At 69.2% G+C, this 113,855-nt stretch carries 108 protein-coding genes, 1 pseudogene and 1 riboswitch (2 of these 110 only partly in view); of the genes and pseudogenes, 53 read left to right on the top strand and 56 right to left on the bottom strand.

Annotated elements, in window-relative coordinates; all coding sequences use genetic code 11:
* The 3 genes in view from ACLBW1_RS11330 to ACLBW1_RS11320 are tightly spaced (at most 5 nt apart) and all read right to left on the bottom strand, a layout consistent with a single transcriptional unit that may run on beyond the window.
* Positions 1-792: the 5' portion of a glycosyltransferase gene (locus tag ACLBW1_RS11330; RefSeq protein WP_447811918.1), read on the bottom strand. Its footprint begins 210 nt before the window's first position; only the first 792 of its 1,002 coding nucleotides appear in the window; its start codon is at positions 790-792; its stop codon lies off the left edge, out of view.
* A 5-nt stretch (positions 793-797) separates the two neighbouring features.
* On the bottom strand, positions 798-1,958 hold the full coding sequence (locus tag ACLBW1_RS11325) for a glycosyltransferase (protein ID WP_447811917.1): 1,161 nt from the start codon (positions 1,956-1,958) through the stop codon (positions 798-800).
* Positions 1,955-2,968: a glycosyltransferase gene (locus ACLBW1_RS11320; protein WP_447811916.1), complete on the bottom strand. Its 1,014-nt coding sequence runs from the start codon at positions 2,966-2,968 to the stop codon at positions 1,955-1,957. Before ACLBW1_RS11320 ends, ACLBW1_RS11325 begins: the two co-directional genes overlap by 4 nt.
* A gap of 232 nt (positions 2,969-3,200) precedes the next feature.
* Here ACLBW1_RS11320 and ACLBW1_RS11315 point away from each other — a divergent pair, with 232 nt between their 5' ends.
* Genes ACLBW1_RS11315 through ACLBW1_RS11305 form a run of 3 tightly spaced genes read left to right on the top strand, consistent with a single transcriptional unit; the run spans position 3,201 to position 6,480 of the window.
* A complete protein-coding gene (locus ACLBW1_RS11315; protein ID WP_447811915.1) occupies positions 3,201-4,118 on the top strand; it encodes a WcbI family polysaccharide biosynthesis putative acetyltransferase in 918 nt (305 codons plus the stop codon).
* The gene (locus ACLBW1_RS11310; protein WP_447811914.1) at positions 4,118-5,152 is read left to right on the top strand and encodes a hypothetical protein; all 1,035 of its coding nucleotides are present in this window, start codon (positions 4,118-4,120) and stop codon (positions 5,150-5,152) included. The genes ACLBW1_RS11315 and ACLBW1_RS11310 overlap by 1 nt, the downstream gene beginning before the upstream one ends.
* A complete protein-coding gene (locus tag ACLBW1_RS11305; RefSeq protein ID WP_447811913.1) occupies positions 5,149-6,480 on the top strand; it encodes a glycosyltransferase in 1,332 nt (443 codons plus the stop codon). Before ACLBW1_RS11310 ends, ACLBW1_RS11305 begins: the two co-directional genes overlap by 4 nt.
* Here ACLBW1_RS11305 and ACLBW1_RS11300 read toward each other — a convergent pair whose 3' ends face one another.
* From ACLBW1_RS11300 to ACLBW1_RS11290, 3 genes are read right to left on the bottom strand one after another with little or no spacing between them, the layout of a single operon-like run.
* The gene (locus tag ACLBW1_RS11300; protein WP_447811912.1) at positions 6,481-8,958 is read right to left on the bottom strand and encodes a tetratricopeptide repeat protein; all 2,478 of its coding nucleotides are present in this window, start codon (positions 8,956-8,958) and stop codon (positions 6,481-6,483) included. It lies immediately after the preceding gene.
* A gap of 39 nt (positions 8,959-8,997) precedes the next feature.
* A complete protein-coding gene (locus tag ACLBW1_RS11295; protein ID WP_447811911.1) occupies positions 8,998-9,993 on the bottom strand; it encodes a glutamate ABC transporter substrate-binding protein in 996 nt (331 codons plus the stop codon).
* Entirely contained in the window at positions 9,990-11,492 is a 1,503-nt protein-coding gene (locus ACLBW1_RS11290) for a hypothetical protein (RefSeq protein WP_447811910.1), read from the bottom strand. Before ACLBW1_RS11290 ends, ACLBW1_RS11295 begins: the two co-directional genes overlap by 4 nt.
* Before the next feature lie 162 nt (positions 11,493-11,654).
* On the opposite strand from ACLBW1_RS11290, the gene ACLBW1_RS11285 reads away from it, so the two are divergent.
* Entirely contained in the window at positions 11,655-12,140 is a 486-nt protein-coding gene (locus tag ACLBW1_RS11285) for an NUDIX hydrolase (RefSeq protein ID WP_447811909.1), read from the top strand.
* 14 nt (positions 12,141-12,154) lie between these two features.
* Here the strand turns inward: ACLBW1_RS11285 and ACLBW1_RS11280 are convergent, their stop codons facing one another.
* Both ACLBW1_RS11280 and thiE read right to left on the bottom strand, forming a co-directional pair.
* Positions 12,155-12,607: a hypothetical protein gene (locus ACLBW1_RS11280; protein ID WP_447811908.1), complete on the bottom strand. Its 453-nt coding sequence runs from the start codon at positions 12,605-12,607 to the stop codon at positions 12,155-12,157.
* A gap of 268 nt (positions 12,608-12,875) precedes the next feature.
* Positions 12,876-13,586, bottom strand: coding sequence for a thiamine phosphate synthase (gene thiE, locus ACLBW1_RS11275; RefSeq protein WP_447811907.1), 711 nt, complete (start codon positions 13,584-13,586; stop codon positions 12,876-12,878).
* A gap of 17 nt (positions 13,587-13,603) precedes the next feature.
* Positions 13,604-13,717, top strand: a riboswitch (TPP riboswitch).
* Between thiE and thiO the strand changes: the two genes are divergently transcribed.
* From thiO to thiG, 3 genes are all read left to right on the top strand, one after another.
* Positions 13,714-14,787, top strand: coding sequence for a glycine oxidase ThiO (thiO, locus tag ACLBW1_RS11270; protein ID WP_447811906.1), 1,074 nt, complete (start codon positions 13,714-13,716; stop codon positions 14,785-14,787). Its footprint overlaps the riboswitch before it by 4 nt.
* The gene (gene thiS / locus ACLBW1_RS11265; RefSeq protein ID WP_447811905.1) at positions 14,784-14,999 is read left to right on the top strand and encodes a sulfur carrier protein ThiS; all 216 of its coding nucleotides are present in this window, start codon (positions 14,784-14,786) and stop codon (positions 14,997-14,999) included. The genes thiO and thiS overlap by 4 nt, the downstream gene beginning before the upstream one ends.
* Positions 14,992-15,756: a thiazole synthase gene (gene thiG / locus ACLBW1_RS11260; protein ID WP_447811904.1), complete on the top strand. Its 765-nt coding sequence runs from the start codon at positions 14,992-14,994 to the stop codon at positions 15,754-15,756. Before thiS ends, thiG begins: the two co-directional genes overlap by 8 nt.
* Positions 15,757-15,761: 5 nt before the next feature.
* Here thiG and ACLBW1_RS11255 read toward each other — a convergent pair whose 3' ends face one another.
* Positions 15,762-17,468 carry a PAS domain S-box protein gene (locus ACLBW1_RS11255; protein ID WP_447811903.1) on the bottom strand — a complete coding sequence of 569 codons (1,707 nt, stop codon included), beginning with the start codon at positions 17,466-17,468 and terminating at the stop codon, positions 15,762-15,764.
* A 173-nt stretch (positions 17,469-17,641) separates the two neighbouring features.
* Between ACLBW1_RS11255 and ACLBW1_RS11250 the strand changes: the two genes are divergently transcribed.
* Both ACLBW1_RS11250 and ACLBW1_RS11245 read left to right on the top strand, forming a co-directional pair.
* The gene (locus tag ACLBW1_RS11250; protein ID WP_447811902.1) at positions 17,642-18,583 is read left to right on the top strand and encodes an ABC transporter ATP-binding protein; all 942 of its coding nucleotides are present in this window, start codon (positions 17,642-17,644) and stop codon (positions 18,581-18,583) included.
* A complete protein-coding gene (locus ACLBW1_RS11245; protein WP_447812167.1) occupies positions 18,583-19,350 on the top strand; it encodes an ABC transporter permease in 768 nt (255 codons plus the stop codon). The genes ACLBW1_RS11250 and ACLBW1_RS11245 overlap by 1 nt, the downstream gene beginning before the upstream one ends.
* A gap of 13 nt (positions 19,351-19,363) precedes the next feature.
* Here ACLBW1_RS11245 and thiD read toward each other — a convergent pair whose 3' ends face one another.
* Positions 19,364-20,209: a bifunctional hydroxymethylpyrimidine kinase/phosphomethylpyrimidine kinase gene (gene thiD / locus ACLBW1_RS11240; protein WP_447811901.1), complete on the bottom strand. Its 846-nt coding sequence runs from the start codon at positions 20,207-20,209 to the stop codon at positions 19,364-19,366.
* 7 nt (positions 20,210-20,216) lie between these two features.
* Complete coding sequence (thiC, locus tag ACLBW1_RS11235) at positions 20,217-21,875, bottom strand: phosphomethylpyrimidine synthase ThiC (RefSeq protein WP_447811900.1); 1,659 nt, start codon at positions 21,873-21,875, stop codon at positions 20,217-20,219.
* A 277-nt stretch (positions 21,876-22,152) separates the two neighbouring features.
* Between thiC and ACLBW1_RS11230 the strand changes: the two genes are divergently transcribed.
* Both ACLBW1_RS11230 and ACLBW1_RS11225 read left to right on the top strand, forming a co-directional pair.
* Complete coding sequence (locus ACLBW1_RS11230; protein ID WP_434216681.1) at positions 22,153-22,497, top strand: N-acetyltransferase; 345 nt, start codon at positions 22,153-22,155, stop codon at positions 22,495-22,497.
* Between the two features lie 68 nt (positions 22,498-22,565).
* The gene (locus ACLBW1_RS11225) at positions 22,566-23,324 is read left to right on the top strand and encodes a siderophore-interacting protein (RefSeq protein WP_447811899.1); all 759 of its coding nucleotides are present in this window, start codon (positions 22,566-22,568) and stop codon (positions 23,322-23,324) included.
* Here the strand turns inward: ACLBW1_RS11225 and ACLBW1_RS11220 are convergent.
* Positions 23,294-24,973, bottom strand: coding sequence for a (2,3-dihydroxybenzoyl)adenylate synthase (locus tag ACLBW1_RS11220; RefSeq protein WP_447811898.1), 1,680 nt, complete (start codon positions 24,971-24,973; stop codon positions 23,294-23,296). The two genes, ACLBW1_RS11225 and ACLBW1_RS11220, sit on opposite strands and share 31 nt — an antisense overlap.
* A 95-nt stretch (positions 24,974-25,068) precedes the next feature.
* On the opposite strand from ACLBW1_RS11220, the gene ACLBW1_RS11215 reads away from it, so the two are divergent.
* Genes ACLBW1_RS11215 through ACLBW1_RS11190 form a run of 6 tightly spaced genes read left to right on the top strand, consistent with a single transcriptional unit; the run spans position 25,069 to position 30,615 of the window.
* Complete coding sequence (locus ACLBW1_RS11215; RefSeq protein ID WP_447811897.1) at positions 25,069-26,403, top strand: salicylate synthase; 1,335 nt, start codon at positions 25,069-25,071, stop codon at positions 26,401-26,403.
* Positions 26,400-27,407, top strand: a complete 1,008-nt coding sequence (locus ACLBW1_RS11210) for an ATP-binding cassette domain-containing protein (RefSeq protein WP_447811896.1) — start codon at positions 26,400-26,402, stop codon at positions 27,405-27,407. The genes ACLBW1_RS11215 and ACLBW1_RS11210 overlap by 4 nt, the downstream gene beginning before the upstream one ends.
* Complete coding sequence (locus tag ACLBW1_RS11205; protein WP_447811895.1) at positions 27,404-28,183, top strand: ABC transporter permease; 780 nt, start codon at positions 27,404-27,406, stop codon at positions 28,181-28,183. Before ACLBW1_RS11210 ends, ACLBW1_RS11205 begins: the two co-directional genes overlap by 4 nt.
* Positions 28,180-28,995, top strand: coding sequence for an ABC transporter permease (locus ACLBW1_RS11200; RefSeq protein WP_447811894.1), 816 nt, complete (start codon positions 28,180-28,182; stop codon positions 28,993-28,995). Before ACLBW1_RS11205 ends, ACLBW1_RS11200 begins: the two co-directional genes overlap by 4 nt.
* A gap of 58 nt (positions 28,996-29,053) precedes the next feature.
* Positions 29,054-29,317, top strand: a complete 264-nt coding sequence (locus ACLBW1_RS11195) for an acyl carrier protein (protein WP_447811893.1) — start codon at positions 29,054-29,056, stop codon at positions 29,315-29,317.
* The gene (locus ACLBW1_RS11190) at positions 29,314-30,615 is read left to right on the top strand and encodes a wax ester/triacylglycerol synthase domain-containing protein (RefSeq protein WP_447811892.1); all 1,302 of its coding nucleotides are present in this window, start codon (positions 29,314-29,316) and stop codon (positions 30,613-30,615) included. The genes ACLBW1_RS11195 and ACLBW1_RS11190 overlap by 4 nt, the downstream gene beginning before the upstream one ends.
* A gap of 36 nt (positions 30,616-30,651) precedes the next feature.
* Here ACLBW1_RS11190 and ACLBW1_RS11185 read toward each other — a convergent pair whose 3' ends face one another.
* The 6 genes and pseudogenes from ACLBW1_RS11185 to ACLBW1_RS11160 all read right to left on the bottom strand — a co-directional run bounded on the left by ACLBW1_RS11185 (position 30,652) and on the right by ACLBW1_RS11160 (position 43,240).
* On the bottom strand, positions 30,652-31,992 hold the full coding sequence (locus tag ACLBW1_RS11185) for a lysine N(6)-hydroxylase/L-ornithine N(5)-oxygenase family protein (protein ID WP_447811891.1): 1,341 nt from the start codon (positions 31,990-31,992) through the stop codon (positions 30,652-30,654).
* Positions 31,982-33,544, bottom strand: a complete 1,563-nt coding sequence (locus ACLBW1_RS11180) for a pyridoxal phosphate-dependent decarboxylase family protein (RefSeq protein WP_447812166.1) — start codon at positions 33,542-33,544, stop codon at positions 31,982-31,984. The genes ACLBW1_RS11185 and ACLBW1_RS11180 overlap by 11 nt, the downstream gene beginning before the upstream one ends.
* Before the next feature lie 24 nt (positions 33,545-33,568).
* Positions 33,569-34,849: pseudogene (locus ACLBW1_RS11175) on the bottom strand (condensation domain-containing protein); the annotation flags it as partial.
* A gap of 149 nt (positions 34,850-34,998) precedes the next feature.
* Positions 34,999-37,326, bottom strand: a complete 2,328-nt coding sequence (locus ACLBW1_RS11170) for a penicillin acylase family protein (protein ID WP_447811890.1) — start codon at positions 37,324-37,326, stop codon at positions 34,999-35,001.
* Positions 37,323-39,134 carry an IucA/IucC family protein gene (locus tag ACLBW1_RS11165; RefSeq protein ID WP_447812165.1) on the bottom strand — a complete coding sequence of 604 codons (1,812 nt, stop codon included), beginning with the start codon at positions 39,132-39,134 and terminating at the stop codon, positions 37,323-37,325. Before ACLBW1_RS11165 ends, ACLBW1_RS11170 begins: the two co-directional genes overlap by 4 nt.
* 38 nt (positions 39,135-39,172) lie before the next feature.
* Positions 39,173-43,240, bottom strand: a complete 4,068-nt coding sequence (locus ACLBW1_RS11160; protein ID WP_447811889.1) for a non-ribosomal peptide synthetase — start codon at positions 43,238-43,240, stop codon at positions 39,173-39,175.
* Positions 43,241-43,357: 117 nt separating this feature from the next.
* On the opposite strand from ACLBW1_RS11160, the gene mbtM reads away from it, so the two are divergent.
* From mbtM to ACLBW1_RS11140, 4 genes are all read left to right on the top strand, one after another.
* Positions 43,358-45,004: a long-chain-fatty acid--ACP ligase MbtM gene (gene mbtM / locus ACLBW1_RS11155; protein WP_447811888.1), complete on the top strand. Its 1,647-nt coding sequence runs from the start codon at positions 43,358-43,360 to the stop codon at positions 45,002-45,004.
* Entirely contained in the window at positions 45,001-46,161 is a 1,161-nt protein-coding gene (locus ACLBW1_RS11150; RefSeq protein ID WP_447812164.1) for an acyl-CoA dehydrogenase family protein, read from the top strand. The genes mbtM and ACLBW1_RS11150 overlap by 4 nt, the downstream gene beginning before the upstream one ends.
* Before the next feature lie 92 nt (positions 46,162-46,253).
* Positions 46,254-47,120: a hypothetical protein gene (locus ACLBW1_RS11145; protein WP_447811887.1), complete on the top strand. Its 867-nt coding sequence runs from the start codon at positions 46,254-46,256 to the stop codon at positions 47,118-47,120.
* A 49-nt stretch (positions 47,121-47,169) separates the two neighbouring features.
* Positions 47,170-48,153 (top strand): ABC transporter substrate-binding protein, encoded by a 984-nt coding sequence (locus tag ACLBW1_RS11140; protein ID WP_447811886.1) that lies wholly within the window; start codon positions 47,170-47,172, stop codon positions 48,151-48,153.
* A 19-nt stretch (positions 48,154-48,172) separates the two neighbouring features.
* On the opposite strand, the gene ACLBW1_RS11135 is transcribed toward ACLBW1_RS11140, so the two are convergent.
* The 3 genes from ACLBW1_RS11135 to ACLBW1_RS11125 form a co-directional block, all read right to left on the bottom strand.
* A complete protein-coding gene (locus tag ACLBW1_RS11135; RefSeq protein WP_447811885.1) occupies positions 48,173-48,970 on the bottom strand; it encodes an exodeoxyribonuclease III in 798 nt (265 codons plus the stop codon).
* A gap of 55 nt (positions 48,971-49,025) precedes the next feature.
* A complete protein-coding gene (locus tag ACLBW1_RS11130; protein ID WP_447811884.1) occupies positions 49,026-49,526 on the bottom strand; it encodes a CHAP domain-containing protein in 501 nt (166 codons plus the stop codon).
* A 115-nt stretch (positions 49,527-49,641) separates the two neighbouring features.
* Positions 49,642-50,307 (bottom strand): hypothetical protein, encoded by a 666-nt coding sequence (locus ACLBW1_RS11125; RefSeq protein WP_447811883.1) that lies wholly within the window; start codon positions 50,305-50,307, stop codon positions 49,642-49,644.
* 122 nt (positions 50,308-50,429) lie between these two features.
* Between ACLBW1_RS11125 and ACLBW1_RS11120 the strand changes: the two genes are divergently transcribed.
* Together ACLBW1_RS11120 and fmdA are read left to right on the top strand one after the other, a co-directional pair.
* Positions 50,430-50,723 (top strand): FmdB family zinc ribbon protein, encoded by a 294-nt coding sequence (locus ACLBW1_RS11120; protein WP_447811882.1) that lies wholly within the window; start codon positions 50,430-50,432, stop codon positions 50,721-50,723.
* 34 nt (positions 50,724-50,757) lie between these two features.
* Positions 50,758-52,011 carry a formamidase gene (fmdA, locus tag ACLBW1_RS11115; RefSeq protein WP_447811881.1) on the top strand — a complete coding sequence of 418 codons (1,254 nt, stop codon included), beginning with the start codon at positions 50,758-50,760 and terminating at the stop codon, positions 52,009-52,011.
* Positions 52,012-52,020: 9 nt separating this feature from the next.
* On the opposite strand, the gene ACLBW1_RS11110 is transcribed toward fmdA, so the two are convergent.
* The gene (locus tag ACLBW1_RS11110) at positions 52,021-52,413 is read right to left on the bottom strand and encodes a hypothetical protein (RefSeq protein WP_447811880.1); all 393 of its coding nucleotides are present in this window, start codon (positions 52,411-52,413) and stop codon (positions 52,021-52,023) included.
* Between the two features lie 76 nt (positions 52,414-52,489).
* On the opposite strand from ACLBW1_RS11110, the gene ACLBW1_RS11105 reads away from it, so the two are divergent.
* Entirely contained in the window at positions 52,490-53,158 is a 669-nt protein-coding gene (locus ACLBW1_RS11105) for a LysE family translocator (protein WP_447811879.1), read from the top strand.
* Between the two features lie 70 nt (positions 53,159-53,228).
* Here ACLBW1_RS11105 and ACLBW1_RS11100 read toward each other — a convergent pair whose 3' ends face one another.
* The gene (locus tag ACLBW1_RS11100; protein ID WP_447811878.1) at positions 53,229-53,810 is read right to left on the bottom strand and encodes a DinB family protein; all 582 of its coding nucleotides are present in this window, start codon (positions 53,808-53,810) and stop codon (positions 53,229-53,231) included.
* 101 nt (positions 53,811-53,911) lie between these two features.
* Between ACLBW1_RS11100 and ACLBW1_RS11095 the strand changes: the two genes are divergently transcribed.
* The 5 genes from ACLBW1_RS11095 to ACLBW1_RS11075 all read left to right on the top strand — a co-directional run bounded on the left by ACLBW1_RS11095 (position 53,912) and on the right by ACLBW1_RS11075 (position 59,301).
* Positions 53,912-54,406, top strand: a complete 495-nt coding sequence (locus tag ACLBW1_RS11095) for a hypothetical protein (protein WP_447811877.1) — start codon at positions 53,912-53,914, stop codon at positions 54,404-54,406.
* A gap of 202 nt (positions 54,407-54,608) precedes the next feature.
* A complete protein-coding gene (eat, locus tag ACLBW1_RS11090; protein WP_447811876.1) occupies positions 54,609-56,045 on the top strand; it encodes an ethanolamine permease in 1,437 nt (478 codons plus the stop codon).
* Between the two features lie 3 nt (positions 56,046-56,048).
* A complete protein-coding gene (locus tag ACLBW1_RS11085; protein ID WP_447811875.1) occupies positions 56,049-57,473 on the top strand; it encodes an ethanolamine ammonia-lyase subunit EutB in 1,425 nt (474 codons plus the stop codon).
* Positions 57,474-57,487: 14 nt separating this feature from the next.
* Positions 57,488-58,195, top strand: a complete 708-nt coding sequence (gene eutC / locus ACLBW1_RS11080) for an ethanolamine ammonia-lyase subunit EutC (RefSeq protein ID WP_447812163.1) — start codon at positions 57,488-57,490, stop codon at positions 58,193-58,195.
* A 185-nt stretch (positions 58,196-58,380) separates the two neighbouring features.
* Positions 58,381-59,301, top strand: coding sequence for an FAD:protein FMN transferase (locus ACLBW1_RS11075; RefSeq protein WP_447811874.1), 921 nt, complete (start codon positions 58,381-58,383; stop codon positions 59,299-59,301).
* A 159-nt stretch (positions 59,302-59,460) separates the two neighbouring features.
* Here the strand turns inward: ACLBW1_RS11075 and ACLBW1_RS11070 are convergent, their stop codons facing one another.
* Positions 59,461-60,441: an N-acetylglutamate synthase, CG3035 family gene (locus ACLBW1_RS11070; protein ID WP_447811873.1), complete on the bottom strand. Its 981-nt coding sequence runs from the start codon at positions 60,439-60,441 to the stop codon at positions 59,461-59,463.
* Positions 60,442-60,451: 10 nt separating this feature from the next.
* Entirely contained in the window at positions 60,452-61,087 is a 636-nt protein-coding gene (locus tag ACLBW1_RS11065; protein ID WP_447811872.1) for a peptide deformylase, read from the bottom strand.
* 185 nt (positions 61,088-61,272) lie between these two features.
* On the opposite strand from ACLBW1_RS11065, the gene ACLBW1_RS11060 reads away from it, so the two are divergent.
* From ACLBW1_RS11060 to ACLBW1_RS11045, 4 genes are all read left to right on the top strand, one after another.
* A complete protein-coding gene (locus tag ACLBW1_RS11060; protein WP_447811871.1) occupies positions 61,273-61,641 on the top strand; it encodes a DUF3263 domain-containing protein in 369 nt (122 codons plus the stop codon).
* Between the two features lie 64 nt (positions 61,642-61,705).
* Positions 61,706-62,230 (top strand): LytR C-terminal domain-containing protein, encoded by a 525-nt coding sequence (locus ACLBW1_RS11055; protein ID WP_447811870.1) that lies wholly within the window; start codon positions 61,706-61,708, stop codon positions 62,228-62,230.
* A gap of 126 nt (positions 62,231-62,356) precedes the next feature.
* Complete coding sequence (sodC, locus tag ACLBW1_RS11050) at positions 62,357-63,073, top strand: superoxide dismutase[Cu-Zn] (protein WP_447812162.1); 717 nt, start codon at positions 62,357-62,359, stop codon at positions 63,071-63,073.
* Positions 63,073-64,200: a glutamate--cysteine ligase gene (locus ACLBW1_RS11045; protein WP_447812161.1), complete on the top strand. Its 1,128-nt coding sequence runs from the start codon at positions 63,073-63,075 to the stop codon at positions 64,198-64,200. The genes sodC and ACLBW1_RS11045 overlap by 1 nt, the downstream gene beginning before the upstream one ends.
* Positions 64,201-64,207: 7 nt before the next feature.
* Here ACLBW1_RS11045 and ACLBW1_RS11040 read toward each other — a convergent pair whose 3' ends face one another.
* The 7 genes from ACLBW1_RS11040 to ACLBW1_RS11010 form a co-directional block, all read right to left on the bottom strand.
* Complete coding sequence (locus tag ACLBW1_RS11040; RefSeq protein ID WP_447811869.1) at positions 64,208-65,488, bottom strand: PucR family transcriptional regulator; 1,281 nt, start codon at positions 65,486-65,488, stop codon at positions 64,208-64,210.
* A gap of 213 nt (positions 65,489-65,701) precedes the next feature.
* A complete protein-coding gene (gene mnhG, locus ACLBW1_RS11035; RefSeq protein ID WP_447811868.1) occupies positions 65,702-66,034 on the bottom strand; it encodes a monovalent cation/H(+) antiporter subunit G in 333 nt (110 codons plus the stop codon).
* Between the two features lie 22 nt (positions 66,035-66,056).
* Entirely contained in the window at positions 66,057-66,371 is a 315-nt protein-coding gene (locus tag ACLBW1_RS11030; protein ID WP_447811867.1) for a monovalent cation/H+ antiporter complex subunit F, read from the bottom strand.
* Positions 66,368-67,156 carry a Na+/H+ antiporter subunit E gene (locus ACLBW1_RS11025; protein WP_447811866.1) on the bottom strand — a complete coding sequence of 263 codons (789 nt, stop codon included), beginning with the start codon at positions 67,154-67,156 and terminating at the stop codon, positions 66,368-66,370. Before ACLBW1_RS11025 ends, ACLBW1_RS11030 begins: the two co-directional genes overlap by 4 nt.
* Entirely contained in the window at positions 67,153-68,760 is a 1,608-nt protein-coding gene (locus ACLBW1_RS11020; protein ID WP_447811865.1) for a Na+/H+ antiporter subunit D, read from the bottom strand. Before ACLBW1_RS11020 ends, ACLBW1_RS11025 begins: the two co-directional genes overlap by 4 nt.
* Entirely contained in the window at positions 68,757-69,461 is a 705-nt protein-coding gene (locus tag ACLBW1_RS11015) for a Na(+)/H(+) antiporter subunit C (protein WP_447811864.1), read from the bottom strand. The genes ACLBW1_RS11020 and ACLBW1_RS11015 overlap by 4 nt, the downstream gene beginning before the upstream one ends.
* A complete protein-coding gene (locus tag ACLBW1_RS11010) occupies positions 69,458-72,412 on the bottom strand; it encodes a Na+/H+ antiporter subunit A (protein WP_447811863.1) in 2,955 nt (984 codons plus the stop codon). Before ACLBW1_RS11010 ends, ACLBW1_RS11015 begins: the two co-directional genes overlap by 4 nt.
* A 259-nt stretch (positions 72,413-72,671) precedes the next feature.
* On the opposite strand from ACLBW1_RS11010, the gene ACLBW1_RS11005 reads away from it, so the two are divergent.
* Positions 72,672-73,076 carry a hypothetical protein gene (locus ACLBW1_RS11005; RefSeq protein WP_447811862.1) on the top strand — a complete coding sequence of 135 codons (405 nt, stop codon included), beginning with the start codon at positions 72,672-72,674 and terminating at the stop codon, positions 73,074-73,076.
* Positions 73,077-73,103: 27 nt separating this feature from the next.
* Here the strand turns inward: ACLBW1_RS11005 and ACLBW1_RS11000 are convergent, their stop codons facing one another.
* From ACLBW1_RS11000 to ACLBW1_RS10985, 4 genes are all read right to left on the bottom strand, one after another.
* Positions 73,104-74,093 carry a CDP-alcohol phosphatidyltransferase family protein gene (locus ACLBW1_RS11000; protein WP_447811861.1) on the bottom strand — a complete coding sequence of 330 codons (990 nt, stop codon included), beginning with the start codon at positions 74,091-74,093 and terminating at the stop codon, positions 73,104-73,106.
* Positions 74,090-74,782 (bottom strand): phosphatidylserine decarboxylase, encoded by a 693-nt coding sequence (locus ACLBW1_RS10995; protein WP_447812160.1) that lies wholly within the window; start codon positions 74,780-74,782, stop codon positions 74,090-74,092. The genes ACLBW1_RS11000 and ACLBW1_RS10995 overlap by 4 nt, the downstream gene beginning before the upstream one ends.
* 228 nt (positions 74,783-75,010) lie before the next feature.
* The gene (moeA, locus tag ACLBW1_RS10990; RefSeq protein ID WP_447812159.1) at positions 75,011-76,240 is read right to left on the bottom strand and encodes a molybdopterin molybdotransferase MoeA; all 1,230 of its coding nucleotides are present in this window, start codon (positions 76,238-76,240) and stop codon (positions 75,011-75,013) included.
* Positions 76,241-76,299: 59 nt separating this feature from the next.
* Positions 76,300-77,679, bottom strand: coding sequence for a M20/M25/M40 family metallo-hydrolase (locus ACLBW1_RS10985; protein WP_447811860.1), 1,380 nt, complete (start codon positions 77,677-77,679; stop codon positions 76,300-76,302).
* 62 nt (positions 77,680-77,741) lie between these two features.
* Between ACLBW1_RS10985 and ACLBW1_RS10980 the strand changes: the two genes are divergently transcribed.
* Both ACLBW1_RS10980 and ACLBW1_RS10975 read left to right on the top strand, forming a co-directional pair.
* Positions 77,742-78,542, top strand: coding sequence for an HAD-IIA family hydrolase (locus ACLBW1_RS10980; protein ID WP_447811859.1), 801 nt, complete (start codon positions 77,742-77,744; stop codon positions 78,540-78,542).
* A 135-nt stretch (positions 78,543-78,677) separates the two neighbouring features.
* Positions 78,678-78,884: a hypothetical protein gene (locus tag ACLBW1_RS10975; protein ID WP_447811858.1), complete on the top strand. Its 207-nt coding sequence runs from the start codon at positions 78,678-78,680 to the stop codon at positions 78,882-78,884.
* 42 nt (positions 78,885-78,926) lie between these two features.
* On the opposite strand, the gene ACLBW1_RS10970 is transcribed toward ACLBW1_RS10975, so the two are convergent.
* The 5 genes from ACLBW1_RS10970 to ACLBW1_RS10950 form a co-directional block, all read right to left on the bottom strand.
* The gene (locus ACLBW1_RS10970; protein ID WP_447811857.1) at positions 78,927-79,388 is read right to left on the bottom strand and encodes an SRPBCC family protein; all 462 of its coding nucleotides are present in this window, start codon (positions 79,386-79,388) and stop codon (positions 78,927-78,929) included.
* 60 nt (positions 79,389-79,448) lie between these two features.
* Positions 79,449-80,315, bottom strand: a complete 867-nt coding sequence (locus ACLBW1_RS10965) for an SDR family oxidoreductase (RefSeq protein WP_447811856.1) — start codon at positions 80,313-80,315, stop codon at positions 79,449-79,451.
* A 57-nt stretch (positions 80,316-80,372) separates the two neighbouring features.
* The gene (locus tag ACLBW1_RS10960) at positions 80,373-81,497 is read right to left on the bottom strand and encodes an acyl-CoA dehydrogenase family protein (protein WP_447811855.1); all 1,125 of its coding nucleotides are present in this window, start codon (positions 81,495-81,497) and stop codon (positions 80,373-80,375) included.
* A 63-nt stretch (positions 81,498-81,560) separates the two neighbouring features.
* Positions 81,561-82,733: an acyl-CoA dehydrogenase family protein gene (locus ACLBW1_RS10955; RefSeq protein WP_447811854.1), complete on the bottom strand. Its 1,173-nt coding sequence runs from the start codon at positions 82,731-82,733 to the stop codon at positions 81,561-81,563.
* Positions 82,734-83,009: 276 nt separating this feature from the next.
* On the bottom strand, positions 83,010-84,362 hold the full coding sequence (locus ACLBW1_RS10950; RefSeq protein ID WP_447811853.1) for an MFS transporter: 1,353 nt from the start codon (positions 84,360-84,362) through the stop codon (positions 83,010-83,012).
* A 94-nt stretch (positions 84,363-84,456) separates the two neighbouring features.
* Here ACLBW1_RS10950 and ACLBW1_RS10945 point away from each other — a divergent pair, with 94 nt between their 5' ends.
* On the top strand, positions 84,457-85,041 hold the full coding sequence (locus ACLBW1_RS10945) for a TetR/AcrR family transcriptional regulator (RefSeq protein WP_447811852.1): 585 nt from the start codon (positions 84,457-84,459) through the stop codon (positions 85,039-85,041).
* A gap of 25 nt (positions 85,042-85,066) precedes the next feature.
* On the opposite strand, the gene ACLBW1_RS10940 is transcribed toward ACLBW1_RS10945, so the two are convergent.
* Entirely contained in the window at positions 85,067-85,537 is a 471-nt protein-coding gene (locus tag ACLBW1_RS10940) for a MarR family winged helix-turn-helix transcriptional regulator (RefSeq protein WP_447811851.1), read from the bottom strand.
* A 150-nt stretch (positions 85,538-85,687) separates the two neighbouring features.
* On the opposite strand from ACLBW1_RS10940, the gene ACLBW1_RS10935 reads away from it, so the two are divergent.
* Entirely contained in the window at positions 85,688-86,914 is a 1,227-nt protein-coding gene (locus ACLBW1_RS10935; protein ID WP_447811850.1) for an FAD-dependent monooxygenase, read from the top strand.
* On the opposite strand, the gene ACLBW1_RS10930 is transcribed toward ACLBW1_RS10935, so the two are convergent.
* Positions 86,889-87,344 carry a carboxymuconolactone decarboxylase family protein gene (locus tag ACLBW1_RS10930; RefSeq protein WP_447811849.1) on the bottom strand — a complete coding sequence of 152 codons (456 nt, stop codon included), beginning with the start codon at positions 87,342-87,344 and terminating at the stop codon, positions 86,889-86,891. The two genes, ACLBW1_RS10935 and ACLBW1_RS10930, sit on opposite strands and share 26 nt — an antisense overlap.
* Positions 87,345-87,452: 108 nt before the next feature.
* Here ACLBW1_RS10930 and ACLBW1_RS10925 point away from each other — a divergent pair, with 108 nt between their 5' ends.
* Both ACLBW1_RS10925 and ACLBW1_RS10920 read left to right on the top strand, forming a co-directional pair.
* Entirely contained in the window at positions 87,453-88,472 is a 1,020-nt protein-coding gene (locus ACLBW1_RS10925; RefSeq protein WP_447811848.1) for a pirin family protein, read from the top strand.
* Positions 88,469-88,849 carry a GNAT family N-acetyltransferase gene (locus ACLBW1_RS10920; protein WP_447811847.1) on the top strand — a complete coding sequence of 127 codons (381 nt, stop codon included), beginning with the start codon at positions 88,469-88,471 and terminating at the stop codon, positions 88,847-88,849. The genes ACLBW1_RS10925 and ACLBW1_RS10920 overlap by 4 nt, the downstream gene beginning before the upstream one ends.
* Positions 88,850-88,856: 7 nt before the next feature.
* Here the strand turns inward: ACLBW1_RS10920 and ACLBW1_RS10915 are convergent, their stop codons facing one another.
* Entirely contained in the window at positions 88,857-90,215 is a 1,359-nt protein-coding gene (locus tag ACLBW1_RS10915) for an NtaA/DmoA family FMN-dependent monooxygenase (RefSeq protein ID WP_447811846.1), read from the bottom strand.
* Positions 90,212-91,411, bottom strand: coding sequence for an LLM class flavin-dependent oxidoreductase (locus ACLBW1_RS10910; RefSeq protein ID WP_447811845.1), 1,200 nt, complete (start codon positions 91,409-91,411; stop codon positions 90,212-90,214). Before ACLBW1_RS10910 ends, ACLBW1_RS10915 begins: the two co-directional genes overlap by 4 nt.
* A 135-nt stretch (positions 91,412-91,546) precedes the next feature.
* Between ACLBW1_RS10910 and ACLBW1_RS10905 the strand changes: the two genes are divergently transcribed.
* Positions 91,547-91,708, top strand: a complete 162-nt coding sequence (locus ACLBW1_RS10905) for a hypothetical protein (protein ID WP_447811844.1) — start codon at positions 91,547-91,549, stop codon at positions 91,706-91,708.
* Positions 91,705-92,829: an LLM class flavin-dependent oxidoreductase gene (locus tag ACLBW1_RS10900; RefSeq protein ID WP_447811843.1), complete on the top strand. Its 1,125-nt coding sequence runs from the start codon at positions 91,705-91,707 to the stop codon at positions 92,827-92,829. The genes ACLBW1_RS10905 and ACLBW1_RS10900 overlap by 4 nt, the downstream gene beginning before the upstream one ends.
* A 76-nt stretch (positions 92,830-92,905) precedes the next feature.
* Here ACLBW1_RS10900 and ACLBW1_RS10895 read toward each other — a convergent pair whose 3' ends face one another.
* Positions 92,906-93,730, bottom strand: coding sequence for a type IV toxin-antitoxin system AbiEi family antitoxin domain-containing protein (locus ACLBW1_RS10895; RefSeq protein WP_447811842.1), 825 nt, complete (start codon positions 93,728-93,730; stop codon positions 92,906-92,908).
* 168 nt (positions 93,731-93,898) lie between these two features.
* On the bottom strand, positions 93,899-94,783 hold the full coding sequence (locus tag ACLBW1_RS10890; protein ID WP_447811841.1) for a TIGR03621 family F420-dependent LLM class oxidoreductase: 885 nt from the start codon (positions 94,781-94,783) through the stop codon (positions 93,899-93,901).
* 240 nt (positions 94,784-95,023) lie between these two features.
* Here ACLBW1_RS10890 and groL point away from each other — a divergent pair, with 240 nt between their 5' ends.
* Entirely contained in the window at positions 95,024-96,649 is a 1,626-nt protein-coding gene (groL, locus tag ACLBW1_RS10885) for a chaperonin GroEL (RefSeq protein ID WP_447811840.1), read from the top strand.
* 125 nt (positions 96,650-96,774) lie between these two features.
* The gene (locus tag ACLBW1_RS10880) at positions 96,775-97,137 is read left to right on the top strand and encodes a VOC family protein (protein WP_447811839.1); all 363 of its coding nucleotides are present in this window, start codon (positions 96,775-96,777) and stop codon (positions 97,135-97,137) included.
* Between the two features lie 4 nt (positions 97,138-97,141).
* Here the strand turns inward: ACLBW1_RS10880 and ACLBW1_RS10875 are convergent, their stop codons facing one another.
* The 5 genes from ACLBW1_RS10875 to ACLBW1_RS10855 all read right to left on the bottom strand — a co-directional run bounded on the left by ACLBW1_RS10875 (position 97,142) and on the right by ACLBW1_RS10855 (position 101,471).
* Positions 97,142-97,576 (bottom strand): hypothetical protein, encoded by a 435-nt coding sequence (locus ACLBW1_RS10875; protein ID WP_447811838.1) that lies wholly within the window; start codon positions 97,574-97,576, stop codon positions 97,142-97,144.
* Between the two features lie 143 nt (positions 97,577-97,719).
* Entirely contained in the window at positions 97,720-98,835 is a 1,116-nt protein-coding gene (locus tag ACLBW1_RS10870; RefSeq protein ID WP_447811837.1) for an LLM class flavin-dependent oxidoreductase, read from the bottom strand.
* Positions 98,832-99,869 (bottom strand): ABC transporter substrate-binding protein, encoded by a 1,038-nt coding sequence (locus ACLBW1_RS10865; RefSeq protein ID WP_447811836.1) that lies wholly within the window; start codon positions 99,867-99,869, stop codon positions 98,832-98,834. Before ACLBW1_RS10865 ends, ACLBW1_RS10870 begins: the two co-directional genes overlap by 4 nt.
* Positions 99,870-99,897: 28 nt before the next feature.
* On the bottom strand, positions 99,898-100,647 hold the full coding sequence (locus ACLBW1_RS10860) for an ABC transporter ATP-binding protein (RefSeq protein WP_447812158.1): 750 nt from the start codon (positions 100,645-100,647) through the stop codon (positions 99,898-99,900).
* Positions 100,614-101,471 (bottom strand): ABC transporter permease, encoded by an 858-nt coding sequence (locus ACLBW1_RS10855; RefSeq protein WP_447811835.1) that lies wholly within the window; start codon positions 101,469-101,471, stop codon positions 100,614-100,616. The genes ACLBW1_RS10860 and ACLBW1_RS10855 overlap by 34 nt, the downstream gene beginning before the upstream one ends.
* Before the next feature lie 160 nt (positions 101,472-101,631).
* Between ACLBW1_RS10855 and ACLBW1_RS10850 the strand changes: the two genes are divergently transcribed.
* The 4 genes from ACLBW1_RS10850 to ACLBW1_RS10835 all read left to right on the top strand — a co-directional run bounded on the left by ACLBW1_RS10850 (position 101,632) and on the right by ACLBW1_RS10835 (position 106,513).
* Positions 101,632-103,206 (top strand): alpha/beta fold hydrolase, encoded by a 1,575-nt coding sequence (locus ACLBW1_RS10850; RefSeq protein WP_447811834.1) that lies wholly within the window; start codon positions 101,632-101,634, stop codon positions 103,204-103,206.
* A 42-nt stretch (positions 103,207-103,248) separates the two neighbouring features.
* Positions 103,249-103,917 carry a DsbA family oxidoreductase gene (locus ACLBW1_RS10845; RefSeq protein WP_447811833.1) on the top strand — a complete coding sequence of 223 codons (669 nt, stop codon included), beginning with the start codon at positions 103,249-103,251 and terminating at the stop codon, positions 103,915-103,917.
* A gap of 88 nt (positions 103,918-104,005) precedes the next feature.
* Positions 104,006-105,835: an endonuclease/exonuclease/phosphatase family protein gene (locus ACLBW1_RS10840; RefSeq protein WP_447811832.1), complete on the top strand. Its 1,830-nt coding sequence runs from the start codon at positions 104,006-104,008 to the stop codon at positions 105,833-105,835.
* Between the two features lie 111 nt (positions 105,836-105,946).
* Positions 105,947-106,513: an isochorismatase family protein gene (locus tag ACLBW1_RS10835; protein ID WP_447811831.1), complete on the top strand. Its 567-nt coding sequence runs from the start codon at positions 105,947-105,949 to the stop codon at positions 106,511-106,513.
* Here the strand turns inward: ACLBW1_RS10835 and ACLBW1_RS10830 are convergent.
* The 3 genes from ACLBW1_RS10830 to ACLBW1_RS10820 all read right to left on the bottom strand — a co-directional run bounded on the left by ACLBW1_RS10830 (position 106,506) and on the right by ACLBW1_RS10820 (position 108,908).
* A complete protein-coding gene (locus tag ACLBW1_RS10830) occupies positions 106,506-107,285 on the bottom strand; it encodes a trans-aconitate 2-methyltransferase (protein ID WP_447811830.1) in 780 nt (259 codons plus the stop codon). The genes ACLBW1_RS10835 and ACLBW1_RS10830 overlap by 8 nt on opposite strands.
* An 88-nt stretch (positions 107,286-107,373) precedes the next feature.
* Positions 107,374-108,120, bottom strand: coding sequence for an acyl-[acyl-carrier-protein] thioesterase (locus ACLBW1_RS10825; RefSeq protein ID WP_447811829.1), 747 nt, complete (start codon positions 108,118-108,120; stop codon positions 107,374-107,376).
* A gap of 20 nt (positions 108,121-108,140) precedes the next feature.
* Positions 108,141-108,908: an acyl-[acyl-carrier-protein] thioesterase gene (locus ACLBW1_RS10820; protein ID WP_447811828.1), complete on the bottom strand. Its 768-nt coding sequence runs from the start codon at positions 108,906-108,908 to the stop codon at positions 108,141-108,143.
* Between the two features lie 208 nt (positions 108,909-109,116).
* On the opposite strand from ACLBW1_RS10820, the gene ACLBW1_RS10815 reads away from it, so the two are divergent.
* The 5 genes from ACLBW1_RS10815 (at position 109,117) to ACLBW1_RS10795 (ending at position 112,875) form a co-directional block, all read left to right on the top strand.
* Entirely contained in the window at positions 109,117-109,791 is a 675-nt protein-coding gene (locus ACLBW1_RS10815) for a DUF4166 domain-containing protein (RefSeq protein WP_447811827.1), read from the top strand.
* Between the two features lie 64 nt (positions 109,792-109,855).
* Positions 109,856-110,293: an SRPBCC family protein gene (locus ACLBW1_RS10810; protein ID WP_045821824.1), complete on the top strand. Its 438-nt coding sequence runs from the start codon at positions 109,856-109,858 to the stop codon at positions 110,291-110,293.
* Between the two features lie 186 nt (positions 110,294-110,479).
* Positions 110,480-110,995, top strand: a complete 516-nt coding sequence (locus tag ACLBW1_RS10805) for a DUF6764 family protein (protein ID WP_447811826.1) — start codon at positions 110,480-110,482, stop codon at positions 110,993-110,995.
* Positions 110,996-111,083: 88 nt separating this feature from the next.
* Positions 111,084-112,007: a polyphosphate kinase 2 gene (gene ppk2, locus ACLBW1_RS10800; protein WP_447812157.1), complete on the top strand. Its 924-nt coding sequence runs from the start codon at positions 111,084-111,086 to the stop codon at positions 112,005-112,007.
* Positions 112,008-112,044: 37 nt separating this feature from the next.
* Positions 112,045-112,875 (top strand): hypothetical protein, encoded by an 831-nt coding sequence (locus ACLBW1_RS10795; RefSeq protein ID WP_447811825.1) that lies wholly within the window; start codon positions 112,045-112,047, stop codon positions 112,873-112,875.
* Between the two features lie 146 nt (positions 112,876-113,021).
* Here ACLBW1_RS10795 and ACLBW1_RS10790 read toward each other — a convergent pair whose 3' ends face one another.
* Positions 113,022-113,855: the 3' portion of a DUF222 domain-containing protein gene (locus tag ACLBW1_RS10790; protein ID WP_447811824.1), read on the bottom strand. It continues 630 nt past the right edge of the window; the window shows 834 of its 1,464 coding nt (coding positions 631-1,464); its start codon lies beyond the right edge, outside the window — the gene reads right to left on this strand; its stop codon occupies positions 113,022-113,024.

The raw sequence follows: 113,855 nt of genomic DNA, 5'->3' as shown, positions 1-113,855 counted from the left end.
GGGACGTTCGGAGGGGATGACGATCGCCGGTGTCCCGGCGCACGCGACGTCGGCGACGGCGTTCTGACCGGCGTGGGTGACCACGACCGAGGCGCCGGTGAGCAGCGGCCACACGTCGTCGACCCACGATCCCGGGCCGGCGAACCGCCACCGGTGGTCGGGACACGCCCGTGCCGCGGCGTCGACGGCGTGGGCGTCGACCGCCGAGCCGCCGGCGCCACCGAGGACGAGGACGGTCGGCTCAGCAGGGGGCCCGGCGGGGACGCGGATGCGGTCGGCGAAGCGACTGATCGACCCCACGTGGTGGGTCTTGTCGGTGAACGGATGGAGATGGGCGGGGTCGTAGACGTCCCGTGACCAGGGGGCGACGATCCGATCGGCCATCCGGTGGGCGAGATCGTGTGGGCCGTCGGTGCGGTCGCCGGGCATGGCCATCATCACCACCGGGATGCCCATCAGGCGCACGAACACCGCGATCTCGACCGACACGTCGACCACCACCGCCGACGGTCGCACCCGGTCGATCCAGGCCGCCACGGCCGCCATGCGGTCGGTGAGTCCCGCGACACCGGTCGGCGCCCAGTGCAGCGTGCCGCGCGCGGTCGGGTCCCCGACCTCGCCGAGTGGGTCCGCGGGGACGTCGAGGGGCAGGTCGAGCCAGTCGACGGCCGGGTGATCGGGCGGAGGGCGCCGCGACGACAGCACGGTGACCGGCTCGTCGAGAGCACCGGCGATCGACGCCGACCGGGTCATGTGCCCGACGCCGTGGTGGTGTGCGTAGTAGCCGATCACCTGGATCAGCCGACCGCGCGGGTCGTCGGCTCAGCATGGCGTCGTGTCAGCATTCGGTCGTAGATACGCAGGTACTCGTCGGTCATCCGTGTCTCCGAGCACACGTCCACCGCCCGCAGCCGCGCGTCGGCCCGCGACAACCCTGCGGCCTGGGTGAGGGCCGCCGCGAGGGACGCGACGTCGTCGGGGCGGGCGAGCCGTCCCGACGAGATGTCGACGATCTCGGGGATCCCACCCCGGTCGAACGCGGCGACCGGGGTGCCGCACGACAGCGCCTCGGCGACGACCAGGCCGTACGGTTCGTCCCACACCGGAGTCACCAGTGCGACGGCCGACCGGCCGACGAGATCGGCCAGGTCACGCCGGTGCAGGTGGCCGACGTACTCGACACCGGGGCCCAGGCGCGGGGTGATCTCCTGGGCGAAGTAGCGCTCATCCCACACGGGGCCGGCGATGCGGATGGGCATGCCCGCGGCCCGTGCGGCGTCGATCGCGAGGTGCGGTCCCTTCTCGGGAACCAGGCGTCCCGACCACACGGCGTGGTCACCGCCGGGTCCCACGGGCCACCGGTCGGTCGCGATGCCGTTGAACACGACATCGACCTCACCGGCCACGGGTTCCCACTGTCGTGCGGTGTACCGACTGACCGCCGCGAACGACGTGGTGATGCCGCGGGAGACGGCGATCGCTGACTCCAACCAGGCGAACGGCGGGGTGTGCAGCGTCGTCAGCATGGGGATGTCGAGCATCCGCGACATCGCGATGGGCAGGTAGTGCAGGCTGTGATTGTGCACGAGATCGTATGTCTCGCTGCCGGTCTCGGCGAGCTCGAGCATCAGTGACAGGTAGGCGTGGTGCTCGTTCACCATGCGCTCCGGCGTCGTCGGATCCGACTTCGAGATCTCGGAGAGATCCAGCGTGCGCACCCGCAGGACGCCGGAGGCGATGTCGGTGGCCGACCCGTCGGCGGCGAACAGGGTCACCTCGTGGCCGAGTGCGGTGAGCGCCGTGGCCCACTGGTGGATGTGGGCCTCGAGGCCGCCCGCGAAGGGCTCGCAGATCGGGTAGCTCGACGAACCGAGCAACGCGATCCGCAGCGGCCTGTCGGTGGGACGTCCGCCGGCCGGGAGATCCGATGAGCGCAGCGGGGTGAGGACACCGGTCATGACGCACGCGCCGTGACGTCGTGGCGGATCTGTTGCAGTGCTCGTCGGTAGACGGCGTCGTGCGCCGCGGCTATCGCGTCGCGTTCGGCCTCACGTCCCGAGCGGGTCGCCGTCGGCGGATGCTCGCGGAGCAGATATGTCGACCGCACAGCCCGTTCGAGGCCGTGGGCGTCGAAACGGTCGGTACCGAAGCCGAAGAGGGTCACCGGGCGTTGATCACCGTGGCGACCACAGTCGCCGATGATCACCGCGGTACCGACGTCGAAACACGCCTCAAGCCACCCCGAATGGGTGCCGAAGCGGTACGGGAGCACCGACACGTCGATCACCGAGAGGTAGTGCCACAAATCGTCGTCGCTGAAACGTGGATGGACGCGTAGATCGACACCGGGGCGATCGGCGACGGCGAGCAGTGCGTCGGCGCGGGGATGATCCCCAGCGTCGATGTCGATGCGCAGGGTGACATCGGCACCGTCGTCGTTCATGCTCGTCACCACACGCACGAGGGTGTCGACGACCGCGCCGGGATCGAGGTTGGCGCGAAAGCTCTTGGCGTGCAGCCCGATCACGAAGGTGTCATGGGGTTCGCGGTGTGCGCCGATGCGATCGAGCGGCACGACGTGCGGGTGCGGGATGACCGTCGGGCGTCGTCCCCAGCGCCGCTCGATCTCGGTGGCCGCACCGCGGGTGAGCGTGATGAGTTCGTCGACACCGGGGATCAGGACGTCGAGATTCGCGCGGTGCGCGGTGTCGTCGCGGAAGTGGGGATTGTGCAGGTCGTGCACCGTGAACACCACGGGTTTACCCGCCGCGTGCGCGGTGTCGAGGACCGCACGAAGGGATTCGGGCGTGGCCGTGTCGAAACCGAAGTGCAGGTGCAGCAGGTCGAACGAATCGACATGCTCGGCGAGCCATCGTGGTTCGAGGAGACGCGGCGGCCACCATCGCGTGTCACCGGGCCCAGCGTCGGCCGGGCGCGGGTCGGGGAGCCGGTGCACAGACGTGCCCACACCGGGGCCAGACGGTGAATTCAGATGTGCCACATAGGGATGCGCCGTGGGCACCGAGGCGACACGGATGGGGTCAGGTGGGGACGACGAGACCGACGGGAACAGGGTCACATTTTCTCCGAGCACGGAAGACGTTACAAAGGGGGGAGGGAAACACCCGGCCCGACTGCTCGAGAGGGAGAAGAATAGTGCTCTTCGACCATAGCCCCTCCCCCCGTCAGGCCCCACCCCGGTGACGACACAGCCCGATCCGCGCACGATCCACTACGGCGATTTCTACGGCCTGTCACAGCCCCTGGGGGTCGCGGACCCACGCCCCCTGTGGGTGGTGTGGGGCAACTGTCAGGCCGAGGCGCTGCGGGTTCTGCTCGACACGGTCGCTAATCGTGGGTACGTGACCTGCCGCGTCCCGCCTGTGCACGAACTCACGCGCGATGACATTCCTCACGTCCAGGCTCTGCTGGCGCGTACGCAGGTGGTGCTGTCCCAGCCGGTGCGCTCGGGGTACCGCGATCTGCCCATCGGTACCGACGACCTCACCCGCTGGTTGCCTGCGGATGCGGTCCGCCTCCGGTGGCCCGTGATCCGTTACGGCGGCCTGTACCCGTTCCAGGTGATCGTGCGTGATCCCGCGGCGCCGTCGTTGTCGCCGCCGGTCGTGCCGTACCACGATCTGCGCACGCTGTTCGGTCACGACGACGTCGCGCTCACCCCGGATCAGATTCGTGCCGCCGCGCGGTGGAGCATCGAGCAACTGGCCGCCCGTGAGCTGCGGGACTGCGATGTCGGCGTCTCCGACATGCTTCTATCGTCCGGGTCGGCGGCGGCACACACGATCAACCACCCCGGAAACCCCGTCCTCGAGACGATTGCCATCCGACTGCTGTCGGCGGCCGGCCACCCCGGCAACCCGGGTGATCCGGGCCGCACTCTCCTCGGCGGTATCCGCTCACCCCTCGAGCAACGGGTGATCGACGCGCTGGGCCTCGACGCAGCGCCGCGTGCGGAGTGGACGGTGGACGGACACGCCGTCGCACAGGAACTCGTGCGCACCGAACAGGCCGCCTTCTACGCCGACCACCCCGTCTATGCGCAGGCGGCGCGCGCTCGCTACGCGGAGCTGCTCGAGATCCTCGGGATGACCCCGTGATGACAGCGGGGGTGGTGCATCTGCTCATCGGCCCGCCCGAACACGGCGTGGTCCGCTACGGCGCGGCCGTACATGCCGCACTCGCCGCCACCGATCCGACCCGCAACACGCTGGTGACCGCGCCGCGAGCCGAATCGCAGACCGCGCAGAACGTCTGCGTCTCAGCGGATCCCGACGTCGTGCACCTGCAGTTCACCGACCGCCTGTTCGGCTCGACGGCGATCGCGGCCGCCGACGTCGCGACCGATCTGGTGGCCGCACTGCACGAGCGTGGCGCACGGGTGACCGGCACCCTGCACGATCTCCCGCAACCCTCGGACGGCACCGGGTTCGCACGACGCGTCGAGTGCTACCGGCGGGTGGCGGCCGTCCTCGACGCGATCGTGCTCTCCAGCCGACACGAGAGTGCGCTCTGTTCCGAGCATCTCGGGATCGCGACACCCACCGAGGTGATCCCCCTGATGGTCGAGGCGCTCGATGCCGAGCCGACCGGCACCACGCGACCGTCCGACACCGAATCGGTGGGTGTGCTCGGGTTCCTCTATCCCGGGAAGGGACACATCGAGACCCTGCGCGCCATGGACGATCTCGACCCGAGCGTCGCCTTCGTCGCGCTCGGCGCGCCGTCCCCCGGCCACGGCGATCTCGTCGACGAACTGCGGGCACACGCGAGGACGGTGGGCCGACCCCTGGAGGTGACGGGTTTCCTCGACGACGCCGAGTTGTACCGGCGCATGTCGACGGTCACCGTCCCGGTGGCGCATCATCGACACATGTCTGCGTCGGCGTCGGTGAACACGTGGCGGTCGCTGGGACGCGCGCCGCTGGTGCCGCGCACCCGCTACACCGAGGAGATCGCAACCCGTTCCCCGGGAACGCTGATCGTCTACGACGACGTCGATCTCTCGGCGACGATCGCTGCCGCGCTTGCCGATCCGGCCTCCACCCACATCTCCGCCGACACCCCGGTACACCCGACGCCGGCCGAGGTCGCCGCCGCCCACCGCGCCGTCTTCGAGCGGGTTCGCCGATGACGAAGCCGGTGTTCCGCTGTGCCGACGGAACCGTGGTCGTCGGCGACAACCGGTGGGATCTCGTCGCCGACGAGCCGGTGCCCGCCCGCTCCGTCAGCGTCGTCATCCCCTACTACGAACAACCCGACCAGCTGCACCGCGTGCTGGCCGCCCTCGATGTCCAGACCCTCGGCACCGACCGGATCGAGGTCATCGTCGCCGACGACGGGTCGAACCGGGCCCCCGACGTCGGCGGCCACAGCGTCGACGTGTCCGTGGTCCGTCAGTCCGACAACGGGTTCCGAGCCGCCGCCGCACGCAATCTCGGTGCGCACGCGTCGAGTGGTGAGGTGCTGTGCTTCCTCGACGCCGACACCGTGCCCGAACCCGACTACCTCGCCCACGCCGTTCGTCTGCCGTCGGTGACGCCCGACGCCCTCGTGGTCGGGCGACGCCGCCACGCCGACTTCTCCACCGACCCGCCGACCGAGCTCACCGAACCGCAGTGGCTCGTCGACGCCTACGGATGGACCGAGAACCTGCTGCGCCCCGGCTGGACCGGATACCGCTACGTGATCAGTGCCGTGATGACCTGCAGCCGAGCCCTGTTCGCCGAGGTCGGCGGATTCGACGAGTCGTTCACCCGCTACGGCGGCGAGGACTGGGAACTGGCCAACCGGATGATGATGGCCGGCGCCGTACTGGCCCACGAACCGCGGGCGGTGGCGTGGCACGACGGCCCCGACTGGGCCGACCGCGACACCGCGCGGCGTACCGACGCGAAGAACGGTGAGGCGCTGAGCCTGGCCCCCCTGATCACCGAGCCGGCCGCACGGACGGCCGGTCTGCGGTACGAGGTGCCCGACGTGGTGGTGCGGGTGTCGACGGCGGGTCACACCCCCGCGTCTCTGTATCGGACGGTCGCGTCGATCGTGCGCAGCGGCGATGTCGCGATGTGGTTCGTGGGCGACGACAGCGAGGACTTGCACAGCGTTCTCGCGCTGCAGGATTCGCGTGTACGCCGAGGCGAACCCGAGCGCTACGTCCTCGACCGGTGCCGATTCGTCGCCGACATCACCGGCCGTGTCGTGTTCGGCGACACCACCCTCGATGCGTTGACCGACCGACTCGGTCCCGGTGCGGCGGGCGTTGCCGATGTGGATTGCGGTGACCCGGCCGCGGGCATCCGGGTCGCCACGACGCGAGCCCTCCGTCGCGCGGAACGCCACCACGGACGACTGCGTATGTCGCCGGACGAGGCCGTGTCGGCGTTGTTCGGACGCGTCACCGTCGCCGCCGACGACGTGGGTGTCTCGGTCGTGCCCGAGGAGCCGTGGCTGAGCTGGTAGTCAGAACAGCGTGTGCGGGCGGATCAGGTTCGCGAGATCGACGAGGTTGAAACGCTGTTTGCGGTCGACGGTGGATCGGGCTAGGCGCCGCAGGGAGCGTTCGAGTCCGGCACGCAGGCCGTGCTCGGTGAACGGGAAACCCAGCAGCGAGATGTTCGGTGATGCCTTGTCGGGGTGGGCGTTCACCCAGCCCAGCGCGGTGCCCAACACCATGATCGACAGGCGTGGCTTGCGCGGCTCGGTGTCGGGCATCGCGGACAATCGCCGGGCGGCCTCCCGCAGTTGATCTCCGGTGACCTGCTCGGGGTCACGACCGTGGACCAGGGCCAGCACCGTGGTGCACGAGGCGGTGTTGAAGTGGCGGCTGGTGGCGGGAACGTCGTCGAGTGCCTTCACCGACTCTTCGATCTCCCCGGCGGTGAACAGCATCCGCGCCACGCCGAACGCCGCGGTGACGATGCCGCGGTCGGTCTGCCACAGCGTGGTGTACTCGCGCAACGCCACCTCGTCCCAGTGTTCGATCGCCGCAGCACGTTCGGGGTCGACGGCGGGCGTGCCGCCGCGTCGCGATCCGGAGTCCGACTCGCTGCGCAACCACCGGCCGATGAGTTCGGCCGTGGCGGCGACGGCCAGCTTCGGCGCGATCTCGCCGGGCATCGCGGCCAGGACGGTCGAGAACCGTTCGTGGGCGACCTCGGGTTCGCCGTTGATCAACGCGCACAACCCGAGATACCACTCGATGCGCCACGAGTGTTGGTGGTGTCGCGAGGTGATGTCGAGCAGACCCAACGCGGTGTCGACGTCGCCGAGTTCGATGTAGGCGCGCGCCTCGGCGAGATCGACCTCCAGGGACGGGTGGTCGTCGCCGGGATCGGTGCCGATGAGCGACGACAATCCGTCGGACTTGGCGCTGCGGATCGTGTCGAGGGTCTGATTGGGTTCCGACAGCGCCGCCGAGGTGAGAAGTCCTGCAGCGGGGTCGGTCTGGTCGACCAAGGGCACGGGAAGCGCCGCGGCGATGTCGTCGGGATCGAGGAAGGTCTCGGAGTTGATGGGATCGAAGAACCCGTCGACCGGGCCGAGCAGCAGATCGGTACCGAAGGTGGTGCGCTGCGGGGTGAACACCGTCGACAGCGCCGGTCGCGGCACACCGGTCGACCGCGCCACGATCTCGCGGAGCACCGACAGCATCTGCGTCGCCATCTCGTCGGTCGACGCGAAACGTTGTGCCGGATCGGGATCGGTGGACCGCTGCAGCAGACGGTGGAACGACTCGTTGTCGGCAAGGACCTGCGCGTCGTCCGGCGACGGCAGCCCGTCGACGTAGCGGCCGTTCTCCATCGGCATCGGCAGGGTGAGCACGGCGAGCGTACGACCGATGCTGTAGATGTCGGTGACGATCTGCGGGCCGGTCTTCACGATCTCCGGGGCCTGGAAGCCCGGTGTGCCGTAGAGGTGTCCGTACCCGTTGATCGGCGACACCGCCCCGAGGTCGATCATCTTGACCTCGTCGCCACCGATCATGATGTTCTCGGGTTTGACGTCGTTGAACACCAGGCCCATCGAGTGCAGATACCCCAACGCGCCCATCACCTCCAGCAGGTAGGCGATGGCGTGGGAGATGGGCAGGTGTTTGCGGTGCGAGGAGTCGCCGTCGACGGTGGTGAGGCTCTTGAGCGTCGCACCGCCGACGTACTCCATCACGATGTAGCCGAACGTGCGCCCCGAGGTGTCGAGGTGTTCGACGAAGTTGAAGATCTTGACGATGTTCGGGTGCGACACCGACGCCAGGAACTGTCGTTCGGCGAAGGCGACGGCCTGGGCCTCGGCGTCGTTGGAGTTCAACAGGCCCTTGAGAACGACCGCGCGGTCGGACACGTTGCGGTCGAACGCGAGATAGATCCACCCGAGGCCGCCGTGGGCGATGGCGCCGGTGATCTCGTACTGGTCGGCGACCATCGTGCCCGGCGCCAGTCCGGGGGTGAAGGAGTAGTGGGAGCCGCAGTGCGGGCAGTCACCGTTGAGTGGCCCGGCGCCCGGTCCCGACTCGCGCCCGAGCGGGCGGCCGCACTGCCAGCAGTCGCGTTTTCCCTCGGGGATCACCGGATCGGACATCACCGCGTCCTCGGGCGCGATGTCACGCACCCAGGTGACCTCGACGAGCCCGGCGCCGAGGCGGCGGCGTTTACGCGTGACCCGACTGGTCAGGGCCTGCAACGCCGGTGGGACGCGGGTACCGGCGTCGTCGGTGGTGGCGTCGGTGCCCGGGCCGCCCCACCCGCCGATGGCGTTCGGGGTGGCGGCCTGGGTGGCCTGGGTGCCGACCTCGGGAACCGCGGCCTGCGTCGCCTGCGTACCCACCTCGAGTTCCGCGGCCTGGGTGGCGACCTCTGGCTGAGCGGCCTGGGTGGCGACCTCGGTGTCGTCGGTGCCTGTGTCAGCGGTCGTGGCATCCTCGCGCGCGTCGGTGTCGGCCATCGTGGTTCACCTCCCTGAGGTCGTGGGCTCCGGTCGGCATCAGTCGCGGTAGAGCGGTTGAGGCGGGTAGTACAGCGGCCCGAGGATGGAGAGCCATCGAGTGTAGATCTCGTACCAGGTGCCGTCGGCGCGGATCTGGTCGAGCACGCCGTTGACGAACCGCACGAGATCGGGCTGGTCCTTGTTGATCCCGATCCCGTAGGGCTCCTCGCCGAGACTCGCCCCGACGACGTGGACGTAGGGATCCTGTGTGGCGAGGCCGGCCAGGATGGCGTCGTCGGTCGACACCGCGTCGACTCCGCCCTGTTGCAGCACCACGAGGCAGTCGGCCCACGTCGACACCGAGGCCACCCGCACGCTGGGCACCCGCTGCTGCAGTCGGGCGATGGAGGTGGTGCCGCGCGCGGCGCAGACCCGCTTGTTCGCGAGGTCGTCGATACCGTTGATCGGGGATCCGCGCAGCGCCAGGATGCGTTGCGACGCCTCGTAGTACACCGTCGAGAAGGCGATCTCCCGCAGTCGGTCGCAGGTGATGCTGAGGGTCTTCACCACGAGATCGACCTCGCGGTTCTGCAACGCCGAGATCCGGTCGTTCGACGAGAGGATCCGGTACTCGATGCGGTTGGGATCACCGAAGATCGCGGCCGCGATCTGTTTGGCGATGTCGACGTCGAAACCCTCGAGGTCACCGCTGATCGGGTCCCGGAAGCTGAAGAGGTTCGAGCCCGCGTCGAGACCGACGATGAGTCGGCCGCGCGCGAAGATGCCCTCCATCGCCGAACCGGTCGGCATCCGTCCGACCGGCGGCAGCGGTCCGGGGCGCAGACTGCCGGTCTCGCAGGAGGCCTGATCGGGTACCGCCTCGCGGGGCGCGTCGGTCGTCAGCCCCGGGGGTGTCGGGGTCGTCGCCGTCGCCGAGGGGGGAGGGTCGTCGGGGGCGGGCACTCGCAGACACGCCGATGCGGTGAGCGCGACGACGACGAGGACGAGCGCGGCGAGCAACCGCCGGCCGGCCGCCGCGGGACCGGCCGTCATCGGTACTCCCGGATGCGCGGGGTCATGCCGAGCGCCGAGGTCGCTGCGGCGAGCAGGCCGAGCACCAGGGCGCCGCTGCCCACGTAGCCGATGACGACGCGCGCGGTGTTGATGTCGTCGCGGAAGGCGGTGCGGGTACGCGTGATGCCGTCGATCAGTGCGCGGTCGAGGGTCAGGTAGGCCTGTGCGGCGCCGTTCGCGGTGTCGCCGACGGCCATCGCGGTGGCGCCGTCGAAATCGCCGGCGTTGGACCGTTCGATGGTCTCGGCGTGCGCGGTCTGCCATGTCGAGAGCGCGGCCAGCGCCCGCTGCACGGATTCGCGGGCGTCGGTGTCGTCATCGTCGTCGGTGTCGGCGAGATAGGAGTTGAGGGTGGCGCTGATGCGTCCGTTGGCGCTCACGAACTGGTTCTGCAACGTCGCCTCGTCGCCGCGACGCACCAACGACAGGGTCTCCGCGGAACGGGCCTGCTGGGTGAGGATCCGTGCGGTGGTGAGGTCGCGCAGTGGTTCCGCCCCTCGCGTCTCGGCGCTGTTGGTCGCCGACACCGACAGCAGGCTGCCGACGAGCACCCACAGCGCCGCGACGACGGTGAACCCGATCGCGAGCAGCAGCCCCAGGTTGAGGCGGCGTCGGGTGCGCCGCGCCAGGTACTGGTGGGCGGAGATCAGCGCGACGAGCAGCACCGCCAGCGCGGCATAGACCCCCCACGGCGGGTCGGTGAAACGGTTCTGCGGATCGCTGATCGACTTCGAGCGCGCGGTGTAGAGCCGCTGCGCCGCAGGCAGGATCGTGGTCTGCATGAGGTTCGAGGCCTCGCCGAGGTAGGCCGATCCCACCGGGTTCCCCAACCGGTTGTTGGTGCGTGCCGATTCGACGAGCCCGGTGTAGACGGGGAGTTGCTCGGCGAGGGAGTTGAGGTCGTCGCGGACGGAGGTGTTCTCCTCGGCCGTGCCGCTCGCGGCCTGGATCAGGGCCTGCGACGCCGTCGCGATCGCCGCCGAGTAGCGGCTGCGCAGCGCCGCCGGTTCGAGTCCGCCGGAGATGAAGGCAGCGTTGGCCGATGCGTCGGCGATGGAGAGGTCGCTGTAGAGCACCTGCGACGACTCGGCGATCGGCTCGGTGTCGGAGATGGTCTGCGCCAGCGCCGCGGTGCGGTTGTCGAGCGAGGTCGAGGCATACCAGCCGGTCGCGATCGCGCCGATCACCAGGACCACGGCGATGAGGAAGAGCTTTCCCGGGCTGGTGCCCAGGAGTTGTCGGATGGTGGCCAGCGGTGACCGGGCCTGGTCGCGGGCCAGGGCCATCAGTTCGCGTCGTTCGGCGCGCGCACCGCGGGAGGTCAGGGAACCGCGGCGTTCGGTGCGACGGCCTCGTCGGGGCCGGAGCAGTCTGCCGGGACGGGTCGTGCCGGGTCCCGAACCATCGGGGCGGGAGTCGACGGACTCCGACGGCCCACGGATCAGCCGGGAGCGCAGGGACGCCGCGTCGCCGGTCACTGGTGGGTCCCTTCCGTGCGGACGGTGCAGATGTACCTGCCCGACTCTAATCGCGCAGCGCCTGCCCATGTCCGCAACTCCGACGCCGTCACCTCATCTCGGTACGGTTGAGACATTCCGGCGACCTGCAGGTCGCCGCAGTCGAGAGAGACGGGGTTCGGCGTGCGAGGCGACGGTGACGGCTGGGTCTTCGAGTCCGACGGCGCCCGGCACTGGGGGCTGCACGGTGCGGCGGGTCTCCTGCTGCGGGCACCGCTCGACGACGGATCGGTCGGCATCCTCCTGCAGCACCGCGCGCTGTGGTCGCACCAGGGCGGCACCTGGGGACTGCCGGGCGGCGCCCGCGACTCGCACGAGTCGGCCCGCGACACCGCCGTGCGTGAGGCGGGCGAGGAGGCCGGCATCTCCCATGACGATCTGACCGTCCGCGACGAGGTCCTCACCCACGAGGCCGCCAGCGGCTGGACCTATCACACGGTGATCGCCGACGTCAGCGCTCCGCTGGAGACCGTCGCCAACGTCGAGTCGTCGGAACTGCGGTGGGTGGCCGAACACGTGGTCGACGAACTGCCACTGCATCCCTCGTTCGCCAAGGCCTGGCCCGCGCTGCGCACCCACATCACCACCGGCCTCCCCGGGCTGGGCTGACCGCCACCGGGCAGTCAGAGCAGGCGGTTGGCCGCGGCGATGAGGGCGGCGACCCTTGCGAGCGCGGGGTCGGGCGCGATGCCCATGCCCCAGGCGCGGCGGCCCTCGATGTCGCCTTCGACGAAGGTGACGGTGTCGCCGTCGACCGTCTGCTGACGCAGGCCGGTGATCTCGATCGCGATACCCAGCGAATGCACCATCGCGGTCGCCGCCCCGAGCGGTCCGACGGCGGTGGCGTCGATCGCGCAGATGCGGTCACCGACGGCCATCGTCGCGCGGAAGTCGATGAGGTCGTCGTGGGCGGCGACGGCCGACCACGTCCCGAGGCGAAGCGGGCCCGCGACGGCGTGAGCGGCACAGAAATCACGCCAGCCGAGAGTCTCGGCCGATGCGCGCAGGGCACGCGGCAGAAGGGTGGGTAACCGACTCGATGCCGGCTCGAAGGTGATGGATGTGGTTGCGAACATGACGGTGGTCTCTCGCGAGAAGGAGGACCGAGAAGATGCGCACACGCGCCGACCCGCAGCGGGGGGTCGGTCGGATCAGACCCCGCTGCGGCGAGCTACGAGAAGAGTGCGCGTCATGATGCGTAGACGGTAGATCAGTCGTCGCTGTCGAGGCAAGACAGATCTGCCGCGATCGATGCGTACGCAACCATCACCGATGAGGTAGACGGCGTGGATCATCCACGTGCTGAGCAGTATCGGTGCGAGCTGTGTACGAACGCGCCCGCGGTCAGCGGTCGCCGGTGACCAGCGACCGCAGACGCTGCGCGGCGGCGCGGGGGTCGGGGGCGGCGGTGATGGCTCGGACCACCACGATCCGACGGGCCCCGGCCGCGCGGACCTCGCCGACGCGCGTCTCGTCGATGCCGCCGATCGCGAACCACGGCAGCCGGTTCGCGCGCCCGGCGGTCGTCTCGACGAGTCCGAGGCCCGCGGCGGGTCGGCCCGGTTTGGTCGGGGTCGGCCAGCAGGGGCCGGTGCAGAAGTAGTCGATGTCGGGATCTGTGTCGGCGGCAGCGGCCTGCGCGGCGTCGTGGGTGGAGCGGCCGATGATCGTGTCCTGCCCGACGATGGCGCGCGCGGCGGCGGGCGACAGGTCGTCTTGGCCGAGGTGGAGCACGTCTGCCCGGGCGGTGGCGGCGATGTCGGCGCGGTCGTTGACCGCCAGCAGCGCGCCGTGCCGCTCGGTCACGGTCGCCAGTTCGCCGAGGAGGTCGATCTCCTGTGCCGCCTCGAGCGTCCCGAACTTTCTCTCCCCGGGTGAGCCCTTGTCGCGCAGCTGCACGATGTCGACACCGCCGGCGAGCGCGGCGTCGACGAAACCCACGAGGTCGCCACGTTCACGACGGGCATCGGTGCAGAGGTAGAGCCGGGCGTCGGCCAATCTGGCGCGGGTGTCCACCCGCCCGAGCCTAGAGGTCACCACCGAGTGGCCCGGCATCCGCAGCGTAGGGTCGAGGGCACACACACGGGGGCCCGAGGGATGAATCGGGCTGAGATCGCGGCTCACCGCCGCCGACCGTCGCACCTGATCCGGGTAATGCCGGCGAAGGAAGGGAGTGGATCACGTGAGCGCACGTCTGGCCGTCGTCGGCGGCGGTGTCATCGGCTCGATGATCGCCTGGCGCGCGGCCCGGAACGGTTGGCGGACAACGCTGCACGCCCCCGCCGCCGCAGGAGCAGGCACCTCGGTCGCGGGCGGGATGCTCGGCTGCGCCGGGGAGGGTCGGCCCGGCGAGGATGCGCTGCTCGAATTCGCCCTCGCCGCGCGCGATCGATGGCCGGCACTGCTGGCCGACCTCCACGCGTGCGGCGTCGACACGGCCGGGATCATGGTCGCCGCCGACACCCTGCTGGTCGCGGCCGACAGCTCCGACGCCGGCCACCTGCGTACCGTGGTCGATCACCTCGCCGCCTTCGACGTACACCCCGAGGCCGTCGATCGGGGTCGGATGCGTTCGGCCGCAGCGATGTTGGGTTCGAGCGTTCGGCGCGGGTACCTGGTGACCGGAGAGGGTGCCGTCGACAATCGTGCTCTCCTCACGGCGGTGCTCGGTGGTGCGCAGGCGGCAGGGGTGACCGTGACCGACGAGAAGGTCTGTCGCATCGACGATCTCGACGCCGACCAGGTGGTCGTGGCCACCGGATCGTGGGCACCCGACGTCATCGAGGACGCACCCGTCATTGCCGAGAAGGGCGAGATCCTGCGGTTGACGCGCCCGCCGACCGCGCCGCCACCGCCGGACGCCGTGGTGCGCGCCCGATGGCGTGGCCGGTCGGTCTATGTCGTCCCGCGTCGCGACGGCGTCGTGGTCGGGGCCACCCAATACGAGATCGGCGACCGCGACGACACCGCACCGCGGGTGGGTGGGGTGAGTGATCTGCTGATCGACGCCACCGAGCTCATGCCGGGCCTCGCCGAGTACCGCGTCGTCGAGATCGGCTCCGGGCTGCGCCCCACCACCCGGGATGGGTTGCCGATGGTGGGTCGGCACGACGACCGCACCGTGGTCGCGGTAGGGCACGGGCGCAACGGCATCCTCACCGCGCCGCTGACGGCCGAGATCGTGGTCGACCTGCTCGACGGCGCACCGCCGGCGTCATCGTGGACGGCGCGACTCGACCCCCGGAGGTTTGCATGACCGAGAACGAACGCGTGTCGATCCGGGTGAACGGCGCCGACCGCGACCTGCCCGCAGGCATCACCGCGACCGAACTCCTCGCCGCCCTCGGACTGCCCGACCGGGGGGTGGCCGTCGCGCTCGACGACACGGTGCATCCGCGCTCCGCATGGGACCGTCCGCTGCCCGACGGCGCCCGCGTCGAGATCCTCACGGCGGTGCAAGGTGGCTGACACGCTGCTCATCGGTGATCGCGAATACCGGTCGCGGCTCATCATGGGGACCGGCGGTGCCGCGAATCTCGATGTGCTGGAACGCTCCCTGGTCGCCTCGGGCACCGAGCTGACCACCGTGGCGATGCGTCGCGCCGACGCAGGCGGCGGCCCGGGCGTCATCGATCTGCTGCAGCGGCTCGGCATCGCGGTGCTGCCCAACACCGCTGGATGCCGCACCGCGGCCGAGGCGGTGCTCACCGCGCAACTCGCACGCGAGGCCCTCGAGACCGACCTGGTGAAGCTCGAGATCCACGGCGACGACCGCACGCTGCTGCCCGACCCCGTCGAGCTGCTCGATGCCGCCGAAACCCTCGTCGACGACGGGTTCACCGTCCTCGCCTACACCAATGACGACCCGATCGTCGCCGCCCGACTCCGCGACATCGGCGTCGCGGCGGTGATGCCGCTGGGGTCACCGATCGGCACGGGGCTGGGGATCGCCAACCCGCACAACATCGAGATGATCGTCGCGTCGGCCACAACACCGGTCATCCTCGACGCCGGGGTCGGCACGGCTAGCGACGCCGCGCTCGCCATGGAGCTCGGCTGCGACGGCGTGCTGTTGGCGTCGGCGGTCAACCGCGCCGACGACCCGCCGATGATGGCGCAGGCCATGGCCGCGGCGGTGCACGGCGGCTTCCTCGCCCGCCGTGCTGGACGCATCCCCCGTCGTTTCTGGGCGCAGGCCTCCTCGCCCCGTCGAGAGGGTCCCTGAGGCCCTCATCCGTCGCGGCGGGCCTGCTTGAACCGGTACATCGCGCGGTCGGCGTCGTGGAGGAGCTGCGCAGGAGCTGCGTCGCGGGAGGACGCCACCCCGACGCTGATCGACACCGGCGCCACCGAGCCGGTGTCCACCGCGCGAATCCGCTCGGCCATCCCGGTGACGTCCTCGCTGGAGGCGCGCGTGAGGATCGCGAACTCATCGCCGCCGTACCGGGCCACGATGTCGCCGGGCCCGGCGATGTCGCTCAGCGCCGCGCCGATCGCGCGGAGGAGCTGGTCACCGACGACGTGTCCGCGGGTGTCGTTGACCGCCTTGAACCGGTCGATGTCGCAGAACAGCACGGTCACCGCGAGACCGCCGTCGCGCGCGTCGATGAGCGCCTCGGCCAGCAGTTCGTCGAACCGTGCGCGGTTGAGCAGGTCGGTGAGTGCGTCCGAGCTGGCACGCCGGATCAGCTCGGCCTCGGCGGCCTTCCGCGCGGTCACGTCGTGCAACTGTTCGAGCACCGCCGCCGGGGTGCCGTCGTGGTTCCGCAGCACCACCGACCGCGAGTCGACCCACACCGTCGAGCCGTCGGCCCGGCGCAACCGTGCCTCGTAGGCGGTATCGCCATGGTCGTGCGTGCCGGACGCGATCGCCGATGCCACGTCATCGCGGTCGTCGACGTGGACGAGGTCGACAAGGGTGGTGCCGACCATGTCCGCATCGGTCACGCCGAGCATGTCCTGCAGTGCGGCGTTGGTCCGTCGCACGCGACCGTCGACCTCCCGCAGTGCCATCCCGATCGGTGACGACGCCATCACGGTGTGGAACACCTCGATCGCCGCGTCGCGGGCCCTCTCGGCGGCGTCGCGGGCCTGCTCGGCCTCGATGCGTGCGGTGACCTCGCGAAACGACGACTGCAGTTGGTGCGGTCGCCCGCGTCGGTCCCGGATCAGCTGTCCGATGACCTCGGTCCACAGGACCCGTCCGTCGGCCCGCAGCATCCTGAGGGTCACCGTCACGGGCGGGGAGCTCCCGAGCAGCGCCGCCAACGCCGTGTTGGCCGCCTCCAGATCGTCGGCGTGGATCAGGTCGAAGACGTTGCTGCCGAGCAGTTCTCGCGGTGCGCGCCCGAACACACGTCCGGCTGCGGGTGACGCCCACAGCCACGTGCCGTCGAGTCCGTGGATCCCGACGACCTCGTGGGACCTCTCGGTGATCATCCGGAAGGTGCGTTCGGACTGGGCCAGCCGCAGCTCGGCGGCTCGCGGACCGTCGACCATGCGAAAACACGACAGGACCGCTCCGGCCGGTCGCGGCTCGTCATGCGGGAGCAGATGGGTGTCGACGCGCAGCCAGGTGTGTTCCCCCGCCGCGTCGCTGCCGCGTTGCACGCCGAGGAGGACACCGATCTGTGGTCGCCCGGTGCGCAGGGTGGTGTTGGCGGGTAGTTCGTCACCGGCGACCGGGTCGCCGTCTGCGGTGATGGCCGACCAGCGCTGATCGACGACGGTCCGCCCCAACAACTGCTCGACCGTGAGTCCCAGGATCTCCGCCGCGATCGGGGTGCCGGCGACGAACGAGCCGTCGGTGCCGCTGATGACGACGCCGAACTCGGTCGCGGGGACGTATCCGATGAGGCGCACGGCCATCGACTCGAGTTCGGGGACGGTCCACGGCTCGGGGTCACGGATGACCTGTGGGGGAACCGCGGTTGACACCCTGTCGCCTCCACTTCCGACCACCTGAACGCACCGAACGCAAAAGCGACATTACGCGACCCGCGATGCCCTTCGGGCGGAGTGGATGTCCGACCTTCGGACACGGGGGCGCCGTCGTTTTGTCAATCCATCGACCGATCCGCCGCGGTCGTCCGACTGGCATAGTCCCCTGCGTGATCAACGTTCAAGGACTGACCAAGACCTACGGGGCCACCCGTGCGGTCGACGACCTCACGTTCGAGGTGAAACCCGGCATGGTCACCGGCTTCCTGGGCCCCAACGGCGCGGGCAAGTCGACCACCATGCGGATGATGCTCGGACTCGACAACCCGACCTCGGGTACCGCGACCATCAACGGCCGCCCGTACCGCGAGCTCACCGACCCGCTGCGTCAGGTCGGAGCATTGCTCGACGCGAAGTGGGTGCACCCCAACCGTTCGGCTCGGTCGCACCTGCGATGGATGGCCGCGGCCAGCGGCGTGCCGATCAGCCGGGTCGACCAGGTGCTGGAAGACGTCGGACTCACCGCTGTAGCGGGCAAGAAGGCCGGCGGCTTCTCCCTCGGCATGTCCCAGCGGCTCGGACTCGCCGGCGCACTGCTCGGCGATCCCGGCGTCCTGCTGTTCGACGAGCCGGTCAACGGCCTCGACCCCGAGGGCATCGTCTGGATCCGCAAGTTCATGCGCGCGCTGGCCCAGCAGGGTCGTACCGTGCTGGTCTCGAGCCACCTGTTGACCGAGATGTCCCTCACCGCAGATCATCTCGTGGTGATCGGCCAGGGACGACTGATGGCCGACTGCTCGGTGAAGGAGTTCACCAGTCAGGCCCAGCGCATCGTCACCGTCCGCAGCCCGCAGCTCCCGCAGCTGCATACCGCCCTCGTGGCCCAGGGACTCGCGCCCGCGCCGGCCGCCGACGGCTCGTCGGCGATGACCGTCCCCGACGTCACGACCGACCAGATCGGCGAGATCGCCGCGGCCAACTCCATCGTGCTGCACGAACTCTCGGGCAGCACCGCATCGCTCGAAGAGGTGTTCATGGCGTTGACGGCCAACTCCGTGCAGTACAGCGGTTCCACCAACCGCGGTCCGAACAAGCAGGGGGGACAGCAGTGATCACCAACGCCATCAACGCAGAGCGCATCAAGCTCCTGAGCACGAAGTCGCCGTACTGGTGTGTCGGGATCGTGGTGGTCCTCGGCATCCTCATCGCGGTCCTGGTCGGGTTCGCCGACTCGTCGCTCAGCGCATCCGAGCCGCTCCTCGGGGCCCCCGGCTATCTCATCGGCGTCACCCAGTTCGGTGTGCTGGTCCTCATGATCATGGCCGTTCTCGCGGTGACCAGCGAGTACCGTTTCGGCACCATCCGCACCACGTTCCAGGCCATCCCGGCGCGGTCGAGCGTCATGTACGCCAAGGCCGTGGTCTACGGCGGTGTGTCGTTCGTGGTGACCCTGGTCCTCGCGTTCGTCGCCGTCCCGCTGGGCAAGGCACTCGCAGGCGACCGGTCGAGTCAGGTCGACCTGCTGGGCAGCGACGCGGTACGCCAGTACTGGGGCGTGCCGGTCTACATGGTGCTGTGCGTGCTGATCGGACTCGGTGTCGGCGCGATCGTCCGGCAGAGTGCGGGCGCCATCGTCATCGTCCTCATCTGGCCGCTCGCACTGGAGTTGATCCTGTCGAGCATCCCGAAGGTGAAGGTCGTCGCCCCGTACCTCCCGTTCAACAACGCGAGCCGGTTCCTCGCCGGCGGGTCCGAGGTCAACGGTGGCGGCAGCATCGACTACCCGTGGAACGACTACGGCTCCCTGATCTACTTCGCGGTCTGGGCGATCGGACTGTTCGTCGTCGGCATCGTCCTGACGAATCGTCGCGACGCCTGAACCGCCCGCTCGACTACGGACCGGCGACCCGCCACAGCGGGTTGACCGGTCCGTGGCCGCTTCCGAGGGGATACGACCAGCGGATCGACTCGCTGACCCAGGCCTTGGCGAAGGTGGCGGCGTCGGGCACCGACATCCCGTGCGCGAGAGCCGAACACATCGCCGAGGCGAGGGTGTCGCCGGCGCCGTGATCGTGCGGGGTGTCGATGCGGACATGCTCGAACTCGAGGAACTCGTTGCCGTCGTAGAGCACATCGGCGCTCCGCGGGCTGCTGCGCAGGTGGCCGCCCTTCACCATCGCCCACTGCGCCCCCATCTCGTGCAGGACCACGGCCGCCTGTCGCTGGGTGTCGCCGTCGACCACGTCGATCCCGGTGATCAGTCGCACTTCGTCGAGGTTCGGGGTCACCACGGTCGCGATCGGGATGAGCCGCTCACGCAGGGTGTCCATCGCCTCGGGGGCGAGTAGTTGGTGACCGTGCATCGACGCGCACACCGGGTCGACGACCAGCGGGATGGCCCGACCACGACCCAGTCCCACCTCGGCGGCCACGTCGACGATCGCGTCGATGATGTCGCCGTTGGCGAGCATTCCGGTCTTCATCGCCTGTACCCCGATGTCGGTGACGACGGCACGGATCTGTCCGGCCACCACGTCGGCCGGGATGGTCTGCACCGCGCTCACGCCGAGCGAGTTCTGCACGGTGACCGCGGTGACCGCGACGCACCCGTGTACCCCGGCGAGGGCGAAGGTCCGCAGGTCGGCGGCCACCCCGGCGCCGCCACCGGAATCGGTGCCCGCGATCGTCATCGCGCGGACCGGTGTCGCGCCCAGTGGCGCCGACGGCAGAAGGTTCATCGATCCATCATCCCTGCGACGTGCTGGTGGCCGGGGAGATGTCGAGATAGACCTGCTTGCCCGCGGCGACGAACTCCCGTGACTTCTCCTCCATCTTCGCCGCGAGCATCGCGTCGATGTCGGCCTGGCTCTCCAGGTTGTTGTCGGCCGCGTACTGCCGGACGTCGGCCGAGATCCGCATCGAACAGAACTTCGGTCCGCACATGGAGCAGAAATGCGCCGTCTTGGCCGGCTCTGCGGGCAGCGTCTCGTCGTGGAAGGCGACGGCGGTGTCGGGGTCGAGGGACAGGTTGAACTGGTCGTTCCACCGGAACTCGAACCGCGCCGTCGACAGCGCGTCATCGCGCTCCTGTGCCCGCGGGTGCTCCTTGGCGAGATCGGCGGCGTGGGCGGCGATCTTGTAGGTGATGACGCCGGTCTTCACGTCGTCGCGATCGGGCAGCCCGAGATGTTCCTTCGGCGTGACGTAACAGAGCATCGCGGTGCCGGCCTGGGCGATCATCGCCGCGCCGATGGCCGAGGTGATGTGGTCGTACGCGGGCGCGATGTCGGTGGCCAGCGGGCCGAGTGTGTAGAAGGGCGCCTCGTCGCAGAGTTCCTCCTCCAGCCGCACGTTCTCGACGATCTTGTGCATCGGGACGTGGCCCGGGCCCTCGATCATCACCTGCACGCCATGGGATTTCGCGATGGCCGTGAGTTCACCGAGGGTGCGCAGTTCGGCGAACTGCGCCTCATCGTTGGCGTCGGCGATCGAACCCGGGCGGAGCCCGTCACCGAGGGAGAAGGTGATGTCGTAGCGCGCGAAGATCTCGCACAGCTCGGAGAAGTGCGTGTAGAGGAACGACTCGGTGTGGTGGGCGAGGCACCATGCGGCCATGATCGAGCCGCCGCGCGAGACGATGCCGGTGACGCGCTTGGCGGTGAGCGGCACATATCGCAGCAGTACGCCGGCGTGCACGGTCATGTAGTCGACGCCCTGCTCGGCCTGCTCGATCACCGTGTCGCGGTACATCTCCCACGTCAGCTTGGTCGCATCGCCCTTGCACTTCTCGAGTGCCTGATAGATCGGGACGGTGCCGACGGGGACCGGCGAATTGCGCATGATCCACTCGCGGGTGAGGTGGATGTCGTCGCCGGTGGACAGATCCATGATGGTGTCGGCACCCCAGCGGGTGGCCCACACCATCTTCTCGACCTCCTCAGCGACCGACGACGTGACCGCCGAGTTGCCGATGTTGGCGTTGACCTTCACCGCGAACGCCTTGCCGATGATCATGGGCTCGGACTCGGGATGCCGGTGGTTGGCGGGGATCACCGCCCGCCCCCGGGCGACCTCCGAACGCACCAGCTCGACGTCGACACCCTCGCGCGCGGCGATGAACCGCATCTCCGGTGTTACGAGACCGGCACGTGCCCAGGCCAATTGGGTGGCAGCGCCGTCGATCGGGTCGGGTCGATCCCAGTCGTCGCGGGTCTTCGGCAGTCCCCGGTCGAGGTCGATGGATGCGCCCGTGTCGGTATACGGACCCGACGTGTCGTAGAGGTCGAGGTGGTCGCCGGTGGACAGGTGCACCCGACGGAACGGCACGGCCATGCCGTCGACGTCGTGCAGGTGCTTGGAGCTACCCCGGATGGGACCGGTGGTGATGGCGGCAGAATCGTGCATCGAGTTCATCTCCCTACGCCGGCATTACCCGGACAGGTTCGGTCGGTCGGCGGCCGCCTGCCGCCATCTCAGCCCTCGGTTCGCGAGAGCCCCCGTGTGTTTTCGGTTGTGTGTTCGGTGTTCTGGCCCAACCGTACGCGATCGTTGCGGCGCTGTGATCGGCCCCAACGCCGCCGACTCGATGTGGTTACGAGTGCCGGAAACTTCGGAAAACTACGCCACCGTAGGTAGGCGCCCAGGTACTGTGATGGCTGTCACATTCGAGAGAAGGTCGCAGATGCAGGTCCGTCGTAAGAAGAAGCCGCCGCAGTCGGCGCAATCGATCCTGCACCAGATCTCCGAGGTCGTGCACAACGCCGACCGCGAGCGGTTCGAGCTGTACGTCGCGGGCGACCTCGTCGGCGTGCTCGGCTATCAGGTCGAGCAGGTCGACGGTCAGCGCGTGATGACGGTGTTGCACACCGTTCTCTACGACGAGTTCACCGGCCACGGCCTGGCGTCGCGACTCACCACCGGCGCGCTGCAGTATGTCGTCGACACGGGTGCGAAAGTGCGTCCCATCTGCACGTTCACCCGCCACTACCTCGCGACGCATCCCGGGGTCGCGCCCATCGCCGCCTGACCGGACGGTCCCTCCGACCGAAGTTAGGTTACCCTCGCCTCACTGACATCGAGGAAGAGGGAACAACCATGGGTGAGTCCACGACGGCGTCGCCGTCCAAGGGGTGGCAGGGCGCGGTCCTCAAGCTGTTCGGCGGCACCGACTTCACGATCACCGTGACCGGGTCGGAGACGGTCACCGACGAATACGTCCGGGTGTTCTTCACCGGTGGCGGACTGCTCGAGAAGACGCCCGTCCACCCCACCATGTGGGTTCGGCTGTGGTTCGAGGCCGACGGCAGCCTGCACCAACGCGGCTACACCCTCGTCGATCCCGACCCTGCGGCCGACACCTTCGCCATCGAGTTCGCCGTCCACGAGGGCACCGCCGCCCGGTGGGCTCAGCAGGCGTCGGCGGGCGAGACCATCAACGCGACCGTGATGGGCTCGAAGTTCACCTTCCCCGAGCCTGCGCCCGCCGGCTGGTTCATCGCCGGCGACGCCGCGTCGCTCGCCGCGATCAACTCCCTGCTCGACGCGATCTCCGCGTCGGCGGCGCCCGAGGTCCCGGTCACGCTCTGGTTCGAATACCAGCACCCGAGCGACCGTGACCTGCCGCTGCGCGCCCGCCCGCACGACACCGTGCACTGGATCGCACGCGGCGACGGCACGGCCGTGGTCGACGCCGTCCGTGAGTCCGCGACACCCTCGCCCGATCACCACGGGTGGGTGGCGCTCGAGGCCGCGGCCACCCGTGCGGTGACGTCGATCCTCAAGAAGGACTTCTCCCTCGGCCGCAGGTCGGTGACCTCGATGGCCTACTGGACCGAGGGCAAGTCCGCGGGCTGATCCCGGTCGGGGTGTGCGGTGTCGAGAATCGTGCGGCGCAGTGCGGCCTTGTCGATCTTGCCGACCGCGGTCACCGGCAGTGACGGTGTCCTGCGGACGGCATCGGGGAGTTTGAACGTCGCCAGGCCGCGCTCGGCGAGGAATCCGCGGACCTCGCCGAGTGCAGGGGCGGCCGATGGTGCGACAGCGGGCGAGATCACCAGCACCGCGCAGATGCTTTCCCCCAGAGCGTCATCGGGCAGTCCGACCACGGCCGCCTGGGCGACGGCGGGGTGGGCGAGGAGGTGCTCCTCGATGTCGTCGGCCGCCACGTTCTCTCCCGCGCGCACGATGGTGTCCTTGATGCGGCCGGTGACCGCGAGATGCCCGGTGGGCAACCGTCGCACGCGGTCCCCGGAGCGATAGAAGCCGTCTGCGGTGAACGACCGGGCGTTGTGGTCCTCCGCGCGGTAGTACCCGCGGATCGTGTACGGCCCGCGGGTGAGGAGTTCCCCCTCGCCGCCGTCGTCGACGTCGTTCCCCTCCGCGTCGACGATGCGTACCTCGTCGAGATCCGACATCGGCGCACCCTGCGACTCGTGCACCAGCGCACGAGGATCGGTGAGGCGGGTGTAGCAGATGAGGCCCTCGGCCATCCCGAACACCTGCTGCACCACGTCGCCGAGCGCAGCGTCGATCGCGACGGCGTCGGGGTGGGCGAGTTTGGCCCCGCCCACCTGCAGCAGACGGAGTGACGACAGGTCGGCGGGCTCCCACTCGGTGGCCGCGCACCACACCTGGGCGAGTGCGGGCACCAGCGCGGTGACGGTGACGCCGTGGCGTTCGATGATCTCGAAGGTGTTGTCGGGACTGGGGTTGTCGGTGAACACGGTGTGCGCGCCGACCAAGAGGGCGCCGAGCAGTCCCGGACAACACAGCGGGAAGTTGTGGGCCCCCGGCAGTGCCACGAGGTACACGTCGTCGGCGGTGAGCTCGGCGATCTCGGCCGACCGTCGGGCGTTGTATCGATAGTCCGCGTGGGTGCGTGCGATGAGTTTGGGCAGCCCGGTGGTCCCGCCCGACACCAGGAACAGCGCGGGAAGCTGTGCGTCCGTCGCCTCGGGGTCGATGTCCGTCGGCAGGATCGCGGGGTCGGCGTCGGGCGGGACGGGGTGATCGTTACCGCCCTCGACGAACACGGTCGTGACCGAGGGGACGCGACCGGTCAGAGCCGAGGCGACATCCGGTGCATCCCCGACATAGGCGATGGCACCGGCCGTCTCGGCGAGGTGTGCGAGTTCGGTGACGCGGTGGGCAGGAAGCGACATCACCGGGGCGACACCGGCGCGCAGCAGGCCCAGGAAGTTGACGGCGAAGGCGACGGAGTTGTTCTGGTGCAGGATGACTCGTGCTCCGGGCATCAACCCGGCGTCGCGGAATCCCGCCGCACGACGTCGCACCGCGTCGGTGAGTTCGGCGTAGGTGAGGCTGCGGTCGGTGTCACTGACGGCGGGGGCGTCGGGGTCGCGTCGGGCGGCGGTCTCCAGCAGGTCCCACAGCGGTGCGTCGTCGACGACACCGGCGGCCCGATACCGCGCCAACGCCTCCGACGTGTGTGGAACGAAGCCGGTCGCGAGATCGGTCGAGGAGGTGGGTGTGGGCTGGACCATGACGACATTCAATCACGGTTACGTTAGGGTAGCCTTTCCATACCCGGTGCGCTCGTGGACTTCGAGCTCACATGACTCTCCAGGGAAGCAGATTCATGTCGTTGACCTTCGACGCCGCACCGCTCGACACCCCCACCGTCGACACCGCCGGATCCGCAGAGGCCGCGCGGGTGGTCGCCGCGTGGGCCGCGGCAGGGGAGTTCGGCGATCATGTCGTCTACGAACGCGACCACCGGTGGACCTTCGCCGCCGGCGTTCGATCGCGGATAGTGCTCACCCGCAACGAGATCCGTGTGGACCACGACGGAGTGACCTTCGTCTCGTCGTGGACGGGCGAGCCCTCGGCCGCGCTGGCGTCGGCGGTGTCGTCGCTGGCACAGGGAGCAGACTGGCGTGTGTACGGGTGGATCGGGTTCGATTTTTGCGCCGCCCGCCACGACCTGCTCGACCGCGTTCACGCCGACGCCGTTCTCGCGCATCTGATCGTCCCGGAGTTCGAGGCGCATGTCGACGCCAACGGTGTCGACACCGGCACTGCCGGCTCCGCCCACGCAGCCCGGCTGCGCGACATCGCCTGCACCGCAACCGATCCCGCACCGAATCACGCGGTCGATGTCGACACCGACACCGACGACTACCGCGGCCGCGTGGCCACGGCGGTCGACGAGATCGCCGCCGGCCGCTACCACAAGGTCATCATGTCGCGGGAGGTGTCGATACCGTTCGCCGTCGACATCCCGGCCACCTACGCGCGGGGCCGCGCCGCCAACACCCCCGCACGGTCGTTCCTGCTCTCGCTCGGTGGACTGTCCGCGGCCGGGTTCAGCCCCGAACTCGTCGTCGCCGTCGACGCCGAGGGGGTGGTGGTCACCGAACCGCTCGCGGGGACCCGGGCGCTCGGGGAGTCGGCCGAGGCCGATCTGCGTGCGCGTGACGACCTTCTCTCGGACGGCAAGGAGATCGCCGAACACGCGATGTCAGTGCGCGCGTGCGTCGACGAGATCGCGTCGGTGTCGCGCTCCGGTTCGACCACTGTCGACGAGTTCATGGAGGTGCGTCGCCGCGGCAGCGTGCAGCATCTCGCGTCCACGGTGAGCGGCCGACTCGATGCCGGGGTCAGCGCATGGGACGCGCTCGCGGTGTTGTTCCCGTCGATCACCGCCTCCGGGATACCGAAAGCACCTGCTCTCGAGGCGATCTACCGACTCGAGCCGACAGCGCGCGGGCTGTACTCCGGCGCGGTCATGACCGCCTCGTCGACCGGTGAGCTCGAGGCCACGCTGGCCCTGCGGACCATCTTCGCCGACTCCGGACGCGCCTGGCTGCGGGCCGGGGCCGGTATCGTCGCCGCCTCCACGCCCGACCGGGAGTTCACCGAGACCTGCGAGAAGCTGCGCAGTGTGGCGCCGTATGTGGTGCCCGCCCGGTGACCGACAACGGATTCGACACCCCGGCATTCGACACCCCGGCGCTCGAGATCGTCGACCTCGCCAAGACCTACGGCGGCGTAGACGCGCTGAAGGGCGTCTCCTTCACCGTCGCGCGCGGTGAGGTGCTCGGGTTGCTGGGCCCGAACGGCAGCGGCAAGACGACGACGGTGTCGGTGTGCTCCACGTTGCAGCGGCCCACGAGCGGCAGCGCCCGGATCTGTGGCCACGACGTGGTCACCGACGCTACGCGAGTGCGCGAACTGATCTCGCTCACCGGTCAATACGCCGCAGTCGATCCGGGACTCACCGCCGCGGAGAACCTCGCGGTGTTCGGTCGACTCACCGGACTGCGCGGCCGTCGCCTCGCGAGCCGCATCGACGAGCTGGTCGAGCAGTTCGACCTGGGATCCGTCCGTGGTCGCCGGGTGGGGCAGCTCTCCGGTGGGATGCGCCGTCGCGTCGACATCGCCGGTGCCCTCGTGACGCGTCCGGAGGTCGTGTTCCTCGACGAACCGACGACGGGCCTCGACCCGCGGAGCCGTGCCGCGGTGTGGGACACCGTCGCAGGGTTGCGCGAGGCGGGTATCACCGTGCTGCTCACCACGCAGTACCTCGAGGAGGCCGACCGTCTCGCCGATCGCATCGTGCTGCTCGATCGCGGTGTCGTGGTGGCGACGGGCAGTCCCGGACAGCTCAAGTCTCGTGCCGGGGGAGCGGTCTGCGAGATCACCCTCGCCGATGAGCAGGACGCAGCTCGAGCGACCGCCCTGCTCGCGGGGTTCGATCTCATCGAGGCCGCCGCCGACCCGTCGGGTCCGTCTTCGGAACCGGGGCAGACACGGCTCGTCGTGCGCGCTCCCGACGGCGTGGGCACCGTCGGTGAGGTCATCGCACGGCTCGGCGGTGTCGGGGCCGACGGGCGCGGCGTCGAGGTGATCGACATAGGTCTGCGCCGCCCGTCGCTCGACGAGGTGTTCCTCCAACTCACCGACGCGCCGGCATGACCGCTGTCCTCGATCGGTCGTCGGTCGGTCTGGTGTCGGCGTCGACGACGCTGGCGGGCCGCAAGATCCGTGCAGCCGTGAGGTCCGGTGACGCGACGTTCGCGCTGCTGAGCCCGGCCGTGTTCTTCCTCTGCTTCCACACCCCGCTGCATCGCCGGTTCGAACTCGGCGGTGGCGACTACGCCCAGTTCCTCACCCCGCTGATCCTGGTGCAGGCCGGGCTCTTCGCCGCCATCGCCGCGACCGAGTCGGCGGGTGCCGACGCGCGGGCAGGCACACGGATGCGGATGATGTCGATGCCCATACCGCGGCTGGCGCCGGTCGTGGCGCGCATGACGTGGGTGTCGGTGCGCATGGTGATGTCGATCGCCGCCGGTGTCGTGATCGGCGCAGCTCTCGGGTTCCGATTCCGCGGATCCCCCGCCGACACCGCGTGGTTCGTGGTGCTGCTCGTCGTGTTCGCGGTGTCGATCAGCCTCATCACCGACGCGGTGGGAACGATTGTGACCGGCTCGGCCGCGGTCGCCGGCGTGCTGATGATCCCCCAGCTCGTCCTCGTGATGGCCTCGACCGGATTGGTTCCCGCCCAGGGCTTCCCGGGGTGGGCGCAACCGTTCGTCCGCAACCAGCCGGTGTCGGTGCTCACCGAGGCCCTGCGCGCGCTCGCCGCGGGCAGCGACGTCGACCTCGTCGCGACCACCGCGTGGTCGATCGGTCTGTTCGCCGCGGGAGCACTCGCTGCCACGCTCGCCGGTCGACGGCAGTTCACCCGATGACCGCCGCACACGTTGCGACGCCACGTGTACCGGTGCGCGCGTCGGTGGGTGTGGCGCGCCAGTCGGCGGTCCACGCGTCCGCCCTGCTCCGCACGTGGTCTCGCGACCCGGGCATCGTGGTGCAGGCGGTGGTGTTCCCGATCTTCCTGCTGCTGATGTTCCACCTGGTGTTGGGCAAGACCGTCACCGCGATGGGCAGTGGCGACAGCATCGTCGGCAACACCGGACTCGTGGCACTCGTCGGTGCGCTCTACGGGACCGTCGCCGCCGCGCTGACCGTCATCGCCGACCGCGACTCCGGTGTCCTCGCGCGGCTGTGGACCCTGCCGGTACGTCGGTCGGGATTCCTCATCGGCCGGCTTCTCGCCGAGGCAGTCCGCACCGCGATCGGCACGGTTGTGTTGTTCGCGGTGGCCATGACGATGGGATTCCGTTTCGATCAGGGGATCGCCGCAGCGCTCGGTGCTCTCGCCGTACCGGTCGTGTTCGGTGTGGGCGTGGCCATCCCGGTGATCGCGCTGGCGACCGTCGCCGCGGGACGCGAGGTGGTGCAACTCCTCGGCGGCGCGTTCCTGTTCCTGCTCTTCTTCACCACCGGTTTCGCGCCGCTCACCGAGTATCCCGGATGGATCCGGCCCGTCGTCGCCCACCAACCCATGAGCCCGGCGATCGATGCCATCGCCGGTCTCACCGACGGCGGCCCCGTCGCCACACCGCTGCTGATCACCCTGGCCTGGACGCTCGGATCCGCGATCGTGTTCGGGCCGTGGGCCATGCGCGGTTATCGACGTGCCGCGGCCGGACCCCGATGACACGTCCCGCCCACCCGGGCCCTGCCACCGCGCGACATCACACGAAGGAGAACCAGCCATGACCGACCCCGCCACCGACCGGGTGCACAGTGAACTCCGCGACATCCTCGCAAACGATCTCGACCTGTCCCCGGAGCACGTCACCGCCTCCGCGCGTCTCGTCGACGACCTCGGACTCGACTCGGTGGCCGTCGCGATCGGCGTCGTGGCCATCGAGGAACGACTCGGCGTCGCGCTCACCGAACGCGACATCTTCGAGGCCGCCTCGGTGGCCGATCTCGAACAGATCATCCGCGCGCGTCTGGTCGTGGCCGGCCGATGACCGACATCACCGACACGCCCGGGACCGCCGAGGCCGTCACCGACGCTGTCGCCGATCCCACCGAGTACGGCCCACCCGATTTCACCTACCTGCACATGGACACCCCGTCGCGGCCCATGCACTGGTCGATGGTCCTCGAGATCGACGGGGGCGATGCCCCGTTGGGCATCGACGAGCTCCGCGACCGTGTGCACTCACGCGTCGGGCGCTACGCCGTGTTCGGTGTGGGGGTCCGTGGCGGGCGATGGCGTCGCCCCGAGATCATCGTCACGCCTGCCGACGCGATCGACATCGACCGCCACGTCGTCGCCGCCGAGGTCACCGACGCCGCGGCCCGTGACCAGACGATCGCCTCGCTGTGCGCGACCCATCTGCGGCGCCCGGATCCGTTCTGGCACATCACGCTGGTGACCATCACCGAATCCGGTGAGCAGCTGCTGGTGCTGCGGGTGCACCACAGCCTCTCCGACGGCCTGGCCGGTGCGGCGTTCGCCGCGCTGCTCGCCGACGGGACGCCTGAGCAGCTCACCGAGTTCGACCGGTTCGCGACCAGCCCCCGATTCCGCGTCGGTGACGTCGATTCCGAGGTGCTCGCCGACGCCCGCGCCGCCCACGACGAACAGTGGAAGGCCGGGCGGTCCGGTCGTGGCTGGCCTGCGCTCACCAGGTCCGGTCGCCGCGAGATCGCCACGCTGTCGGTGTCGACCCGGGAACTGCGGCGTGCCGCGAAACGCCGAGAGGCGACGGTGCACGAGTTCGTACTCGGTGCGGTCGGCCGCACCCTCAGCGCGCACCCACCGGCCGCGAGCGGCCCCGAGACGATCCGGGTGACCCTGCCGGCCACCCTCGACCCCACCTTTCGTCACACCGGGAACGCGGTGTCGGTGACGCTGCTCAACCTCGCGGGCGATGACACCGACCTCGACCGTCAGATCGCCCGGAGCCGAGAGCAGTTGTTGCTCATCGAGTCCCGCCGCGCGGCACTCGCACTGGCCGCGACCGGACACCCGTCCCCGCCGTGGCCGGTGATGCGCGCGATCGTCGGGGCGTCGATGTCGCGGATGGCCCCCGACATCCACGTCGGGGTGAATCCCGGCTTCTCCCGGGTGCGTTCGGTGTTGGGGCGTCGAATCGTCGCACTGACGCCGCTGTCGCCGCTGGGCGGGTACTCGTTCTCGGTGACGTCGCTGGTCCTCGGCGACCGCACCACGTTCGGGATCGTGGCCGACCCGAAGGCGCTCCCCGGGTACGCGGCACGCTTCGCCGCCGCGTTCGACGAGGTCCTCACCGCCCCCTGACCCGCGGTCGTCACGTGCCCAACTGCGGGGTGGGGGTCAGGTGATCTCGTCGTCGTCGGGACCGAAGGTGGTGAACGCGGTGTGGCCGGGGAGGCGGTAGACCTCGCGGCCGGTGACCGCGTTGAGGATGCGCGCGTTGCGGACCGCACCGATGTCGAGGTTCGGCGACGAGACCCCGTGGCTGTGCTCCTCGGCGTTTGCCACGAACAGTCGACGGTCCAGTCCGTCGCGCATCGCGATGGAGTGATCGTTCGTGATCACCGGGCGTTCGAGCGCATCCCGGATGATCAGACCGTCGAGGGGATCGAGGAACGACGTGCTGCGCGGCCGGTACCCGGTGGCCGCGACGACGAGGTCGGCGGTGTGGGCGATGGTCGCACCGGTGTCGTCGTGGCGAGCGTGGATGCGCAGGCGTGCGTCGGGCTGCGGCTGCAGATCGGTGACCGACACCCCCACCCGCAGCTGCACCGGCGGCACCTTGCCCGCGAGCTGGCGACGGTAGAGCAGATCGTGGAGACGTTCGAGGGTGTCGGCCGAGATGCCCTTGTGGAACTGCCAGTGTCCGGCGCGAACGCTGTCGCGCGTCTGCTCGGGCAGCGAGTGGAAGTAGTCCATGTACGCCGGAGTCGTCATCTCCAGCGACAGCTTCGTGAAGTCGAGCGGCGCGAACCACCCGGTGCGGGTCCACCACCGTACGGCGGGACCGCCGGCGAGATTCGCCTCGAGCAGGTCGACCACGATCTCGGCGCCGGATTGACCCGATCCGACCACGGTCACCGCCTCGGCGGCGTGGGCCCGGGACCTGTGATCGAGGTACTCACTGCTGTGGATCAGTGCCTTCGATCCGGAACCGGTCGGCGACTCCGCGTGGGCCGTCAGAGACTCGGGCAGATGCGGTTCGGTGCCGACACCGCAGACCACATGGGCCGCATGGATGACCGACCGTTCGCCGCCGGAGGTGACGACCACGCGGAACGAGTCGGCGTCGGCGTCGAAATGCACCTCGGAGACCGAGGTGTCCCACCGCAGCGACCCCAGCCGCTCGACGACCCACAGCAGATACGCCTCGTATTCCACGCGGGTGGGGAAGAAGTTCTCGCGCACCAGGAACGGGTAGAGGCGGTCGACGTCGGCGAGGTAGGCGAGAAACGACATCGGGTGCGTCGGGTCGACGAGTGAGACGAGGTCGGAGAGAAAACTGACCTGCAGCGTCGCGTCGTCGAACATCAGGCCGGGATGCCAACGGAACTCCGGCCGTGCGTCGACGACCAGCAGATCGAGATCGTCGACGGTCGACGCCAACGCGGCGAGACCCAGGTTGAACGGGCCGCAGCCGATCGCGAGGACGTCGACGCGACGGGGGGATTCAGTGCTCATGGGATGTCTCCAGCGCGTCGGTGGTCGGCGTGTGTGTGGACAGTGCGCGTGCGTTCTCCGACTCGACCTCCAGCGCCACTCGGATGATGTCGTCGAACAGTGCGTCGATGTCGGACTCGTGGGCCTCGGGGTTGAGCAGCGTCAGCTTGAGGCAGACCTGCGGATGGTCGGCGTCGGCGGTCACCACGCGGGTGCGGCCGATGAGTGCCGCCCCGGTACGGATGAGCCTGCGCCGGAGCTCCGCGTTCACCGTGTCGAGATCGGCGCAGCGATAACGGAACACGACCGTCGTGAGGGTCACCGGGGCGATCAGCTCGAGGTGCGGCTCGGTCGCGATGCGCTGTTCGGCGTGTCGCGCGAGATCGTGGCATCGGTCGAGCATCGACCCGAGCCCGAGCCTGCCGTAGGCGAGGAACGTGGCGGCCACCTTGAGGACGTCGGGCCGGCGGGTGGTCTGCAGCGTCTGCCCCAGCAGACCGCCGTATCCCGCCTCGATGTCGTCGGTGGGGTTGAGATACGACACCGACCGGTCGACGGCGGCGAACCGCCCGGAATCGGCGAGCAGCAACACACTCGCCGCGGCGGGCTGCCACCCGATCTTGTGTAGATCCAACGTGATCGAGTCGGCGCGATCGATGCCGTCGATCAGACCGGCGAGTCGATCGGAGAACAACGCCCCGAAACCGTATGCGGCGTCGACGTGCATCCACACACCGTGGCAACGGGCGATGGCTGAGATCTCCCGCAGCGGATCGACGGTACCGAAATCGGTGGTACCCGCGGTGGCGACGATGGCCACGGGCGTCCGATCGCCGGCGGCGGCGAGTGCGGCCTCCAGGGCGGCGGGCACCATGCGGTGGTCGTCGTCGACGTCGATGCCGACCACCGCCGATTCCCCGAGCCCCAGGGCGGCGCACGCGCGGTGGAGGGAGAAATGCGCGATCCGCGAGCAGAACACGACCGGGCGGGGCAGTGCGCCGGTTCCGTCGGTGCGGGTGTCGAGTCCCAGCGCGGAGGCCGCGTGGTCGCGTGCGATCAACAGGGCCAACAGGTTCGAGTACGAGCCGCCCGGCCCGAACACGCCGCCCGCACCCGCGCCGAGGCCGGCGAGGTCGGCGAGCGCCGCGATCATCCACTGTTCGATGGCCAGCGTCGCGGGCCCCGAATCGTAGGTGTCGAGTGAGGCGTTCGTCGCCCCTGCGAGGGCGTCGGCGACGACCGCGACCGTCAGGGGTGGGGGCTGCAGGTGCGCGGCGGTACGTGTGTGGGTGAGATCGAGTCCGTGCCGCGCGACGAGGTCACCGAGACGGGCCAACGCCTGCGATTCTCCGATACCGGCCGACGGGATGACCCGAGGGCCGAGGGCGGAGTCGACCTCGCCGAGGACGGCGCCGGGAAGTCCGTGGGGTAGGGGCGCCCCGTGATGGGCACTGTCGGAGACCGATTCGGCCATCCGCATGAGATCGGCGCCTACCTGTGCCCAGCCGCGACCAGGGGAGGTGAACCGTGAGCGGCGCGCCGGGAGCTCGGGGAAGGCGCACGCCGCACGCACCGCGTCGACGAGATCGGCGAGTGTGGAGTCGAGGTTGTCGGCCAGCTCACCGACGAGCCCGATCGCAACGGCCGACGCGTGCTGCGTCACCTCGGCGTCGGGGATGTCGGTGCGGCGATCGATCTCGAGATGGATTCCTTCGTCGGCGATCTCGAAGGCATAGCTCAGCGGGTAGCCGCCGATCCCGGTCGACACCGACCGGTAGGCGACACCGGGCTCGGCCCCATCCCCAAAGGCCACGACACCCCGCACGGGGGCGCTGCGCACCGAGGCCATCACGTCGGCGACGGGGAACCGTCCGCCGTGCGTGCGCAGCGCGGTCAGCAGGGTGCCGTAGTCGACCGCCGCGAACTCCATCGACGAGTAGATCGCCGACATCATGCGCCGCAACGTCTCCCGCACCGAGGCCGTCGGGTCGACGGTGAACCGGATCGGGACGATGTTGCCGCAGTACCCGACCTCACGGGGGTCCTCGGTCGGTCGCCGGTTCTCGCTCGGGACGAGCATCACGAGATCGTCGGCGCCGGTGAGTGAATGCGCGGCCAGCGCGCACACCCCGATCATCAACGCGTTCGATGTGGCACCGATGTCGCGGGCCACCTCGGCCAGCGCGGTGACCACCGCGGCATCGAGTGCGTGGCGATCCCGAGTCACCGCACCCTCATCGAGCGGCGCGATCCAACTCTGTTCGGCCGTCCCCGCGGGCATGGCCCCGGTCAGCGGGTGTCGGATGTCATCGGCCGCCCAGGTCGACAGCGCATGGCGCAGGGCGTCGTCCACTGGTGGCGCTGCCGTCTGTCCACCGGCGACCCCGCCCGCCTCGACACCGGAAAGCGGGGTGACGGCGTCAGCGCCGCCGATCAGGGGCCCGAGCAGTGCCGGCCACGAGGTGCCGTCGACGGCGATGTGATGGATGACGAGGATCAGTGCGCACGTGCCGTCGGGCGACACGGTGACGTGCGCGCGGGCCGGCACCTCCTCGGTCAGCCGGAACGGTCTGCGGGTGAGCGCGGTCGCGGCGGCGTCGATGCTGCCCGCCGGCCCGCTGGTGGTCGACGCGGCATCGTCGGCGGGCGCGGGCCACTCCCAGACGGAGTCGGGTACCGACCACGCGCCCTCGACATCCGTGGGTTCTCTGCGCACGACTCCGCCGTCGTCGACGATGATCGACGCCAGGACCGGACTCCGCAGCGTCTCCTCCAGGGCCTCGACGACGGCCTCGATCTGGCGACCGTCGGTGAACGTGAGCACGAGACCGATGTTGTGCGAGATGGATTCCGGGTCGAGCTGGTGGATCCGCCACATCCGGCGTTCGGCGACGCCGAGCTCGCCGTCCGGTCTGGTCACCGGATCCTGCTCGGCCACAGGGGGTGTGTCGGCCGCGGCGACCGCGCCGGTGTCGGCGCCGGCGAGGCGTCGCCGCATCAGCTCGAGCCGTGACTCGTCCAGTACGCTCACGCGTCCTCCATCGTTCGTCTGTCGGTCGTGGTCCCGGCGGCGGTGCCGGTGTTCGGGGGTTCTGCGGTGGTGGCACGCAACCGGTCCCAGGAATCGACGACCGGGAGCAGATCGCCTCGCGCCCATCGCGACGACTGGTTCTGATAGGCGGGATCACGCGGGTCGCCGGAGGCGCCGAGGGGGACCACCCACCGGCTCGCGGAACGGTCGGCGAGATCCCAGACGAAACGCGCGGCCGCACCGACGCTGCAGGCGTGGCTGAAACCGATGGCGCTGCCGTTGGCGAACACCGTCTCCGCGTCGCCGCCGAGTGGGTGTGGGTGCGGGCGCAGCTGCGCCGAGAGTTCGGGGTGTGCGGCCGTCGCGCCGACGAGATCGAAACCGTGGATCGGGGTGAGAACGTGGACGTCCCCCCAGATCGGGATCTCGTCGAGGTGGTCGAGCGCGGTCGCGACAGCGTCGATGGCCTCCCGGAGGATGTCGTCGACATCCACCCCGATACCGCCGGCGTGGGCGATCACCGATTCCAGCGCGGCCGAGACACGGGGGAGCGACACGAACCACGGGTCGAACACGGCGGGGAAGACGTGCCGGGTGGCCAACGGCTGCAGGGCAGGGGAGCGGATCAGGCCGCGCACCAGATGGGCGCGTACCTCGGCGAACACGTAGGCCGGCGTGCTGTCGACGGCCATCGATCGGTCCCATCCGTCGAGGTGCGCGAGAAGGCGCCGTGCGCGCTCGTCGAGCCCGTCGACCTCGGCGAGCATCCGTACGACGATGTCGCGGGCGTCGAGCACGTCGTCGCGATGGATCCGTTCGGAATCGGCGACGCTGTGTCGTGCCTTGGCGTCCAGGAGGGTGGCGATCCGGTCGGCGCGGTCGGCGCGTACGCATTCGGTGGTGACCGGTTGCAGGAGAGCCGCTGTCACGCGCTGGTTGGCGATCACGGAGAACGATGCGACGTCGGCGGCCTCGGTCCCCTGGTGGACCGATGTCGTACGCATCCCGGTCCACCGGTGCCGGTCGGTCCAGCCGGGCACCGGGAGCCAGTAGTTCTCTGGTGTGCGTTCGGGCATCGCCCCGACGAGGTGGGTGACCAGTCGACCGGTGGTGTCACCGATGACGACTCGGTTGACCGGCTCCACCCAGGCACGCAGAGCGCGTTCCACACCCGGGATCGAGGTGGCGAACAGCAGGTCGATGAAGGGATCGGCGGTGGTGGAGTCGTCGTGCAGGATGGGGGTGCGCAGGCTCAGCGCGACAGGTGCGTCGGGGCCGCCGACGATCACCGATCCATTGGCGGTCTCGATGATCTCGACCGTCACCGGTACGTCGTCGCGCACCGTGATCGTTTCGGTCCGGGTCGCGGCCTCGGTGTCGCCGTGCGGGCCCTGCGCGGTCACCAGGCCGTCGCGCCGTGCGAGGTGCTCGACGTAGACGTCCTGGTGGTCGCCCATCGCGTTGGTGATGCCCCACGCCACCGAACCGGTGTGGCCGAAGTGCGGTACCCCCGGGACCCCGGCGAAGGCGAACCCGACGACGTCGAATTCCGGTGAGGCGAGATGGGTCTGGAGGTAGATCCCGGGGAGTTCGAGGAAACGGTGCGGGTCGCCGGCGATCTGCGGCGATCCGCTCGACGAACGGGCGGCGGCCACACCCCACGCGTTGCTGCCGCTGATCGCGTCGCCGAGCGGTGTGGGTCCGGGTGGTTCGGTCCCGGACTCTGCGGCTGCGGCGAACTCGGCGAGCACGGTGTCGATGAACGCGGTGTCGGGCAGGGGTGGGTCGAACCGATCATCGGGATCGGGGGCGTCGGGGCCCTCGAAGTCGAACAGGCGCAATGCATCCGGGCCGAGGTGGGTGCAGGCGTGTACACGCCACAGCTTCGTGAGGAAGCGTCCGAACAGGATGTTGTGGGTGATGAACACCGCGATCGGCGTCCACGGTCGCCACGGTGCCGGGCGGTGGTCGAGCTCGCCCAGTTCGGGTGCCCCGGCGGTGTCCAGCGTGCTGTTCACCCCGTCGACATACGCGGCGAACAGTTCTCGCGTCCGGACCGACGAGCGGTCGAGGATCCGGTGAGCGGCTCGGTCGATCCCGGCGCGTCGGGCGAACTCGTCCCATCCGACGGCGTCGGCCCCGAAGACCTCGGCGGTGCGTCCCTCCGACCGCAGACGGAGGAACTCGATCTGCCAGGCGCGGTCGAGTCCGCAGGCCCGACCCTGACCGTAGAGGGCACCGCGTGCCGAATCGGCACGGACGTGCGGGATGCCCCATGCGTCACGGCGGATCTCGACCCCCTGGGCGTCGCAGGGAGCGGTCACGTGTGGTCCCGTGTCGAGGGGGCGAACCGGGCAATCGGATTCACCAGGCGGTGATCGGTGTCGAGCAGTGCGGCGTAGGAATCGCCGAGATCGACCATGCGGCGGCTGTTGCCGAGCTGGAGTCGGTTCATGTGGATGGCCCCGAAGTCGGGGGCGAACAGATCCCATCGCGCGAAGCGGTCGGCGAGGTCGGGGTGGGCGGTCATGTAATCGGTGACGCTGTCGGCAACGGTCTTCCAAAACGAGCTGTCGTCGCAGAGGCCGGACTGGTGGGTGATGGCCGCCAGTGGTCGGAGGAAGTCGTCGAAGACATCGGAGAGGATGCCGAGATTGCCGATGGCGTCGTCGGTGTGGACGACCGCGCGTCGGCAGGACTCGGGCAACCCTGGGGCGTCGTCGCCGATGGTGACCTCCTCGCCGATGTCTTTGAGGATCGCCCGCACCGGCACCCCTGCGTCCAGCACGAGGATGAGGTTCTCCCCGTGCGGCGAGAACTTCAGTCGGTGGTGGTAGAGCAGATGGATGATCGGATGCAGATAGGCGCGTAGATGGTGCGAGAGCCATTCTGTGGCCGCAAGTCCGGATCGCTCGATGATGGCGCCCACCAACGGGTCGCCCTGGTGGTCGACATGCAGCAGCGCCGCCATGGTCATCAGCTGCTCGTGGTCGGCGACGAGGTCGACGGGGCTCTGCCGCCACAACGCCGACATCAGCTTCCGGTACTCCGAACCGGGTGTGGTGACGCTCTGCAGCACCGGGTTGCGGTAGCCGATCGCCACGACCTCGAACAGCATCGCGAACCCCAGTTCCCTCAGGTGGGGATCACCGCCGATCCGGTCTCTCACCCAGTCGTTGATGAGGGGCGTGGTGCGCATGTAGTCGGCCGACATCCCGCGGGTGAAGCCCATGTTGGTGATCGACAGGGCGAGTTTGACGTAGTGCCGCCGGGTGTCGGTGGTGTTGAACAGGGTTCGTATCGACTGCTGCGGTCGATACAGGTCGGGGCCCTCCCCGAGATACACCAGTGTGCCCTCGGCGAGTTCGCGGGCGAAGACACGCGCCACCTTCTCGGTCCACTGCCATGGGTGCACGGGCAGGTAGTGGTGGTCGTCGGGGTCGAGGCCCCGCTCCCGCAGCACCGTGTCGAAGCGGGTCAGTGCCACCGGACCCAGTTCGGCGACCAGCAGGTCCCGGAGGTCGTGACCGGTCATCGACGCGACGTCGCAGTGCTCGCGCGGGGCGGCCACCCACACCAGTCGGCAGTGCTCACCGCGTTCCGGGGCATAACGGTCGACATCGCTGGAGCTGAACCCGATACGTCCGGCGTTGGCGACGATGCAGGGATGTCCCTCGGTCATCGTCTGCTCGATGGTCTGAAAATCTGCGGCGGCCAGCTCGGCGGCGGGGACGCGCAGACGGTCGGGTCGATCGGCGCCGAGGCCGAGCGTGTTCACGAACTCCTCGAGATAGGCGGGCACCGCGTCGGGGGTGATCCCGAGGCGTTCGCGCAGATCGAGCAGCACGGCCACCGGATCGATCGGTGTCTCGGTGCCGTCGACCAGGCGACGCATCGACGGTTCGTCGATCGCCCAGTTGTCCAGCGACAACACCTCGGCGCGAAACACGTACTCGGTGCGCTGGTCATCGGACACGACCAGGTACATCGAGCCCGCGCCGGAGTTCTCGGGGGCGCCCGCGCCGGAGTTCTCGGGGGCGCCCGCGCCCAGGGAGATCGGGTGGATGATCTGTTCGTGGGCGAACTCGGCCAGCACCTTGCGCGCCATGCGCCGCCCGTACACCGCGGCCATGTCGGCGCGACCGTCGGTGACCGGCGATACCGTGGCGGTCACCGGGTGGCCGTCTCTGTCGCGCCGAAATCGTTTGCTGTGCAGTAGCTCAGACGCGCCGTCTTGTCGCCGACGGGGTGGTCGCCCGCGACGCGGAACCCGACGAGGTCGTTGAGTCGGTGGACGGCGGTGTTGCGGACGTCGGGTTCGACGACGACACGACGTGCGCCGGCTTCGGTGAACGCGGTCCGCATGATGTGGCGCATGACCGCTTCGGTGAAACCCGTGACCGGGGTCTCGGTGGGGGCGACCAGCAGGTGCATGCCGATGTCGCCCGGTGAGTGGACGTAACCGGTACCCGCATCGGCGAGCTCGCTCGACAGGGGCTCGTACAGTTCGAAGAGGAACTGCGGCTCGCCGTTCACGATGCCGAGTCGCATCCCGAAACCGTTGGCGTCGGCGTGGGTGATGAGTGCGACCACCTCCTCGCGGGTGGCGGCGAGCATGTCCCAGAAATGCGACTTGGGGTGGGCGAGCCAGCGATGCACGAGATCGACGTCGGTGTCGAGATCGATGCGGCGGTGGACGATGGAGAGACCGGGAGCCGCCGAGCCCGTGTCGGCCTGGTCGAGTTCGGAGGCGACCTCACGGGCCGAGAGGCCCAGGACCTCGAGCATCACCTCGGCGACCCCGGTGATCGCCGCACCGTGCAGCTCGTCGAGTCGGGTGGCGAGTCCCGCGATGGTGCGGCGGGTGAAGATGTCGGCGACGGTCACCGATGCGGTGGCACCGGGAACGGCGAGCCACCGGCGGATCTCGGCCACGAACCGGGTGGCGAGCACCGAATCACCACCCAGGGCGACGAATTCGTCGGTGACACCGATCGGCCGGGTCTCCAGGATGGTCTCGAGCACCGTCACCAGCGCCTTCTCGACCGGTGTACGCGGGCCGATCGACTCGGATGAGTCCGTCTCGCTGAACTGCGTGGCGACACGGGCGCGGTCGAGCTTGCCGTTGGCGGTCAGCGGGAGTCGATCGGTGACCGCGATCGACCGCGGGATCATGTGCGCCGGGAGCAGATCGCCGAGCGCGGCTGTGAGTTCGGCTGCGTCCGTGCTGTTCGCGGGGTCGACGGCGACCGCGGCACGGAGATCGCGTCCGTCGGTCCAGGCGACCCCGGCCGACACCGGCTCGAGCCCGAGGAGCGCGGCCTCCAGCTCGCCGAGTTCCACGCGATGGCCTCGGATCTTCACCATGTGGTCGTCGCGGCCCAGGAAGTCGAGGAACGCCCCCGGGAGATACCGTGCGACGTCGCCGGTGCGGTACCAGCGTGTGCCGTCCACCTCGACGAAACGGTCGGCGGTGCGGTCGGGGTCTCCCCGATATCCCGCGGCCACCCCGTCGCCGCCGATCCACAGTTCCCCCGGCACGAAGTCGGGGCGGTCGCGTCCGATCGCGTCGACGACCCGGCAGCGCACACCGCGCAGAGGGGTGCCGTAGGGAACGAATCCGGTGTGCTCGCCGATGTCGGCGAGCTCGCAGACGGTGGAGTGGATCGCCGTCTCGGTGGTGCCGCCGAGGCCTGCGGCCCGCACGCCCGGCACCTGCTCGGCGATGCGGCGCAGGTGGCGCACCTCGACCCGGTCGCCGCCGGTGAGCACCACCCGAAGCGACCCGGGCATGTCGGTGATGTCGAGAAGCATCCCCAGAACGGTGGGGACGCAGTTCAGCACCGTCACCGATTCCTCGTGCAGCGCGCGGGCCCACGAGTCGACGCGGGTGGTGGGGTCGTCGTCACCGATGACCACCGAGCCGCCGACGGCGAGCAGTGCGAACACGTCGAACACCGAGAGATCGAACTCCAGCGACGACACCATGAGTGCGCGATCGGATGCGCACAGCTCGTACCGGTCGGCGAGGTCGGTCAGCGTCGCCACCGCGGCGCGATGGGGGACCTCGACCCCCTTCGGGATGCCGGTCGATCCGGAGGTGAACAGGATGTACGCGAGTGAGTCGGGCCCGCTCGGGTCGTCGGCGGGGTCGAGCGGCGCGGCTGCTGCGGTGTCGTCGAACGCGATGACGGGGATCCCGATGTCGGTCAGGCGGTCATGTCGGTCGGTGAGCACCGCCGACGGGCTGGCGACGGAAACGATGCGGTCGCGGCGGGCGGCCGGCTGCGATGGAGAGATCGGAACGTAGGTGGCACCGGCCGCGAGAACGCCGATGGCCGCGACGATCTGCGGTGCGCCCTTGGGCATCGTCACGACGACGGTGTCACCGGCTCCGACACCGGCCGCGCGCAGTGCGCCCGCCACACGCCGTGCACGGTCGGCGAGTTCATCGTGATCCCAGGTCGATTCGCCGTCGATGAGCGCCGGGGTGCCCGAACGGTGCGACCCGAGGTCGAGGATGCGGCGGTGCAGTGTGCCGTCGAAAATGTCGGTGACGGGCAGCGGATGCTCGACGGCCCGCCGCTCGGCGATCACCGCGTCCGGCACACTCGTCGGTGCCGGATGCTCCCAGTCGCCGGCGATCAGCAGGTCCAACAGGCGGACGTAGTGGTCGAACATCGACTGCGCCACAGCCGGATCGAGATCGGAGGCGCGCACATCCCAGTTCAGCAGCAACCCACCGTCGATCTCGGTCACCTGCGCGTCGAGGAGAACCTGCGGACCCTGCGACACGATCCACGACGGCGTACCGAACACCTCGGTCACGGCAGGGGAGAACAGCTCGCCGAGACCGAGCGCGCTGGTGAACACCACCGGCGACACCACCGGTTCGCCGCGACGACGACTGAGATCACGCAGGACGTCGAGGCCGCCCACCGTGCCGTGCGCCGCGGCCTCGTGCATCGCCGATCGCATGTCGGCGGCGCGTTCGGCGAGGGTGCGCTCGGCGGTGAGATCGACGGCGACGACGATGGAGGACGTGAAGTCGCCGACCACGCGGTCGACGTCGGGATGGGTGGCGTCGCGATCGAACAGGGGCACGGTGAGAAGGAATCGTGGCGTGGCCGAGTGTGTTCCGACGGCCTCGGCGAACATCGCGGCCACCGCGGTGGCAGGGGTGACGCCCCGGGTGTGCGCGTGATTCTCGAGGCGCTCGCGGTCGTCGGCGTCGATGACGTGGTGCAGCCGGACCGTGGTGGCCGAGCCGTTCGCGCCAGAGTCGAGAGCGGTCGTATCGGTGCGCGGCAGCTCCGGTGGGCCGGGGAGATCGTCGAGGCGCGCCTGCCACCAGGCGACGTCGGAGTCACGAGCGGGCCGCGAGGTGCGTGCCGCCGACAGGGTGCGGAAGTCGGTGCCGAGCGGGGTCAACTGCTCGCCGCGTTGGATACGGGCGAGGTCGTCGACGAGGACGCGGAAGCTCATGGCGTCGGCGGCGATCATGTCGACGTCGAGATGCACCCGGGTGCGGCCGCGGGGCAGCAGCGTGAGATCGGCGCGGATCACCTGACCGTCGTCGATCGGCAGCATCGCGTGGGTGTTCGTTCGGCGCTGCGCGGTGAGGAACTCCTCGACCGCCTGATCGGACCTGCGCCGCAGATCGTGCACGCGCACCGTCTCCGGGTGGGCGGAACCGATCTGCTGGGTGCCGTCGGGGGCCACCGCCACCCGTGTCATCGGATGACGTTCGAGTAGTGCGGCCACCGACGCCCGGAAACGTTCCGGATCGATTGCCGTGCCGTCGAATTCGACATACAGATGAGCGGCGACGCCGCCCAGCTCGTGGCTGTCGGAACGACCCACCCAGTACGCGTGTTGCATGGGCGCGAGCGGGAACGGGGATCGGTCGGGTGCGGCCTGTCCGGAGGGGGGTTCGTCCGTGTCGACCCGGTCTGTGTCGGCGGGTTCTGCGTCGGACTCGTTTGCGTCGGATCCGTCGACCAGACGCGACCAGGCCTCGATCGTCGGTTCTTGTGCCATTCGTGCGAAGTCGATGTCGTGACCGCGTTTGCGCCACTGACCTGCGAGCCGCATCATCCGCAGCGAGTCGAGGCCCTGGGCGATGAGGTCTTCGCGCGGATCGAGATCGGCCGGATCGATGCCGAGCGCCTGTCCGACCGCCGACATCACATCTGCCGACACCGCTGTATCGACCGACGCTGTTGTATCGACCGCCATGGTGACTCCCCTTCGTTGCCGACTGCTGACGAACTTAGGTTAGGTTAGGCTTAATATACAAACGGCGGGGAACTGGAGAGGTGTACGTCGATGTCAGTGGTTCCGACCGAGCGCGAAGTGGCACAGCATGATCGGACCGATCATGAAGGGAACCGCAGGGATTGGGCCCGACTGATCGACACGGCGATCAGCGGCAGCGACGCGGTGCTGTCGGTCTTCGACATGTCCACCGAGCAGTGGGTGCAGCGGCCGTGGCGAACGATCCGCGAGCGTGCGACGGAGATCGCGACCTGGATCGACACCGTCCGCGCCGGCCGTCCCGCAGGCGCGGCGATCGGACTGATCGGCGATCCGGGTCCCGATCTGGTGGCTGCGGTACATGCGGCGTGGCTCTCGGGATCGGCGATCTCGATCCTGCCCGGACCGGTGCGCGGTGCCGACGACGCGCGGTGGGCGGTCGGCACCGCAGCACGATTCGTCGACATCGGGGTCGACATCGTGCTGGGCTCCGGCGACCAGTTGGAGGCGCTCACTGCGGTCGACTGTCCTCTGCACATCGGTCACGTCGATCTCGTCGGAGTCGGCATCGACACCCGTGCCCACAGCCCGGTCGGCCTCGTCGGCGACGCGCCGGCCATCCTGCAGGGCACGGCCGGGTCGACCGGTGATCCCAAGACGGCGGTGCTGACCGCCGACGCGGTCGCGACGAACACCGCGGCGCTGGTCGAACGCCTCCGGCTCGACGCCGCCGACGACATCGGTCTGAGCTGGCTCCCGCTCTACCACGACATGGGACTCACGTTCCTGGTCGCCGGGATGTCCACCGGCATCCCGTTGTGGCTGGCGCCGAACTCGGCGTTCGCGGCATCGCCGTTCCGGTGGCCGCAGTGGCTCACCGATTCCGAGGCCACGATCACCGCGGCCCCGAACTTCGCCTACGACATCGTCGGTCGCTACGGCCGACTGCTCGCCGGCGCCGACCTGTCGCACCTGCGGGTCGCGCTCAGCGGCGGCGAACCCATCGACCCGGATGCGTTCGACCGGTTCCTCGCCCAGGCGTCGGCGGTCGGATTCGATCCGGCGGCGGCGACACCGGCCTATGGGATGGCCGAATCGGTCTGCGCGGTGACCGTTCCCGCACCCGGAGAGGGTGCTCGCTACGACGAGGTGACGGTGCGCGGCGAGGACGGGACGCCGATCGCGCGACGCTATCCGCTGCTCGGTGAACCGCTGGCGGGCATGGAGATACGTATCACCCCTGCCGACATCGAGGTCCCGGAGATCGGCGGACGCGACGTCGGGGCGGTCGAGATCCGGGGTACCTCGATGATGTCGGGGTACCTCGGTCACCCCCGACTCGAACCCGGGGGATGGTTTCCCACCGGCGACCTCGGGTACGTCGTCGACGGTCGGCTCGTGATCTGCGGGCGGTCGAAGGAGATCGTGATCGTCGCCGGTCGCAACCTGTTCCCCGTCGAGATCGAGCGCGCGGCCGCCGGGGTCGACGGCGTACGGCGTGGAGGGGTCGTCGCCGTGTCACGGCGGGCGGGCCGCCCGGGACTCGTTGTCGTCGCCGAGACCCGTGCCGGGTCGGAAGCGTTGCCGCAGATGCGGTCCGCGGTGATGTCGGCCGTCGCCTCCGACTGTGGCGTGGTCCCGACCGACGTGGTGTTCACCCAACCCGGTTCGATACCGCGGACGACCTCGGGCAAGCTCCGCCGCCTCGCGACCCGCGATCTGGTCGAGTCGGGGGCGTGGACGTGAGCGTCGTCGCCGCTCCGGGCGACTACCGGCAGCTGCTCGACGAGGTCTTCGACGACGAGCTCCGCGGGTGGGTCGACGAGGCCGAGACCACCGCCCACTTCCCGCGGCGTCTGATCGAGAGACTGGGCGCCGCAGGCGTCTTCGCGGAGAAGTGGGGCACCGCCACCACTCCCGACATCGAGAAGCTGGTGGCGCTGTCGTTCGCGCTGGGCCGCCTGGGATCGGCGGGTATCGGAGTCGGGGTGAGCCTGCACGACTCGGCCATCGCGGTTCTACGCCGGTTCGGTGGGCGGTCGGAGACCCTGCGGGCCGCGGCCGAGGCGGCCATCGCCGGTGAGGCGGTCCTGTGTCTCGCGGCGTCGGAGTCGTCGGGTGGCTCGGATCTGCAGATCGTGGAGACGTCGATCACGCCGGAGGGCAACGGGTTCCGGATTCGCGGCCACAAGAAGTTCGTGTCGCTGTCGCCCATCGCCGACCACATCCTGGTGGTCGCGCGGGACACCTCGGCCGACGGGTCGGCGGCGCACGGTAACGTCGCCCTCGTGCTGGTGCCCACCCGGGACGTCACCGTGCATGCGCCGTGGACCAAGGCCGGCGCCGCACCACTCGACACCGCCCCGGTGGAGATCGACACCTGGGTGCCCGCGGATCACCTGATTGGCCGTCCCGGAACGGGTCTGGCCATGGTGAGCTGGGGGCTTGCCCACGAACGGCTGTCCATCGCCGGTCAGGTCGCGGCGGCATGCGAGATGGTGCTGGGTATCACCGTCGCCAGGATGCAGGATCGAACTCAGTTCGGCAGCACACTTTTCGAGCACCAGGCCCTGCGCCTGCGGGTGGCCGATCTGCATGCGCGGGTAGAGATGCTGAGGCTGTCGCTCTCCGGCGTTGCGGCGACGGGCCGACTCGATCTCCGGACCGCATCGGCGCTGAAGGTGACCGCCGCCCGACTCGGCGAGGAGGTCATGGGCGAGTGCATGCACATCTTCGGCGGCTCGGGGTATCTGCTCGACGAGACGCCGCTCGCCCGGTGGTGGCGGGACATGAAGTTGGCGAGGGTCGGCGGTGGCGCCGACGAGGTGTTGTGGGAGCTCGTCGCGGCAGGGATGCGGCCCGACCTCGACGGCTATCGCAGGTTCGCCGATGGGATCAGCTGACATCGCCGTTTGGCGATTGAGGTTAGCCTCACCTATATTCGGACCACACCGTGGACGACACCGTTCGCGCTGCCACGAGGAGACCACACGACATGACCCAGGGCGATCCCTACTCGCGTGAATCCGACGGGCTGCAACGCCACGGGGCCGAGCACCACGGGGCCGAGCACCACGAGCCCGCCGCCGCGACCTCATCGTCGAAGCGGACCTCCTCGGTGAACCTGCCCACCGTGCTCGCATCCGCCGGTGTCGCCGCGGTCGTCTCGGCCATCATCGTGACCATCGGTGTCGTCGGCCTCGTGATCTCGGGAGACATCGACGGCGAGCCGAGTGCGTCGGCGCAGACGCCGACCGTCGTCAATCTCGGTGCCGCCCAATCCGGACTCACCCAGCAGGCTGCTGCGCAGGCGGCCCCGCCGGCTGCGACCGCGAGCGCCTCTGCGGCACCCGGCGCCCCTGCCGCCGCCGCACCGGCAGCCGAGCAGGTTCCCGAGAGCGACGGCGGTGCGGGCGCGGGAACCGCACCTGTTGCCCCGGCGGCGCCCCCCGCAGCCCAGCCCCAGCAGGCGGCGCCGCAGCAGGCCGCACCCGCCGCCCCGGTCGCCGCGCCGCAGGCCCTCACCGCCGGCCAGCTGAACACCAAGGTGCGGATCCTGATGAACACCGGGGCGTCCCGCGCTGCCCGCGCCGACGAACTGCAGTCCGGCGCCCGGGGTCTCGGGTCGGTCGACGGTGTCGCGAACCTGCTGCGCGTGAGCGGCGCCGGGTTCACCTACCGGATCATCGACCCGGTGACCGTGAACGGCACGACGCTCAACGCGACGCTGCAGATGACGCTGGCCGGCCAGGGATCGAAGACCCAGGCGCTGTCGTGGGTGTGGGCCGACGGCAAGTGGAAGCTGTCGAATTCGAGCACGTGCGCCGTCGCCGGTCTCGCCCTTCTGCCCTGCACGGTCTGATCAGTCACGCAGTCACCCGACTGCAGCACAACACGTCTCGAGGAGAACGATGATGTCACGACGCCGCCTCGCGGCTCTCACGGTCGCGGTGATCGGTGCGCTCACGCTGGGGACGTCGGCGTGTAGTGCGCCGTCGGAGAACGACGACGCCTCGGGTTCGGTCGCGCCGGTCACCATCAACACCTCGGCCGGCTCGGTCACCATCACCTCGGTCCCGAAGCGGATCGTCGCGATCGGTGACCAGTGGACCGACGCCGTCGCCGCGTTCGGTGTGACCCCGGCCGCCTACGGCGTCACCGCGCAGATGCAGGGCGGTTCGGTGTCCCCGTGGGTGAAGGACAAGGTGGGCTCGGCGAAGCAGATCGACCTGACCGGCGACCGCGTGTCGCAGATCGCAGCGGCCGATCCCGATCTGATTCTTCTCCCGGGGTTCGGGGTCGAGTCGGCCGAGATCGACAAGCTCAAGGCCATCGCCCCGACCATCCCCAGTCTCACCGGCGCGCAGATCGATCCGTGGCAGGACCAGATCACGCTGCTGGGCACCATCCTCCGGCAGAAGGACAAGGCCACGGAGATCATCGACGGCGTGCAGGGTCAGGTGGCCGAGGTGAAGAAGGCCAACCCGGGGCTCGCCGGGAAGACGTTCACCTTCGCCTACCTGTACTCGGCCGATCAGATCCAGGTGTTCGGCGATCCCATGGATGGCGCGGCCTCCCTCTTCGCCGACCTGGGGTTGACGATCCCGCAGCGCCTGCAGGCCGTTGCCGCACAGCAGAAGATGCCGCGCTTTCCCATCAGCACCGAGAACATTCCCGAGCTGAACTCCGACCTGCTGGTGGTCGCCGCCTCGTCGCCGCAACTCGCGGCGACCCTGAAAGACCTCCCCGGTTACGGGCAGCTCGATTCGGTGAAGCGGAATGCGGTCGCCCAACTCGATACGGTGGCCATCACCGCGCTCAATCTGCCGTCGGCGCTGTCGATCCCGTACGCGCTGGACAAGCTCAAGCCTGCCCTCTCGGCCGCAGCGGCCTGAGTTCCGTCCCTGGCGCAGCTCAGTCCAGTTCGACGATCACCGGGGCATGATCGCTGGCGCCCTTGCCTTTTCGTTCCTGTCGATCGATCTCCGCTCCGGTGACCCGGGCCGTAAGGGCGGGTGAGCACAGTGCGAAGTCGATGCGCATCCCCTCGCGTCGGGCGAAGCGGAGTTGGGTGTAGTCCCAGTAGGTGAACACCCCGGGGCCTGGGGTGAACGGTCGCACCACATCGGCGAAACCGGCATCGACGACGGCGTCGAACGCGGCCCGCTCGCGGGGTGAGGTGTGGGTCTTGTCGGCGAAATAGGCGGTGTCCCAGACATCGTCGTCGGTCGGCGCGATATTCCAGTCGCCGGTGAGAGCGATCTGGGCATCGGGGTGCTCGGCGAGCCACGCGGCGCCGGCCGTGCGGAGCGCATCGAGCCACGCCAGCTTGTACTCGTAGTGCGGATCGGCCAGATCGCGGCCGTTGGGAACGTAGAGACTCCATACGCGGACGCCGCCGCAGGTGGCGCCGATCGCACGTGCTTCGACGATCTTCTCGGCGTCGGCCTTGCCGAAGGCCGGTTGGCCGTCGAATCCGCGTGCGACGTCGTCGATGCCGACACGGGAGGCGATGGCCACGCCGTTCCACTGGTTGTGGCCGAGAGTAGCGAGGTCGTAGCCGGCGGCGGCGAAACCCATCGCCGGGAACTGCTCATCGGTGCACTTGGTCTCCTGGATCGCCAGGACGTCGACGTCGTGGCGCTCGAGCCAGTCGACCACCCGTTCGCTGCGGGCCCGGATGGAGTTCACATTCCACGTCGCGATACGCACGATTGCGAACGCTACGCGTCCCCGATGTCAGGAGCCTTGTCGAGGTCGCGCCCCTTCAGGCCCGCGGCGCCAGGATGTAGCCCATGCCGGGCACGTGACGGATCCACGTCCATCGGGTCGCGAACGGTCCGCCCGGTCCGTTCATGTCGTACATGTGCAGCCACGTCGACGCACCGACGCGGCGGAGTGCGTCGACCCAACCGACGTGGCCGTATCGGCTCGCGCCGGCGACGCCGGGCGGGAACACGACCATCGCGAACGGTCGGGGGATGACCGACGTCGACCATCCTGTCGCCCGGGCGTTGCGGTACCAGTCGGAGGCGTTCCCGGCGAGCGCGGCGTAACGGCCGGAGTAGGCGCGGAACTTCTCCATCGCGCCCCAGGTGCACTGACCCGGCGCGCCGGTGTTGTACGAGATCGTCTGCCCGACAGCACGATCGGACACGGCGACGGTAGGAGCCGCGGACACGGGTGCGGCCACCACGGCCGCGGGGGCGATCGACACGAGAAGGGTGACGAGGACGCCGAACAGGCGCGTACGCAGCATCAAGGGCATGACTCTCGGTTCAGCCGACCCCGAACCGGACGTCTGACGTGGCAGGTGCCGCGACGAAATCTAGTGCAGCGGCCGACATCGTGTCCCGGGAATAGCGTACCGGATTCCGCGGGCGTCAGTTCGGGGCGTTGCCGGTGAGTCGGTAGCTCTTCGCGGTGCCGTTCTCGTCGGTCACCGTGACGGTGCCGAAGGCGCGCTTGGTGACGTCGCCGAGAACGACGGTCACCTGTTGACCCACCTCGGATCCCTGCGCGCAGTTGGGTTCGCAGACCTTGCGCACCTCGGTGCCGCTGCCGACCGCTTCGCGCGCACCCCAACGAGTCCACTGCAGGTTGGTCAACGAGACCGCGTTGTCGCCGCAGTAGATCGAGGTGATCTCGGTGGGCCGTACCTGGGCGTTGCCCGCGCAGTCGTACACGGCGGCGTCGCGCCCGTCGGATGCGGTGTCCGACGGCGTCGTCGACGGGGGGTCCTCGGTCGACGTCTCGTCGGTGGTGGTCGTCGTCTCCTCGGTCGTCGTGGTCTCCTCGGTGGTGCTCGGGGTGACGGTGACCGTCTCGGTCGTTGTCGACGACGTCGATGCGCTCGAGGCCGTGGGGGAGTCGCTCGAGCCGGAGGTCGCGATGAGGATCGCCGCGATCACGATCAGTACCGCGGCCACCGCCGACACGGCCAGCAGGATCGTGGTCCGTCGTGACGACGGGTCGGGTCCGGCGGTGGGCTCGGATCCGGGCTCGTCGGGCTGGGGATCGTGGGGTCCGGGGGTGAAGGGCTCAGTCATGGCCGTCCAAGGATAGGCGACGTCCCTGAGAGGGCACCGCCGTCAGGTCTCTCCGGTGGACAGGTGTCTCGGGTCGCCTTAGCGTTCCCCCTACGTTCTCTTCAGACCGCGAAGGAGCCGCGATGCCGCTGTACGGATTCCGTTGTGATCAGGGGTGCGGAGACGTCGAGCGCGCGTATTCCATGGCGTCGGTGCCCGACCGGATCGATTGTCCCGACTGCGGCGAGGTTGCGCGGCGACGGTTCGATCCGATCGCTGTGGGGCACGGGGGTTCGGTCGGGATGCGGCTGCGCGACGCCACCGCCGCGACCGCGGAATCCCCGCGGGTCACGTCGTCGGTCCCTGCGACGGGCTCCCGTCGCCACCGGCGACAGGTGTCGACCGACGCCCGCCACCGGCGCCTGCCCAGGCCCTGAAACGCACCGGAACCCCCACCAGATCGGAAACCTCATGCCCGAGTTGATCTTCCCGTTGGATTCCACCAAGCCGTTCACCGCGCAGGAGAAGGTGGGTCACAACCGGTGGCATCCCGACATCCCTGCCGCGGTGACCGTCAAGGCCGGTGAGTCGTTCCGGGTGCACTGCCGGGAATGGTTCGACGGCGCGATCGTCAACGACGACTCCGCCGACGACATCCGTGATGCCCCGCTCGCCGGTGTCCACGTGTTGTCGGGGCCGATCGCGGTCGACGGCGCGAAACCGGGCGATCTGCTCATCGTCGACATCCTCGACATAGGGCCCATCCCGCAGGAGGATTCGGGGCCGCTGGCGGGGCAGGGCTGGGGGTACACCGGCATCTTCCCCACCCTCAACGGCGGCGGTTTCCTCACCGAGCAGTTCCCCGACGCCTACAAGGCGATCTGGGATTTCAGCGGCCAGAAGACGACGTCGCGGCACGTCCCGCACGTCGAGTTCACCGGCATCGTCCATCCGGGCCTGATGGGCACGGCGCCCTCGAAGAACCTGCTGAGCACGTGGAACACGCGTGAGGCCGCGCTCATCGCGACCGATCCCGACCGCGTGCCGCCGCTGGCACTCCCACCACTGCCGGACAGCGCGATCCTCGGATCGCTCACCGGAGACGCGTTCGATGCCGTCGCGGCCGAGGGCGCGCGGACCGCCCCGCCGCGCGAGAACGGCGGCAACCAGGACATCAAGAACCTGACGAAGGGCAGCCGCATCTTCTACCCCGTCTTCGTCGACGGCGCGAACCTCTCGGTCGGCGACCTGCACTTCTCGCAGGGCGACGGCGAGATCACCTTCTGCGGCGCGATCGAGATGGGTGGATTCATCGATCTGCGGGTGGAGATCCTCCGCGACGGGATGAGCACCTACGGGGTCAGCGAGAACGCGATCTTCATGCCCGGCAACACCGATCCGCAGTACTCGGAGTTCCTCGCCTTCTCCGGCACATCGGTCACCCTCGACGGTGAGCAGCGCTACCTCGACTCGCACCTCGCCTATCAACGGGCGTGTCTGCACGCGATCGACTACCTCACCAAGTTCGGGTACTCCCCGGAGCAGGCCTATCTCCTGTTGGGCGCGGCACCGATCGAGGGTCGCCTCTCAGGTGTCGTCGACATCCCGAATGCCTGTGCGACGGTGTACATCCCGACTGCGATCTTCGACTTCCCGGTCGCGCCCAGCGCATCGGGCCCTTTCCGGATAGATCCTGGCATCGGAGCGCCGCACTCGTCCTTCTGACCGCAGGCGTCAGCGGGGTTCCTTCTCCGGCCGTCCCGGTCCGCCGGCCGGGCCTCCCGCGCCGGGGCCCGGGTCGTCGCGCTTCTTCTGCCCCGGCGGGTTTTTCTCCTCGGCCGGGCCGGGTGCCTGTTCGGTGGTCTGCGCCTGTGTCGTCGCGGGTGCCTGCGCGGTCTCTGCGGCGGTGGTCGTCGGATCGGGCGTGGTGGCCGGAGTCGACGGTGTGGTGGCGGTGGAGGACGGGACACTCGAGGTCCCCGCGGGCACCGGCTCGTCGTCGCCGGAGCACGACACCCCGATGGCCAACACGATCACCAGGATCGCGAGCAGCGCGGCGATCGCGACGAGGATGCGAGTGCGCCGAGTGCGCTGCTCGTCGGCCGGCGACGGCATCTTCAGGGTCATCGTCGCAAGCCTACGACGGCGTCATCGCACGGAAAATGCTTTGAGCGGCGTCGGTGTGTTCGTTCAGGCTGTGGTCATGGACACGCCTGACGATCCGTTGCCGATCTCGATGTCAGCGGCGTCCGGGATGATCCTCACCGCGTTGGTGCTGGTGCTGACTCCGGGGCCGAACATGATGTATCTGGTGTCCCGGAGCATCGGGCAGGGTCGACGGGCGGGGTTGGTCTCGTTGGCCGGAACCGGCGTGGGCTTCGTCGCCTACATGATGATGGCGAACCTCGGCCTCGCCGTCGTGTTCGTCGCCGTCCCGTGGCTGTTCATCGGGCTCAAGTCGGCGGGCGTCGCGTATCTGGCCTACTTGGCCTGGCAAGCGTTGCGGCCCGGTGGCAGAGGGGTGTTCGAGGTCGCCGATCTACCGCGCGACAGCTCTGCGCGTCTGTTCACCATGGGCCTGGTGACCAACCTGCTCAACCCCAAAGCGGCGATCATGTACCTGACGCTCATCCCGCAGTTCATCGACCCGAACCGAGGACATCACTTCGCCCAAGGCATCACCCTCGGCGCGCTGCAGATCACGGTGAGCATGGTCGTCAACGCGTCGCTCATCGTCGGTGCGGCGACCGTGGCCGGCTTCCTCACGCGGAGCCCGAGCTGGGCGACCTGGCAACGGCGTGTCACCGGCACTCTGCTCGGTGGTGTCACGATCGCGCTGGCCAAGGAGGTTCCGGCTCGGGCCAGGATCTGAGCACGAACCCGCTCGGCACTGTGTCCAGGCCGAGCGCCACCCCGATACGGACGTCGACAACTGACGTTCGTCAGTCGGGGCGATGACGGTCCGCTGCTCGTTGGACTCGTGCGTAGTGGGATTCCCAGTATCCGCGTCCGAGGTCGAGGAGCTTCGCGGTCTCTCTGTCGAGTCCCACGGAACCGTCGATCCCCTCACGCAGGATGTCGATGTGGCCCGCGTGTCTGTTCGTGTCGCCGAGGACATGTACGAGGACGTTGAACAGTCGCACCTCGGGACGAGGCCAGTGCGCAACGACGCCGGGTGCGTCGACGGCCAAAGCGTCGATGGTCTCGTCCGCATGGGCCGTCACCCGTCCGTATCGATCGAGGATCTCATCGCGTGATTCGTCGGCGGCGACCCATTTGTCCGCATTCGGTTCTGCGCCGGAATTCCCCGGTACAGGCTCCGGGAACGGCCGACCGAACACGTCGCCGAAGTACAGCGCTTCGGTTCGCGTCAGGTGCTTGATCAAGCCCAGTAGATTTGTCGCAGTCGGTGTCAGGGGACGACGCAGGTCGTACTCGGAAAGGCCCTCGAGCTTCCAGATCACCGATTCCCGCGCCTCTCGAAGCTCTGCGTGCAGGTACTCCTTCGCGAAAGTATCGATCACCGCGCGAGCATCTCACTTCCGTGCGTCCGTGTTGGAGTGATCGGCGCCGACGCCGGGGAAATCGGATGCGGAACGCGTCGTGAACCTCATAGGTTCGCGGCATGTATCCGTCGCTGAACTGCTTCTTCCACGATGCGGCGCACTGGGGTTTCTGGCCAGACGGTTCCGTTGTGGGCCCGGGCGTTCCGCCGGAGCACTGGGCGGCGGCGATCACGACTGTCCGGGCTGACGTGCCGTTCCTGCAGACGGGGGAGGAGGCCTACTGCTGGGACGACCGCGATGCGGTGTGGAACCTCTTCATCTCCGCTGACGGCATGGCTGCGGTCGAGGTTCGAGGCCCGGATGGACGCGCGCACATCTACACGGAGAGTTCCTGCCACACCGTCGATGCAGACGAGCCAGACACCACAGTGTGGGTGGCCGATCTGGTCCAGGGTGATCTCGCCGCGTCGCAGTGGGTGTTGTGGCCGGCGTTCGACGGGCAGGCGCCGATGGATCCCCTGGTCCTCCATGGTCGGGCGGTGTGGGTACACCGACACACCCGTGAGCCCATCGCGCCGATCGGCGGTCTGCAGGGACTTGTGTCGGGAAGCTGACCGAGTCACCTCCCAGGCGTTCGCGCCGTCTCGCGCTGATCGCATGCCGCCGGCAGCGTGCGAACGTCACGAAAGCGTGCGAACAATGCATCAGCGTGCGAAAGGGGACCGAGAGGGCGAGAAAAGTTCAGAGGCGGTGAACGAAACATGCCCGAAAAGCCGATATCACCCGGAGGTCTCACAACGGGTCTAGCGTCCGGTCATGACGATCGACAAGTCCGCCCCGCCGGTGACCGCAGCGCCGAAAGGCGCAGGTGCCGAAAGTGATTACCTCGAGAAACGACAGCTGAAGAAGGGGACCGCGGGGTGGGTCCTGCTTGCGGGTCTCGGCGTCAGCTACGTCATCTCCGGCGACTACGCCGGGTGGAACGGCGGACTGGGCGAGGGCGGTTTCGGTGGTCTCCTGATCGCTGCGATCGTCATCGCCGCGATGTATCTGGCGATGGTGCTGGGCATGGCCGAGATGTCGTCGGCGCTGCCGGCCGCGGGTGGTGGCTACACCTTCGCCCGGCGCGCGATGGGACCGTGGGGCGGATTCGCCACCGGCACGGCCATTCTCATCGAGTACGCGATCGCGCCGGCCGCGATCGCCACGTTCATCGGCGCCTACGTCGAATCGCTGAACCTGTTCGGGATCACCGACGGCTGGTGGGTGTATCTCGCCGCCTACGCGATCTTCATCGGCGTCCACCTGGTGGGCGCGGGTGAGGCGCTGAAGGCCATGTTCGTCATCACCGGGATCGCCTTGGTCGGACTCATCGTCTTCGCCGTCGCGGCCGCGGGCATGTTCGACGCCTCGAACCTGACCAACATCGCCGCCGACCCCGACGCCGCCGGGTCGTCGAGCTTCCTCCCCAACGGCTATCTGGGCATCTGGTCGGCCATCCCGTTCGCGATCTGGTTCTTCCTCGCCGTCGAGGGCGTGCCGCTCGCCGCCGAGGAGGCCGAGAACCCCGAGCGCAACGTCCCGCGCGGCATCATCGTCGCGATGCTGATGCTGGTGGTCACCGGCGCGGTGGTGCTGGTGCTGGCCACCGGGGCGATGGGGGCCGACGAGATCTCCGGCTCGGGCAACCCGCTGGTCGAGGCGCTCGGCGACGGCACCGCGGCGACGGTGGTCAACTACATCGGCCTGGCCGGTCTGATCGCGAGCTTCTTCTCGATCATCTACGCCTACTCTCGTCAGACCTTCGCGCTCTCCCGCGCCGGCTACCTCCCGACGTCGCTGTCGCTCACCAACAACCGCAAGGCGCCGGTGTGGGCCCTGATCATCCCCGGCGTCATCGGGTTCGGACTCACCTTCATCGGCGAGGGCGCGATGTTGCTCAACATGGCCGTGTTCGGGGCCGCACTGAGCTACGTGTTGATGATGATCAGCCACATCGTGCTGCGGGTCCGCGAGCCCGAGATGCCACGCCCCTACCGCACCCCCGGGGGCATCGTGACCACCGGTTTCGCGCTGGTCATCGCCGTCGCCGCGGTCATCGCGACGTTCCTCGTCGACACCACCGCCGCTCTGTGGACACTCGGCGCGTTCGCGGCGTTCATGGCGTACTTCGGTCTCTACAGCCGCCGGCATCTGGTGGCCGGGTCGCCGGACGAGGAGTTCGCGCTGCTCGCCGACGGCGAGGTGGCGTGAGGCGTGTCGACCTACCGACAGACGCTCGGCGGCACCACCTTCACCTTCGCCTCCCTCGTCGAGCTGCTCGCCAAGGCGACACCGCGGCGTAGCGGCGACGAACTCGCCGGTTGCGCGGCGCAGACCGACCTCGAACGTGCCGCCGCGCAGTGGGCACTCGCCGACGTCGCGCTGACCACGTTCCTCGAAGACCTCGTGATGCCGTACGAGACCGACGAGGTCACGCGGCTCATCATCGACAGCCACGACACGGCCGCGTTCGCCCCGGTCGCGTCGTTGACCGTCGGTGGATTACGCGATCACCTGCTGTCGGTCGCGAGTGGACCCGACGCCGCGTCGACACTCGCCGCGCTCGGGCCCGGGTTGACCCCTGAGATGGTCGCCGCGGTGAGCAAGTTGATGCGCAACCAGGACCTCATCGCCGTCGCGAAGGCGTGTCGCGTCACCTCCGCATTCCGCACCACGATCGGGTTGCCGGGAACACTGACCACCCGGCTGCAGCCCAATCACCCGACCGACGATCCGCTCGGGATCGCCGCAGCCACGCTCGACGGACTGTTGCTCGGCTGCGGTGATGCGGTGATCGGCATCAACCCCGCCACCGATTCCCCGCAGGCCACCTCCGATCTGCTGCACCTGCTCGACGACATCCGCGTGCGGTACGCGATCCCCGTGCAGTCGTGCGTGCTGTCGCACGTCACCACCACGATCGGGCTGATCGAGGCCGGTGCGCCCGTCGATCTCGTGTTCCAGTCGGTCGCCGGGACCGAGGGCGCCAACCACGGGTTCGGGGTCGACCTGGCCGTGTTGCGCGAGGGCAACGAGGCCGGGAAGTCGTTGCGGCGCGGCACCGTCGGCGACAACGTGATGTACCTCGAGACCGGTCAAGGCTCGGCGCTCTCGGCGGGCGCACACATCGGCACCGGTGGGGAGCCGGTCGATCAGCAGACTCTCGAGACCCGCGCTTATGTCGTTGCGCGCGAACTCGATCCGTTGCTCGTCAACACCGTCGTCGGGTTCATCGGGCCCGAGTACCTCTTCGACGGCAAGCAGATCATCCGCGCCGGCCTCGAAGACCACTTCTGCGGCAAACTCCTCGGCCTCCCGATGGGTGTCGACGTCTGCTACACCAATCATGCCGAGGCCGACCAGGACGACATGGACACCCTGCTCACGCTCCTCGGCGCGGCGGGTGTGCCGTTCGTGATCACCGTCCCCGGCGCCGACGACGTGATGCTCGGCTACCAGAGCCTGTCGTTCCACGACGCGTTGTACGCCCGTCGCGTCCTCGGGTTGCGGCCGGCACCCGAGTTCGAGGCGTGGCTCGACTCGGTCGGCATGCTCGACGCGGGAGGTCGCATCCTCGACCTCGCACCCGAGGCCTCGCCGCTGCGCGCACTCACCGACGCGACGGCAGCACACTCGTGAGCGATCTCTGGGACATGCTGCGCGAGAACACCGCCGCGCGTATCGGGCTGGGGCGCGCCGGTGACTCCCTGCCCACGGCACGGGTGCTGGAGTTCGCCGCCGCACACGCCGCGGCCCGCGATGCCGTGCACCATCCCCTCGACGTCGAGGGGCTGGTGGCCTCGATCGAGGCGATTGGACTCGGCACCCCCGAGGTGGTCGCCAGCCGGGCGGCCGATCGCAGCGAATATCTGCGACGACCCGACTTCGGGCGGACTCCGGGCGAGGATTTCGCGGTGGCACAGGCCGACGCCGACATCGGCATCGTCCTCGCCGACGGTCTCTCGCCGATCGCGCTCACCGAACACGCCGCCGGCGTCGTGACCGCGATCAACGACGTTCTGGCACCGACCTATTCGATCGCCACACCGGTGATCGCCACGCAGGCGCGCGTCGCGCTCGGCGATCACATCGGCGCCGCCCAGAAGGTCGGGACACTGATCGTGGTGATCGGGGAGCGGCCGGGGTTGTCGGTCGCCGACAGTGTCGGCATTTACCTCACCCACCTGCCGCGGCCGGGGCGGGCCGATTCCGAACGCAACTGCATCTCCAACATCCACCCGCCCGGTGGACAGAGTTATGCCGGCGCCGCACGTGTGGTGGCCGCGTTGGTGGAAGGCGCTCGTGCACTGGGCCGTAGCGGTGTCGACCTGAAGGACACCAGTCGCACCCTCACCACCTGACCCCGCCGATCGGGCACTCACCCGCATCGATCGTGCACTAAACGCCGTCGATCGGGCAGTTGACGCCGTCGATCGTGCACTCAACGCCGCCGATCGGGCAGTCCGCCGCATCGATCGTGCAGTTCCGCGAACCCCAAGGCGTCTGTCGGGTGGCTCACAGGAAGCGCCCAGGGTGCGCGCCGACGATGGTCCTCATCAGCCAACCGCCACCGACGCAGGAGTCGACGATGATCGCCACCACCTCCCTGACCGGTCTCGACACCGACATCACCGTGTCGGTGACCGAGCCCGCAGCACTCGAATCCGCCCGACGGGAGGTCGCGCGCCACGCCGAGAACATCGACCTCACCGTCAACCGTCGCCGTGCCTCGGCCGAGATCCATGCCGTCGACCTGGCCGCGGGTACCCCGGTGATGATCAGCGTGCTGTTCGAGCAGATCCTCACCGAGGCGCTGTTCCATGCCGACCTCACTCACGGTGCGACGCAGGCGGTTCGGCGCAGCGCGGTCCCCGACTACCGCCACATGCCGCATCTGACGTTCACCACCGACGGGCCGCTGCCCGTCGTCATGCGAACCGTCTCGCCCGTTCCGGTCTGGCACCGACCCCGACTGGGGGACGGTTGCGTCACCGTCCCCGCCGATGTCCGCATCGAACTCCTCGAGACCGCCCGCGCGTTCCTCGCCGACCATTCCGCGCACGTCGTGGCCGAACGCCTCGGCTGCGGGGTCCTCGTGTCCGTCGGCGGTGTCACCGCGACCGCCGGCCACCGACCGCTCGGTGGATGGCACATCGCGAGCGTGCAGGGGATCGACGACCTCGAACTGCCGCAGGGGCACGCGGTGGCCACGGTGTCGGAAGCCGACATCGCCGCGTTGGCGCGCGGCCCCTTCGACCCACGACCCGTCTCCGACCTGGCGTCGGTGACGGTGGTCGCCGATCGAGTCGGTACCGCGCAGGCCGCTGCGACCCTGATGTACACCGACCCGGCGCGGGCGCGGGCATGGATCGGCGAGGAACAGATGTCGGCGTGGACGGTGGATTCTGCCGGCGCCATCGACGAGACGGGTCCCCTCGCCGCGCGGATTCACGCCCACGCGGCCTGACACGGATCGGTATCTGCACGATCGACGGGGTCAACTGCACGATCGATGGGGTCAACTGCCCGATCGACGGCGATGAGTGCCCGATCGACGGGGTCAACTGCACGATCGATGGGGACAACTGCACGATCGATGGGGATGAGTGCCCGATCGGCGGTCGGGTCAGAGGGGGAGGTAGCCGTAGGTGTGGTGGCGGGTGAAGCCGAGGCGGCGGTAGAGGCGGATTGCCGCGGCGTTGCCCTTCTCGACCTGCAGGTACGCCTGTTCGGCGCCGAGGTCGCGACCCCAGCCGAATAGTCGGTCGATCACCGCGGTGCCGATCCCGCTCCCGCGCAGACGCGGGTCGGTCCACAGACAGGTGATGCCGTTCCACGCGACCCCGCGCGCAGGACTGTCGAAGTCCTCGTCGGTGGTGACCGCGCCACGGCCGATCGCCACGATGCCGTCGTCGTCGACGACCGTCGCGAAACCCACTGCGCCGTCGAGTGATGCGGTCACCACCGACCGGACGACCTCCGGCGAACCGACCCGGTCGGAGCTGCCGAGGTAGGCGCGGATCCAGTCGTCCGACGGGGTGTCGGTCATCGTGACCTCGACATCGCGCGCGACCCCCACGGGCTGCGCCGACCGGACCATCGCGACCGCCTCGATCTCGAATCGGTGCGATTCGACGTGGGTGGACGGGATGAGTCGTTCCACCACAGCGCATCTCGCGGCGAGATCGCGATCGGTGTAGAACCGCGTCAACGCCTCGACGACACCGCTGTCGAGAGTCGCGCCCCGTCCCAGTGGTACCGCCGAGTTGGCGCGCCGACTGAAACCCCCTCCGGCGCGCGCGAACCAGCCGTCGATCATCGCCGACTCGAGTCCGGGCCAACCGCGGGCCGCGGCCCGTTCGAGAGCGCGGATCTCGGAGTTGCGCACCGGTCGGTCCGACAGCACCCGCACCGACATCACCAGATCGGCGGGGATCGAGACGATCTCGCCCTCCCGATCGATCACCATCGGGTGATCGGCGGCGCAGGCCACGAGGACACCGGTCACGTCGCTCGCCGTCGCCGACGGATCGCGACGCCAGTCCCCGGGCGCACCGTCGCCCTTCCGGAAACGCACGACCACGCGGTCACCGGGGTTCGCGGTCACGCGACCGGACTCATTCGGTCTCGGTGTCGTCGCCGTCGGGGTCCTCGTCGTCATGACCGAACGGGTCGGGCCCCTCGCCGGGTGTCCACGTGAGTCCGGGCTCGCCCCAGCCGTTGCGTTTGATCGCCTTCTTCGCGGCACGGGCGTTGCGCCCCATCAGCACGTCGACGTAGAGGAACCCGTCGAGGTGACCGGTCTCGTGCTGCAACATGCGGGCGAAGAACCCGGTGCCCTCCACGACGACCTCGGCGCCCGTGCGGTCGACGCCGGTGACCCGCGCCCAGTCGGCGCGTCCGGTGGGGAACTGCTCACCCGGCACCGACAGGCAGCCCTCGTCGTTGTCGTCCGGATCGGGCATCGTCTCGGGGATCTCCGAGGTCTCGAGCACGGGGTTGATGATCTCGCCGCGTTCGCGACCGGTCGACCGTGTCTCGCCTGCGGGGCAGTCGAACACGAAGAACCGCCGACCCACGCCGACCTGATTGGCCGCCAGCCCCACACCGTGGGCGGCGTCCATCGTCTCGTACATGTCGTCGAGCAGCGCCACGACATCGGCGGGCGGCCGACCGTCGGCGTCGAGTTCCACCGGCTCGGTCGGTCGGTGCAGCACCGGCTCACCGACGATGCAGATGGGGAGGATTGCCATGCGGCACAGATTACTCGGCACGCCGAACCCGAAATCCCGATGACTCCGTGGTTAGATGTTCAACGAACCACACCGATGTAATTCGACCGTTCCGATCGTCGATGCGGGCATCGCTCGCAGGTCAGATGCGGGCAACGTTTCCGGGTCACGCGGTGTGTAAGCAGGAAAGACCTCGAGGGAGCGAGATGGACGGCGCAACTGCGCGTAGTCAGAAGGGGTCGGGCCCGGTCGGCACCGGCGAACAGTCTGACACCCCCGGCACCCCCACACCCGGAACCGATGCGAATGTCGTCGGTGCCGACGGCCTCACGCGCCGCGAACACGACATCCTCGCCTTCGAGCGGCAGTGGTGGAAGTACGCCGGCGCCAAGGAAGAGGCCATCAAGGAGCTCTTCGGGCTCTCGGCCACGCGGTATTACCAGGTCCTCAACGCACTGGTCGACCGGCCCGAATCGCTGGCCGTCGACCCGATGCTGGTGAAGCGTCTGCGCCGTCTGCGTGCCAGCAGGCAGAAGGCGCGCGCCGCCCGACGCCTCGGCTTCGAGATCACCTGACGCCTCGATCCGTGGAGTCCCGCACCGCGATGAGGCAGCCGACGTCCGTAGAGTGGCGGCCGTGATGGCCCCCGAATCTGACAACACGCGGTTGCCGCTGCGCGCCGGGGCGATGCTGCTGTTCTCCATCGCGGTGGTGTGCATCGGGTTGGGCTGGCATTCCGCGGTCACCACCACCAGCAGTCCCGAGGCCGACCTGCGTGCCGCCGCGTCGAGCGCCTCGGAGTCCCCGTCGGCGTCGGTCCCGTCGAGTTCGACGGCGGCCACCGGCGCTCCGGCGAGCGGCTCGAGCTCGTCCACCTCGGCCTCGGCATCGAGCCCCCTGGTCTGCGTCTACAACGCGGGGTCGCAGTCGGGTCTCGCGGTCGAGGTCACCGACACCCTCAAGGCCAAGGGCTACCGCACCAGCGAGCCCGGCAACATCCAGTCGGCGAGCATCACCGAGAACACCGTCTTCTACACCCCGGCCCAGCGCGACGAGGCCGAGAAGGTCGTCGCCGACCTCGACAACGGCGCCACCGCCGACGCCCGGCCCTCGGCCTTCACGCAGTGTCGAGGCGGGATCGCGGTCATCGTCATCACCCGATGACCCCCGGCCCGTGATCGTCCGCGGATGCCGAGCGGGCGGCGGGATCCGTCGGGCCGCACGCCGGATATGATTTCCCCGACGCGCCCGCCCCGCGCCCGATCACAACAAGGGAGACCTTCCGCGATGATGTTCCAGCCGACCCTCCGCCACGCCGGTGTGCGCCGCGCACTCGTGCTCGCCGCCTCCACGGTCGCCGCCGGAGCAGTTCTCACCGCGTGCAGCCCGGGCGAGGAGCCCACCTCTCAGCAGGGCACCACGCCGGCCGTCATCACCGGTGACCAGGCCCCGAACAACCTCGGCATCGGTGAGCGGGAGGCCGGCGCGTCGCCGACCGAGTCGGGCGCCGCCGAGCCGTCGGGCTCGGGTCTGACCGCGTCGCTGATCAGCCCGGGCGGCGCGCGCGTCGGCGAGGCCACCTTCTCCACCGAGGGGTCCGCGGTCCGGATCGACGTGAAGGTGACCTCCGGGGTCACCCCCGGCTTCCACGGTCTGCACATCCACGCGGTGGGCAAGTGCGAGAACAACTCCGTCGCCCCCACCGGCGGCGCGCCCGGCGCGTTCCTGTCCGCAGGCGGCCACTTCCAGGCCGACGGCCGCACCGGTCACCCCGCGAGCGGCGACCTGGTGTCGATCAACGTCACCGAGGGCGGCACCGGCGAGACGGTCACCACCACCAGCGCTTTCAGCCTGAGCCAGATCGTCGGAAAGTCGATCATGATCCACTCCGGCCCCGACAACTTCGCCAACATCCCCACGCGCTACGCGCCCGCCCCCGACCAGGAGACGCTCTCGACCGGTGACGCCGGCACGCGCGTCGCCTGCGGAGTCATCGAACAGGGGTGATCACTCCCATCGAGTTCCGGGGTTCTCCCGCACCGACACTGGGTGTCGAGTGGGAATTCGCCCTGGTCGACAAGACCACCGGTGAACTCTCGAACTCGGCTGCGGCACTGTTCGATCGGGTTGTCCACCTGGCGGATTCGTCTCTCGACAACCGGATCCACCAGGAGCTGCTGCGGAACACCGTGGAACTGGTGACCGGCGTGTGCACCACCACGGGCGAGGCGATGGCCGATCTCCGGCACACCCTGGGCGTGGTGCGGACCATCGCCGACGACATCGGCGTCGATCTCTACGGCGCGGGTACACATCCCTACAGCGAGTGGTCGACGCAGCAGCTCACCGAGTCGCCGCGGTACGCCGAGCTGATCGAACGCACCCAGTGGTGGGGACGCCAGATGCTGATCTGGGGTGTCCACGTGCACGTCGGCATCGACCGCCGCGACAAGGTGCTCCCGGTGGTCAACGCACTGCTGGCCTACTACCCGCACCTGTTGGCGCTGTCGGCGTCGTCGCCGATGTGGGCGGGCACCGACACCGGCTATGCGAGCAACCGCGCCATGATGTTCCAGCAGCTCCCGACGGCCGGTCTGCCGTTCCAGTTCGCGCAGTGGGCCGATTTCGAGGCGTTCGTGGCCGACCAGAAGACCACCGGGATCATCGACGACATCAACGAGGTGCGCTGGGACATCCGGCCGTCACCGCGACTCGGCACCGTCGAGGTCCGGGTCTGCGACGGCGTGTCGACCGTCGCCGAGCTCGAGGCCCTCGTGGCACTCATCCATTGCCTCGTCGTCGACATCGACGACCGTCTCACCGCGGGCACCCTGCCGCGGGAGATGGCGCCGTGGCTGGTGCAGGAGAACAAGTGGCGCGCAGCGCGCTACGGGCTCGATGCGGTCATCATCCAGGACGCCGACTGCAACGAGCGGCTCGTCACCGACGACCTCGCCGACATCCTGGAGCGCCTGGAACCCGTTGCGCGACGGCTCGATTGCGTGAACGAACTCGCCTCGGTCTCGTCGATCATCGACGGCCGCGGCTCGTATCAGCGGCAACGCGCGGTGTACACGAAGACGGGCGAGATGCGCGACGTGGTGACCGCCGTGGTCACCGAACTCGGTCGCTGAGGAGGCCTCAGACGGTCGGCCGGGTGGCCTGCTGCTCGAGGTCGCGGGCCAACAGCGCGATGTGTGCCCGTGAGATGCCCTCGGGGAGAGCGAGATCGATACCGGTGGTCTGGGTGATGCGACGCAGGCGGTAGTCGACGGTGTTCGGGTGGATGTGCATGCGCCGCCCGGTGCCCTTGCGGTTGAGACCGGTGTCGAGATGCACCCGAAGCGTCTCGAGGAGCTCGGGGTGGGTGTCGAGGGGCTCGAGGGTTGCGGCGAGATGATCGCGCGCCGGACCCGGCCGGGTGATCTGGTACTCGATGAGCAGATCCTGCATCTCGTAGAGGCCCGGCGGGCGCCGGATCGCGCGCACCAGATCCATCAACTCGTGGCTCTCGGAGGCGAGTTCGGGGATGCGGTCGGTGGTACCGATCGAGTGGGTCGCGATGATCGGCGCCTCGGCCATCGCCGAGAGATCTTCGAGCAGTTCGCCGGTCAGCACCGGCATGTCGGTGTCGGCCGGGATCAGCACCGTGCCGCCGTTGTTGCTCAGCAGGGTCAGCGCACGCGAGTTGAACATCGTCGCCAGCGACGACTGGACGCGACGGAGTTTGCGACGCGCGGCGATCTTGGTGTTCACGCGCGGATCGAGCTCGTCGGGATGGGGCGCGATGGTCATCGACACCACCTGGTAACTCTGCGCGACCGGCAGTCCGGTCTGGCGCGCCACCGACGACGCGGTGTGCCCCGACAGCAGCGCCGACATCAGCGTCTGCGTCGCCGACTGGTGCTGGCCGGCGACGAGGCGCTGCTCCTCCACGTATGCGGTCGCGACGGTGACGGTGAACGTGTCGAGCAGCTTCATCACGAGGCGGAAACCGGAGACCAGATCGGCGAGGTCGTCGCCGCCCGCCTTCGCAGCGATCAGGTCGAACCCGATCTTGATGCCCTCGTGATAGGTGTGGATGATCGTGTCGAGTGGAACGCCCTCACGGGCCCACTGCGCGGCGGCCTCCCGCAGTTGCGCGAGCTGTTCCTCGCCGGGCAGGCGCTGCTCGTCGAGGATCTCGATGGCCATCCGCAGACAGGTCTGCGTGACGGCGGTGACATCGCCGTGCAGCTGCTCGCCGGGGAGGGTTCCGCACGGGGCCACGTTGTCGGCGAAGTGTCCGACGAGCTGGGTTGCCAACTTGTTGATGTCCGACAGCGACCGCGATGCGGGAAGGCCCGCGACGGTGATGGTCGGTCCCGGCGCGCGATCCCCCGATGCGGCCGTGGTGTCCAGATCGGTGCTCGGTGTCGACATGATCAGTGGTACTCCCCGCTCCGTCACACGCACCCCCATTGTCGCGTGCGATTCATTTCGTGAGGTGAACAGTAACGCATGTTGAGGGGCCCCGGAAGTGTGCAGCTACACAAGTTACACATCCTCACGATCTGCCACGCACAGCGAGCGTCGCGGGGCCGCGTGCCGTCTGAGCACCGACGATGTCCACACCGATCGGTACGGGCGAACGGGTCAGTCCGTCGCCCCGGACTCCGCGTCGGAATCGCGCAGCACGTCGTCGCGGACGCGCTGCTCCTGATAGGCGAGGCGCCCGATCCGGTGGGCGACCACCGGCGCGGTGATGAGTGCGAACAGGCCCGACAGCACCAGCATCCCGAAGTCGACGCTGCCCGCGAGACGGATCATCGCCGCGATCAGGATGAGCAACAGCCCGAAGGTCTGCGGTTTCGTCGTCGCGTGCATCCGGGTCATGGTGTCCGGGAAGCGGAGCACACCGATCGACGCGGTGAACGCCAGCACCGAACCACTCAACACCAGGATCGCCACCACCACATCGGTGATCACCGTCGGACCTCCGGACCCGACATCACCGTCGGACCTCCGGTCCGGTGCTGGGCTCGCCGGTCACCGGGTGCACCCGCACCACGTCGTCGCGGACGCGGAAACGTGCGATGGCCACCGAGCCCACGAAACTGAGCAGTGACAACGCGACGATGGCGGGCACCACCGTCGAATCGAGGCTGTAGGCGGCCCAACCGGCGAGGCTGCACATGGCCAGCGCGATCACCGTGTCGAGGGCCACGAGCCGGTCGAGGGTGTTGGGGCCCAACAACACCCGGATCATGGTGATCACCGCCGACGCCAGCAGCAGGACTGCCGCGATGATCCAGACGATCGTCATCGCCGGTCTCCCTTCGCCTCGGACACGGTGCCCGTCGTCTCGCGGGGGTCGCTGCGGACGGGCGGCATGCCGTGGAACTCGTCGTCGAGACCGTGGTACGGACTCGGATGCCATTCACTGTCACGCTCGAACGCCCGGATGAACAACCGCTCGACGGTCTCCATCTGGCGATAGAACGCGCGCACCTTCTTCTCACTGCTCACGTCGATGAGGTGCACGTAGAGCAGACGGCGACGGTGGTCGATCTCGACGACCATCGTGCCGGGCACGAGGTTGATGTAGTCGACGGCCAGCGTCAGCACCATGTCGGACTTGATCGCCAACCGTGTCCGCAGCACCGCCGACAACGGTGGTCGGCGCGGACGGATCGCCAGCCAGGCGACCTCGGCGCTCGACACGAAGAAGTCGCGGATCAGATACAGCATCAGCAACACGATCGTCGCCGGATGGATGCGGCCCTCCACGGGAACCCGCGGCAGCGGCAGCAACGCGAGGATGATGACCGCGACCGCGACGCCGCCGAGGATGTTCGCCCACGAGATCGTGCCCCACAGCAACACCCACACGAAGGTGAGCCAGCCGATGGTCCACAGTCGGACGGCGATCTCGCGGCCGTCGCCACCCAGCCACGACAGCAGGTGCACGCGCGACTTCGTCCACACCACCACTTTCGCGAGGCCCCAGACGACGGTGAAGAACGACACCCGCCACGCATGGTGGAGTCGGCCGTAGACCGGACCCTTCGTCGGGATCGGTCCCATCTCGCGCCGGGTGTCGTCGCTCATCGGGAACCTCCCAGCACGGCGTCGAGATAGAGACTCGAGTCGGTCAGCTCGGCCGCGGCGTTGTTCGTGAAATCGAAGATGGGCCCGGCCCAGACGGTCAACGCGACGCCCGCGACCACCATCAGCATCGTCGGGACCACCATGCCGATCGGCATGCGTCCGACGTCGGCGCGGTCACCGAACGCGATGTCGCCCTCCTCCTCGACCAGCGCCGAGGGGCCGGTGTCGGCGAGGTCGCCCTCGGGGGCGTCGGCACGCGGACGCCAGAACGCCTTCGTCCACACCCGCGCCATCACGTACAGGGTGAGCAGGCTGGTGACGACCGACCCGGCGACCAGCAGCCACGCCAGGACACTGCCGTCCTGCGTACCCGCCTCGATCAACGCCACCTTGCCGATGAACCCCGAGAACGGCGGGATGCCACCGAGGTTCAGCGCCGGGATGAGGAACAGTCCGGCCAGGAGCGGACTGGCGGCCAGACCGCCGAGGCGACGCAGCGACGCCGACCCGGCCTGACGTTCGATGAGACCCACCACGAGGAACAGCGTCGTCTGCACGAGGATGTGGTGCGCGACGTAGAAGATCGCGCCGGACAACCCGAAGCGTGACGACAGGGCGATGCCGAAGATCATGTAGCCGATGTGACTGACCAGGGTGAACGACAGCAGACGCTTGATGTCGGCCTGGGCGATGGCACCGAAGATGCCGACCAGCATCGTCAACAGGCCCGCCACCAGCAGCACGGTGTCCATCGAGCCACCGGGGAACAGCAGGGTGTGTGCCCGGATGATCGCGTACACCCCCACCTTGGTGAGCAACCCGGCGAAGACCGCGGTCACCGGGGCCGGGGCCGTGGGGTAGGAGTCGGGCAGCCACGTCGACAGCGGGAACACCGCCGCCTTGATGCCGAACGCCACGAGCAGCGTCGCGTACAGCGCACCCTTCGTCCCGTCGGGGATGTCCTGCAGCCGCACCGCCATCTGCGCGAGGTTCAGTGTGCCGGTCGCCGCGTAGGCGAAACCGATCCCGGCCAGGAAGATCAGCGACGACACCATCGACACCAACACGTACGACACCCCCGCGCGCACACGATCGGCACTGGCGCCGAGGGTGAGCAGCACGAAGCTCGCCGCGAGGAGCACCTCGAACGAGACGTACAGGTTGAACAGGTCGCCCGCGAGGAAGGCGTTGCAGACACCCGCGGTCAGTGCGAGATAGGTCGGAAGGAAGATCGACACCGGCTGTTCGGAGGTGCCGTCGCGGATACCCTGCCCGACGGCGTAGAGGACGACGCACAGCAGCACGACCGTCGACACCACCAGCATCAGCGCCGAGAGTTGATCGGCGACGAGGGTGATGCCCAACGGCCCGTTCGTGTACCCCTTGCCGTCCCAGCCGCCGACGTGCAGCGCGTAGGTGCCGTACTTGTCGGTGAGGTAGAGCAGCAGACACGACGCGACGAACGCCGCGCCGATCGCGGTGACGGCCACGGCGCGCTGGATGCGGGGACTGCGACCCATCACCAGGGTCAGCGCCGCGCCCGCCAGCGGCAGCAGCGTCGGGATGATGGTCAGCGTCGCGAACCAGCTGGTGTCGATGGTCATCGCCGATCACCCGCCTCGGGCGAGCCGTCATCTGTGACAGGCGATTCTGGCGAGCCGTCATCTGGCACAGGCGATTCCGGCGAGCCGTCATCTGCCGCATCCGGGGCGATGTCCTCGGGGTCGACGTCGGCCAGATCCGGGTCGTCCGGGATGAGGTCGTCGTTAGAATCGTCGTCGGCCTCCTCCTCGGGCATCAGGTCGGCCTCGATGCGCCGACGCTTGCGATCACGGATCTCCTCTGCCGACAACGGGGTGCCGTCGTCGTCGAACATGTCGCCCGAGCGGGTGTCGACACCGGTGACGGGGTCGTCGCTCCGGTCGCGGTCGGGCGCCTCCGACAGCGACTGCTTCTTGACCTTGAGGTCCTCGGGATCGTCGTCGACCTCGTCGTCGGTGTTGATCACGAACGACCGGTAGGCCAACGCCAGCACGAAGGCGGCGATGCCCATCGTGATGACGATCGCGGTGAGCACCATGCCCTGGGCGAGCGGGTCGGCGTCGGCGGTCCGGCGGTCCGACGAGCGACCGTAGATCGGTGGGTTCCCCTCGCGGCCGGCGATCGTGATGATCAGCAGATTCAGTCCGTTGCCGACGAGCAACAGCCCCAGCAGCATCCGGACGAGGCTGCGCTCGAGCAGCAGGTACACGCCGCACGCGGCGAGGAGCCCGGCGACGATGAGCAGTCCGAGGTTGACGGTCACGGGCGTGCCCCCATCCCGGTCGCCTCGGTCTCGGCCGCCGCGCGTCCGGCGGTGGTCGAGGTCTCCTCGATGTCGAGACGGGCGCCGAGACTGCGCAACACGTCGAGCACCAGACCGACGACGATGAGGTACACGCCGAGATCGAAGAACAGGGCGGTGACGAGTTTGATGTCGCCGAGGACGGGCAGGGTGAGCTCGATCGTCGCCGACGACAACGCCGGGGCGCCGGCGAACACCGACGCCAACGCGGTACCCACCGACAGCGCCAACCCGAGACCGAGGATCCGACCGGCGTCGACGGGTATCGCCTCGCCGAGCTCGTAGCGGCCGCCCGCGAGATAGCGCAGCACCAGCGCCATACCCATGGTGAGGCCACCGGCGAAACCGCCGCCGGGCGCGTTGTGGCCGGCGAAGAAGAAGTAGATCGACGCGACGACCATGGTCGGGAAGATCAACCGCGTGGTCGCCTCCAACACCATCGAACGGTGTCGCGGGTCACGCAGCTCGCTGCCGCGCAACCACGTGGTGCGGGCGGTGGGCATGTCGTTCACGGCGTTGGGATCGGCTCCGTGGAGGCGGGCGGCGTCGGCGACGCGCGGCGCGGCGCCGAATCGTCGGTGGCGGAACACCATCGACGCGACACCGGTCGCCGCGACCAACAGCACCGACACCTCGCCGAGGGTGTCCCAGGCGCGGATGTCGACGAGCAGCACGTTCACCGCGTTCGCGCCGTTGCCCAACTCGTAGGCGGCCTTCGGCAGGTCGTCGGCGACCGGGGTGGTGGTGCGCGCACCCGCGGCGTAGAGCCCGATGACCACGAGCAGCGCACCGAACGCCAGCCCGATCAGCGCCCGCAGCGGCTTGAACCCGGTGGAGTGGCGAGCCTCGGCCTCGGCGGGCAGTTTGCGCAGCACCAGTACGAAGATCACCAGGGTGAGGGTCTCGACGAGGAACTGGGTGAGCGCGAGGTCGGGGGCGCCGTAGAAGGCGAAGATCATGCCGCAGCCGTATCCGGTGACCCCGACGACGAGTGCCGCCGCCAGCCGGTTGCGCAACACGGTGGTGGCGATCGCCGCGGCGACCATGATCCCGCCGATGACGACCTGAGCGACCGAGTCGAAGCCGTTGATCTGCAACCGGTTTCGTGCGCCCACCAGCAGTGCGACGGTCGGCACCACGATGGTGGTGATCATGATGACGCCCTGCGTGAGCGGCAGCGACCCGCGCTGGGTGACACGGGTCAGCGCCAGCGACACCGTGTCGGCGCCACGCAGGACCGCGTCGTATATCCGGTCGGCGTTGCCGAGCGGGGGCGTGTGGAAGCCGAGACGGCGGCGACGTCGCCGTAGGACCACGAACGTGCCGACACCGCCGACGATGACGATCACGGTCAACAGCAGCGGCAGGGTGAACCCGTGCCACAGCGCGAGGTGCTCGAGTTCGTGACCGTTCGCCGGAAGGGTCTCCGCGTAGGGCTCGAACAGCGTCCCCAGTGGGCCCGCGGCGAACCCGGCCGCCACACCGAGGGCGGCGAGGATGCCGGCGGGGGCGATGAACGAGACCGACGGGAGGTGCATCCGCGCGACCGCGGCGCTGGGCTCGCTGCGCACCTTGCGGCCGAACGCGCCCCACAGGAACCGGGTGGTGTAGGCCATCGTGAGGATCGAGCCGAACACGATCACCGCGGTCGACACCGGTCCCTGCCATCCGTCGAACCCGTCGACGTCGAGCAGGGAGGTCAGCGCGGCTTCCTTGCCGACGAACCCGAGGGTGATCGGCAGTCCCGCCATGCTCGCCGAGGCGACGGCGGCGATCACCGCCAGCGACGGCGCCGTGCTGCCCAGCCGGGCGAGTTTGCGGACATCGCGGGTGCCGGTGGAGTGGTCGATCACGCCGACCACCATGAACAGCGACGCCTTGAACAGCGCGTGGGCGACCAGCATCGCGACGCCGGCCAACGCGACGTTCGCGTCACCGGTGCCGACGAGCACCATCAGGAAGCCGAGCTGCGACACCGTGCCGAACGCGAGGATCAGTTTCAGGTCGAACTCCCGCAGCGATCGCCATCCGCCCAGGACCATCGTCAGCATGCCCAGACCGACCACCGATATCTGCCAGGCCATGAGGTCGCCGAACCCGGGCGCGAGCCGCGCGACGAGGAAGATGCCCGCCTTCACCATCGCCGCGGCGTGCAGGTAGGCGCTGACCGGGGTGGGCGCCGCCATCGCACCGGGCAGCCAGAAATGGAACGGCACGATCGCCGATTTGCTGAGCGCGCCGACGAGGACGAGCACGACCGCGACGGTCACCGCGGTGCCGGTCGGCGGGTTCGAGATGACGTCGGAGAGCAGGTAGCTGCCGGCCCGCTCGCCGAGGATCACGATGCCGGCGAGCATGGCCAGACCGCCGGCGGTGGTGACCAACAGCGCCTGCGTGGCGGCGCGACGCGACGTCGCGCGCTGGGCGTAGAACCCGACCAGCAGGAACGACAGGACCGTCGTCGCCTCCCAGAAGATGTAGAGCACGATCATGTTGTCGCTGACCACCAGCCCGAACATGGCGCCGGTGAACGCGACCATCTGCGCGCCGAATCCGGCCACGCGACGTCGGATCCGCTGCGCCGAGGGGCTGGCGTCCCCGGGAGAGGTTTCTTCACTGTCGAAGTACTCGGCGCAATAGCAGAGGACCAGGGCGCCCACGCCGAGCACGAGGATCGACATGATCGCCGAGAGGGTGTCCATCCGGAGATCGATGTCCATCTGCAGCGCCGGGACCCACCGGATCGCCTCGGTGCGCGGGGCCTCACCGGCACGCGGCCACTCGACGACGACGCCGATCATGGCCGCCGCCGGGGCTGCTGCGAGCACGTAGAAGCCACGGCGGCCGAGCCAGGAGATGATCGCGGGCGCGGCGAGAGCCGTGAGGACCAACGCGATCAGGGTCGCGATCAACGCAGCACTCCGTCGTTCGATGGGCGGGGTGTCATGCGACGGCAGGGGTGACACCGCCGGTCGCGTTGTCCCAGCTTACCGGCGCCGCGGTCACCGACGCCGTTCGGGGGACACCGCACCGCGCGGCCCGCGATAGGGTTCCCCCGGCGAGGACGCCGGCCGACCGACCCGGCGGCACGGGGAACGAAGGACGTGGTTGCAGGTGACAGGCCCAGATCATTCGACGAGGCGTGACGCGACGGTCGCACGGTGGTTGGCGATGCTGATGGTGGTCTTCGCGTCGGTGGTGCTGGCCGGATGCGGGTCCGGCTCGTCGTCGCAGGCCGAGAGCTCCACCACCGGCGCCCTGCAGTTGCCCGCCGATTTCCCGCGCTCCGACGTACCCCTGATCGACGGGGCATTGCTCTCGGCGGGTGGATCGGCCGACGAGGGCTGGAATCTCACGGTGCAGGGCTCGTCGACCATCGCCGCCGCGCTCGACGCGGGCGTGAAGAAGCTGACCGACGCCGGGTACCGCGAGGTCCAGCGCACCACCGACGGCGGGAACCAGGTGGTGGTGCTCACCTCGACGCGGTCGTCGACGACCTACACCGTCGAGGTAGGCAGCGTCGCGGGCGCCGCGGGCGGACCGAACTCGGTGTTCTACCAGGTCTCGAAGAACTGAGCCCGGCGGCACCGGACACCGATCGGGTCAGCGCCGTTCGGGGCGGCGCAGACCCAGCCGGGCCTGTGACTTCTGCGGGCGACTGCGGTCGATGGCCCGCATGGCGCGACGTTCTGCGCGACGTTCCTTGGGGGCCTGATCCCAGGTGTGCGGACGCGACGCGATCCAGCGTTGCGTGCGCCACGCGAACGGGATGTGGACCAGGTACGCCGCGATCACGAGGAACATCAGCAGGTACGGGAACGTGACGAGCAGCGCGGCGCAGATCGCCACCAGGATGAGCAGCCCCACGACCGCGCGCGGCGGGATGGAGTAGGTCTTCAGCGACGCGGTGGGGATGCGGCTCACCGCCAGCGCCGCGGTCAGCATCATCCAGGTCCCGACCGCGGCGAGCGAGGTCCACCAGCCGGTGCCGAACTGCTGCTCGGCGGCCACCGGCAGCAACGCGATCAACGCCGCCGCCGGCGCGGGCACGCCGACGAAGTAGTTCTTGGTGTACTCGGGCACGTCGTCGCTGTCGTCGATGATGTTGAAGCGCGCCAACCGGAGCACCACCGCGCACACGAAGATCAGTGCCAGCACCCACCCGGTGTCCTGTCCGCGCAGCAGCAGTAGATACAGGGTGAGTGCCGGGGCCACACCGAAGTTGATGGCGTCGGCCAGAGAGTCGAGTTCGGCGCCGATCTTGGTGGTCGCGCCCAGCAGCCGTGCGATCCGTCCGTCGACGCCGTCGAGCAACGCCGACGCCGCGATCATCCCGACCGCGAGATCGACTCGACCGTCGAGCGCGAACCGGGCCGCCGAGAGACCCGCGCAGATCGCGAGCACGGTGAGGGCCGACGGGACGAGCAGACGTCCGCCGCCGAGGTCGGGCACACGGGAACGGTTGTGCGCCACCGACTGTCGGAGGGTGCGCCGCCTTCCCGCCGAACCCCGTCCCGACGCTCCCCGACCCAGAGCGCGCCGTCCGGTGGGGCGGCGCGACGATCGCACCGACGTCCGCCGGGCGTCGATCACGTGAGGCTCGCGAGGACGGTCTCGGCGCCGACGGCCCGTTGACCGGGCAGCACCAGCGGGGTCACACCGTCGGGCAGGTAGACGTCGACCCGCGACCCGAAACGGATGAGGCCGTAGGTGGCGCCGAGGGTCAGGGTGTCGCCGGGGCGTGCCTCGCAGACGATGCGGCGCGCGATCAGCCCGGCGATCTGCACGACACCCACATCGACCCCGAACGCCGTCCGGATGCGCATCGAGGTGCGTTCGTTGTCGGTGCTGGCCGCGGGTAGATCGGCCGACAGGAATCGACCGGGGGTGTGGGTCACCGACACGACCTCGCCGGCGATCGGTACGCGCTGGACGTGGACGTCGAGAACGCTGAGGAAGGTCGAGACGCGCGGAAGCGGGTGGTCGCCCAGGCCGAGTTCGGCCGGGGGGACCGCGGTGTCGACGAGGGTGATCTCACCGTCCGCGGGGGCCACGACCGCGCCGGTGGTCGTCGGTGGGACGCGGGTGGGGTGGCGGAAGAAGGTCGCCGAAGCCACGGCGAGTGCGGTCGCGGGCCGACGGATCCATCGGTGTCGGCGGGCCAGCACCGCGACCGCGGCCGGTCCCGCGACGAACGGGATGCCTGCGGGGTGCATCGGCGGGACGGTGTGGCGGATCAGTTCGACGATGTGGGCGGCGCCGCTGGTGTGCTCGGTGAGCACACCGTCGACGGGCGGCGCGGCGATGCCGTCGGTCTCGAACAGGTGCGGTTCGGTCCGTTCGGGGTGCTCGACCGTGGGTGTCCGGGCGGGAGTGCGGGGCCGTCTCGCCACGTCCGCTGCTCCCTCCCTCGTCCGGTGTGTCGGTGTGACTCCGCCGTGTGGCGGACGCGCCCAGGATAGCCGAGCGAGTCGGACCGTCCCGCGCCCCACGGGCGGGTGACCCGCCCGTCAGGCGTCGAGCAGGATCACCTCGACGAGGCTGCCCGCCGCCACGTCGGCGGCGTCGGCAGGGATGTCGATGAGTGCGTTCGCCGAGGCCAGGAAGCGGAGATGGTGCGATGAGGGCGGCCCGATGGGCGCCACCGTCGCGGCGCCGTCGACGTCGACGGTGACGACACCGCGGCGGAACTGCTCTTTGCCCCGGGGTGATCTGATGTCGCCCTCGAGCCGTGCCCGTCGTCGAGTGCGGGCCGGGGGCAGCCCCATCGACGCCCGCATCGGCGGACGCACGAAGATCTCGAACGACACCTGCGCGCTCACCGGGTTGCCCGGCAACGTCACGATCGGCGCCGACGAACCGCCGGAAGCGGTGTACACGCCGCACCCCTGCGGCATGCCTGGCTGCATGGCGACCTTCACGAACTCCACACCGTGTCCGTCGAGCGCGTCCTTCACGACCTCGTACGCCCCGGCGCTGACACCGCCGGAGGTGAGCACCAGATCGACGCGCTCGCCACCGCTGATCATCGCGTCGAGACGCGCCCGGAACTCCCCGACGTCGTCGGGGACGAAATGCACCGGCGTCGCCCGCCCGCCGGCCTCGCGCACGGCGGCGCACAGCATGGCGCCGTTGCTCTCGTAGATCTGGCCGTGCTCGAGGTCGACCCCGGGCGCCATCAGTTCCGAGCCCGTCGACAGCACCACCACGTGGAACGGTTCGTGCACCCGTACCTGCGCGACACCGAGTGCGGCGAGCAGACCCACCTGCGAGGCGTGCAGCACGGTCCCGGCGGTCAGGGCGGTGTCGCCGGCGGCGATGTCGGATCCCGCGCGTCGGATGCTGGTGCCCTCGGCGACCGGGACGGCGATCGCGACCTCGTCGACGCCGCCGTCGGTGGCCTCCACCGCGACCACGGCGTCGGCGCCCTCGGGTATCGGTGCGCCGGTCATGATGCGGTGGGCGGTGTCCGGCTCGAGCCGCAGCCGGTCGGTCCGCCCGGCGTAGATGTCCTGGGCCACGGTGAGTCGGGTGGGGGCGTCGGCCGTGGACTCGGCGACCTCGGCGGCGCGGACCGCGTAACCGTCCATCGCCGAGTTGTCGAAGCCGGGAAGGCGTACTGCGGCGCGCACGTCGTCGACCACCGCGCGTCCGAGGGCGTCGGCGATGGGCACCGACTCGATCGGCGCGGGGGAGAACAGGTCGGCGACCGTGCGCGCGTGGTCGGCGACCGAACGCAGCGTCGCGGGGTCGTCGAAGTGCTGGTGGCCGTGGTGGTGGTCGCCGGTGGTGCTCGAGGTCACGACGGGTACGCCGCGAGGAACAGCGCCTCCGACAGCGCGGTGCGCCGGATCTCGTCGGGCTCGACGCTCTCGTCGGGGGCGTGGATACGACACCGCGGCTCCTCCACCCCGAGCAACGCGATCTCGGCGTCCGGGCAGATCTCGGCGAGCACCGTGCACAGCGGGATCGAGCCGCCCTGACCGGAATGGGCGACCTCGGCTCCGTAGGCGGCCGCCATCGCGGCGGTGAGTGCGCGGTAGCCGGGGCCGTCGGTCGAGGCGGCGAACGGCGCACCGACCGCCTCGGGGTCGATCGTCACGCGTGCGTTCCACGGGATGGCGCGACGCAGATGGGCCTCGAGGGCGTCGCGCGCCGTGGTGGGATCGATGCCGGGCGGCACGCGCAGGTTGAGCATGGCCGATGCGGTGGGCACGATCGCCGCCGCGCAGTTCGCCGTCGACGGTGCGTCGAGACCGATGACGGTGACCGCCGGCCGTGCCCACACCATGTCGGCCGGCGCGCCCGACCCGATCACGTCGACACCGTCGAGAATCGTTGCGTCGGAGGCGAAGACGTCACGGTCGTACGGAACACCCGACCATGTCTGATCGGCGGTGAGCCCGTCGATGGTGGTGTTGCCGTCGGCGTCGCGCAGGCTCGCCAGTCCGGCGATGAGCGCGGCGAGGGCGTCGGGTGCGGCGCCACCGAACTGGCCGGAGTGCACGTCGGAGGCCAGCGTGGACACGGTGACCTTGAGGTTCGCGACGCCGCGCAGGCTGGTCGTGAGCGTGGGTGCGCCGACGGCGACGTTGCCGGTGTCGGCGATGAGGATCATGTCGGCGGCGAACAGTTCGGGTCGTTCGCGGGCCAGGTGGTCGAGTCCTTCGCCGCCGGCCTCCTCCGAACCCTCGATGACGACGCGGATCCCGCATCCCAGCGCGTCGAGTCCGGGGGTCGCCGCGAGAGCGCGCAGGGCGGTGAGGTGGGCGACGACGTTGCCCTTGCAGTCGGCGGCACCGCGGCCGAACCACCGCCCGTCACGATCGGTGAGCGTGAACGGCGGGGAATGCCACAGACCCTCGTCGCCGGCGGGCTGTACGTCGTGATGGCTGTAGAGCAACACCGTCGGTGCGCCGGCCGGGCCCGGCCGATGGCCGATGACCGCAGAGCTGCCGTCGGAGGTCACGATCGATTCGCAGGGGACTCCCACCTCGGCGAACGCCTCGGTGACCCAGTCGGCGGCCGCCGCGCAGGCATCGCGGTGAGACGGGGAGCCGTGCACCGATGCGTACGACACCAACTCGGCGAGATCGGAACGCGCCGCGGCCATCAGCTCGTCGGTCACGGCGACCGTCGTCACGTCGACGGCGGGATGATTCGTGGGGTGATCGGCCATGTTTTCAGCATGCCATCCCCACGCGCTGCGGCCCCCCGTGGTGACGACTAGTTTGAGAGGACATGACGATCGGGCTGCTGCTGGACATCGACGGGGTACTGGTCACCTCGTGGCGTCCGCTGCCGGGCGCGGTCGAGGCTCTCGCCGCCCTACGCGAACGCGGTGTCCCGCGGATGTTCCTCACCAACACGACGTCGAAATCGCGCGCCGAGATCGCAGACGCGTTGAGCGACTGTGGGTTCGCCGTCGACGCCGAAGAGATCCTGAGCGCGGCCCGGCTCACCGGCGACTACCTGCGCGCCCACCACCCGGGCAAGCGGACATGGGTGCTCAACAAGGGCGCGATCGCCGCCGACATGTCCGGCGTGGACGTGGTGACCGAACCCGACGAGGATCCCGAAGTCGTCGTGCTCGGCGGCGCGGGGCCGGAGTTCACCCACGGCGCGTTGTCGCGGGTGCTCGAGCTCATGCTCTCCGGCGTGCCCGTGATCGCGATGCACCGGTCGATGACGTGGTCGACCGAGGAGGGCGTCCGCATCGACACCGGGGTGTATCTCGAGGGGCTGGAGAAGGCCACGGGCAGCACCATCCGGGCCATCGGCAAGCCGTCGCCGATCGGGTTCCGCGCGGCGGTGGAGATGATGGGGCTCGAACCCACGTCGGTGGTCATGGTCGGCGACGACATGCACAACGACGTCCTCGGCGCGCAGGCCTCGGCGATGATCGGGGTGCTGGTGCGCACCGGCAAGTTCCGGGCGTCGGCGCTCGAGACCCTGCAGGCCGACGAGTTCGGCCCGGTGCCCGACCACGTGATCGACTCCGTCGCCGACCTGCCCGCGCTGCTCGACCGTCTGGGCCGCTGAGCATCTGTGCGGCTGGGTGCCGGGGCGAGAAACCTTCCGCGCAAATCCCTTCGCGGGCAGGCGGGTGTTTCGTACCCTGACGCCGTGCGGCGCGCGATCGCGATGCCGTGTCGATGAGGAGGATGGGGCACCACGATGAGCGGATTCAAGGACAAGTTCGACAAGGCCTACGAGGACAAGCCGATCGACGAGCTCGCCGACGCGCCGGTGGACGCGTTGCAGGGTGTCAGCCCGCGGCACGCCGAACTCCTCAAGGAGGCGTTCAACATCACGACGGTGAAGGACCTGGGCACCAACAAGTACTTCCTGTGGGCGCAGGCGGTGTCGAAGCTCGCCGAGTGAGGTGAGCTGACCGACTGTCAGGGCCGTCGCCGCGAGCGTGGTTCAGCTGCGTTCGGCGGCGGCTTTGATCTTCGTGAGGGTCTCGCGCATGCCCTCGGTCAGTTCGTCGTCGAACGGTTCGGTGCCGCCCATGAGCTTGTCGATGAGGAAGGCCGACGCCGCGGTGGTCTTGCCGTTCTTCGCGACCCGGCGTTCGGTCAGCGTGACCCCGTTGTCGGTGGGGGTGATCTCGAATCCCCACTCGGTGCGGTTCTCGGCGATCCGGTAGGTGATCTGACGGTCGGGCTCGTACCGGGTGACGACGGCGGTCGTCGGCCACACCAACAGCCCGCGCTTGTTGACGTTGATGGTCTTCGCGCCGAGTCGGGTTCGCCCGCCACGCACGATCACCTTGCGGCACTGGGGACTCCACTCACCCATGCGCGCGAGGTCGGACACGATCGACCAGACCTTCTCGGGGGTGGCCTCGATGTGGGTCGAGGTCTCGATGAGCGGTGCTGCCATGGGTCGTCTCCTGGTGGTCGGCGCGTCGATGCGTTGGGCGGAGTCTATCGACTGCCGCGGTCACGCCGGGTTCTCGGCCGGGCCCATCGACACCCGCCCGGTGCCGATACCGGCAAGTGTCCCGCCGTCGACCAGGAGGTCGGTCCCGGTGATGAAGCCCGACTTCGTGGGGTCGAGGAGGAAGTCGGCCGCGGCGGCGACGTCCTCGGCCGTCCCGAATCGGCCGGCTGCGTTGTCGGTGACCATGGACTTGTACGCGTCGTGGGCGAAGTCGGCCTCGTACTCGTCCCACCCCATCGGCGTGGCCACCACCCCGGGGCTGATGGAGTTGACCCGCGCGCCGCGGTCGCCCCATCGGGGTGCCTGGGCCTGCACGCGGATCTGGTTGGCGCGCTTGGCGTATCCGTAGGTCATCGCCCGCGCGAGGTCGGCGGGCAGGTCGGGCATCGACAGCAGTGCGACCGCGGCGAGTTCCTCGGCCGGTGCGGTCGCGAAGGTCGCGGCCGTCGCGGTGTCGACGGCATCGCGGAAGATGTGACCGGCGATGCTGGCGATGTAGACGCCGGCGCCTCCGGGGGCGATGACCTCGCCGAACTCGTCGAGCGAGATCGCCGCGCCCACGAGGTCGACCGCGGCGATCCGTTCGGCCGACGCCTGAGCGGGCGACAGTCCCGCCGTGTGCGCGACCGCGGTCACCTCACCGAGTCGTTGCGCGAAGTCGGCGAGGTCACGCACCGATGCGCGATCGGAGACGTCGACCGTGCGATCACGCACGTCGAAGCCCTGCCGTCGCAACGTCGAACTCACCGCCTGCAGGCGGGCGTCGTCGTGGTCGGCGAGCACCAGGGGTCGACCCGACCCGAGTCGACGGGCTATCGCCTCGCCCATCCCGCCGACACCGATGACGACCAGCACGTTCCCGACCATCAGGTCAGGATAGACACGTGTCTGGACGAAAGTCTGCGAACGCAGCGACCGACGGCGTCAGATCAGGGTGAGCATGTCGTGATCGGCGACCGACTCGGCCAGCGCTCGCAGGTGGTCGTCGGATCCACCGAGGGTGCGGGCGATCGCGGTCAGGCGGCTCACCACGTGGCCGACCGGGTATTCGGCGGTGAGGCCGATCCCGCCGTGCAGCTGGATCGTCTCCTGCCCGATGAGTCGGGCCGAATGGCAGATCTGCAGCTTCGCGCGCGAGGCGGTGGCCGGGTCGACGTCGTCGTCGGCGAGACGCATCGTCGCGTAGGTGCTGATGCTGCGCGCCAACTCGAGCTCGACATACATGTTCGACGCGCGGTGGGTGAGCGCCTGGAACGTCTTGAGCGGCACGCCGAACTGCTTGCGCGACTTCAGGTATTCGGTGGTCTGGTTCAGCGCCTGCTCCATCGCACCGACGGCCTCGGCGCACAACAGGGTCTGGGTGACGACCTCGGTGCGGGTGATCACCGCGGCAGCGTCGTCGACCGGGAGAGCGGTGGCGGCAGCGCCGTCGAGGGTGATCCGGGCGGCACGACGACGGTCGTGGGTGCGCAGCGGTGTGCGGGTCACGCCCTCGGCGTCGGCGTCGACGAGGAACAGCGCGGGCGCGCCGTCGAGCGTCGCGGTAACCACGATCTTCCCGGCCACGTCGCCGGCGAGCACGGGGCTCTTGGTTCCGGTCAGGGTGTAGCCGTCACCCGAGGCGGTGGCCGCGGTCGCGAGAGCCGCTGCCGGCCACCGATCGCCGGGCTCGTCGTGGGCGTAGGCGAGGACCAGGCCACCCTCGGCGACCGCACCGACGATCTCGCCGCGCAGGGTGTCGTCGGTGATCGCGGCGATCGCGACACCCGGTGTCGCCATGCCGGTGATGAACGGTTCCGGAGCCAGCGAACGGCCGAATTCACCGGCCACGACCGCGGTCTCGGCGAAACCGGCACCTGCGCCGCCGTCGTCCTCGGAGAACGGCAGTCCGAGGATGCCGATCTCGGCGAGCGAGCTCCAGACCTTCTCGCTCCAACCGCGATCGGTCTCGGCGACCTCGCGGAGCTTCTCGACGTCGTAGGCGCGGCCGAGCACCTCACGTGCGGTGTCGCGGAGGAGCGACTGCTCCTCGGTGAGTTCGAAATCCATGGGGGAGTGACCCTTTCGTGGGTACTGGGTGACCGGGTGCAGGTGTGGGTGGGGGTGTCGGTCCTACAGACCGAGGATCCCCGAGGCGATGATGGTGCGTTGGACCTCCGAGGACCCGCCGTAGATCGACACCTTGCGGGTGTTGAGATACGTCGGCATCGCCAGGTGCGCCCACTCGGCGTCGTCGAGTGCGGGATCGAAGACGGTGAGGGCGTCGGTCCCGGCGAGGTCGGTCATCAGCTCGGTGACCTCCTGGGTGAGCTCGCTGCCGCGCAGCTTCAACACCGACGACACCGGGTTCGGCTTGCCGTCACCGTCGGAGGCGACCACCCGCAGCTGGGTGAGTTCCAGTGCCAGCAGGGCGTTCTCGAGTTCGACGAAGCGCGCACGGGTGAACGGGTCGTCGAGCAGGGAACCGTTCGGGGTCGAGATCGACGCCGCGATCTCCTTGGCCCGGGCGAGACGGATCTTGTTGTAGGAGACGCGGGCGATGCCGCCGCGCTCGTTCGACAGCAGGAACTTCGCGTAGCTCCAGCCGGCGTTCTCCTCGCCGACGAGGTTCTCCACCGGGACGCGCACGTCGGTGAACCACACCTCGTTGACCTCGTGGCCGCCGTCGATGAGCTGGATGGGGCGGCGCTCGATGCCCTCGGACTTCATGTCGATGAGCAGGAAGCTGATGCCGGCCTGCTTCTTCGGTGCGTCGGGATCGGTGCGCACCAGGCAGAAGATCCAGTCGGCGTACTGCGCCAGCGTGGTCCAGGTCTTCTGGCCGTTGACGATGTAGTGGTCGCCGTCGCGGACGGCCTTGGTCTTGAGCGACGCGAGGTCGGAACCGGCCTCGGGCTCGGAGAAGCCCTGGCACCACCAGATGTCGAGGTTCGCCGTGGCGGGCAGGAAGCGGTCCTTGATCTCCTGCGAACCGAACTGCGCGATCACCGGTCCGACCATCGCCGCGTTGAACGCCAACGGTTCGGGCACCGCGGCGAGGTTCATCTGGTCCTGCCAGATGTGGCGCTGCACGGGGGTCCAGTCCTTGCCGCCGTCGGCGACGGGCCAGTTGGGGACCGCGATGCCCTCCTCGTTGAGGATGCGCATGGTGGTGACGATGTCGTCGGGGAAGTTCAGGTTTCCCGCGGCCGAGCGTTCGCGGATCTCTTTGGGGATCTTCGTGGTGAAGAGCGTCCGCATCTCATCGCGAAAGTCCGCTTCTTCGGGGGTGAGGGCGAGGTGCATGACTCCTTATTACTCCCACTTCGGCCCGGGACGTCAACGCAGGTGGGCTCCTCGCGAACACCGGGACACGATCGCCACCGCCGTTATCGCTTCGTGATGTTTCGTGACCGTTCTGTGATGATCAGCCGAGGGTTCGCGGGACCACGCACGGGCACTGTCAGAGGGGAACACCCACACACCTCGAGGAGACCCATGATCCCGCTGCTGGCGCGTCGCTACATCTACCGCTACCTGCTGGTGGCGTTCGCGCTGCCGCTCGTCGCCCGGCTCAGCCTGTCAGCGGGCGCCCGACTCGAACGGCGCAAGGGGCGCCGCACGATCCTCTCGCGCATCCTGACCGGCGTCGGCCGCTTCTCCCGCAAGCGGGTGACCAAGGCCGTCGACAAGGGCGTCGTCACCCCGAAGGCCGCCGAGCGCGCCCGGGCCTGAGGCCTGCTCGCCGCGGTCGCGCAGCACCACGGCGGCGATCGCCGCCGCGAGGATCAGCGACACGATGAAGATCGCGTAGCCCACCGCGGTGGCGCGCAGTCCGGCGTGGACGGTGACGATGCCCGCGATCACCGCGGGCACGCTGAACGCGGTGTAGCAGACCGCGAACACCGCCGCGAAGACCTGAGCGCGCTGCGACGGTGCGCTGGCCCTCGCCATCTCCGACATGATGCCCAGCAGCGTTGTGCCGAAACCGATCCCGGCGAGGATCGAGCCGACGACGTACACCGGCGCCGACTCGGCCAGGACCGCCGACATCGAGATCAGGACCCCGCCCGCGAGCGCGCTGTAGCCGACGACGAGCTTCATCGTGGTCGACGCGCGGGAGGCGACCGTGGAGGCGAGGGCGGCACTGCCGAAGAAGGCGCACAGGATGGCGCCACCGGTCGCATGGTTGGCGACACCGAGGATCTGAGCTGTGATCGACGAGCCCAGGGACAGGTAGAGCCCACCGAGAGACCACGTCGCGAGCATCGCCGGGACCGCCGAGAAGAAGGTCGGGCGCACATCGGGTGGCACGGCGATACTCGGTGAGATCGTCCCCAGCGCATGCGTTCTCGAGGTGAACCCGAGCAGGGGTGAGGTCTCGGGCAGGAACGCGATCGTGGTCAGCAGGACGGCCAGCGCCACGATGAGGACGACGTAGACGATCACCCGCGGGAGCGGCGCGTACTCCACCAGCACGCCCGCGAGCACCACGCCGGTCGCCAGCCCCAGGGGCGGGGTGGCCGTGCTGACCATCGACCCCAGATGCGGGGTTGGGGCGAGGTCGACGAGCGCGGCGCTCACGGTGCCGACCAGCGCGCCCGTCGCGAGACCCTGCAGCACGCGGGCGACGATGAGCATCGTGACGCCGTCGGCGGTCAGGAACACCACCATGCTCACGATCAGCAGCACGATGGCACCGGCGAGGACGGGTCGTCGCCCGATGTGGTCGGAGATCGATCCGACGGTGAGCAGGGTCCCCACCAGTGCGACCACGTACACCGCGAACACGATGGTCAGGGTGAACGCCGAGAATCCGAACAACTGCTGATAGACGGGGTAGAGCGGCGACGGGGCGGCCGACGCCAGCAGCACCACCGTCGAGGTCAGGCCGACCAGCCAGAAGGCCACCGACCGCGGTATCCGTCGCTGCATGTCGTCACTCCTCGCTTAAAGCAATGATTGTTGCTTTTGAGAAGGTAGCACCGGTCGTCGAATTAAAGCCAGTCGATTTGCAATAATGGCAGACATGACCTCCCTTCGCACCTCCGCCCGACGCCCCGGTGGTCGCAGCGCGCGCGTGCAGGCCGACGTCTACTCGGCGGTCGGCGCGCTGGTCAGCGAGGGTCATCGCGACACCTTGACCGTCCCGCAGGTCGCCGAACGGGCCGGGGTGAACCCGACCAGCATCTATCGCCGCTGGGGTGGGGTCGCGGCGCTTCTCGAAGAGGTCGCCGTCGCGGCGCTCACCGGCGACGAGCCCATGCCCGACACCGGCTCCATCCGCGGCGACCTCGAGGCATGGGCGGGCATCATCGTCACCGACATCACCCGTCCCGAACGCATCGTCTACCTGCGCGCGATGGTGAGTGCGCGGGAGGGGACCCCGGGCGAGTGCCCGTGCTGGGAGATCCGCGACGCGCAGGCCGGTCAGATGCTGGCCCGCGCCGCCGACCGCGGTGAGTCCGTCCCCACCGTCGCGCAGGTGCTCAACCACATCGTGGCGCCGCTGTACCACCACGTGGTGTTCGGGTTGCACGCCGACGAGGCCTTCGCGCATTCCCTGGTCGCCGATGTACTGGCGATGGCGCCGGCGCGCGTTCTTGCCGAATAACAGCCTGGCCGAATAACAGCGCAGCTCAGTCGTTTCCGCTGTCCGCGGTCGCCTCGGTGATCGCCGACAGGAATCGCAGCACGACCTCGCGTTCATCGTCGGGCAGTGCCCGGCAGACGTCGTCGATGCGGCCGATCGTCGAACTCCAGGCCGCGTGGGTGGCCTGCCGCGCCGCGGGGGTCTCGATCACCGACACGCGGCGCCGGTCGACGGTGTCGCGGACGCGTTCGACGTGCCCGGCGCGCTCGAGACGGTCGACCAGCACGGTGGCCGAGGCCGACCGGATCCCCAGGTGTGCCGCCAGCTCGGCCACCCCCATCGGTCCGCGCTGAGCGAGCGCGGCGATCGCCGACATGTCGTTCGGGTTCATCCCCATGCGGTCGGCCATCCGCCCGACGAGTTCGCGCGAGGCGCCGACGAGATCGCGGACGGCGACGGTCGCCGGATCGAGGTCCCCGTAGGAGTGGTCCCCGTGGGGGTGATCTGGGGTCGGCATGGAAGACATCCCACCACCAGCTCGCTGTGTAGTCAATATGGTGATCAGTTCATCTGATTGCTAGATTGTCTAGGTATCTTAACGGCGACGGAGGACGAGATGGACATGGACGATCGACGACCACACACAGGCGATTGGCCCAGGGTGTTGGTGACCGGAGGGAGCATCGGCGGGCCGGCGCAGGCGTGGGCCCTGCATCGCGCCGGCTTCGCGGTGACCCTGCTCGAACGGGCACCGCGCATGCGCGAGGCCGGACAGAACATCGACATCCGCGACTCCGGTCATGCGGTGCTCCGCGCGATGGGGATCGGTGACGAGGTGAAGGCAGCGGGGACCGGTGAGGTGGGGATTCGTTATCACGACCATCGCGGTGAGCCCTACGCCGAGCTGCCCACCCTCGAGGGCGAGGACGGGCCGACAGCCGAGCTGGAAATCCTGCGCGGGAAGCTCTCCGAGATCCTGCTCGGCCTGACCGACGGTTCGGTGGAGCACCGGTACGGGACGTACGTCGCGGCGCTCGACGACGACCCCGACACCGGCGTCTCCGTCGAGTTCGCCGACGGCACGCGGGAGCACTTCGACCTCGTCGTGGTGGCCGAGGGCCGCAACTCCACCACACGCGACCTCGTGTTCGGTGACGAGGTGGGCACGATCAGCCGGGGGCTCTACATCGCCTACGGCACGATCGCGCGGACCGCCGCCGACGACGACTGGTGGCGCTGGATGACCGCACTCGACAGCCGGATGGTCGGTCTCCGTCCCGACAACACGGGCACCGTCCGCGCGAACCTCGGCTTCGTCGCGCCGGACCTCGGCCTCGATCGCCTGGGCAACGCCGCACAGATGAAGGTCCTGCGTGCGCGGTTCGACGGTGTCGGGTGGGAGACCGACCGCATCCTCGACGGCTTCGCCGCGGCGCCGGAGGAGTTCTACATGGAACGCACCGACAAGGTGGTGCTGCCGACCTACTCGCGCGGACGCGTCATCGTCGTCGGCGACGCGGCGTGGGCGGGGGGCCCGACCGGCATGGGGACCACGCTCGCGCTCGTCGGCGCGTATGTCCTCGCCGGTGAACTCGACGCCGCCCGCACTGATTCCGGGATCGACCATCGAAGGGCCTTCGACGCCTACGAACGGATCATCCGTCCGTACGCCGAGACCGTGCAGACCCCACCGCCGGGCGGACCTCGCACCGTCATGCCGCGGACCGGGGCCGGACTGCGGGTGCTGCGCGCCGCCCACAGGCTGCTCGCGATACCGGCGGTGCGATCACGCGTCGAGCATCGACTCCTCTCGCGCGCCGGGAAGGATTTCGTGCTGCCGAGCTACCGGATCTACGACGCGGGGTCCGTCACTGCCGGACGGGGTGTCGGCTGAGGATGGACACGCGGTTGAAGGCGTTGATGGCGATGGCGACCCAGATGACCGCGGAGATCTGGTCGTCGGTGAGCGTCGCGCGGGCCCGCTCGTAGTCGATCTCCTGCAGATCGTGGGACGGCAATGTCGTCACCGTCTCGGCCAGGAGAAGTGCGGCCCGCTCGGTGTCGTCGAACAGTTCGGTGTCGCGCCAGGCGGGCAGCGTCGCGATCCGCTGCACCGTCTCGCCCGCGGCGATCGCCCGGCGCGAGTGCAACTCCAGGCAGAACGCGCACCCGTTGATCTGCGACACGCGCAGGTTGATCAGCTCCACCAGGATGCGCGGGAGGTCGGCGTCCCGCGCGGTGTCCGACACCGCCGCCGCGACACCGCCCAGCGCCCGATACGCCTCGGGCGACTGCTTGTCGATGTAGACGTGCGCGTGGTCCATCGTGGCTCCTGTGCGTGACTCGGCGGGCGCACGCCGCAGGTGAGACCACCGGCGTATCGTTCGCTCACGCATCAACATAGACGTGCGAGCGCGAACGGATGGACGGCGATGAGCAATCTCGAGGAGCACCCGGTGTCCCAGGAGTGTGTCGCCGATCCGCGCGGCGGGGTGGAGGTCATCACCGCCCGAGACGTGCCGCTGGGCGGTCCCCGCGCGATGCGTGTCCGTCGGACCCTGCCGCAACGACAACGGTCGCTCATCGGGGCGTGGTGCTTCATCGACCACTATGGGCCCGAGGACGTGTCGACATCGGCCGGCATGGACGTGGCACCGCATCCGCACACCGGTCTGCAGACCGTCAGCTGGTTGTTCACCGGCGAGATCGAGCATCGCGACTCCGCGGGCGTCCACGCGATGGTGCGGCCCGGCGAGCTCAACCTCATGTCGGCCGGGCACGGCATCAGCCACTCGGAGGTCTCGACCCCCGCCACGACGATCCTGCACGGCGCGCAGCTGTGGCTGGCCCTGCCCGACGCCGTCCGTGACGACGACCACGGGTTCGACCACTTCGCGCCCGAACCGGTGACCATCGCCGAGGCGCAGATGAGGGTGTTCCTCGGCGAGGTCGGGATGACGATCGGCGACGAGAACGTACGGGCGTCGTCGCCGGTGCGGACCGCGACCGCGCTCGTCGGCGCGGAGATCGTGCTCCCCGCGCGCTCGACGGTGACGCTGGTGGTCGACCCCACCCACGAACACGGCGTGCTCAGCGACCGGGGCGACATCGCCGTCGAGGCCGCGCCGCTCGCGATCGGCGAACTCGGCTACGTCGGTGGCGGATCGCCCGCCGTCGTCGTGGAGAACAGATCCGACGAGCCGGGGCGCGTCCTGCTGGTCGGGGGTGAGCCGTTCACCGAGGAGATCATCATGTGGTGGAACTTCGTCGGGCGCACCCACGACGAGATCGCCTCCTACCGCGCACAGTGGGAGGCCGGCGACCCCCGCTTCGGGACCGTCGAGGGATACGTCGGGCCGCACCCGCGCATACCGGCACCCGAGATGCCCACCACCACACTGCGACCGCGCGCCAACCCGGCGCCGCACGTCGGAACTCCGAAAGGCGAATGACCATGCCGCTGGACAAGTCCGGAGCCCAGGCCGAGATCGCCGACAACCCCGCGATGCAGCGATTCGAGATCTCCGTCGACACCGGTGACGGCACCTCGTCGGTGGTCGGCTTCGCGCTGTACCGCGACCGTACCGACGACGACGGCCGCGCCCAGCGGATCTTCTTCCACACCGAGGTCGACGAGGCCTTCGGTGGCCGAGGGCTCGGCACGCTGCTCGTGCGCGGCGCGCTCGAGGCCATGCGCGACAACGGAACCCGCGTGGTGCCTGTGTGCCCGCTGTTCGCCGCCTACCTGCGCAAGCACGACGACTTCGCCGACATCGTCGATCGTCCCACGAGGGAGATCATGGCCGACCTGCGCGAGCAGACCACCTGAATCGGGGTCAGGCCTCCACGCGAGGTCGCACGTCGGCGAGACCGAGATGGTCGCGCAACGTGTCGCCGGTGTAGTCCTCGCGGTGCACCCCGCGCTCCTGCAGGATCGGCACCACCTCGTCGGCGAAGCGGTCCAGACCGCCGGGGGTGATGTGCGGGACGAGGATGAATCCGTCGCACGCGTCGGCCTCGACGAACTCGATCATGGTGTCGGCGATGGTCTCCGCCGATCCGATGAACGACTGACGACCGGTGACCTCCACGATCAGCTCCCGCGTGGTGAGCTTCTTCGCCTCGGCCAGCTGCCGCCATTCCGCTGCGACATCCCGCGGATCGCGGTGGATGCGAACGCTCGCCCGCCCCTTCGCGACGGTGTTCTCGCCGGGGATCGGATCGACGGTGGGCAACGGGCCGTCGGGGTCGTGGTCGGAGAGGTCGCGATTCCACAGTTGCTCGAGGAACTTGATCGCGGTCTGACCGCTGACCTGCGCCAGCCGTACCTCGTGGGCGAGGTCGGCGGCGTCGGCGTCGGTGTCGCCGATGACGAACGTCGTCGCGGGCAGGATCAGCAGCTCGTCGCGTTCGCGACCGAACCGGGCGAGTCTGCCCTTCACGTCGGCGTAGAACTCCTGACCGGCCTCGAGCGTCGAATGGCGCGAGAAGATCGCGTCGGCGGTCTCGGCCGCGAAGTCCCGACCCTCCTCGGAGTCGCCGGCCTGGAAGATGACCGGGCGCCCCTGTGGACTGCGCGGCACCGAGAACCGACCGGTGATGTCGAACTGGCTGCTCGCGTAGGAGAACGCGCCGGCGTCGGGTCGGCGGAGGAACCGGCCCGTGGCCTTGTCGGCGACGATGTCGGAGTCGAGCCACGAATCCCACAGCCGCTGCGCGGCGTCGAGGAATTCGCGTGCACGGGTGTAGCGGTCGTCCTTGGCGAGGTAGCCACCGCGGCGGAAGTTCTGCCCGGTGAACTCGTCCCACGAGGTGACCACGTTCCACGCCGCCCGCCCGTCGGTCAGGTGGTCGAGGCTCGCGAACTGCCGCGCGACCTCGACCGGCTCGTTGAACGTCGAGTTGATGGTGCCGGTGAGGCCGAGGTGGGTGGTGACCTCGGCGAGCGCCGCGAGCACGGTGAAGGTGTCGGGGCGGCCCACGACGTCGAGGTCGTAGATCTGGTCGTTCTGCTCGCGCAGTCGCAACCCCTCGGCGAGGAACAGGAAGTCGAACTTGGCGCGTTCGGCGGTGCGCGCGAAGTGCACGAACGACTCGATGTCGATGTGGCTGCCCGCCGCCGGATCGCTCCACACCGTGGTGTTGTTGACGCCCGGGAAGTGGGCGGCGAGATGGACCTGCTTGCGTGTGGTCACGTGGTCACCAGTCCTGCGTAGCGGTTGGCGGGGCGGGGGAGTCGGAGATGTCCGCGCAGCGTCGTCTCGGTGTACTCCGTGCGGAACAGGTTGCGACGCTGTAGTTCCGGGACGACGCCGGCCACGATCGCCTCGAGGTCGGTGGGTACGGCCCCGGGTCGGAGGCGGACACCGGCCACCCCGGTGTCGGGATCGACCAGCTCGGCGATCCGGTCGGCGACATCGGCGGGGGTACCGACGACCACTGTGGCGTCGTCGGTGAACTCGGTGCCGAGCCACTCGTCGAGTCGGTCGCGGTGCGCCCGGGCGTCGTCGCGGGTGTCGCCGAGGAACACGGTCAGATCGGCGAGCACGCGCACGGCGTCGTCGCGTCCGGCCTCGACCCGTGCGTGGTCGATCTCGGCGACGATCCGGTGTGCGTCCGCGGCGTCGGTGGGGGTCACGAACGCGAGATCGGCCGACGTACCGACGAAACGGTGGACATCGGCGGTGTGGCTCAGTGCGGCGATCACCGGTTGACCCTGGGGCGGTCGCGGTGTGATCGACGGCCCGCGCACCGAGAAGAACTCTCCCCGGAAATCGATGTAGTGCAGCTTGTCGCGGTCGACGAAACGACCGGTCGCGACGTCGCGGATCTCGGCGTCGTCCTCCCAGCTGTCCCAGAGGCGGCGCAGCACCTCGGCGTGGTCGGCGGCCTCGGCGAGCAGGTCGGGGATGGGTTCGGCCGTGGGACGGCGCCCGAACAGGGCGGTGTCGTCGGGGCGGTTCGAGATCCGCAGGCGCACGCCGGCGCGACCGTGCGACGCGTGGTCGAGACTCGCGATGGCCTTCGAGACGTGGAACGGCTCGGTGTGGGTGGTGACCGCGGTCGGGATCAACCCGATGCGGTCGGTGGCGAGCGCGAGGCGGGCCGCGACGAGGGTCGAGTCGAGATGTCCCACGGCCAGGTCCACGCGTCCGTCGGTGGTCGCGGCCGGCGTATTCGAGAGGGACGAGGAGTCCGACAGGGAGAACGAGTCTTCGAGCGTCACCAGATCGAGCAGCCCGCGCTCGGCGAGGCGCACCTGATCGATCCAGTACTGCGCGCCGGTGAGCTCGGTGGGTCGGGCCGATTCGAGGCGCCAGGCCGCGGGGTGTCGGCCCGCACCGCCCAGCGCGACGGCGATGTGGATCGAATGCTCGGGGCTCGCGGTCACGCGGTCCTCACCTCCTGGTTGCGGCTGTTGTGGGATCAACCCCCAGGGTGCTGGTGACGATTCCGTTCGCGCGGAGAACAAATCACGGTGAGCGCAACGGTCGCGCGATCGGTCGTGCCGGCGCTCACTGGTTGCATGTCTGTCTCCATCGGTGCCCTGCGCCCGTCGTGGCCGGCGAGGTTGCGGGCGATCGACCTACTCGCGGCCGCCGCCGCGCTCAACCCCGATGCGCATTCGGTGTGGCCGCCCTCGCGCACCCCGGTGATCTCGCAGAGCGACAAGAAAGACGTGCGATGACCGCCATCCCGTTGTCGGTGCTGGACCTGTCGCCGATCTCCGAGGGAGACACCGCCGCCGATGCGCTGCGGAACTCGGTGCGACTCGCGCAGCACGCGGAGAGCCTGGGCTACAAACGTTTCTGGCTCGCCGAGCATCACTTCGTCGCCGTGGCCAGCTCGTCGACACCGACCGCGATCGCGCTCGTCGCCGCGGCCACCGACCGCATCCGCGTGGGTGCGGCGGCCGTGCAGGTCGGTTTCCACACGCCGGTGTCGGTGGTGGAGGCGTTCGGGACGATCGACGCGTTGCATCCGGGACGCCTCGATCTGGGGCTGGGCCGGTCGGGTCAGCGGCGGACCGAAGCCCGGTCCACCGGCGCCACGGCACCGCCGTCGGCCGCGCCGGCCCCGGTCGAGCGCGTCGTGGACGGGGTGCTGGTTCCCGCGCCGTTCCCCATCGCGAAGCTGTTGGGATCGCCGAGGCTGGCCGCGGCGTCGACCGCTCTGCTACCGCCTCCCGCGGAGCAACCCGATTTCGCCGAGGCCGTCGACGACGTGCTCGCATTGCTCGAGGGCACCTTCGAGGTCGGCGGCGAGCACTTCTCGGCGGTGCCCGGTGAGCACGCCGACGTCGAGGTGTGGGTGTTCGGCAGCAGCAAGGGACAGAGCGCCCAGGTCGCGGGCGCACGGGGGTTGCCCTTCGTCGCGAGCTACCACATCACCCCGTCGACAGCGCTCGACGCCGTGGCCGCCTACCGCGACGCCTTCGTCCCGTCGGCGACGCTCGCCGAGCCCTACGTGGTGGTCTCGGCCGATGTCGTCGTCGCCGACGACGGCGCCACCGCGCGAGAGCTCGCCTCGAGTTTCGGGCCGTGGGTGCACAGCATCCGCGCCGGTGGCGGCGCCGTGCCGTATCCCGACCCCGCGGTCACCGAACCGCTCACCGAGTCGCAGCAGGCCGTCGTCGACGATCGTGTCCGCACCCAGTTCGTGGGCGACGCGGCCTCGGTCGCCGAGCAACTCCGCACCCTGGCTGCCGCCACCGGCGCCGACGAACTCGTGGTCACGAGCGTCACCCATGGCTTCGACGACCGCCTTCGCTCCCACGAGCTTCTCGCGAAGGAGTGGGGCCTGGCCTGAAGCGGCTGGGATCCTGCATTCAGCGCGTCGGCAAGTCTCTCCACGGGATGCCGCGTCGCTGAGTGCAGATTCTCGGTCAGTGGTGGTCACCCCGGCGGACCACGTCGAGGATCGCCCGGTTGCAGGTGGGCCACTCGTGCACGATCTGGCGGTAACTGAGCCGCATCGGAAGGTAACCGAGAGCGATGAGGGTCCTGTCGCGCGCTCGGTCGTTCTCATAGCCGTCCAGGCCGGTGTGGTGGGCGAGGCTGTCGCATTCGATGACGAGGCGTTCACCCACCAGGAGATCCACGAACCCGACACCGTCGATGAGTGGTTGGACTGTCACCGCGATGTTCTGCGACCGCAGACGCAGCCGCACCATCGTCTCGGTTCCCGACTGCGCCGCCGGGTCGCATCGATCGAGAAGCGAACGGATTCGTGACGGTGCCGCCGACAGTGCCGTGGCCAGTTCCTCCCCGGTGGCCAGGCGAGTGTTCAGAGCCGAGTCGCAGAGCACGACCAGTCCCTCGGCATCGAGACAGAGAACCGCGTGACGCAGCGCGCACAGGAGATCGTCGACGGCCGAGGTCGGTGGCGGGATCGGGCCGTGGAGTCGGCATGCGTCAGGGATCCGGCTGCCACGGTGTGCCGCCCGGACATGGAGTCTGCGTCGGTCCTCCGGAACCCACAGCCCATGGCGTCGCAGCGCAGCCAGACACGTCAGCACCCCGCCCGCGCGGACGGCCTCGACAACTTGGGGGTCGGCCCACGGACTCGCGAACCAGCCGGGTCGTAGTCGGTGCAGCTCACCGGTCCGAATCAGGCGTCTGACGGAGGCGTCGTCGACTCCGATCGCGATCAGCTGCGCGCGTGACACGACTCCACCCGGGGGTGTGATGAGGAGCGGCAGATCTCGCACGACGAGCAGTGTCGGTGCCCCGCGGCGGCCACAATCGTCGCAGGCTCGTCACCGGACCTCATCTGTGGACGCGAGACCACCTGGGGAGGAACCCGACGCCGCTGAGATTCTGCACTGAGCGGATCAGCACCGTCGTATGAGCCGCGGCGACGCGCTCAGAGCCGGATCTCAGCGGAGTTCGGCGATGACCTCGGCGAAATCCTCCCGCGCACGCCCCAGCACGGTGATGTTGCTGATCCCGGTCCGCTCCCGGACACCGACGAGCTTCTCGGCGATCTCGGACGGGGTACCGACCAGCACCGTCGGCAACGCGGCGAACTCCTCGGCGGACAGGTTCGGTGCATACTCGGCGTGCAGTTCCTGGGTGCGCCGCTCGCGATCGCCGGTGATCGCGACCGCCTGTGCCAACAGGTTCCATTCGATGTCGTCGGCTCGCGCTCCCGCGGCATCACGGGCGAACCGGACCCGTTCGTCGATGTCGGCGGCCGAGTTCAGCGACATCGTCCCGTCGCGATCGGGACTGGCACCGGTGAAGCCGATGATGTCGGCGTGCTCGGCGGCAAGGCGGAGCATCTTGTCGCCGTTGCCGGCGAGGAAAAGCGGGATGTGCGGCTGGGTGGGGCGCGGCGCGTAGGACTCGCCCTCGATGAGGTCGTAGACCGTCTCGACGGTGGTGCGCAGGTGTGCGACGCGGGTGCCCGCCGACTCGAACGGGATGCCGGCACTCTCGAACTCGGACCTGACGTAACCCGTCCCGAGTCCCAACTCGATCCGTCCACCGGTGGCGACGTCGGTGGTGGCCACGTCGCGCGCCAGGATCGTCGGGTTGTAGAAGCCGGCGTTCAGGACGCAGGTGCCTAGCCGTACCCGGTCGGTGACGCCGGCCGCCGCGACCAGTGCGGGGAACGGACTCGGGAGCCCCAGATGGTCGGGCACGAGGAGCATGTCGTAGCCGAGCTGTTCGATGCGCCGAGCGTCGTCGAGCCAGGTCGCACGGTCGGCGATGGTGGGCTGGTTGAGGCCGAACCGGAACGGGCGCGCGGAAGAGGTCATGGGGCAACCGTAGCGACGGTAACGACCGTGTTCCCGCTGGATTCGCGGTGGGCGGATGAGTTCGGCTGACCTTGCACTCGACCCAGGCGAGTGCTAAAAACGTGGTTGGCACTCTCGAACCGGGAGTGCCAGGTCGGAACGGTGAGATCGGGTCTTCACTGACACCCCCGGTCGTCCGTCGCGGGCACCGAGTCCGGCCAACGAACTTCAGTGTCACCCCCTATCGGAGGATCACTTCGCATGGCCAAGCAAATCGCGTTCGACGAAGAGGCCCGTCGCGGCCTCGAGCGGGGACTCAACGCCCTCGCCGACGCAGTCAAGGTGACGTTGGGACCCAAGGGTCGCAACGTCGTTCTGGAGAAGAAGTGGGGCGCCCCCACCATCACCAATGACGGCGTCTCCATCGCCAAGGAGATCGAGCTCGAGGATCCCTACGAGAAGATCGGTGCCGAGCTCGTCAAGGAGGTCGCCAAGAAGACCGACGACGTCGCAGGCGACGGCACCACCACCGCAACCGTTCTCGCCCAGGCACTCGTTCGTGAAGGTCTGCGTAACGTCGCGGCCGGCGCGAACCCGCTGGGTCTGAAGCGCGGCATCGAGAAGGCCGTCGCGGCCGTCACCGAGTCGCTCCTCGCATCCGCCAAGGAGATCGACACCAAGGAGCAGATCGCTGCCACCGCCGGTATCTCCGCGGGCGACCCGTCCATCGGCGAGCTCATCGCCGAGGCCATGGACAAGGTCGGCAAGGAAGGCGTCATCACGGTCGAGGAGTCGAACACGTTCGGCCTCGAGCTGGAGCTCACCGAGGGTATGCGCTTCGACAAGGGCTACATCTCGGGCTACTTCGTGACCGACGCCGATCGTCAGGAAGCGGTCCTCGAGGACCCCTACATCCTGCTGGTCTCGGGCAAGGTCTCGACCGTCAAGGACCTGCTGCCGCTGCTGGAGAAGGTCATCCAGGCCGGCAAGCCGCTGCTGATCATCGCCGAGGACATCGAGGGCGAAGCGCTCTCGACCCTGGTGGTCAACAAGATCCGTGGCACCTTCAAGTCGGTCGCCGTGAAGGCCCCCGGCTTCGGTGACCGTCGCAAGGCCATGCTGGCCGACATCGCCATCCTCACCGGTGGCGAGGTCATCAGCGAAGAGGTCGGCCTCTCGCTCGAGGGTGCGGGCATCGAGCTGCTCGGCACCGCGCGCAAGGTCGTCGTCACCAAGGACGAGACCACCATCGTCGAGGGTGCCGGCGACGCCGACGCCATCGCCGGTCGTGTCTCGCAGATCCGTGGCGAGATCGAGAACAGCGACTCCGACTACGACCGCGAGAAGCTGCAGGAGCGTCTGGCCAAGCTGGCCGGCGGCGTCGCGGTCATCAAGGCCGGCGCTGCGACCGAGGTCGAGCTCAAGGAGCGCAAGCACCGCATCGAAGATGCCGTGCGCAACGCCAAGGCCGCTGTCGAAGAGGGCATCGTCGCCGGTGGTGGCGTGGCCTTGCTGCAGTCGGAGCCGGCCATCGACGGTCTGTCGCTCGAGGGTGACGAGGCCACCGGTGCCAACATCGTGCGCGTCGCGCTCGAGGCCCCGGCCAAGCAGATCGCGTTCAACGCGGGCCTCGAGCCCGGCGTCGTCGCCGACAAGATCCGCAACAGCCCGCTGGGCACCGGCCTCAACGCCGGCACCGGCGTGTACGAGGATCTCCTCGCCGCCGGCATCAACGACCCGGTGAAGGTCACCCGCTCGGCGCTGCAGAACGCAGCCTCGATCGCGGCTCTGTTCCTCACCACCGAGGCCGTTGTCGCCGACAAGCCGGAGAAGAACGCTGCCCCGGCCATGCCGGGCGGCGACGAGATGGGCGGCATGGGCTTCTGAGATAACTCAGAACCCGAGTCGCGCAACGCAACTCATGTTCGAGGGCCGGTCACCGTTCGCGGTGGCCGGCCTTCGGCGTTGTCGGGGGTGGGAGCCCGGGCGCTGTGAGCCGTACCGTCGGACCCATGCCCATCCTGCGGTCGTTCGCTCGGATCTACACCACCGATCTCGATGCCCACCTCGCCGCCCGCGAACTGCTCGGGGTCACCGCGACCGGGCACAGACGGTTCGCCCTGCCCGACCGTGGGTTGCAGGTGATGATCACCGACGACACCGTGATCGTGGCCGGTGATGACGACGCGCTCGCCGCCGTGCGCGACACGCAGATCACCTGGCTCGTCGACGATCTCGACGAGACCCTGTCGGCGCTGCGCCCGCAGATCGAACGGGTCGTCACGCCCCCGACCCGCGTGCCGACGGGCCGCAACGCCACCGTCCGACTCAGCGATGTGCAGGTCGAGCTCGTCCAGTGGGACGACGGTCTCTGAGTTCTCAGGCCGCAGGTCGCGTCACCGGCTCGGTCACGATGCGGCGGACTCCGAGGGCACGCTGGATCGTGAGGACCACGAGCCGAAGCACGATTCCGATCACGGCAAGGATCGGCGTCGACATGATGCCGAGTCCGTAGAGCAGGAATCCGGTTGCAACCGCGATCGACGCCGCAAGGCCTTTGACGGTCACGACAGTGGACGTCTTCTCGTAGACACCGAGCAGACCGACCGTCAGGAGCAGGACGGATGATGTCGCGAAGGTGCCCAACCACAGGCCCAGTCCGACCGCGAATCCCCAACTCGCGGGCGGACCGTTTCTGATGAGCAGACCCAGGATCACCGCGACGATCACGACGAGATGCAGCGCGTACCAGCACCGCACGACACGTAGTCGTCGCTTCTCGTCGATGATCCGCTCGTGCCGTATCCCGTTCATACACATCACTTCACGCCGATCCCGTCGTGAACGGAATACGACATCGGTCACATGTGCAGTTCGTCACCGGTCACGCGACCGTTTCCGCCTCCGGCGACCGTCGCAACGATCGCGTGGGGCAGGGACGGTCGCGGTAGGTCGGTTCAGGCCGCGCGCGGGGCCGCCGGGGCGGTGATGCCGCGGCGGTCGAGGATCGGTCGGACGCCCTCGGCGAAGTGGTAGGCCTCCTCGAGATGCGGGTAGCCCGAGAGGATGAACTCGGTGAACCCGGCGTCGTGGTACTCGCCGATGAGGTTCGCGACCTCCTCGTGCGACCCGACGAGTGCGGTGCCCGCCCCGCCGCGGACGAGACCGACGCCGGCCCACAGGTTGGGGTAGATCTCGAGCGAATCGGTGCGTCCGCCGTGCAGGGCGGCCATCCGGCGCTGACCCTCCGACTGCGACGACGAGTGCAGCTGATGGGCGTTCGCGATCTGGTCGGCCGGGAGTTCGTCGAGCAACTTCTGTGCCACGGCCCACGCCTCGGCGGAGGTGTCGCGGCTGATGGTGTGCAGCCGGATGCCGTAGCGCAGCCGACGGCCCTCGGCGGCGGCCAGCGCCTTCACCCGATCGATCTTCGCCTTGGCGTCGGCCGGTGGTTCACCCCACGTGAGGTAGGTCTGCACCCGACGGGCCGCGACCGACAGGGCGGGGTCCGACGATCCGCCGAACCAGAACTCCGGCAACGGGTCCGGTGCGTTCGACACCCTCGCGTCGGCGACACGGTAGAACTCACCGGAGTGGTCGACCGACTCCTGCGTCCAGATGCGGTGCACCAGATCGAGGAATTCGTCGGTGCGTGCGTAGCGGCGGTCGTGGTCGACCCAGTCGCCGAAGCGACGTTGCTCGGCGTCGTCGCCACCGGTCACGATGTTCAGCAGCAACCGGCCCTCCGACATCCGCTGGAGGGTGGCCGCCTGCTGTGCGGCCAGGGTCGGTGGCGTGAGTCCGGGCCGGAAGGCGACGAGGAACTTCAACCGACGGGTCGCCTGCAGCAGTGCCGCGGTGGTCAACCACGCGTCCTCGCACCACGTTCCGGTCGGGGTGAGGACACCTTCGTAATCGAGGCGGTCGGCGGCCTGGGCCACCTCGGTGAGGTACCGCAGGGTGGGCGGCCGGAACCCGACGGGCTGGACGCGATGCGACGAGGCGTGCGAGGCGCCGACGATCGAACGGCCGTCGCCGGCGGTCGGCAGGAACCAGAAGACACGTGCGCTCACTTGGTGGCCTCCTTCACGCCGGCGTTGTAGCGGTTGTCGACGAAGTCGGAGAACGGTTTCCCGGCGGGGATCTGCTTCGCCGCCACGAAGGCGTCGTACAGCTTCTGCTCGGAGTCGATCACGGTCTGATCCAGTGCGACAGCCGGTCGTAGGCTGCGTCGCTGGGCCTGCTCGCCGGCCGCGGGATCGATCTTCACCGCCGCCGAGTACTTGGCCGACCACTCCTGTGGGTTGGCCTTCGCCCACGCCGACGCCCTGGCCAGTCGGGACACGAAATCGGCGAGCGCGGTGTTCTTCGCCGGGTCGGCCAGCGCCTGATCGGACGCTATCCCCAGCCCGTAGCCGTTGGCGACGCCCTGCGCGGTGGTCAGCGTGCGGGCGCCGGTCTGCTGCTGCGCGATCGCGGTGAACGGGTCCCAGATGGCCCACGCGTCGACCTGTCCCGCGGTGAACGCCGTGAGCGCATCGGCGGGCTGCAGCGGGACGAGCTGGACGTCGGCCGGCGTCAGACCGGCCTTCGTCAGCTGCAACAGCAGGTGCCCGTGGGCCGAACTGCCCTTGCCGAACGCGATCCGCTTGCCCCGCAGATCGGCGACGCTTCGTGCGGTCGAGGTCTTCGGGACGAGGATCTGGTCTCCGCTCGCGTCGTTGGAGTACGCGCTGACGACCTTGATCCGGGCGTCGGCGGCGGCGCCGAAGATCGGCGGGGTGTTCCCCGTGACGGCGAAATCGATGCGCCCTGCGGTCGCCGCCTCCACCTGCGGCGGACCTGAGGTGAAGGTGGAGAACGACACGCGGTACGGGGCGCCGGTCAGCTGCCCTGAGGCCTCGAGCAGGGCCTGGGTCCCACCCTTCTGGTCGCCGACGTCGAGGGTGACCGACGACAACTGGCTCGCGTCCACCGTCGACGGCGCCGCGGCCGAGCCGGTGTCGGACTCACGTGAGACACATCCGGCGAGCGCGGTGGTTCCGACGACGAGTGTCAGCAGCGACGTCGCGACACGACGCGAGCGGGGACGGGAAACGAACAGCATGAGGGCCTTTCGGTCGAGCGGGGATGGATCAGCGGACGCCGAGCGCGTCGAGCAGGTGCGCCCGCAGCGCGGAGAATCCCGATGTCCCGCGGTCGCGGGGGCGGGGCAGGTCGACCTCGACCTCGTCGACGATCGCGCCGTCGTCGAGGACGAGGACCCGGTCGGCGAGGGCCACCGCCTCGTCGACGTCGTGGGTGACCAGCAGGACACCGAACCGGTGTCGCTGCCACAGGTCGAGCAGCAACGACTGCATCGTCAGTCGGGTGAGGGCGTCGAGTGCGCCGAAAGGCTCGTCGAGGAGCAGCAATTCGGGCTCACCGACCAATGCGCGAGCCAGGGCGGCTCGCTGCGCCTGTCCTCCCGACAGGGTGACCGGCCACGCGTCGAACTTGTCGTCGAGACCCACCTCGACCAGCGTCGCCTCGGCGGCTCGCAGGGCGGGCGGCCCGGTCACGCCGGAGGGATTCAGTCCGTAGGAGACGTTCTCCACCACGCTGCGCCACGGGAACAGACGCGGTTCCTGGAACGCGACCGCCGGTCGGCCGGCGACATGGGTGTCACCGCTGTGGTCGTCGGACAGGCCGGCGAGCACACGCAGGATGGTGGACTTGCCCGAGCCGGATCGTCCGACGAGCGCGACGATCTCGCCTCGTGTCACGGTCAGGTCGACGCCGCGCAGCACCTGATGGTCGCCGTACCACTTGCCGACGCCGCGCAGCGATGCGACGGCGGTGTCGGTGGCCGTCACCGGTCGGCCTGGTAACGCAGGGCACGGGATTCGAGGATGCGCACGATGCCATCGGTGATGATGCCGAGCAGGGCGTAGACGACGAGTCCGAAGATGATGGTGTCGACGCGGAGGAAGTCGCGGGCCTGGTTGATGATGAAACCCAGTCCGGCATCGGAGTTGATCTGCTCGGCGACGATCAGCGTGAGCCACGCGATGGCCAGCGACTGCCGGAACCCGACGAGCAGCTGCGGCGCGATGCTGGGCAGGATGACACGCGAGAAGCGTTGTCGCCAGGAGAATCCGAGCACGGTGGCGGTCTCCAGGTGACGGCGGTCGATCTGGCGGATCGCGGAGAACGTGTTGAGGTAGAGCGGGAATGCGACACCGAGCGCGACGAGCAGGATCTTCGGCGTCTCGCCGATACCGAACCACAGGATGAACAGCGGGATCAGCCCCAGGTGGGGGAGGGCGCGCAGCATCTGCAGCGGCGGGTCGACGGTCGCCTCGGCGATGCGCGACAGACCGACGAGCGCGCCGAGCGCGACGCCGATCAGTCCGCCCAGTACGAGCCCCTCGACCACCCGCGTCCCCGACACCACCAGCGCGTCGGCCAGTTCGCCGTTGCGTACGAGCTCGACGCCGGCGTCGGCGATGAGCGACGGTGCGGGCAGGATGCGTTCGGGGATGATGCGCAGGGCGCTGCCGATCTGCCAGACGAGGAGCAACACGACCGGCGACAACACCCGGATGACGGTCCATCGGTGCCGCTGCCATCGGCCGGGGTGGCTCGGTCGCGGGAGCGGACCGGTTGCGACCGCGGTGTCGGCGCTGATGACCGGTGCTGACGGCCCGGCGTGGGTGATGACGACCATGACCCGACAGTCGCAAGTCGGACAGCCCGACGCGAGTGTTGTTCTCAGCGTGGGTCGATGTCGTCAGAGGATTTGCGTGCGGCGCACCCTCGCGCGTACCGAGGCCCGGCTGTAGCGGTTTCCGGATGCGGGCGAAAGGGACATCGCATAGGTTGTTCGCGTGACTCATCTTCGGCGTCGCGTGCGCATCGCCTCCTCCCTCGTTGTCGGGTCGGCCGTCGCGACGCTGACGACGGCGATCGGTTCCCCGGTCGCCTCGGCGGCCCCACCGGTGTGGGGTGCGTGCCCCGCGATCCACGAGGCATCGGCCGACACGGTCTGCACCACGATCCGCGTACCGCGCGATTACGCGCGCCCAGCTGCGGGCGCCATCACCGTCACCGTCTCGAAGCTCCCCGCCCGCAATCCGGCGAGCAGGCGCGGCGTGCTGATCGGCAATCCGGGCGGACCCGGGGGCGACGGCATCCCCATGTTCAGCCAGCTCGCGACCCCGGCGGCGCTGCGTGACGACTACGACCTCGTCGCTATCCAGCCGCGAGGGCTCATCGACGCCAATCCGGTCGAGTGCGCTCCGACCTCGGGTACGAACCCGGCGAGCATCCTTCTCGCGGGCGCCGTGGTCCGTCGGGCGTGTGACGCGCGCACCCCGGGCGGAACCGCGTACATCACCACCGAGAACACCGCACGCGACATCGATTCGGCCCGTGCGCAGTTGGGTCTCGGTGACAGGGTGAACCTGCTCGGCATCTCCTACGGCACGACCCTCATGTCGACCTACGCGACGCTGTTCCCGCAGCACACCGATCGATTGATCCTCGATTCGGCGGTCGACCCCGGTCTCGTCTGGAACACCCTGCTCACCGCGCAGACCGAGCCGTACAAGGCGCGTACCCGCGCGCTGTTCGCCTGGATCGCCGCACACGACGCGACCTACCACCTCGGTCGCACGCCGCTGGCGGTGTACCGCGAATGGAGCCGCAAGGTCGTGGCCGAAGCCGGCGTGCCGCCGTCGCTGGGGCCCCCGCCCGCGCAGGTCGGCGACACCCCTCTCGCGCTGAAGAACGCGTTCGACGCCTATCTCGCCGGCCGGCTCACTCCCGCCACCCGCGCATACTTCGACAACCTCGTCGCGAGCCTCACGACCGGGAAGTCGCAGAACGCCTCGAACCTGTTGATACTCACCCGCGCCGCCTCGCCGTCACGCAACGACTGGCCGCTCGTGGCGCAACGGATCATCGCCGCACCGAAGCCCGCGGCGAAGCTCCCGCCCAACCTGCAGAGGGTCATCGCGAACTCCCAGCAGATGCAGACGTTGCTGCTGTGCAACGAGAACGCGGTGCCCGCCCATCCGCGGCTGGCCCCGGCGTCACTGCTCGACTCCTTCGTCATCGGCGACCCGTACACCGGGCCCGGGTACCTCTACGAATCCGGTCTGGCGTGTTCCGGTGCCGCGCCGGTCGCACGACCTGTCGCGATCGCCAACCGGGGCCTCGCCGTCGCGCCGCTGATGCTGCAGAGCGTCGGCGATCCGCAGACCCCCTACCGCGGCGCACTGGTGCACCGTGACCGGATGCGGGCGCAGCTGATCACCGTCGGCGGCGGTGACCACGCCCAGTTCGGGCGATCCAACCCGGTGGTAGATGCCGCGATCGTCGAGTACCTGCGCACCGGCCGGTCGTCGATCACCTCTGCGCCGCAGGCGCCGATCTCGACGCCCTTGCTCCCGCGTCGCTGACCACGGCGGAATCCCGGCTCGCACGTCGTGGTTGACCCCGGTATGAGCAACCCCATCGCGGTCGAGATCTGGTCGGACATCGCCTGTCCGTGGTGCTACATCGGCAAACGCCGGTTCGAGGCCGGTCTCGCCGCGTTCGCGGGTCGGGACGACGTGTCGGTGACGTACCGCAGTTACGAACTGGCGCCCGACACCCCGACCGACTTCGACGGGTCCGAGGTCGACTTCCTGGTCGGGCACAAGGGGATGTCGCCGGCGCAGGTCGAGCAGATGCTCGACGAGATGACTCAGCTCGCCGCGGTCGAGGGGTTGGCCTACGACTTCGACGCCCTGCGCCACACCAACACCCGGCTCGCCCACCGCACATTGCACCTGGCGAGAACCGTCGGGCGGCAGCGCGAACTGGCCGAACGGCTGTTCGCGGCGTATTTCACCGAGGGGCGCCATCTGGGCCGCCCCGACGAGCTCGCCGATCTCGCCGCCGAGGTCGGGCTCGACCGGGCGGCAGTGCTCGACGCGTTGGCCGGTGACGATTTCGTCGCCGAGGTCGACGCAGACATCGCCCAGGCTCGAGCCCACGGCATCGCCGGCGTCCCGTTCTTCGTCCTCGACGGTCGGTACGGGATCTCCGGTGCCCAACCCGCCCAGGCGTTCACCTCCGCGCTCGAGCAGGTCGCCGCCGATCGGATGGATCCGCCCACGCGCGGTTGACCTCGTCGGACGTCGCATCGAGCGGGTGAGGTGTTGCGTTCTCCGCGTGTTCATCTCGATGTAGTTGGCGAGGCTAATGTTCTCGACCATGCGCCTGACCCGCCTGATCCCGCCACTCGCCCTGGCGATCGTGACCGCTCTCGTGCCCGGGGCGGTCGCCTCCGCCGAGCCCCCGACACCGACCACGCCGACACCGACGACCATCGGCGAGATACAGGGGCCGGGGTTCACCTCGCCGCTGGTCGGCCGGGCGGTCACCGGGGTGCCGGGAGTGGTGACGGGGGTGCGCACCGGATCCCCACGCGGTTTCTGGATGCAGTCGGCGACACCCGACCGTCGCGATCGTGCGGGTGACCGGTCGGCCTCCGACGGCATCTTCGTGTTCACGGGCTCGGCCGCGCCGGGTGTGAAGGCGGGCGACGCCGTCACCGTCGCGGGGACGGTGACCGAGTACCGCGCGGCGGCGAACGTCACCGATCTCAGCGTCACCGAGTTGACGGCGCCGACGGTGACGGTGGTGTCGTCGGGTAACCCGCTTCCCGCCCCGGTGACCATCTCGCCGTCGACGGTGCCGTCCCGCTTCGCGCCGCCGATACCGGGTGACATCGAGCAGATCCGCCGAGCGGTACCCGCGCGATCGGCCCAGGAGTTCTGGGAATCGCATGAGGGGGAGCGGGTGTCGGTGCCGTCGCCGGCGATCATCGCGCCGAGCAACACCTACGGCGACGTCTACATCACCTCGAAGCCGAACGCCGAACGGACGATCCACGGCGGCGCGCTGCTGACGAGCTACGACCTGCCGACCGGGCGGGTGAAGGTCTCCGCCCTCGACGGGGCCAAGCCCCGGATGAACGTCGGCGACAGGTTCGCGGGTCCCGTTGTCGGCCAGGTGGACTGGTCGAGCTTCGGCGGTTTCACGATCGCCGCACCGACGCTGCCCGCCGTGATCGCCGGCGGGCTCACCCCGACGGTCGCGTCGAGACCGGACGCGTCGGAGTTGTCGGTGGCGACCTACAACGTCGAGAACCTCGCCCCGCGCGACCCGGCCACCAAGTACTCGGCTCTCGCTCGCGGCATCGTCACCAACCTCGCGAGCCCCGACATCGTCGCCGTCGAAGAGGTGCAGGACAACTCGGGCGCCACCGACGACGGCACCACCGCCGCGAACACCACGATCTCGACCCTCGTCGCCGCGATCGCCGCCGCGGGCGGTCCGAGGTACGACCACCGTGAGGTAGACCCGAGCAACGACGCCGACGGCGGGCAGCCCGGCGGAAACATCCGAACGGTGTTCCTGTTCAACTCCTCTCGCGTCTCATTCGTCGATCGAGGTGCGGCGACAGCGACCACCGGCACCGTCGCGCAGCGAGGCCGAGGCGGCGCGGAGCTGTCGGTGTCACCGGGTCGGATCGCCCCGACCGATCCGGCGTGGGCGAACAGCCGCAAACCTCTGGTCGGGCAGTTCGTGTTTGGTGGCCGCACGGTCTTCGTGGTGGGCAACCACTTCGCCTCCAAGGGTGGCGATCAGTCGGCAGACGGGCGCTTCCAACCGCCGTCGCGCAGCTCCGAGATCCAGCGCATCGCCCAGGCGCGCGTCGAGAACGCGTGGATCCGCAGCCTGCAGGCGGTCGACCGGCGCGCGTCGATCGTGGTGGCCGGCGACCTCAACGATTATCAGTTCAGTCCCGCCGTCCGCACCCTCACCGGGGGCGGAACGGGACTCGTCGACCTCATCACCACGTTGCCGCGCGCAGCGCAGTACACCTACGTCTACTCCGGGGTGTCGCAGGTGCTCGACCACATCGTGGTCAGCGCCGACCTGCGCGCCCGCGCGCGCTATCAGGTGGTGCACCTCAACGCCGAGTTCGCCGGTCAGACCTCCGACCACGACCCGCAGGTGGTCAGCGTCCGCCCGTAGCCTGCGGAGGGCGGCCTTCGGGCACCGTCGCCCGTGGCCTACGGAGGGCGGCCCTCGGGCACCGTCGGCCGTAGACCCGGACTCTGGGATCGTCATCCGTAGGATCGGGTGATGGTCACCGCGTTGCTGATCGTCGACGTCCAGAACGATTTCACCGAGGGTGGCGCCCTCGGCGTGACCGGCGGCGCCGCGGTCGCCCGCGGTGTCACCGAGTACCTCGTCGACGCCGAGTACGACGTCGTGGTCGCCTCGCGGGACTGGCACGATGCCGACAACGACAACGGCGGCCATTTCGCGACCACCTCGGAGCCCGATTTCGAGATCACCTGGCCGGTGCACTGTGTGGCGGGCACCCCCGGTGCCGAGTACCACCCTGATCTGGTCGCCGATGCGGTCGACGTCCATGTGCGCAAGGGACAGGGCGTGCCTGCGTACTCGATGTTCGAGGGCTCCACCGACGACGGTTCGGCGCTGGTCAACGCCCTGCGGGCACTCGGTGTGACCGATGTCGACGTGGTCGGGATCGCGACCGACTACTGCGTGCGGGCCTCCGCGATGGATGCGCTGGCCGCCGGTTTCACCGTGCGAGTGCTCACCGATCTGATCGCCGGTGTCGCACCGGCGACCTCGGCCGACGCGGTCGCGGAGATGGCCGACGCCGGCATCACGATCATCTGACCTCTCCCGCACCGGTGCGTGCCACCACGAAGACCCGGCGGAACGGGAAGAACGTGGTGCCGTCGCGACGCCGGGGGTAGGCCGCCGACAGCAGCGGCGCGAGGTCGGACCGGAACGCCTCCCAGCCGTTGTCGTCGAGCGCCGATCGGATCGGGGTGAGCGCGGTGCCGGTGACCCATTCCAGTACCGGGTCCTCGCCCCGGAGCTGTTGGACGTAGGTCGTCTCCCAGGCGTCGACAGCGCAGCCCGCATCGGAGAGCAACGCGGCGTAACCGGCAGGGTCGTCGACGGTCTCGCCGCCGCGGAAGTCGATGTCGGAGAGCGCTTCGCGCCATCTGTCCGACTGCGCCAGGGTGCGGATGGCCCGGTGTGAGGGTGCCTCGAAGTTGCCCGGGACCTGGAAGGCGAGGTGTGCACCGGAGTCGAGTTCGCCGACCCACCGGAGGAGGAGTTCGCGGTGCTCGGGGACCCACTGCAGGGTGGCGTTGGAGATGACGACGTCGGTCTCGGGCTCGGGGCGCCAGTCGCGCACGTCCTGCCGGCGCGCGTCGACGCCGTTCTCCCGCGCGGCGGCCACCATCTCCGGCGAGTTGTCGGTCGCCTCGACGACGGCGTCGGGCCACCGCGCGAGGAGTCCCGCGGTCAGATTGCCGGGGCCGCAGCCGAGGTCGACGATTCGCCGCGGACGCTCGGAGTCGATGCGCGCCAACAGTTCTCCGTAAGGGCGGCCCCGGTGGTCGGCGAAGGCCAGATACTGCGTCGGGTTCCACATGTTCGCTCCCGTCCAGCAGTACGCCCGTACTGCCAATTAAAACAGTACGCCCATACTGTTTTAATTGGCAAGGGTGTCGACGACCGACCTAGGCGGTCGGCAGCGCGGTGATCGACGCGTGGGCGCGGGAGTCGCCGGCGACCGAGAGCCAGATGAGGATGCCGCCGTCGGTGGGCGCGGTGGTGATGCGCACGTCCTCGCCGAAGGTGATCGGCTTGTTGTACTCGATCACCAGTCGGTAGGGGTTGCTCAGCAGTTCTGTGTTGTCTGCGAACACTTCTCGCAGCGCCTGGAGGTACACCGAGTTGTTCACGTGGTCGAGACGGTCGGTGTCGGCGTGGCGCAGCACGAACCGACGATCGGACTCGTTCTCGAGCGGGGTGTTCAGCCACGCCTTCCACCGCAGCCGATGGTTGTCGGTGGTGGTGGCGAGCATGTCGAAGAACTCGTCCTCGAGGCGACCCGGCGACTGGGTCTCCATGTTCATGTTGATCCAGAAGCCCTCGGTCTCGATCAGGCCGCCGTTCTCACTCGTGATGCGCACGCGCATGTTGCACCAGCGGGGCGAGATGCCCGAGCACCAGCGCGACAGGTGTACCTCGTCGGGCCAGGTGATCGGTCGGATCACGTCGATGACGGTGCGGCGCACGATCCAGAACTTGTGGGTCTCGAAGGCGCCGGCGTCGACGAGGTGTTGCGCGCCCGCTTCCTGCAGGTATCGGGCGATGCCGTCGACGCTGAGCCCTTCGTACTGATCGATGTCGGCGCTCGACAGTGGCCAACCGGTGTCGAAGACGTAACCCTCGGTCGGTTTGTCGGTCAGGGGGGTCGCCACCAGCGGCTCGGTCGTCGACATCAGGCGGCCAACGCGGTGATCGAGGCGTGCGAACGGGATTCGCCGTCGACCGACAGCCACACGAGCAGTCCGTCGTCGATGGGTGCGGTGGTCAGGTGGACCTCCTGCCCGTACATGATCGGCTTGTTGAACTCGACCACCAGGCGATGGGGTGCGGTGACCAGCTCCGCGACCTCGGGTGCGACCTCGGCGACGGCCTGCCAGTAGATCGCGTTGGTGACGTGCCCGAATCGGTCGGTGTCGCTGCGGCGGATCTGGAAGGTGCGCGGCGACTCGGCGGGGAGTGGTTCGGTCAACATGGGTTTCCAGCGTAGGCGGGTGTTGTCGGTGGTCGTCGACAGGCGTGAGATCACGTAGTCGCTCATCCGGCCGATCCCCTCGGTCTCGATGTTGATGTTCAGCCAGAAGCCGACGGTCTCGACCCGTCCACCGTTGTCGCCGACGATCTGCACCCGCATGTCGCACCAGCGCGACGACAATCCCGAACACCAGCGGGACACGGTCACGGTGTTCGGCCAACTGATGGGTTCGATCATGTCGATGACGGTGCGACGCGCGATCCAGAACTCGTGGTCACCGAGCGCGTTGCCGTCGGCGAGGTGCAGGGCACCGGCCTCCTGCAGGTAGCGGGCGGCCGAGTCGTAGCCGAGGATCTCGTTCTCGTTCATGTCGCTGGTGCGCACCGGCCACTGCGTGGTGAAGACGTATCCCTCCGACGGCAAGGGGTCGAGGGTCAGGGAGGACAGCGCGGCGCTGGGCGACGACATGGGTGGTACCCCCGGATTCGACAAGACGTGTGGACCTCGCGTGCGAAGTTACCCCGCGACCCGTCGTGGCCGGGGCGGGAGTGGGCTGCAGACCGCGTGAACAGGGCCGGTGCCGGCGCGAACCGGCGCGATGGTGTTCCTGTGACGGCTGGGGTGTCGCGGGAGTAGATTCACCAGTCATGTCCGGGTCGGGAGCGGTGGTGCGCGGATGACACCGGTGTATCGCGCCGCCCTGGGCTCGGAGTTCACCAAGCTGCACCCGAACATCCAGTGGCGGTACGGCGTCGATTCGACATCGGGCGTCGCGCAGGTGACGAGCGGGATCGTCGAGTCGGTGTTCTGCACCTCGAAGCTCACGCCCCCGGTGCTGCGCTTCTTCCGTAGACGCAACGTGATGCCGACGACCACGAGTCGCCACGTCCCGTTCTTCATGGACAACTACTGCTACGTCGACGAGCGGGGGCGGGAATCGCTGGCCGTCATCCGTCGGTTCGCGTACTCCAACGGCGAGCAACGTCTGCACTCGCTTCTCGTGAACGGGTCGTCGGGTCTCGTCGACTACTTCGGCGACGGGCCTTTTCTGTTGATCCCGCTGAACCCCCGGGTCGGCCCCGGTGGGTCGCTGATCCTGGAGAGCGAGCCGATGCGGATGCTCAGCCGCGGCCTGCGGATGGGGATGCGCGGGTTGTTCGCGACGTCGATGCGCTACGTCGAGGAGTGGGATGACGACGCGCAGCGGTTCCGCCTCGACGCCACCGTCCGCAACGTGACCCTGGGCGAGATCATGCATTTCCGGGGATGGTTCACCGCGAGTGATCGTCCGTGCACGATTCACGACATTCCCGACGAGGCCTGGCCACTGCGTCTCGAGGAGACCGAATAGGGGTCGGGGCCCGGGGGCGGTGATCGGCCACGCGGTCGTGGTCCGGTCGGGTACCTTCGCTGCCATGGCAGTCAGCGGTAACACCGAATTCGATGTCGACGTCGCACCGTCGGTGATCATGGAGATCCTGCTCGATGTGGAGGCGCTTCCCGAGTGGTCCGGCCCGCACAAGAGCGCCGAGATCCTCGAGGAGCACTCCGACGGCAGTCCCAAGCGGGTGAAGGTCGCGGTCACGATGGCCGGCATCACCGACAACGAGGTCCTCGACTACACCTGGACCGAGAACAGCTGCACGTGGGAACTGGTCGAGAGTGACCAATTGTCCTCGCAGAAGGGCACCTACACCGTCACCGAGAAGGACGGCGGGTCGCATGTGGCCTTCGAGCTCGAGGCGGATCTGAAGATCAAGATGCCCGGACTGATCGTGAAGCAGGCCCAGAAGAAGGCCGTCGAGACGGCGAAGAAGGGCCTCACCGCCGAGGCGAAGCGTCGTAGTTCCTGACCGGCGGATCGCCGCGGCTCCCGAGGCCGGCCGGGCGTCTGCGTTCGTGACCTGATCGATGCACGGCGCTGCGGCGTCGAACGGTGTGGCGGCGAGTACGGTTGGCGCGTGCGAGTCGGTGGCCGCCGGGCTCGCGGGTTTCGAGAAGATCAGTTGAGGTTCAGCATGTTTCGGGTTGGTTCACGGATGGCAGTGCGCACGGTTGCAGCAGGATTCGTCGGCGCGTGCGCCGTGGGCGCGATGTCGCTCGTCGGGACCGGGGGCGCCTCGGCGGCACCGCTGGTCTGCGACGCGGCCAACAACGCGCAGGTGAATCGTGTTGTGGGCGCCGGAAGTTGTGGTGCGCGCGCCCAGGGCGTGGCGACCGCTCACGCCGAGGACCGTTCCGGCGCGGGTACCGCGGTGGCCTCCTCGCTGACCAACGGGCGCGCGAACGCCCTCAACACCGCGCCCGGTTCGACCGCTCTGGCCGGTGCGCGCAGCGGCGCCACGAGCTACTCCTTCAGTGTCGGACCCGGCGGACTCTCCGTTGCACAGGCTCGCAGCGGCGGCACGTCGATCTCGGTGGCCGGCATCGGTGGCGCGGCGTACTCCGGTGACGGTGGTGTGCGCTGCAGTGGCGGTGCGGCGGCAGCCTACGACAGCACCAGCGGCACCTTCTGCTTCGGAACGGGTCGGACGTACTTCACCAACGTGCGCTGAGGCGGCCCCTCGCGGTGATGCGCGCCGTTCACCTGCACGTCACGTCGCGGTCCGACTGCCGTTCTAATCTCGGCGGGTGACCGAATTGATGAACGGCGTCGACCTGAGCACGTCCATCGGACGTGAGGAGTTGGCCCATGTGGTCGATCTCGCGGACACGTCGGGCTTCACCGTCGACGACTCCGACGACGACGACCCCCGCCTGATCCTGCGCAGCGACCACTCCGTCGTCGACACCTGGCGGGAGGGCTATCCGTATGACGAGCGGATGTCGCGCACCGACTACGAACTCGAGAAGCGACTGCTGCAGATCGAGCTCCTCAAGCTGCAGAACTGGGCCAAGGAGACCGGCGCCCGGGTGGTGATCCTGTTCGAGGGTCGGGACGCCGCGGGCAAGGGCGGCACCATCAAGCGCTTCATGGAGCACCTCAACCCGCGTGGCGCGCGGGTTGTCGCGTTGGAGAAGCCGTCGGAACGAGAGTCGACGCAGTGGTACTTCCAGCGGTACGTCTCGCATCTGCCGGCCGCCGGTGAGATCGTGCTGTTCGACCGGTCCTGGTACAACCGCACCGGTGTCGAGCGGGTGATGGGTTTCGCGACCGACGCCCAGCACGCGCGGTTCGTCCGGCAGGCGCCGCTGTTCGAGAAGATGCTGATCGACGACGGCATTCACCTCGTGAAGTTCTGGTTCTCGGTGACCGCGCTCGAGCAGCGCACCCGTTTCGCGATACGGCAGGTCGATCCGGTGCGGCAGTGGAAGCTGTCGCCGATGGACCTCGCCTCGCTCGACAAGTGGGACAAGTACACCGCGGCCAAGGAGGAGATGTTCTCCCACACCGACACCGATCACGCGCCGTGGACGGTGGTGAAGAGCAACGACAAGAAGCGTGCCCGCGTCAACGCCATGCGTCACGTGCTCAGCCTCTTCGACTACTCGGGCAAGGACGCCCAGATCGTCGGCACACCGGACCCCCACATCGTGGGACGCGCGCGCGACCTGCTGGGGGAGTAGCGGCGGCGGCTCGTGTGCGATCGGTAGCGTGGGGCGGGTGCGGACGTTTGGTGCGGGACTGGCGACCCTGATCGCGATCATCGCAATGGTGGGGGCGCTGCCGTCGCTGTGGGTGCACTACCGGGTGATCGACCGCGACGGGTTCACGTCGTTCGTGTCGCCGATGGCCCACGACAGGCAGATCCAGGATCTGATGGCCGACGAGATCGCCGCGCAGATCTCCGATCAGACCGACGGCACGGTGAGCGCGACGCTGGTCCGACCCGCGACCGGGGCCTACACACGCAGTGACCAGTTCGTCGCCGATTTCGCCGATGTGCTGGGCCAGCAGCACGATTGGCTGTTCACCGAACCGACCACCGATGCCGAGCGCAACGGCGTCCTCACCCTCGATCTGACGGCGATGGTGAACCGGGCGATCCGGGACTTCGGTATCCGCGGGGTGCGCCTCACCCAGCCGGTGGAGATCCCGCTGAGCGAGTCGCGCCGCAGCGGGCTCGAGGCCGGCCGGTATGCAACGGCCGGCGACCAGGTGACGCGCATCGCGTTCGTCGCGGCCGGGATCGCGGTGGTGTTCGCCCTGCTTGCGCTCGTCCTCGCCCGACGACGTGGGTTCACCCTCGCCGCGCTCGGCGTGGGGCTCGTGATCGCCGGCGCGGTGAGCTGGGTACTCGGGGTGTTCGCGCGCAGTCGCGCCGATGACGAGGTGGCCGGTGCCCAGAGCTCGGCCCGACAGATCGCGCGCATCATCATCGACTCCTCCGTCGACGATCTCCACCACACCTCGCTGATCGTCGGCGGTGTCGGCGTCGCCCTTGTCGCCGCCGGCATCCTCGTCTCGCTGACCTTCGAACGCGCCCGTCGCTGACTGTGTGGAAAGCGCGAGTCGGTACTGCTGAGTGTGTGGAAAGCCGAGTCGAATGTGCTGGCAGCGCGACGTGAGCCGAGAAGCGAACAGCGCACATTCGACGACGGCTTTCCGCACAGTCAGCGGTGGTGAAACACAACCACGAGCTAGGCAGCCGGATAGAGCTCGAACTCAGGCCAGGTGATGTCGAACTGTCGACTCACTGCGGGAATGTCAGGCGGGTTCCGGAATCGTTCGAGGAGTTCGTCGATCCGGTGAAGGTGGTTGGCTCTCGCAGAGCCTGGTGGATCGGTGTTGCGGCGCCAGCCGTAGCGGCCTTTGTCGGGACCGTCGGTGATCTTCTCGGTGACCCATTGATGGGGTTCGGTTCCGACGGCCCGGTTGTGGGGTCCGCATGCGGGAGCCATATCGGTGACGTCAGTGAGACCGCCGTCGGCCCAATCTGTTTCGGCGTGATGCATCTCGGCGTGCGCAAAGGCGACGCCGCAGTCGTCTTTGCTGCAGCCGCGGTACTGCGCGAACGCCATCAACCGTTGCCCTTGCGACGCCAACCGGCGGGCCCGGCCGAAGAACAGGGGTTCGCCGGTGACGTCACTGAACACCGCGAGATGGGTTTCAGCGTCGGTGGCCAGCTTCACGACGTCACTCATCGGTAGATCGCTACCGGTCGCGGTGCGCGCGACGCCGGCGTGTTCACGCAGCTGGGCGTCGGTGATCGACACGATGATCTGTGGCGGCAACCCTCGATGAGATCCGCCGAGCAGTCCACCGTTCACGGCGGCATCGAGCACAGCCTGGAGGGCATCGTGGTTGCGTTGTGACTGCGACCGGCAATCTCGATCCGCGGCTTCCCGCAACACATCACCGCTGATCTCGCTGCCGTCACCGTGAGGGGACTGGTCGTCGTCGGGATTGTTCATCCCCGGAGCCGCCCATTTCGCGAGCACGACATCGAACAGGGCGCGCGTGATCGGATCCAG

The organism is Williamsia sp. M5A3_1d (assembly GCF_053345315.1).
Note: the sequence above shows the minus strand (reverse complement) of the source record. Positions and strands in the feature narration are given on the sequence as shown.

Coding starts and splice junctions, on each gene's coding strand:
- ACLBW1_RS11325 (WP_447811917.1), bottom strand. CDS start 1,958: ATGACCGGTGTCCTCACCCCGCTGCGCTCATCGGATCTCCCGGCCGGC.
- ACLBW1_RS11310 (WP_447811914.1), top strand. CDS start 4,118: ATGACAGCGGGGGTGGTGCATCTGCTCATCGGCCCGCCCGAACACGGC.
- ACLBW1_RS11305 (WP_447811913.1), top strand. CDS start 5,149: ATGACGAAGCCGGTGTTCCGCTGTGCCGACGGAACCGTGGTCGTCGGC.
- ACLBW1_RS11300 (WP_447811912.1), bottom strand. CDS start 8,958: ATGGCCGACACCGACGCGCGCGAGGATGCCACGACCGCTGACACAGGC.
- ACLBW1_RS11295 (WP_447811911.1), bottom strand. CDS start 9,993: ATGACGGCCGGTCCCGCGGCGGCCGGCCGGCGGTTGCTCGCCGCGCTC.
- ACLBW1_RS11280 (WP_447811908.1), bottom strand. CDS start 12,607: ATGTTCGCAACCACATCCATCACCTTCGAGCCGGCATCGAGTCGGTTA.
- thiE (WP_447811907.1), bottom strand. CDS start 13,586: ATGCCGGGCCACTCGGTGGTGACCTCTAGGCTCGGGCGGGTGGACACC.
- thiS (WP_447811905.1), top strand. CDS start 14,784: ATGACCGAGAACGAACGCGTGTCGATCCGGGTGAACGGCGCCGACCGC.
- thiD (WP_447811901.1), bottom strand. CDS start 20,209: ATGAACCTTCTGCCGTCGGCGCCACTGGGCGCGACACCGGTCCGCGCG.
- thiC (WP_447811900.1), bottom strand. CDS start 21,875: ATGCACGATTCTGCCGCCATCACCACCGGTCCCATCCGGGGTAGCTCC.
- ACLBW1_RS11230 (WP_434216681.1), top strand. CDS start 22,153: ATGCAGGTCCGTCGTAAGAAGAAGCCGCCGCAGTCGGCGCAATCGATC.
- ACLBW1_RS11225 (WP_447811899.1), top strand. CDS start 22,566: ATGGGTGAGTCCACGACGGCGTCGCCGTCCAAGGGGTGGCAGGGCGCG.
- ACLBW1_RS11220 (WP_447811898.1), bottom strand. CDS start 24,973: ATGGTCCAGCCCACACCCACCTCCTCGACCGATCTCGCGACCGGCTTC.
- ACLBW1_RS11215 (WP_447811897.1), top strand. CDS start 25,069: ATGTCGTTGACCTTCGACGCCGCACCGCTCGACACCCCCACCGTCGAC.
- ACLBW1_RS11205 (WP_447811895.1), top strand. CDS start 27,404: ATGACCGCTGTCCTCGATCGGTCGTCGGTCGGTCTGGTGTCGGCGTCG.
- ACLBW1_RS11200 (WP_447811894.1), top strand. CDS start 28,180: ATGACCGCCGCACACGTTGCGACGCCACGTGTACCGGTGCGCGCGTCG.
- ACLBW1_RS11195 (WP_447811893.1), top strand. CDS start 29,054: ATGACCGACCCCGCCACCGACCGGGTGCACAGTGAACTCCGCGACATC.
- ACLBW1_RS11190 (WP_447811892.1), top strand. CDS start 29,314: ATGACCGACATCACCGACACGCCCGGGACCGCCGAGGCCGTCACCGAC.
- ACLBW1_RS11185 (WP_447811891.1), bottom strand. CDS start 31,992: ATGAGCACTGAATCCCCCCGTCGCGTCGACGTCCTCGCGATCGGCTGC.
- ACLBW1_RS11165 (WP_447812165.1), bottom strand. CDS start 39,134: ATGGCCGCGGTGTACGGGCGGCGCATGGCGCGCAAGGTGCTGGCCGAG.
- ACLBW1_RS11160 (WP_447811889.1), bottom strand. CDS start 43,240: ATGGCGGTCGATACAACAGCGTCGGTCGATACAGCGGTGTCGGCAGAT.
- ACLBW1_RS11145 (WP_447811887.1), top strand. CDS start 46,254: ATGACCCAGGGCGATCCCTACTCGCGTGAATCCGACGGGCTGCAACGC.
- ACLBW1_RS11140 (WP_447811886.1), top strand. CDS start 47,170: ATGATGTCACGACGCCGCCTCGCGGCTCTCACGGTCGCGGTGATCGGT.
- ACLBW1_RS11130 (WP_447811884.1), bottom strand. CDS start 49,526: ATGCCCTTGATGCTGCGTACGCGCCTGTTCGGCGTCCTCGTCACCCTT.
- ACLBW1_RS11125 (WP_447811883.1), bottom strand. CDS start 50,307: ATGACTGAGCCCTTCACCCCCGGACCCCACGATCCCCAGCCCGACGAG.
- ACLBW1_RS11120 (WP_447811882.1), top strand. CDS start 50,430: ATGCCGCTGTACGGATTCCGTTGTGATCAGGGGTGCGGAGACGTCGAG.
- fmdA (WP_447811881.1), top strand. CDS start 50,758: ATGCCCGAGTTGATCTTCCCGTTGGATTCCACCAAGCCGTTCACCGCG.
- ACLBW1_RS11110 (WP_447811880.1), bottom strand. CDS start 52,413: ATGACCCTGAAGATGCCGTCGCCGGCCGACGAGCAGCGCACTCGGCGC.
- ACLBW1_RS11105 (WP_447811879.1), top strand. CDS start 52,490: ATGGACACGCCTGACGATCCGTTGCCGATCTCGATGTCAGCGGCGTCC.
- ACLBW1_RS11095 (WP_447811877.1), top strand. CDS start 53,912: ATGTATCCGTCGCTGAACTGCTTCTTCCACGATGCGGCGCACTGGGGT.
- eat (WP_447811876.1), top strand. CDS start 54,609: ATGACGATCGACAAGTCCGCCCCGCCGGTGACCGCAGCGCCGAAAGGC.
- eutC (WP_447812163.1), top strand. CDS start 57,488: ATGCTGCGCGAGAACACCGCCGCGCGTATCGGGCTGGGGCGCGCCGGT.
- ACLBW1_RS11075 (WP_447811874.1), top strand. CDS start 58,381: ATGGTCCTCATCAGCCAACCGCCACCGACGCAGGAGTCGACGATGATC.
- ACLBW1_RS11065 (WP_447811872.1), bottom strand. CDS start 61,087: ATGGCAATCCTCCCCATCTGCATCGTCGGTGAGCCGGTGCTGCACCGA.
- ACLBW1_RS11060 (WP_447811871.1), top strand. CDS start 61,273: ATGGACGGCGCAACTGCGCGTAGTCAGAAGGGGTCGGGCCCGGTCGGC.
- ACLBW1_RS11055 (WP_447811870.1), top strand. CDS start 61,706: ATGGCCCCCGAATCTGACAACACGCGGTTGCCGCTGCGCGCCGGGGCG.
- sodC (WP_447812162.1), top strand. CDS start 62,357: ATGTTCCAGCCGACCCTCCGCCACGCCGGTGTGCGCCGCGCACTCGTG.
- ACLBW1_RS11040 (WP_447811869.1), bottom strand. CDS start 65,488: ATGTCGACACCGAGCACCGATCTGGACACCACGGCCGCATCGGGGGAT.
- ACLBW1_RS11030 (WP_447811867.1), bottom strand. CDS start 66,371: ATGACGATCGTCTGGATCATCGCGGCAGTCCTGCTGCTGGCGTCGGCG.
- ACLBW1_RS11025 (WP_447811866.1), bottom strand. CDS start 67,156: ATGAGCGACGACACCCGGCGCGAGATGGGACCGATCCCGACGAAGGGT.
- ACLBW1_RS11020 (WP_447811865.1), bottom strand. CDS start 68,760: ATGACCATCGACACCAGCTGGTTCGCGACGCTGACCATCATCCCGACG.
- ACLBW1_RS11005 (WP_447811862.1), top strand. CDS start 72,672: ATGCTGATGGTGGTCTTCGCGTCGGTGGTGCTGGCCGGATGCGGGTCC.
- ACLBW1_RS10985 (WP_447811860.1), bottom strand. CDS start 77,679: ATGGCCGATCACCCCACGAATCATCCCGCCGTCGACGTGACGACGGTC.
- ACLBW1_RS10980 (WP_447811859.1), top strand. CDS start 77,742: ATGACGATCGGGCTGCTGCTGGACATCGACGGGGTACTGGTCACCTCG.
- ACLBW1_RS10975 (WP_447811858.1), top strand. CDS start 78,678: ATGAGCGGATTCAAGGACAAGTTCGACAAGGCCTACGAGGACAAGCCG.
- ACLBW1_RS10970 (WP_447811857.1), bottom strand. CDS start 79,388: ATGGCAGCACCGCTCATCGAGACCTCGACCCACATCGAGGCCACCCCC.
- ACLBW1_RS10965 (WP_447811856.1), bottom strand. CDS start 80,315: ATGGTCGGGAACGTGCTGGTCGTCATCGGTGTCGGCGGGATGGGCGAG.
- ACLBW1_RS10960 (WP_447811855.1), bottom strand. CDS start 81,497: ATGGATTTCGAACTCACCGAGGAGCAGTCGCTCCTCCGCGACACCGCA.
- ACLBW1_RS10955 (WP_447811854.1), bottom strand. CDS start 82,733: ATGCACCTCGCCCTCACCCCCGAAGAAGCGGACTTTCGCGATGAGATG.
- ACLBW1_RS10950 (WP_447811853.1), bottom strand. CDS start 84,362: ATGCAGCGACGGATACCGCGGTCGGTGGCCTTCTGGCTGGTCGGCCTG.
- ACLBW1_RS10945 (WP_447811852.1), top strand. CDS start 84,457: ATGACCTCCCTTCGCACCTCCGCCCGACGCCCCGGTGGTCGCAGCGCG.
- ACLBW1_RS10940 (WP_447811851.1), bottom strand. CDS start 85,537: ATGCCGACCCCAGATCACCCCCACGGGGACCACTCCTACGGGGACCTC.
- ACLBW1_RS10930 (WP_447811849.1), bottom strand. CDS start 87,344: ATGGACCACGCGCACGTCTACATCGACAAGCAGTCGCCCGAGGCGTAT.
- ACLBW1_RS10925 (WP_447811848.1), top strand. CDS start 87,453: ATGAGCAATCTCGAGGAGCACCCGGTGTCCCAGGAGTGTGTCGCCGAT.
- ACLBW1_RS10920 (WP_447811847.1), top strand. CDS start 88,469: ATGACCATGCCGCTGGACAAGTCCGGAGCCCAGGCCGAGATCGCCGAC.
- ACLBW1_RS10905 (WP_447811844.1), top strand. CDS start 91,547: ATGTCTGTCTCCATCGGTGCCCTGCGCCCGTCGTGGCCGGCGAGGTTG.
- ACLBW1_RS10900 (WP_447811843.1), top strand. CDS start 91,705: ATGACCGCCATCCCGTTGTCGGTGCTGGACCTGTCGCCGATCTCCGAG.
- ACLBW1_RS10890 (WP_447811841.1), bottom strand. CDS start 94,783: ATGACCTCTTCCGCGCGCCCGTTCCGGTTCGGCCTCAACCAGCCCACC.
- groL (WP_447811840.1), top strand. CDS start 95,024: ATGGCCAAGCAAATCGCGTTCGACGAAGAGGCCCGTCGCGGCCTCGAG.
- ACLBW1_RS10880 (WP_447811839.1), top strand. CDS start 96,775: ATGCCCATCCTGCGGTCGTTCGCTCGGATCTACACCACCGATCTCGAT.
- ACLBW1_RS10875 (WP_447811838.1), bottom strand. CDS start 97,576: ATGAACGGGATACGGCACGAGCGGATCATCGACGAGAAGCGACGACTA.
- ACLBW1_RS10865 (WP_447811836.1), bottom strand. CDS start 99,869: ATGCTGTTCGTTTCCCGTCCCCGCTCGCGTCGTGTCGCGACGTCGCTG.
- ACLBW1_RS10855 (WP_447811835.1), bottom strand. CDS start 101,471: ATGGTCGTCATCACCCACGCCGGGCCGTCAGCACCGGTCATCAGCGCC.
- ACLBW1_RS10845 (WP_447811833.1), top strand. CDS start 103,249: ATGAGCAACCCCATCGCGGTCGAGATCTGGTCGGACATCGCCTGTCCG.
- ACLBW1_RS10840 (WP_447811832.1), top strand. CDS start 104,006: ATGCGCCTGACCCGCCTGATCCCGCCACTCGCCCTGGCGATCGTGACC.
- ACLBW1_RS10835 (WP_447811831.1), top strand. CDS start 105,947: ATGGTCACCGCGTTGCTGATCGTCGACGTCCAGAACGATTTCACCGAG.
- ACLBW1_RS10830 (WP_447811830.1), bottom strand. CDS start 107,285: ATGTGGAACCCGACGCAGTATCTGGCCTTCGCCGACCACCGGGGCCGC.
- ACLBW1_RS10820 (WP_447811828.1), bottom strand. CDS start 108,908: ATGTCGTCGCCCAGCGCCGCGCTGTCCTCCCTGACCCTCGACCCCTTG.
- ACLBW1_RS10815 (WP_447811827.1), top strand. CDS start 109,117: ATGACACCGGTGTATCGCGCCGCCCTGGGCTCGGAGTTCACCAAGCTG.
- ACLBW1_RS10810 (WP_045821824.1), top strand. CDS start 109,856: ATGGCAGTCAGCGGTAACACCGAATTCGATGTCGACGTCGCACCGTCG.
- ACLBW1_RS10805 (WP_447811826.1), top strand. CDS start 110,480: ATGGCAGTGCGCACGGTTGCAGCAGGATTCGTCGGCGCGTGCGCCGTG.
- ppk2 (WP_447812157.1), top strand. CDS start 111,084: ATGAACGGCGTCGACCTGAGCACGTCCATCGGACGTGAGGAGTTGGCC.